Here is a 115,343-nt window from a genome sequence, read left to right as displayed (position 1 = left end):
ATACTGAAGAGCTGAATGAAGTTGAGGGTGCGGCTCCCACCGCGTACACCTCGGAATCGTCCGCAGCCGAAGAGACCGTTGTCAAGGAACGCCCGGCACTGACCGTCGGCGGTTCCGCTGTTGGCCGTCGCAAGCAGGCTATTGCCCGCGTGCGCCTGGTCCCCGGCACCGGCAACTGGATTGTCAACGGGCGCACGCTCGAGGACTACTTCCCGAACAAGCTGCACCAGCAGGAAGTCAACGAACCGTTCAAGCTCCTCGAGCTGGACGGCGCGTACGACGTCATGGCCCGCATCCACGGCGGTGGCCCCTCGGGCCAGGCCGGCGCGCTGCGTCTTGGCGTTGCCCGCTCGCTGAACGAGATCGATCGCGAGAACAACCGCCCGTCGCTGAAGAAGGCCGGCTTCCTGACTCGTGACGCCCGCGTCATCGAGCGCAAGAAGGCTGGTCTGAAGAAGGCACGCAAGGCCTCGCAGTACTCGAAGCGCTAAATCCGCTTCAGCGGAACCCTGGGTTCCGCGGCAGGAACCCCACGGCAGAAGCCGTGGGGTTCCTGTTCTTTTAACTGCTCCACCGGCGGGTACACAGCGTCGCTGCGCGAAGGAAAGAGTGGCCGGAACGTTGCCGCAGTGCCAACAACCCGCCAGTTGAGCGATAAGATGGGCGGGATGGCTACATTATTTGGCACCGATGGCGTGCGTGGAAAAGCAAATGTACTGATCACCCCGGCGCTGGCCATGAACCTGGCAGAGGCGGCCGCAGTGGTGCTCGGCTTGCAGACCGTGCCCGAGGGGAAACGTCCGTTGGCCGTTGTTGCGCGCGACCCGCGGATCAGCGGTGACTTCATTGCGTCGGCCATCGAAGCAGGGTTCGCCTCCGTGGGCGTCGATGTCTTCGATGCCGGCGTCCTTCCCACCCCTGCTGCGGCGTACCTCATCGCTGATATGGAAGCAGACTTCGGTGTTGTCATCTCCGCCTCGCACAATCCGGCGCCGGACAATGGGATCAAGTTCCTGGCCCGTGGCGGCCAGAAGCTCTCCGACGCCCAGGAGGACGCCATTGAGGCCCAGCTCAATGAGGAACCTCCGCGCCCCGTGGGAGCCGACGTGGGTCGCATCCGGCGGTTCGCCGACGCAGAAGACAGATACGTGGTCCACCTGCTCAAGACCATTCCCCACCGTTTGGACGGCCTGAAGGTCGTCTTGGACTGCGCGCACGGCGCTGCCAGCGGCTGCTCGCCAGAGGCCTTCTCGGCAGCCGGCGCTGAAGTCGTCGTCATCGGGGCCAGCCCGGACGGCAACAACATCAACGAAGGATACGGCTCCACCCATCTGGAGAAGCTCCAGGAGCGGGTGGTCGCCGAGGGCGCTGACCTGGGCATTGCCCACGACGGGGACGCGGACCGCTGCCTGGCCGTCGACCATGAAGGCAGCGTCGTCGACGGTGACCAGATCATGGCGATCATGGCCGTTGCCCTCAAGGAGGCAGGCCAGCTCAAGGACGACACCCTGGTCGCCACGGTGATGAGCAACCTCGGGCTGAAGATCGCCATGGAGCACGCCGGTATCCACGTCGCCGAGACGGGGGTGGGGGACCGGTACGTCCTGGAGGAGATGCGCTCGGGCTCCTACACGCTGGGCGGAGAACAGTCCGGGCACGTCATCTTCTCGGCCTTCGCCACGACAGGCGACGGCGTATTGACCGGATTGCAGATTGCCTCACGGGTCGCGGCCACGGGTAAGTCCCTCAAGGAGCTGGCTACCGTCATGACCGTGCTGCCGCAGGTCCTCATCAACGTCAAGGGCGTCAACAAATACGGGGCCCACACGAATGCAGCGGTATCCGAAGCCGTCTTGGGCGCCGAAGCCGAACTAGGAGGCTCCGGACGAGTTCTCCTGCGCCCCTCGGGCACCGAACCGGTGGTCCGGGTCATGGTCGAGGCCACCGACCACGAGGTGGCCGGCGACGTCGCTACTCGCCTCGCGGGCGTTGTCCTGGCGGAACTGGCCCTGTAGCCTTCGCCGACCAGACGCAGACAAAAAGGCGGGCCCCATCCGGAGGATGGGGCCCGCTGTTCGAACCGATCGCTATCTGCGACCGCCAATACTGGGGTGTTAGTTGCGAGTCTGCAGCGAGTCGCGGATTTCGGTCAGCAGGAGAACCTGCGGATCGATGGCCTCTTCTTCCGGGGTGATGCCCATGCGGGCATTCCGGCGCTCGATGATCTTGTTCATCGGCATCACGACGACGAAGTAGATCGCAGCAGCGACGAGCAGGAAGTTGACGACTGCAGTAAGAAGGACGCCGATCTTGATTGCGTGTTCCGGGCCCACGGCCAGGAAGTTGTCAAAGTTCGGCGTGCCTACGAGCACGGAGATCAGTGGCATCAGCACACTGTTCACGAGTGCATCCACGACGGTGGCGAAAGCTCCACCAATCACAACGGCGACGGCAAGGTCTACGACGTTGCCCTTCATGATGAATTCCTTGAATCCCTGTAACATGCGGATCACTCTACCTAGCTTGGCGGGTGAATGTTGGGAACTTGGACGAAAACGGCATGAACTTTTCGGGAAATGTGGATTCTTCGGGGAATCAGATTTTGCGCAGCAGCATTCTGCGGATGGAGTGGTCGCTGTCCTTGGTCAGGACCAGCTGCGCCCTACCCCGGGTCGGGAGGACGTTTTCGCGCAGGTTGGGTTCGTTGATCCGGCGCCAGATCCCCAAGGCTGTTTCGTGGGCCTCCGAGTCGGTGAGGCTTGAATAGCGGTGGAAATAGGAAGCCGGATCGGCGAAGGCGCCGCTGCGCAACTTCATGAACCGGTTGACATACCAATTCTCGATGGCCGGTGTCCTTGCGTCCACGAACACCGAGAAATCGAAGAAGTCGCTCAGCGCGAGTCCTGCCGTGCCGTCCGAGCGGACTTGCGCGGGGGCCAGGACGTTGAGCCCCTCAACGATGAGGACGTCTGGGCGGTGGACGACGACTTCCTTGCCCGGAACGATGTCGTAGGTCAGATGCGAGTACCACGGTGCCCTGACTTCCTCGGCCCCGGATTTGACGGTGGAGACGAACCGCAGGAGGGCCCGGCGATCGTAGGACTCCGGAAAACCCTTCCGGTGCATGAGCCCGCGGCGTTCCAGGACTTCATTCGGATAGAGGAACCCGTCGGTGGTCACCAACTCGACATTGGGCGTGTCCGGCCAGCGCCGCAGCATTTCCTGGAGGACGCGGGCCGTCGTGGACTTTCCCACGGCCACGGACCCGGCGACGCCAATGACGAAGGGCGTGCGGCGCGTGGACTCGCCGAGGAACGTGTTGGTTGCCTGATGCAGCTGCCCCGCCGCCTGGACATAGAGGTTCAAGAGGCGTGACAACGGCAGGTAGACATCGCGGATCTCCGTCAGATCCAGCTTTTCACCCAGCCCGCTGAGACGGATCAGGTCGCCCTCATCCAGTGGTTGGGCGATTTCGTTGGACAGTCGTGCCCAGGTCTGCCGGTCCAATTCCACATACGGGGACACTCCGGCGTCATTGTCTCGGGGTGAGCTCACCCATGAATTGTGCCAAGCCCGGAGCGATTACCCCAAACTGGTGCTCCGGCCGGCTCCCGCATCGTCTTCCCTCCGCACACCGGGCATGACCGGGAAAAGCGCCCCGGCACGGTATTCTTGGAGTCATGTGTGGAATTGTTGGCTATGTAGGCCGCCCAGGAAAAACGTCCGGTGACCACGGCGCCCTCGATGTGGTGATCGAGGGGTTGCGACGGTTGGAATACCGCGGCTATGACTCCGCGGGTGTCGCCGTACTGGGCGAGTCCGGAGTGGAGTCCCGGAAGAAGGCCGGCAAGCTGGTCAACCTCATCAATGAACTTGAAGCCAACCCCCTGTCCCCGTCGTTGACCGGGATCGGCCACACCCGGTGGGCAACACACGGCGGCCCGTCGGACAAGAACGCGCACCCGCATCTGGCCGACGGCGGAAAACTGGCGATGATCCACAACGGGATCATCGAGAACTTCGCTGATCTGCGCAAGGAACTGCTCGCCTCCGGATACAGCTTCGCCTCCGAGACCGATACAGAGGTCGCTGCAGTCCTGTTGGGCGACATCTACGCCCACGCCGGAGAAGGTGACCTGGCCACGTCCATGCAGCTGGCCTGCCAGCGCCTCGAAGGCGCTTTCACGCTGCTGGCCATCCATGAGGACCAGCCCGGCATCGTCGTCGCCGCCCGCCGCAATTCGCCGCTCGTGGTCGGGTTGGGAGAGGGCGAGAACTTCCTGGGATCGGACGTCTCGGGCTTCATCGACTTCACCCGCCGTGCCGTTGAATTGGGCCAGGACCAGATCGTCACGATCACCCCGGACGAGCACATCATCACCGATTTCTACGGCAATCCCGCCGAAGGCACTGAATTCCATGTCGACTGGGACGCCGCGGCCGCCGAAAAGGGCGGCTTCGACTCCTTCATGGAGAAGGAGATCTTCGACCAGCCCGCCGCCGTCGCCGATACGCTGCTGGGTCGCTACGACGCCGACGGCCGGATGACGCTGGACGAATTGCGCATCGAGGCCTCCGAGCTGGCCGGCATCTCGAAGATCATCGTGTTGGCCTGTGGCACCTCGGCCTATGCCGGTTCGGTGGCCAAATATGCCATTGAGCATTGGTGCCGCATTCCGGTGGAAGTCGAGCTCAGCCACGAATTCCGCTATCGGGATCCGATCGTGGATGCCAGCACGTTGATCGTGTCCATCTCGCAGTCCGGGGAAACCATGGACACGCTGATGGCCGTCCGGTATGCCAAGGAACAGGGCGCGAAGACCCTGTCCATCTGCAACACCAACGGCTCGACGATCCCCCGCGAATCCGATGCCGTGCTCTACACGCACGCAGGACCGGAAATCGCCGTGGCGTCCACCAAGGCCTTCCTGGCGCAGATCACTGCCACCTACGTGCTCGGCCTGTACCTGGCCCAGCTTCGGGGGAACCTGTTCACCGGCCAGATCAAGGACATCCTGTCCGATCTGCAGGACATTCCGGCGAAGATCCAGGACGTCCTGGACCGCGCCGACGTCATCAAGGAACTGGCCCGCTCGATGTCCGACGCCAGCTCGGTGCTGTTCCTGGGCCGCCACGTCGGCTACCCGGTGGCCATGGAAGGTGCCCTCAAGCTCAAGGAGATCGCCTACATCCACGCCGAGGGCTTCGCCGCCGGTGAGCTCAAGCATGGTCCCATCGCCCTGATCGATGACGGCCAGCCGGTCTTCGTCGTCGTGCCTTCCCCCCGGGGGCGGCACTCGCTGCACGCCAAGGTCGTCTCGAACATCCAGGAAGTCCGGGCGCGCGGCGCGAAGACGCTCGTGATTGCCGAAGCCGGAGACGAAGCGGTCAAGGACTACGCGGAGTTCGTCTTCCACGTCCCGGAGACCCCGACCCTGCTGATGCCGCTGTTGGCCACCGTGCCGCTGCAGCTCTTCGCCTGCGAACTGGCCAGCGCCAAGGGATTCGACGTCGACCAGCCGCGCAACCTGGCGAAGTCCGTCACCGTCGAGTAGCGCAACCGCGCTCCCGCTGCTGCGCCCCGGTACCCGACGGTGCCGGGGCGTTCGCGTCCCTAGCCGAGGGCGCGTTCTGCCAAGCCGTAGACGTAGGCAGCCTGTCCGGCATGTTGGGTCGTGTCGTTCAGCACGCTGACCAGGCGGGACGCGGCGGTGACCTCAGGCTGCCAGCGTCGATCGACAATCCGGGAGTAGTCGGCTTCGGACAGGGAACCGAGCATCGTGAGGGTGGCCCGGTGCACGGCAGCGTGGTAGCCGCCCAGCAGCTGCCCATCGGTGACGTTGAAGGCAGCTACGTCTTGCGCGCTCTGGCCGTATCCGATGTCGTGGATTGCGTAGGGGAGTTGGAATCGTTCGGCCCAACCGTCCTGTTGCCACTGCTGGCCCGCGGGCATCCGTTGTTCGCCGCGTTCGGCGGGGTCGGAGCGGCCGGCGAGGACCGCCGCCAGATCAGCCAGATGGTCGTCCTGTACGCGGGTCAGGTGCCAGAGCAGCCAAGCCACGGAATTGGAGCCGGCGTCCGGCCGGTAGGACAACAAGCGGGGATCTGCGTCGCCGACGAGGGTGGACACGGTTTCGGCCACGCGGCCAAAGCCATCGGCGAGTAGTTCCTGGGCGGCTGGCGTGGACATGCTGGCTCCTTCGGGGTGGGATCACCGAGGCTACCCGCGTGGACGCATCGGCCCAACCCCTCCCCGGCCATGGCCGACGCCACGGCGGGCGCCCCGATGCCTGACGGCGGCTCGGATGCGCTCTTGACCTCCCGGAACAACCGTTAGGCTGGTGACATGATTGTCGGCATTGGCGTTGATGTAGTGCAGGTTTCCCGGTTCAGAGCCCAACTAGAACGTACCCCCGCCCTGCGCGAGCGGCTGTTCGTCCCGGCAGAACGTGAGTTGAACATCCGTTCGCTGGCGGCACGCTTTGCCGCGAAGGAGGCCGTTGCCAAGGCCCTGGGTGCCCCGGTGGGGATGAACTGGCAGCACTGCCAAGTCGTTGTCGATGCAGCAGGGGATCCCCAGGTCCTCGTGGACGGAACAGTCGCCGAGGCCGCCATTGCCAAGGACGTCCAGTACTGGCACCTGTCCCTCAGCCACGATGGCGACCTGGCCACCGCCATGGTCGTCGCGGAGCGCTAGGCCATGATCAACGCATATACGGGAACCCAGATCCGCGCTGCCGAAGCCGGCCTGCTCGCTGCCGGTGAAGGCGCCGGGCTCATGCGCACGGCAGCCCACGGACTCGCCCATCACACCATGGCGCTGCTGCGCGCCCGCTACGGTGCCGTGTACGGCGCCCGCGTTGCCGCACTGATCGGCACCGGCAACAACGGCGGCGACGGCCTCTATGCGCTGGCCAGGCTCGCTGGCAGGGGCGTCTCCTGCACCGCCATCCTGCTGGGCGACCGCGCGCACCCCGAAGCCCTGGCTGCCTTCGAGCGCACCGGAGGACGAGTGATCGACGGCGGGGTCCCCGCATCGGGCGCCCGCGGGAAGACCCGTCGTTTTCGGGCCGCAGCCGAGGCACTGCGTGGCGTCGACCTGGTGATCGACGCCGTGTTGGGCACCGGGGCGCAGGGACGGTTGTCCCTGCCGGAAGTTCCCACTGATGTGCCAGTGGTCGCATGCGACCTGCCCTCCGGCGTGGACGCGGACACCGGGGCCGCCCCCGATGGCGTGCTGCCGGCGGATGTGACGGTCACCTTCGGGGCGTTGAAGACTGGTCTGTGCGTGGGAGCCGGCCGACTGCTGGCGGGCCGCATCGAGATCGTCGACATCGGCCTGGAAGCCCTGCTGGGCCAGCCCGATCTGCGGATCGTCACCGGTTCCGACGCAGCGGCCCTCACGCCCCGGATCCGCGCCGATGCGCATAAGTACTCCCGCGGCGTGCTCGGTCTGATCGCCGGTTCGGACCGCTACCCTGGAGCCGCCGTGCTGGCCGCGACCGCCGCGGTGAACACGTCGGTCGGAATGCTGCGCACCCTGGCTCCGGAACGGCCCGCTGCATTGCTGGCCGCGGCAGTTCCCGAAGCAGTTCCCGCCGAGGGGCCCGACGCCCGGGTCGACGCCTGGGCGATGGGCCCCGGCCTCGGCGACGACGCGCAGCAGCTCGCCGCCGTCGGACAGGTTCTCGACTCGCGCCAACGGGCGATCGTCGATGCCAGCGCGTTGCGGACGCTGCAACCGGCGCAAGGACATATCGGACTCATCCTGACGCCCCACGCCGGGGAGCTCCAGGACCTGCTGGGCAGGGCAGGCGTGCGCGTCACGGTCGGGGACATCGAAGCCGATCCGGTCCGGTGGGCCCGCTGGGCAGCCGTGGGCTATTCCTCGGTGGTCCTGCTCAAGGGCCATTCGACGATTTGCGTGGCTCCCGATGGCTATGGCGTGGTCAGCCTCAACGGGCCGTCCCAGCTGGCCACGGCGGGGAGCGGCGACGTCTTGACCGGGATGCTGGGGGCGATGCTTGCGACGTCCGAGCCGGCGAACTCCTCGACGCACGACCTCGTGGAGCTGGCCGCTGCGGCCGCCTACCGCCACGGTGACGCAGCGCGTTTGGCGGGCCGGGAGGGCGGGTTCGGCGCCGGCCGGCTGGCCCAGGAGGCCGGCCGGGACGGCTACCTGGCGTAATCAGCCCGCCGGATCGAACTTGCGCCCGAGCGCGGCAATGGTCCAGCCGGCTTCCTCCCACTGGGCGTGGTCCAGGACGTTGCGGCCGTCCACCAGGCGGGTCCCGCGCACCCAAGGGGCCAGGTCTGCAGGGGTCAGCGCCTTGAACTCGTTCCACTCCGTGAGCAGCAACACCAGGTCGGCATCGCGCACTGCCTCGGCCACCGAGTCCACATACCCGAGGCGGGGGAACCGTCGTCGTGCATTCTCATTGCCTTCCGGATCGTAGACGGTGACTTCGGCGCCGTCGTTGTAGAGCCGTCCGGCCACATCCAGGGCGGGGGAATCGCGGACGTCGTCGCTGTCGGGTTTGAAGGCCACGCCGAGCACTGCAATGCGACGGGCGGCGACGGAATTGTCGAGCATCTGGTGGGCCAGCGAGACCACCCGGTCACGCCGACGCAGGTTGATGTCATCGACGTTGTGCAGGAAGGCCATGGTGTGGTTCAGCCCGAGTTCGCTGACCCTGGTCTGCAGGGCACGGATGTCCTTGGGCAGGCAGCCGCCGCCGAATCCGATGCCGGCGTTGAGGAACTTCCTGCCGATCCGTGAGTCGAAGCCCAGCGCGTCGGCCAGCGTGCGGATGTCGCCACCGACCGTCTCGGTGACCTCGGAGAAGGCGTTGATGAAGGAGATCTTGGTGGCCAGGAACGCGTTGGCGGCGACCTTGACCAGCTCGGCGGTCTCGAAATCGGTGACGATGAGCGGGGTGTCCTGGCCCAGGGCCCGGGCATAGACCTCACGCAGCAGCGCCTCGGGGGCAGCGGATTCGACGCCGAACACCAGGCGGTCGGGGGTCAGCGTGTCCTTCACGGCGAAACCCTCGCGCAGGAACTCGGGGTTCCACGCCAATTCCAGCTTCACGCCCGGCTGTGCCTCGGCCGCGATGACTCCGGCGAGACGGCGTGCCGTGCCGACCGGGACCGTGGACTTGCCGACGATGAGTGCGTCACGGGTGATGTGCTGGGCCAGCGAACGCACCGCTGCGTCCACGTAGCGCAGGTCAGCACCGCGGTCCGCGGCCCGTTCCGGGGTGCCGACGCCGACGAAGTGGACGTCTGCCCAGCCGCCGACCTCGGAATAGTCGGTGGTGAACCGCAGCCGACCCGACGTCACGTGCTTGACCAGCAGCTCCGGCAGGCCGGGTTCGTGGAACGGCAGATCGCCCTGGGACAACCTGTCGATCTTCGCCTGGTCGACGTCGACCCCGATGACCTCGAACCCGAGCTCGGCCATGCAGGCAGCATGCGTCGCGCCAAGGTACCCGGTACCGATCACTGAAATCCTGAGCGTCATGTGCGCCTAACTGTTGGGTGGGCCGGGTGGACTCCGACCATCTTAACCATGCTGGGTGGAAAGCTGAGGGGACCCCGGTGAACGCACCCTGTCAGCCGGCAGAATGATGTGGGTTCCGGGGGGCGCTCAGGCGGTGTCGTCGGCGGTGGCCTGGGACTCGAGGTAGGCGTGCAGTGCCTCGTGCTGGTCGCGTGGCTCGAATCCCGTGGCGTGGATCCGGGTGAGGTCCAGTACCGAGTTCAGCGGACGGGGAGCGGCCTGTTTGCCCGCGAAGTACTCGGCGGTGCTGGTCCCGGTGACGTCCGCGCGGTCCCGGCCGGCTGCGGCAAAGGCCACTGCGGCGATATCGGCCCAGCTGGCTGGTTCCCCGGCGTTGGTCAGGTTGTACGTCCCGGCCGGTGCACCGGTGGCCAGCAGGTGCGCGATTCCCCCGGCGATGGTGTCGGTGAAGGACAGGCGGCCGAATTGGTCGTCGACGACCGACGGGCTGATCCCGCGCTGGGCAAGGGAGAGCATGGTCTTCACGAAGTTGTTGCCGTCTCCGATGACCCAACTGGTGCGGATGAGATAGTGCCGCGGCACGGTGCCCACGGCCAGGTCCCCGGCCGCTTTGCTTTGGCCATAGACGCCCAGGGGGGAGAGGGTCGCCGCCTCGGGGTAGGGAACGGGGGAGGTTCCGTCGAACACGTAGTCGCTGGAGACATGGACCAGTGTGAGGTTGTTCTCAGTGCAGATCCGCGCCAGGGCGGCGACGCCTGTCGCGTTCGCTGCCCACGCGGCCGTGCGGCCTTCCGGCGTTTCGGCGTCGTCGACACGGGTGTAGGCACCGGCGTTGATGATCGTGGAGTAGCCGGACCAGTCGCGGGCGGCCAGGGCCGCCGGGTCTGCCAGGTCGGCCTCGGCGCGGGTCGCGTAGTCGACGTCTTCGCGGTCATCGAAGTGACGGCGCAAGGCGGTGCCGAGTTGTCCCGAGGCACCCAGGACCAGGGTCCGCAGGCCAGGCACGGGGTTCACATCGGCCAGGCGCGGGTGGGCACGGTCCTTGTCGGAGAGTTCGGCCCGGTCCAGGGCAATGGGCCAGTCGATGGCGGCGGTCTCGTCGGCGAGGTTCACGAACGCGTATTTCGAGGTGGCCTCGGCGGACCAATGATCGTTGACGAGGTAGGTATAGGCGGTGTCTGCCTCCAGGGTCTGGAAGGCATTGCCGACTCCCCGCGGGACGAACACCGCGGTATCCGGGCCGAGCTCGGTGGTGAAGACCGCCCCGAAGGATTCCCCGGCGCGCAGGTCGACCCAGGCGCCGAAGATCCGCCCGGTGGCCACCGAAACGTACTTGTCCCAGGGTTCGGCGTGGATCCCGCGGGTGGTCCCGATGGCTGCATTGAAGGAGATGTTGTTCTGCACGGGGCCGAAGTCGGGCAGTCCCAGGGCCGTCATCTTCGCGCGCTGCCAGTTCTCCTTGAACCAACCACGGTTGTCCCCGTGCACGGGCAGGGAGACCACCAGCATGCCGGGGATGTTCGGAACGGGCGTTGCGTTCAGCGCCGCAGGGCGTTCGTCGGCGGCCATCCTCAGTGTCCTGCCTGCTGGTACTTGGACTCGGTCGCTGCCTTGTGCGGGCGCCACCAGGCTTCGTTCTCGCGGTACCAGGCCACGGTGTCGGCGAGGCCCTGGGTGAAGTCCGCCCGGGACGGGGCCCAACCGAGTTCGGTGCGCAGCTTCGTGGAGTCGATGGCGTACCGCAGGTCGTGTCCGGCGCGGTCGGTGACGTGGTCGAACGCTTCGGGTTCCTGCCCGAAGACCTGCAGCAGGGCCTGCACGACCTCGAGGTTGTTGCGTTCGCCGTCGGCACCGATCAGGTAGGTCTCCCCGACGCGTCCGCGCTGGAGGATCGTCCAGACGGCGCTGGAATGGTCATCGGCATGGATCCAGTCCCGGACGTTGGTCCCGCTGCCATAGAGGCGGGGACGCACTCCGTCGATCAGGTTGGTGATCTGGCGGGGGATGAACTTCTCCACGTGCTGGTACGGGCCGTAGTTGTTCGAGCAGTTGCTGATCGTGGCCCTCACACCGAACGAGCGGACCCACGCGCGGACCAGCAGATCCGAACCTGCCTTCGTGGAGGAATACGGGCTGGAGGGGTTGTAGGGGGTGTGCTCGGTGAAGCGCTGCGGGTCATCGAGTTCCAGATCCCCGTAGACCTCGTCGGTGGAGATGTGGTGGTACCGGGTGTTGTGCTTGCGGGCGGCCTCGAGCAGGGTGAACGTGCCGGTGATGTTCGTCTCCAGGAACGGGCGGGGATCGTGCAGTGAGTTGTCGTTGTGCGATTCAGCCGCGTAATGCACGACGGCGTCTGCCTCGCCAACGAGGGTGTCCACCAGGGAGGCATCGCAGATATCGCCCTCGACCAAGCGGAAGCGTTCGGGATCAAGGCCCTTCAGGGAGGCCGTGTTACCGGCGTAGGTCAGCTTGTCCAAGACGGTGACCCGTGTAGCGGTGTTCTCCAGGACGTAGTGCACGAAGTTCGAACCGATGAAGCCGGCACCGCCGGTGACCAAGATTTTGTCCATGGGCATGACAATACCCGGTCGCACGGCGGCCGTTGCCTACCGTTTCTGCGGGTTGACACAGTACGGTTGGGTCCATGAGGGGAATCATTCTCGCCGGTGGTACGGGCTCGCGGCTGCACCCGATCACCCAAGGCATCAGCAAGCAGCTCGTTCCGGTCTACGACAAGCCGATGATCTACTACCCGCTGGCCACGCTCATGCTGGCCGGGATCAGGGAAATCCTGCTCATCACGACCCCGCATGACGCGGACCAGTTCCACCGGCTGCTGGGCGACGGCTCGCAGTGGGGCCTCGAGCTGAGCTATGCCGTGCAGGAATCCCCGGACGGCTTGGCCCAGGCGTTCCTCATCGGCGAGGAGCACATCGGTGACGGAAAGGTCGCCCTGGTGCTGGGCGACAACATCTTCTACGGTTCGGGTCTGGGCACGCAGCTGCAGAAGCTGGCCGACCTGGACGGCGCAGCGGTCTTCGGGTACCACGTGGCCGACCCGCAGGCCTATGGCGTCGTGGAATTCGATGCAGCAGGAAACGCCGTGTCCTTGGAGGAAAAGCCGGAGAAACCCCGCAGCCACTACGCAGTTCCCGGCCTGTATTTCTACGACAACCGCGTCGTGGACATCGCCCGCGCGTTGAAGCCCTCACCGCGCGGCGAGCTGGAGATCACCGATGTGAACCGCCGCTACCTGGAAATGGGTGAACTGAAGGTCTCCGTCCTGCCCCGTGGCACGGCCTGGCTGGATACCGGCACCTTCGAGTCCCTCAACGATGCCTCCAACTACATCCGCACCATCGACGCCCGACAGGGGCTGAAACTCAGCGCCCCCGAGGAGATCGCCTGGCGCCAAGGCTTCATCACCGACACCCAGCTCGAGGCCCTGGCGAAGCCGCTGGTCAAGAGCGGGTACGGCCGGTACCTGCTGAACCTGCTGGAGAGCTCGAACCAGCGCGTCGGCAGCTGATGCGACAATGGTGGCGTGACTTCGCAAACTGAACCCTGGGAAGAACGCGGTGCCAGCATTTCCGCCGAGCACGGCTTCGCCCCCGGACCCGACTTCGAACGCCGTGCCGAAATCGACCTCTCGGCCATCCGGGACAACGTCAAGCGCGTGATCGAACTCGCAGCACCGGCAACCGTCATGGCGGTGCTGAAGGCCGATGCCTATGGGCACGGTGTCCTGCCCGTCGCGGCCGCGGCGCTGAAAGCGGGTGCCGGTTGGCTCGGGTTCGCCCACATCAGTGAGGCGCTGGTGGTGCGTGATGCCGGGATCACCGCCCCCACCCTGGCCTGGCTGCACACCACCGATGCCCCCTTCGCCGAGGCCATTGCCCGGAACATCGACTTGGGGGTTTCCGGCTGGGAACTGGATTACATTGCCGCGGCGGCCAAACAGGCCGAACGGCCGGCCCGGGTCCACCTGAAGATCGATACCGGGCTGGGCCGCAACGGATGCCCCCCGGCCCAGTGGGAGCGGCTGCTGGGCGCAGCCGCTGCCTATCAGGAAGAGGGCCTGCTGCGCGTCGTCGGTGTCTTCACACACCTGGCCGTCGCCGATGAACCAGATCGGGGGGAGACCGATCAGCAATTGGACGTGTTCCGGGATGCGGTCAGCCTGGCCGAAGATGCAGGATTCGATCTGGAAGTGCGCCACGCGGCGAACACGCCGGCCATCCTCTCCCGCCCGGACGCCCATTTTGACCTGGTGCGTCTGGGATTGGGCATGTACGGACTGAGCCCCTTTGCCGACCAGAGCTCCCAGGAGCTGGGCCTGCGGCCCGCCATGCGATTGGTGGCACGCGTCGCCAACGTCAAAAAGGTCCCGGCCGGACAGGGAGTGTCCTACGGGCTGACGTACCGGACCGACGAAGAGACATGGCTGGCACTGATCCCCATGGGATACGGCGATGGAGTGCCGCGCTCCGCAGTGGAGGGACCCGTGCTCATCGACGGACGCAAGCTGCTCAGCCGCGGCCGCATTGCCATGGACCAGTTCGTGGTCGACCTCGGCCAGGTCAGCGACCCAACGTCGCTGGTGGGTACCGAAGCAGTTCTTTTCGGCGGAGACGGGCCGTCGGCCGACGAATGGGCAGCAGCGGCACACACGATCAACTACGAGATCGTCACCCGGATCTCCCCGCGCGTCCCCCGCCTATACGTGGAGGGGTCCTGGGGGCCCAAGGATGCCTGACGCCACGGGAGCCCCGTCAGGAGAAGGGCCGTCTGGCGCTGCCGTCTGGTCCGCCGAGGTGAAGACGTGGGGAACCGAGTCGACGCAGGACCTCGCGGCCCGCATCGGGGCCCGCCTGCTTCCCGGGGACCTGCTGCTGCTGACCGGAGAGCTCGGGGCCGGCAAGACCACATTCACCCAGGGGCTCGGTGCCGGGCTGGGAGTGCGTGAGGGCATCATCTCCCCGACGTTCGTCCTCTCCCGGACCCACCCCTCGGTGACGGGAGGGCCGGACCTGGTGCACGTGGATGCCTACCGGCTCTCCAGTGGCGGCGAGCTCGAGGACCTGGATCTGGAAGCCGGTATGGACCGCTCCGTGACCGTCGTCGAATGGGGTGCGGGCAAGGCGGAACAACTCAGCGACTCGCGGCTGGAAATCACCCTGCAGCGCGAGACGGGTTCGACGATGTCCGAACAGGAAGGGCCCCCACTACTGGACTTTTCGGAAACAGATGCCGACGAGCCACGGACGATCACTGTGGTCGCCTACGGCCCCGCGTGGACGTGTCGCCGGCTCTTCTGAATGCACGAACGGCACCACGACGTCCGGTGTCCACCTCCAGCACACAGCGCTGTGTGCCGAAAGGATGGGTAGTTCTCCCCATCGCGTAGCCGCCGAACCCCACTTAGGCTGGTGCGGATGGAGAGGCTGGATGGCAATGAGGCTGGTTGACGTGGAGCTGCCCCGGGACTGGAGACGGCTCGAGGCTGTGGGGTGCAATTACCTGGCCTGCCATACCGGCGCAGGCGGAGTAGTCCCGGGTGACGACCAGGATGGCGAGTCCTTCCAACTGACGAGCGACGCGGTACCGGTCACGGTGCAGGGGCTCGACATCCTCTCTCCTCCCGGAGGGATCCGTGCTGGCGGGCTTTCCCCGGACCAGATCCCGTCCAGCAGCATCATTGCCGTCGAATATCCGTCCCGTGACGTCATCCGGGGTCTCGACGGGCTCTACGTGGTGGACGTGGCGAGCACCCATATCGCCGGAATGGCGGCCGAGCGCATGGACCTCACGCACCGGCGGTCCGGGGTAGCGCTGTTCACCCGGCGGTGGGTCATGTCCCTGGGCGATCGGACGCTCGAAATCGCAGCGACGTGCCCGCTCGACGACTTCAGCCGCCACATCCATGATTTCGACTCGTTGGAAGACAGGATCCACATCGCAGCATGAGCTCTACACCGACCGCCGCCCGGGAGGCAGCCGACGCCGCCTGGCCCAGCGGACCGCTGGTCCGGCCCGCAGCCTGGGAGGAGATGGTGCAGGCGTGGCCGGGACGGCGAGTCCGACGAACAAGCATCCGTGGAGGCCGGTCGGCGGTGGCGGAACTTGCGGCCCAGGGGTGGGTGGATTCGACGGGTCGTTTCAGCGACCAAGCCCGTGAAGCCCTTCCAAACGCGGCAAATCCTGCCTACACCTGGCACGTGACCGGCCGCCATCAGGGAGTTGTGTCCGAAGTCAGGGCCCATGGCCGGCAGACGGACAGTACGCTGAGCGTCGGCCCCGATGCTGCGACGCTCCGGGCAGCCTCCGGCGATCGGGCCCGGAACCAGGGGCCGGAATCGTCCGTCTCCATCAGGGTCCTGGATTCCCGCGAGATCCCCACCCTGCTGTGCGCATGGGCCGGCGTCCGTCCTGGAGCCTCCAGCACCACACCACGGCTGGAATTGCCGGTCCCCGCGTTCACCGCCCGGGCGAACGGACTGGCCAGTTCGCCTCCGCCCGAATTCGAGCATGCCCGCGAATTGTGGAATGACGATTGGTTCATCTGGGATGTCGTCGCGCCCTCGGGCGCCGAACACGGCTTCATCGGGACCTTGGACCACGGCAATTTCGCCTTCGGGCAGGTGTTCTCCGGTGACGACACCCAGATCCGCCTGGTGCCGATCGGCAGCGGCGCGATCTGGCGGATCCTTGAAGGCGCCCAGCAGATGTGAGCCGGCGCGGCTGACATGGGTCCGCGGCCCGCATACGATGGAGCGGTGCTTATTCTGGCCATTGACACCTCAGCCACCGCTTCCGCCGCCCTGCTGAAGACCCGCTCTGCGGATTCGGCAGCCCAACTGCTGGCCTCCTTCCACACGGAAGAGACCAACACCCATTCCGAGGTCCTGGCCCCGGGCATCCAGGGCCTGCTCGCCGAAACCGGAAATACGGGAGGGGATCTCGACGCCATCGTCGTGGGGGTGGGCCCCGGCCCGTTCACCGGGCTGCGCGTGGGCATTGCCACGGCACGTGCCCTCGGTTTCGCCTGGGGGATCCCCGTCCATGGGGCCATGAGCCTGAACGCATTGGCTCACGATGTCCTAGCAGATAGTGCATCCAGGGGAAATGTCGACCAGGGGTTTACGGTGGCCATCGATGCGCGGCGCAAGGAGCTCTACTGGGCGCATTATGCGGCCGACGGGACGCTGTTGGACGGGCCGCACGTCGGTGTCGCGGAGGCGCTGCCGCCCGGGCCCGTCTACGGTGCCGGGGCCGGTCTCTACGGTGACCGGCTCGCAGGGAACGGAAACAAAGTGGCTGGACCTTTCGCCGACCGCCACCCGTCCGCAGGGTCGCTCGGCGCCTGGGCCATCCGGGTCCTGGGCTCGGGCGGGGAACTGTTGCCCACGACCCCGCTGTACCTGCGTGAGTCCGACGCCCAGGTGCCCGCGCAGATGAAGGGTTCCTCGGCGTCGTGATCTACCGTGACATGACCGAAGCAGATGTCCCGGCGGTGTGGGAGCTCGAGTGCGCGTTGTTTCCCGAGGATGCCTGGCCCCTGGAGATGTTCCGCGACGAGCTGGGGCAGACGGCCACGCGGAGGTATTGGGTTGCGGAGGACGACGGGAAAATCGTCGCCTACTGCGGGATGATGTGCGTGCTCCCGCTGGCGGATGTGCAGACCATCGCAGTGACGCCGGGGTATGAGGGCCGCGGCATCGGCTCGACCCTGCTGCGCCAGCTCATCGAGGAGGCCGGAAGCCGGGGCGCCCGCGACGTCCTGTTGGAGGTCCGCGCCGATAATCCCCGGGCCCAGGCGCTCTACACCCGGTTCGGATTCGAGCACATCCACACGCGGCGCGGCTATTACCCCGGCGGAGTGGATGCGCTGATCATGCGTTTGGAGCTGGACGCCGCGGCCTGACCCGGTCAGATCCGGCGGGCCAGGCGCGCGACGTCGGCGATGGACTCCCCGCCCACCCGGTCGAGTTCGGCCACGATGCCGATCGCCGAGGACCACGCCGATGCGTCGGCGGATTCCGGAACATCGGCGTGCAGCCTGGCTCCGAGACCGGCCAGGCGGTGGGCGCCCGCCAGCGTGGCGCTCGAAACAAGCGAGAGGGCAGCATCCCGGCAGGCCTCCGCGTCCTGGTGGGAGACTGCCAGATGCAGGCGGTGTCGGCGTTCCGGCCAGAGACGGACAAAGCGTTCGAGGTACAAGGCCGCCGCGGCGGAACCCACCTGGTCCGCGAGCGCCTGGAGCGCCGTGGGACACACCAGTGTGCAGGACTCGGGGGCATCCGATGGATCGGCGTGTGTCATGGAACCATGGTGCGCCGCCGACCGGTGGGAACCGCTCAAACCCGGCTCAAGATTCGCGCAAGATCATCTCCGACGACCTTGTGTAAAACTTTTGTCAACCCAGGGGGAGTTCTTGATGTGGGGCAGGGATGCTGGTCCCAACAGCCGGGGAAGCAGATCGCCGGCACTCACCTCCAAGGGGACACAGCATGAACAAGATGACCAAGGGCGCACTGGCCACCGGACTCGGCGTCGCACTGCTGATCGGCGGCGGCGGATCGCTGGCCGTCTGGAACACCAGCGCCCAGGCCAACGCCGGCCAGATCGTCGCCGGCGACATGGGCCTGACGGCAGGGGCCGGAAAGTGGACCAACTCCGCCGGCGCCGATGTCACCACCAAGATGACTGCGGGTACCTACCGGATCGTCCCGGGTGATTCCCTCACCTTCACGCAGCCGGTGGCCGTGACCCTCTCCGGGGACCTGATGAAGGCCAAGCTCACCGTTGCCGACGACTCCCTGACGGCCAACCGCACCTTCAATGCCGCGAACTACTCGGTCACCCCCGTCACCCTCAAGGACTCTGCAGGCCAGGCCATCGACGGCCAGGTGCTCACCTCCAACGGCAACTACACCGCCTCGGTGACGTTCACCTTCAAGGAGTCCACGTCCGGGCTGCAGGACACCAACGCGAAGTACGACTTCAGCAAGGTCGGCTACAAGCTGGACCAGGTGGCCTCCTCGGGCAACCCCACCCCGGCCCCGTAACACCGCCGAACACCCGCATCCCTGACACGGACCACCCCGGAGGCACCCATGAGAACGACGTCGGCACTGAAGACAGCCGCGCTGCTGGCGGTCGCCGTCGTTCTCGGCCTGGGCACTGTCCAGGGCAGCCTCGCAGCCTGGAATGCCACCACCGCTTCGGCGGCGGGAACGGTCCAGGCAGCGGACTTTGCCGTCACGCTCACCTCCGCCGGCAGTGCGGCCCAGCGTCTGACGACCAACGGCCAATCCTCCACGGTGGCCCTGCCCGCCCTCACCGGGCTGAAGCCGGGCCAGACGCAGGCCGTCCCGGTCACGGTCACGAATGCGACAGATGCCGGCCGGGGCGACTTCACGATCGAGCTCACCACCTCCGTCCTGCCACCGAACGGTGCAGCGTCGAAGTACCTCAAGGTGACGGCCGGGCTGCAGTCGTCGGGTAGCTGCCCCGCCTCGGGACTGCCGGCTGCGGCACGGCTGAAACAGGGAGGCTCGGCCACGCTGTGCGTGGCGGTCAGCCTGGATGCCCAGGCCCCGGCAACGGCGGGTGGGCAAGCCAACACGATCGCCGTGAAACTCACCGCCACCCAGGTGTGATCCCCCTTCCCGCACGACGCACTCCAACCGCAAAGGACATCATGGCCCAGCACCTCGCTTCACGGACCCGGACCCGGGACTCCGTTCCCGGTCTGCTGGGGAGTGCCCTGGGCTTGGTGGCGCTCGTGCTGGCCGTCCTGGCCGCCGTGGTGCTGATCATCGTCCCGATGGCCACGGGATCGCAGACCTATTCGGTGCTGACGAATTCCATGCGTCCCCACCTGCCTCCGGGAACCTTGATCATCTCCCGGCCGGTCGCCTTCCAGGATCTGCGGATCGGGGACGTGGTCACCTACCAGCTCGAGTCCGGACGGGCCGACGTCATCACGCACCGGATCGTCTCCACCGCAGCTGACCAGGAAGGCAACACCCTGCTCATCACCCAGGGCGACAACAACGACCTGCCCGATGAAGCCCCGGTCCGCGGGATCCAGGTGCGCGGCAAGCTCTTCTACGCCGTCCCCTATGCAGGATTCCTGGCCAACTGGCTGGGCAACCAGGACCGTGGGCTGGGAGCCCAGATCGCCGCCGTCGTGCTCATGGGCTATGGCGCATGGAACGTGGTCTCCGGGATGCTCGCTCGACGCCGGACACGTTCAGCGAACGACGCCGTCCCCGGCAGGCCGGAGACAGCGGACCCCGTGTCGACCCGCGACGCGACGCGGATGCCAGCAGCCTTCGGCCAACGGACGGCCAGGGAGCACTCGATTGCCCGGCACGTCGGGCAGACCCCACACCGGTCCGGGCACCCACACCGCGAAAAGATCAACCGATGAACCGCCGCCCCAGCCAGGAATCCGGTGTTCCCCGGTCCCGCTCCGCTGCCTGGCGTTGGCCTGCGGTGGTATATGCCGTCGTGGTCATCCTCGGACTGGCCGGCACCGGAGCCCATGCACTGTGGAGCCAGAGCGGGACGGCTGCCGCCAGTGTCAGCACCGGCGCGTGGGCCCCACAACCGGTCAGTGGCGCCGTGGTGTGTTCGGCGGAGACAGGGCTGTTGGCAACGTCCACGTTGCTGACCGTGGATTTCGACTTCCCCCTCGACGCCGATGCCGTGACGGTCGCCGTGAAAGATGGCACCGGGACCACCCGGACCCAGACGATTCGGCGCGGAAGCGGCACCAGTGGAAAGGCCACCCTCACGGTGGAGAGCCGGTGGCTGACCTGGGACAACGGCACGTTCCCCCTGACCTTGACCTCGTCATCCCAGGGAGTCGACAGCAAGCCGCTGAGCCGTTCCGTGGCGTGGAACTACAAACTGATCCACGGGTACATCGCGAGCTGCTGACCCCCTGCCCGGGCCGGCCACTGGCCGCGGGGCCTGGGCCTGGACCGGCGCGCCAGCAGTTCGTGGGCTGCCCCGGATAGACTGCAGCTGGGGCAGCAAGCAATCTGGGGAGATGGCAATGCAGGAACGCAGAGTGGCAGTAGTCGTCGAGGACGACGAGGACATCAGGGGGCTGTTGGAGGCGGTTCTGCTGCAATCCGGGTTCGAGGTCCATCAGACAGGAAGCGGCGTTACCGGCGTCGAACTGGTGGGGCAGCAGGACCCGGAGTTGGTGACCCTGGACCTCGGCCTCCCCGACATCGACGGATTCGAGGTGGCCCGGCGGATCCGGCGCAGCTCCGACGCCCACATCGTGATGCTCACGGCCCGCACCGACGAAATCGACACCGTCCTGGGGCTGGAGACCGGAGCCGACGACTACCTCACCAAGCCCTTCAGCCCCCGCGAACTGCGTGCCCGGGTGGAGGCCATCATGCGCCGTCGCGCCCGGGACCGTGCACCCGTGCTCCCACCGGCTGCGCCCTTGCCCGCAGGCCCGGCGCCGGCCCACTTCGGGACGTGGCAACCGGATGGAGCGCCGCCTTCGGCAACGAGCGGGGGCGACGCGCAGCGGGACTGCCTGCGCCTCAATGGGTTGGAACTTGACCGGCCCACCTACTGCGTCCAGGTGGACGGAGTGGAAATCGCTGTGACGCCCACCGAGTTCACGCTGCTCCATGCTGTGCTCGCCGGAGGCCGCACCGTCAGGACGAAAGCGTCACTGGTCCGCCGACTGCGCGATGAGGAAGCGGACTCCGGGACCTTCGTCTCCGAGGCGGACGAGCGCAGCGTGGAAGTCCACGTCGGGAACCTGCGGCGCAAGCTCGGGGACGACGCGAAGTCACCCCGCTGGGTCGAGACCGTGCGTGGTGTCGGGTACCGGTCGGCGCCGGCACGCTGACCGGCGTCCGGTCGGCACTAAACTGGAAGACATGACTTCCCCCGCACCACTGGTCCTCGGCATCGAATCCTCCTGCGACGAAACGGGCGTCGGGATCGTCCGCGGGACCGAGCTGCTGGCCAACACGGTGTCCTCCTCCATGGACGAGCACGTCAGGTTCGGCGGCGTGATCCCCGAGATCGCCTCCCGCGCCCACCTGGACGCCTTCGTGCCCACGCTCGAGGAAGCCCTCTCGACCGCCGGCGTGAGCCTGGAGGACGTCGACGCGCTCGCCGTGACGTCAGGCCCCGGGCTGTCCGGCGCATTGATGGTCGGCGTTGCCGCCGCGAAGGCCCTGGCGCTGGCCACCGGCAAACCGCTCTACGCGATCAACCACCTGGTGGCGCACGTGGGGGTCGGTGTGCTCGACGGCGGGGCATTGCCCACCAGCCTCGGCGCACTGCTGGTCTCCGGAGGACACACGGAGATCCTCCGCGTGAAGTCACTGACGTCGGACATCGAACTGCTCGGGGCCACCATCGACGACGCCGCCGGCGAAGCCTATGACAAGGTGGCACGCCTGCTGGGGCTGGGCTACCCGGGAGGTCCGGTGATCGACAAACTCGCCCGCACCGGGAACCCGAAAGCCATCCGGTTCCCTCGCGGCCTGACGCTGCCCAAGTTCCTTGGGACGGCCGAAGCACCGGGAAAGCACCGCTACGACTTCTCCTTCTCCGGGTTGAAAACCGCCGTCGCCCGGTGCGTCGAGCAATACCAGGCCCGGGGCGAAGAAGTCCCGGTCGCCGACATTGCCGCCTCCTTCCAGGAAGCGGTCGTGGACGTGGTGACCAAAAAGGCGGTCATGGCCTGCACCGAGCACGGCTTGGAGAACCTGCTGCTGGGCGGGGGAGTGGCGGCCAATTCGCGGTTGCGGGAACTCCTGGCTGCCCGTTGCGCCTCGGCGGGCATCACCTTGCGGATCCCCCCGATCGGACTCTGCACGGACAACGGGGCCATGGTCGCCGCGCTGGCCTCGCAACTGGTCTCGGCCGGCGCGCAGCCCACGGGCATTTCCTTCTCCGCGGACTCGGGGCAGCCGGTGTCGCAGATCAGGCTGTAGGCATCTGTAGCCGCCCGCTCAGGCGATGTGCATCCGGGCGATGTTGTCCTGGACGACGGCGCGCAGGTCCCCGGCGTTCGCCGCGGCGATCTTGCGCTGCCACTGGTAGCCGGCGCCCCCGCGGATGATGCGTTCAACGTCCGCGAGCTCGTCGCTGCACCCGAGCTTGCGGGCTACGGGTTCGAGCCGGTTCAATTCGCGCATCAGGTGGTCGGTCACCAGCATCTCGTCGCCGGCGGCGTTGAGGATGATGATGGCCTCCATGCCGTAGCGTGCGGCACGCCATTTGTTCTCCGTGCGGTGCCACGGCGGCATGACGTCGATGGTGCCTCCGTTGTCCAAGGTGCTGGACATGTCATCGACCAGGCACTGGGTCAGCGCCGCGATTGCCCCAATGTCCTGCAAGGAGGACAACCCGTCGGCGATGCGCATCTCCACGGTGCCAAAGCGGGGGACCGGACGAACGTCCCAGCGGATCTCGGAGATGTCGTCGATGACCCCGGTGTGCACCATGTCCCCGACGTAGCCCTCGAACCCCGACCAGTCGTCAAAATGGTAGGGCAGGCCCGCGGTGGGCAGTTGTTGGAACATCAGGGCCCGGTGGGAGGCGTAGCCGGTGTCTTCGCCGCCCCAGAATGGGCTGGAGGCGGAGATCGCCTGGAAATGCGGCTGGTAGTTCACCAGTCCGTCGACGACGGGCAGTGCCTTCTCCCGACGGTCCAGACCGACGTGGACATGCACCCCGTAGATGACCATCTGCTGGCCCCACCACTGCGTGCGGTCGATGAGGCGGGCATAGCGTTCCTTGTCCGTGACCGGCTGCAGCTTCGGGGTGGCAAACGGGTGGGACCCCGCGGAGTAGAGGTCGATGCCCATCGGATCGGTGACCTGGCGGATGACTCCCAGATTCTCGTGCAGCTGCCCCTTGGCCTGGCCGACGGTCTCGCACACCCCGGTGACGATCTCCACGGTGTTCAGCAGCAGTTCCTGCTTGATGTGCGGGTGTTCGTCGTCGGGGTCCAGTCCGCCGTGGGCTGCGTGGACGCCCTCGAGCACCTGCTGTGCCACCGAGCGCAGGTCGCCCGTGGTGTGGTCAACGAGCGCGACTTCCCACTCGACGCCGAGGGTGGATTGCCGGGAGTCGGCGAAATCGATCTGCATCCGCATTCCTGACGTCGGGGGGAAAAGTACCGGGCCAGTCTATCCGGGTGCGGCGTGGATCCCGGCGCGCTGGGTTCAGGCGGGCTCGACCTCGATGGCCACCCGCCGGTCCCCGACCCGAGTCAGGACCAGCGTGGCCCGCCGTTTGGACTTCTTCCCGGCGCCGGCCAGCAGCACCTTGCGCAGCTCCTCGGGGGCCACATCGAGTCCGCGCTTCTTGATGTCCAACACGCCAATGCCCGCGGATTTGGCCCACATGCGCAACGCCTTCACGTTGTAGGGATGCACCCGCAGCACCCGGTAGGCGCGGGCAAACGGGGTGTCCACCAGCTCGGGGGCGCAAAAGTAGGCGATATGCGGGTCCAGCAGGTGTCCGCCCACCTGCTCCAGTGCCTCGGCCACCAGGCCGGCGCGGATCACCGCACCGTCGGGCTCGTACAGGTATCCCTCGATGTCGCCCACCGGGACGTCGCCGCGGATGGCAGCACCGGGATCGAAGTCGCCGGAGGCGGTGAGTTCGTGCGATCCGCCGCCGGACAACACCAGTGCGGCACGGCGGATCCCGGGACGGGCCAGCGGGCCGAACCAGAGCGCCGCCTCGGTGACGTCCCCGTTCGCGGAAACCCACTGGGCCTCGCAGTTCGCGGGAACGGAATCGTGCGGGATGCCCGGCCCGAGCTTGACCCCCACGGGAAGCCCTCGATCGGCCAGCGACTCGACGTAGGACAGGGGCGGGCTGAAGGCCTCGGGGTCGAACAGGCGCGAGGTCCCCGACGTGGAGGTGGTGCGCCGTGCCGGGTCGAGCCAGACGGCGTCGAATCCCGTCAGGTCGAATCCGGTGGCATCGGCGTTGACGACGCGGGCGTTGGGCCACGGCATGAGGTTCACCGTGGCCGCGGCGGCGGTCGTTTCATCGAGTTCCACGGCCGTGACGTCCAGTTCCAGCGAAGCCATGGCCATGGCGTCTGCGCCCAGACCACACCCGAGGTCGGCAACTTTCGCCAGTCCGGCGTTGACGAATCGGCGGGCGTGCAACGCCGCGACGTTCAGCCGGGTGGCCTGCTCCAGGCCGGCGCGGGTGAACACCATGTGGGAGGCGAAAGGGCCGAGCTTCAGGGCACCCTGGGCGCGGAGACGGGCCTGGTGCACGACGGCGGTGACGAGCTCTGCCTCATGCCCCTCCTTGCGCAGGCGCAGGTTCAGTTCCAGGGCAGCCTGATCCGTCCCCGCAGCATCGGGCGAGAGCGAATTGAGCAGGCCGAAGCCCTCGGGTGAGAGGACTGCTGCAAGATTTTCCGTGGCGGGAGCGGGGGAGGGCATGGAAACTACCCTAGCGCTGGGGTCGGCCAACGTCCCCCGCCGGTTCGGGCCGACGATGTCTGGTGCAGATACCCTGTTCGTACCGGAACGAAGCAGACCATGGACTACAGCGCGACAGGCGCCGGCCCCAACCATCGCCGCCCCGAAGGAGATCCGGGATGACCGGCAGGGCCGCTGGTCAGCTTCCCTGGCCCGACCAGTTGTCCCCGCCGCAGCAATGCGGCCATCCACAGGAGTAGCCATGTCCCTCGGTGCATCGATCTTCAGCATGGTGCTGGGAGGAGGCTGTCTTCTCCTGGGAATTCTGGCCTACACCGGCATCAACCGCACCGGCCAGTTCATGCGTCGGATCACCACGGGTGTCCCGGACCTGGCGTTGTTGTACCTCGGGATCTTCTTCTTTTTCCTTCCCCTCGCAGTGCTGGTGATGGACGAGGTCCCGCCGATCCTGGCGGTGCTGGTGGGTTTCGGGGTCCTGGGCAGCCTGTTAGTCGGTGTCGTTGGCTTCCTGTGGATGCCCCGCTTCATGCGACCGCGTTGGATGAAGGACCGGGACCGGGAAGTCCGGGACCACCGACGCCCGGGCGGGTACCGTTGAGGCATGCATTCCCACCACGAGACCCCCGGCTTCCCGACAGCGACGCCTGCCGTGGCAGGAGCAGCCGAGGAGATGGGGGAGTCCGCCCTGCCCGGAGCTGACGACGGATTCCTGGGACGTTTCCCCGAGGCGGTCGCCGCCGACGCGCTCGCCGACGGGCAGCCGGTCCGGCGCGACGGCCTGGCCTTCCGCGTCATGCTCTATGCGGCGTTGGCAGTGGGCGCGGTGACTGGTTTGTCGCTCATCGCCGCGTGGATCCTCCAAGCGGTCCTGGCCGGCTCCTACATCCGTGCCGGGGGCGACTACTTCAGCGCCGGCATCGAGGCGACCGCGGCCCGGGAGCTGCTCTCCGTGCCGGTCGGCGGATTCGTGGTGGTCCTGCTGCTGTGCCTGGTGGGGATGTGCGTGGGCGCCTGGGGCATCCAGCGCGGCAAGGCCCGGACCGCGGCGTAGCCCCGGCAGGTGACGCCCCGCCGTCGTGCATTTTGGCACTCGCCTTGACCGAGTGCCAACGACCTCATAGAGTCAGTGTTAGCACTCGAACCCATCGGGTGCTAATAGCCTGAGGTACTTGCCAGCTGGCACCGCGACGACGGTTGGTACACCCCAACGGCCCCGTAACCATTGGTAACTCACGCAAAGGAGAGATCCGCATGTCGGTCTCCATTAAGCCTCTCGAGGATCGCATTGTTGTTCAGCCGCTCGAGGCAGAACAGACCACGGCTTCCGGCCTGGTCATCCCGGACACCGCCAAGGAGAAGCCCCAGGAGGGCAAGGTCGTGGCAGTGGGCCCGGGTCGCGTTGACGACAACGGCAACCGCGTTCCCGTCGATGTCGCCGAGGGCGACGTCGTCATCTACTCGAAGTACGGCGGCACCGAGGTCAAGGTCGGCGGCGAGGAGTACCTGGTGCTCTCCGCCCGCGACGTGTTGGCCATCGTCGTCAAGTAGTTCCCCAGTGTGAAGCCCCGGCCGCCCAGGTCGGGGCTTCACTCGGTTACCAAGGAGTAGCAGCATGGCTAAACAGCTTTCATTCAACGACGACGCCCGCAAGGCGCTCGAGGCCGGCATCAACAAGCTGGCCGACACCGTCAAGGTCACCCTCGGCCCGCGCGGCCGCAACGTGGTCCTGGACAAGAAGTGGGGCGCCCCCACGATCACCAACGACGGTGTGACCATCGCCCGCGAGATCGAGCTCGACGACGCCTACGAGAACCTCGGCGCCCAGCTCGCCAAGGAGGTCGCCACCAAGACCAACGACGTCGCCGGCGACGGAACCACCACCGCCACGGTGCTCGCCCAGGCCCTGGTCAAGGAAGGCCTGCGCAACGTCGCGGCCGGTGCAGCCCCGGGTGAGATCAAGCGCGGCATCGAGGCCGCCGTCGAGGCCGTCGCCGCCCGCCTGGCCGAAAACGCCCGCCCGGTCGAGGGCGAGGATGTCGCCAACGTGGCGGCCATCTCCGCCCAGAACGACGAGATCGGCGAGCTGCTGGCCAAGGCCTTCGGCACGGTGGGCGCCGAGGGTGTCATCACCATCGAGGAATCGAACACCACCTCGACCGAGCTGGTCATCACCGAGGGCATGCAGTTCGACAAGGGCTACCTGTCACCGCACTTCGTCACCGACGCAGAGCGCCAGGAAGCAGTCCTGGAGGACGCCCTGATCCTGGTCAACTCCGGCAAGATCTCCTCGGTGCAGGACTTCCTGCCGCTGCTGGAGAAGGTCCTGCAGGCCAACAAGCCGCTGTTCATCATCGCCGAGGACGTCGAGGGCGAAGCCCTCTCGACCCTGGTCGTGAACAAGCTGCGCGGCACGCTGAACGTCGTGGCCATCAAGGCCCCGGGCTTCGGCGACCGCCGTAAGGCCATGATGCAGGACATCGCCATCCTCACCGGCGCCCAGGTCGTTTCCCCCGACCTTGGCCTGAAGCTGGACCAGGTCGGCACCGAGGTCCTCGGCACCGCCCGCCGCATCACGGTCACCAAGGACAACACCACCATCGTGGACGGCAAGGGCGACACCGCCGACGTCAACGACCGCGTGGCGCAGCTCAAGGCCGAGATCACCCGGACCGACTCGGACTGGGACAAGGAGAAGCTCCAGGAACGCCTGGCCAAGCTCTCCGGCGGCGTCGGAGTGATCCGTGTCGGCGCGGCCACCGAGGTCGAGCTCAAGGAACGCAAGCACCGCATCGAGGACGCCGTGTCCGCGACGCGTGCAGCCATCCAGGAAGGCATTGTCGCCGGTGGCGGCACCGCCCTGGTCGACGCGCTCTCCGTGCTCGACACCGACCCGAAGGTGACCGCCCTCGAGGGCGACGCCGCAGCTGCCGTGGGCATCGTGCGCCGTGCGTTGGTCCAGCCGCTGCGCTGGATCGCGCAGAACGCCGGCTTCGACGGCTACGTCGTGGCCAACCACGTGTCCGAGTCCCCCGTGAACTCCGGCTTCAACGCCAAGTCCGGTGAGTACGAGGACCTGCTGGCTGCCGGCGTCATCGACCCGGTCAAGGTCACGCGCTCGGCACTGCGCAACGCCGCTTCCATCGCCGCCCTGGTTCTCACCACCGAGACCCTGGTCGCCGATAAGCAGGAAGACGACGAGCACGACGGGCACAACCACTAGGCCCCAGCACGACGCCGGACCCTCCCGACGCACTCCGGTGCGGCGGGAGGGTTCCTGCGTTTAAAGGGTGTCCGGAGGCGCCAGCCGGTAGCATGGCGTGCGTCACGGTTTCCCGCCCCTGGAAGGCTTTTCGATGAGCAGGCCCGCATCCCGCTTCGACGTCGTCATCATCGGAGGCGGACACAACGGGCTCACCGCAGCGGCCTACCTGGCCCGTGCCGGAAAATCGGTCCTGGTGCTGGAAAAACTGGACCAGGTCGGCGGCGCCGCGGTGTCGGCCCGCCCCTTTCCCGGCATTGACGCCCACCTCTCGCGCTATGCGTACCTGGTGAGCCTGCTGCCCCAGCAGATCGTTGATGACCTGGGGCTGGAGGTCTCCTTCGTCGGACGCCGCTACTCCTCCTATACGCCCGACCCGGCCAACCCCTCCACCGGCCTGCTCATCGACGAAGGCGCACCGGATGCCACGGCGGCGTCCTTCGCGTCCATCGGCGCGCCGGACGGGGAGGCGGAGGCCTTCTCGACGTTCTACGCGGACTGCCAGCGCCTGACCCAGGCACTGTGGCCGACAGTGACCAGCCCCCTGCTGACCCGTTCCCAGGCCCGCGCCCGGGCCGCGGAGGCGGGCGCCGCGGACGCGTGGGACCGGTGGGTGGAGCAGCCCGTGGGCGAGGCCATCACCGGGGCACTGCACAGTGATGTGGCACGCGGCGTCGTGCTCACCGACGGCCTCATCGGCACGTTCTCCCAGGCCCACGACGTCGATCTGCAGCAGAACATCTGCTTCCTCTACCACCTCATGGGCGGCGGAACGGGGGAGTGGCGGGTTCCCCGCGGCGGCATGGGGGCCGTCTCGGCGGAACTGGAGCGTGCCGCCCGCTCCGCAGGAGCCGTCATCGCCACCGGCGCCGAGGTCCTGTCCATCGATTCCGACCGGGTGGTGACCTACCGCCACCAGGGTTCAGCGCACACGGTCACGGCCGGCACCGTGCTGGCCAACGTCGCCCCGGACGTGCTGGACCACCTCAGGGGAGGCCACGCCCCAGCTGCACCGGAACGGCCGAACCACCACCGGGAGGGAGCCCAGGTCAAGGTGAATCTCCTGCTCACCCGCCTGCCGCGGCTGCTGGATCAAACAGTCAGCCCGGAAGCCGCCTTGGGAGGCACCTTCCACATCAACGAGACCTTCACCCAACTGCAGCACGCCTACGACCAGGCGGCCGCCGGGCAGGTGCCGTCCCCCTTGCCGTGTGAGATCTACTGCCATTCGCTGGCCGACCCCAGCATCCTCTCGCCCGCCCTGCAGGAAGCCGGAGCCCACACCCTCACCGTGTTCGGCCTCCACGTTCCCGATCGCCTCGTCACCGAGGAGAACAACGATGCCCTCCGCGACCAGCTCCAGGCGGCGGTCTTCGCCTCGCTGGACTCGGTGCTCGCCGAACCCCTCGAGGACCTGCTGATGCTCGATTCCGCGGGCCATCCCTGCGTGGAAACCAAAACCACCCTGGACATCCAGCGGGCCCTGGGCATGCCGCGCGGCAACATCTTCCATGGTGGCCTCGACTGGCCGTTCGTCGAAGACGATGCCCCGTTGGAGACGCCCGCCGACCGCTGGGGAGTCGCCACGGACCACCCGCACATCCTGCTCTGCGGATCCGGCGCCCGGCGCGGGGGAGCGGTCAGCGGCCTCGGCGGACACAACGCCGCCAAGGCAGTACTGGAGCTCCTCGCAGACATCTAATGGTCACGTTCCGGTAACGACGGGCTGCTAGCATGGCTGGCCGGTGCGGCGCAGGCCGCCCGCCGGGGGGACGACCAGACCAGCCACACGGAAGGCAGATCGCCATGGCCGAGCCGCGGCACGCATCGACGCAGCCCGGGCCCGACACGAGACGCCCAACCCCGGTGAAGCCGGGATACCGTCCCGAGGTCCAGGGGCTGCGCGCCCTCGCCGTCCTCATGGTCGTCACCTACCACGTATGGCTCGGGAGGGTCTCCGGCGGCGTCGACGTCTTCCTGCTCATCTCCGCCTTCCTGCTGACCTCATCCTTCGCCCAGAAGGTGTCCTCCGGCCGGCGCGTCGGCCTGCTCGGCTACTGGCTGCGCCGCTTCACCTCGCTGTTGCCGGCGGCCGTCGTCGTGCTCCTGGCGGTGCTGGCGGCCACCGCCTCGCTGCTGCCGCGCACCCGCTGGGACGGGATCTTCGAGCAGACCTGGTCCACCCTGTTCTACGTCCAGAACTGGACGCTGGCCCGCGAATCGGTGGACTACTATGCGCAGGACCATGCCGCGGCCAGCCCCCTGCAACATTTCTGGTCCCTGTCGATCCAGGGCCAGGTCTTCATCCTCTGGCCGCTGATCATCACCGGGTGCGCGGTGCTCTGGAAACTGCTGCGCCGGGCACGCCCCGCCCTCGGCTTCGGGACCGTTTTGGCCGTGGCGTTCGGCCTGGTGTTCGCCGGATCGTTGGCCTACTCGATCCACCTCACGGCCACCAGCCAGGCGTGGGCCTACTTCGACACCGGGGCCCGGCTCTGGGAATTCGCCCTGGGATCGCTGCTGGCCGTGCTCATCCCGCGGGCCGGACGACTCCCGCTGGCGGTAAGGGTCGTGATGGGCTGGGCCGGACTGGCCGCCATGCTCTCCTGCGGGATCCTGCTCCAGGTCCAACAGCAATTCCCCGGTTACATCGCGCTGTGGCCGACCCTGGCCGCAGCGGCGATCATCATCGCCGGCCGGACCGGCCACCGGCTGGGCGTGGACCGCCTGCTGGCCGCGAAACCGCTGACCCGGCTGGGCGACATCTCCTACGCCCTCTACCTCTGGCATTGGCCCGTGCTGGTGTTCTTCTTCTCGACGCGGGAACTGGAGGAACCAGGCTTCCTGGGCGGGCTCGGCATCATCGCCCTGTCCCTGGCCCTGGCCTGGGCGACCACCCGCATGATCGAGACGCCCTTCCACGCGTGGTCCTGGCCGACGGCCCACCGGCACCGGCTCGGGCTGGTGGTGGGCCTGCTCGTCGGTGTCGTGGCCATGCCGCTCACCGGCTGGCAGGCCCGGGTGGCCGCCTACGAGACCAGTGCGGCCTCCCAACCGGCCCAGGACAACCCCGGGGCAGCAGCGCTGGAGCCCGGATTCACGTTCACCGGCGACCCGGAGGCCGCGGTGCTGCCGCTGGCCAGCCAACTCCCGACCCAATGGTCCAACTACGGAGGCGAGTGCACCCACGGCTACGAGCTGGCCGACCCGGCCATGGAGTACTGCCAGATGGGCGGGAACCCGGCGACCGCGAAGAAGACCATCATCGTCGCGGGCGACTCCCACGCCCAGCACTGGACCGCGGCCCTGGACGCCGTGGCGGAGCGGAACAACTGGGCCTGGGTGCTCGTCACGCGTCCCGCCTGCCGCTTCGGCGCCGAGAGCCCCGAGCGCGACGCCGACTGCAACGCCTTCAACGCCGCGGCCACCCGCTACGTCCTGGGGCACGACGCCGTTGCCGTCCTCACGCTGGGAACGCAGACTTCGTTCCATCCGGGCGCAGAGGGTGGAACACCTGCCGACGCCGAGAAGATCGTTCCGGGCTACGCCGAGGGCATCCGTCCGATCCTCGCCCAGGGCAAGCGGGTCATCGCCATGCGCGACACCCCGCGCTTCACCCACAACGTCCCGGAATGCGTGGACCTGAACGGTGCCGATTCACCGAAGTGCCAGGCACCGGTCGACGACCTGGTGGTCGCCCACTCGCCGCTGTCCGACCTGCGCACGGAAAACCTGGACGGAAGCCTTCCCGGGAAGCTGGGCTACCTGGACATGACCGAGGTGCTCTGCCCGGAGGGCATCTGCCGCCCGGTGGTGGGCAACGTGCTGGTCTACCTGGACGAATCCCATCTGACCAAGACCTATGCGCGCACCACGGCCGACATTTTCGAACGGAAATTCCGCGACGCCCTCGGCGATTGAAGCAGCTGCCGGCGTTGCGTTGCACACACTGCCGGACACGGGGCATACCGGCGGGGCCTTGGAGGTTCTAGGATGTAATGAATCCCCCGCTGGCTCGCGAAAGGTTCCCCATGTCCGAGTTCAATCCCTTTGCCCTTGAAGGCCTCACCTACGACGACGTGCTCCTGTTGCCTGGCCCGACGGACGTCATCCCCTCCGAGGCGGACACCTCCACCCGGCTGACCAAGCGGATCAACATCAACATCCCCCTGCTCTCCGCTGCCATGGACACCGTCACCGAGGCGCCGATGGCGATCTCGCTGGCCCGCCAGGGCGGCATCGGCATCATCCACCGCAACCTCTCCATCGACGACCAGGCCCGCCAGGTGGACCAGGTCAAGCGCAGCGAATCCGGCATGATCACCGACCCGGTGACCATCAGCCCCGACGCCACGCTGCAGGAACTCGATGACCTGTGTGGCCACTACCGGGTCTCCGGGCTGCCGGTCGTGGACAGCGACAAGAAGCTGCTGGGCATCATCACCAACCGCGACACCCGGTTCATCCCTCGCGAGCAGTTCATGACCACGCGGGTCTACGAGACCATGACGGCCATGCCACTGATCACCGCAAAGGTCGGCGTGCCCCGCCAGGAGGTCATCGACCTGCTGAGCAAGCACCGCATCGAAAAGCTCCCGCTGGTCAACGACGCAGGCATCCTGCAGGGCCTGATCACCGTCAAGGACTTCGACAAGGCCGAGCAGTACCCGCTGGCCACCAAGGACGACGAGGGCCGGCTGCGCGTCGGTGCAGCCGTCGGCTTCTTCGGCGAGGGCTACGACCGCGCCATGGCACTGGTCGATGCAGGCGTGGACGTACTGGTCGTCGACACCGCAAACGGCCACAGCCAGGGCGTGCTGGACATGATCGCCCGCCTGAAGAAGGACCCCGCGGCAGCGCACGTGGACGTCATCGGCGGCCAGGCGGCCACCCGCGAAGGCGCCCAGGCCATCATCGATGCCGGAGCCGACGCCATCAAGGTCGGCGTGGGACCGGGCTCCATCTGCACCACCCGCATCGTCGCCGGGGTCGGCGTCCCGCAGATCACCGCCATCTACGAATCGGCGAAGGCGGCCATCCCCGCGGGTGTCCCGCTGATCGCCGACGGCGGCCTGCAGCACTCGGGCGACATCGGCAAGGCGCTGGTGGCCGGAGCCGACTCCGTCATGCTCGGTTCGCTGCTGGCCGGCACCGCCGAGTCCCCGGGCGAACTGGTCTTCATGAACGGCAAGCAGTTCAAGGCCTACCGCGGCATGGGCTCCCTGGGTGCCATGCAGACCCGCGGCAAGAACACCTCCTACTCCAAGGACCGCTACTTCCAGGCCGACGTCCCCACCGACGAGAAGCTGATCCCCGAGGGCATCGAAGGCCAGGTTCCCTACCGGGGGCCGGTCTCCGCCGTCGCGCACCAGTTGGTGGGTGGGCTGCACCAGACCATGTTCTACGTCGGCGGACGCACCATCCCCGACCTGAAGGAACGCGGCAAGTTCGTGCGCATCACCGCGGCCGGACTGAAGGAATCGCACCCGCACGACATCATGATGACCGTCGAAGCACCGAACTACCGGTCGCGGTAGCACCGGTGGCCCCCTCTCCCGTCCAGCTGAAGAAACTCGCCCGCGCCCGCATGGAGCGCACCGGCGAAAGCTACACGACAGCCCGCAAGGCCATCCTCGACGGACGGCCCGAACGGCCCTCGGCCCGCCCGGCTCCGGCCGGGGCCGCAGGCGCCCGGGCGCAACGGGAGGGGGCCGGCTCCACAGCTGAGGCCCCGGCCATCGCGGACCCCGGCGAACTCCCCGAATACCCGGCCCCCGCCGACGTCACCCAATATGACGCCGGGCTCTGGCACCGTGTCCTCACCCAGGCAGGGGTCACCGACCCGGTGACCGGGGACCCGCTCAGCGAGGCCATGCTCGCCGGATTGGCCGGCGGGATCGGTTTCATGGTCTTCGTCTTCGAGGACGAGGAAACCACCACCGCCAGCGTGGTCACCCGGGCCCACCCGGAGCCCTACACCGAGAACCTGCTCGCCCGCTGCGGAGCCGTCGTGCGCGAGCAGAAGACCGGCAGCACCCGGCTGGCTGCCCAGTACCTCGACGAGGGGCTGGATGCGGGCCGTGCCGTCGTGGTCCGCGTCAGCCGCGCCGCGCTCCCGTGGGTGGAAGGCGGCATCGCCGACGCCGATGAACCAGTGGATGTCGCAGTGCTCGGAGAGCACGACGACGGGGATCTGCTCATCGATGACGGTTCCGGCGGGCTGCAACTGATCTCGCCCGCCGATCTGGAAACGGCCCGCAGCCGGCGCAAGGCAGGCAAGAACTGGCAGGCCTGGATCCCGGCATCCACCGGACCCGACGCGAAGACCCTGTCAGCCCACGCCATCACGGCGATCGGCGAGACCACCGGGCGCCTGCTGGGCACCCGGGAACTGGACGGTGTCCCCGCCCACTTCGCCAGGAACTTCGGGGTCGCCGGACTGCGGACCTGGGCCGATCGGCTCCTGGACACCACCACCGCAGCGGGCTGGACCCGGATCTTCGCCGAACCCGGGCGGCTGGCCCACGGCCTGGAAATGGTCGCCCTCTTCCTCACCGACGGCCGCTATGGTGGCCCCGGCGGGCTGCGCGGCCTCTACGCCGACTTCCTGGACGAGGCCGCGACACTGCCCGGCCTGGCGACGGTGGGGGAGTGTTCGGCCGCCTACCGCGAGCTGGCCGACCGCTGGGATGAGCTGGCCGAGATGATCGACCCCGATGTGGACCCTGCTTCGCGCAGCAGCCACTTCGCCGGAATCGCCGCGTCGGCCACCCGGATCGCCGACGCCGAGGAGCACGCCGCACGGCGGCTCGCCGACGTGGTGGCAGGACTCGGAAACTCCACGTCACCGCGGGGATAGTTTTTGCCCGCCGGTGCGTTGTACCCAGTAGGCTTATCCAAACGAACCTATTGAGGAGACCAGTTATGGCCACCGGGGGCAATCCGATGTTCCAGTCCAAGGCGTTCCGCGAGCAGATGCGGCCCGCCGGGGACTCCAACACCCAACGGACTGCGGAGCCGATGAGCGCCCAGTCCCTGCAGGATCTCTACAACGCACCGTCAGCCGGCCCGGCACAGACCGGCCGCCTGACCTACAACGACGTCGTCTCCAAGACCGTGCTGATGTTCGGTGTCCTGGTGATCACGGCGGTCATCGGCTGGCAGATCCCCGCCCTGATGCTGCCCGGCGTCATCATCGGCCTGGTGTTGGGGCTGGTCAACAGCTTCAAGCGCGAACCCTCGCCGGTGCTCATCATGCTCTACGCCGCGGCCGAGGGCCTGTTCCTCGGCGGCCTGTCACAGGTGATCGACGCGCTCTACCCGGGGGCAGCCGTCCAGGCGGTCATCGCCACCTTCTCGGTCTTCGCCGTCACGCTGGCCCTGTATCGTTCGGGCAAGTACCGGGCCACCCCCAAGATGACCCGCATGTTCTTCATCGCCATGGGCGCCTACCTGGTCTTCAGCCTGGTGAACCTGGGCCTGATGCTCTTCGGCGTCACCGACAGCATGTTCGGGCTGCGCCACGGCTGGATCGGCCTGGCCATCGGCGCGTTGGCCGTCCTGTTGGCCACCTACTCGCTGGTGCTGGACTTCACCCAGATCCAGCGCGGCGTCGAACAGGGCGCCCCGGCGAAGTTCGCCTGGACCGCAGCCTTCGGCCTCACCGTGACCATGGTGTGGCTGTATGTGGAGATCCTGCGCATCATTGCCATTCTCCGCGAGTAGCATCAGCATCATCCAGGACGACGGCGGCGCCCAACCCGGGTGCCGCCGTCGTCATGTATTGACCCCCCGAACCGCCACGGCGCTACCGTAGGGGGATGTCCAAGCAGGAAGGGACCCACGCATGAGTGCTCCGACGTCCGCGCCCACGGGCCGGCAGTTCACGATCCACGGCGGAGGCGCCACGGCGGTCATCACCGAGCTGGCTGCCGGCCTGCGCAGCTACCAGCGCGATGGCGTCGACCTGGCCCAGCCCTACGGGGAGGATTCGCTCCCACCCTCCGGCTCGGGCATCCTGCTGGCTCCCTGGGGCAACCGGATCCGCGACGGGCGCTGGGAGCTGGACGGAAAGGTCCAGCAGCTGGACATCACCGAGGCGAAGAACAACAACGCGACCCACGGCCTGCTGCGCAACACCGGCTACCGGGTCGAATCATCCAGCGAAGCCTCGATCTGCCTCGCCGCGGACATCTTCCCCCAGCACGGCTTCCCCTTCCGGATGACCCACACGGCCTCCTATACCCTCGATTCCGAGGGTGGACTCTCCGTCACCCAGGATCTGGTCAACCACAGCGAACGCCCGGCCCCCGCGGCCCTGGGCGCGCACCCGTACCTGTGCCTGGGCGACGTCCCCACCGAGGACCTGGTGCTCACGGTGCAGGCCGATACCGCGCTGGTCGTCGATGACCGCCTCATCCCCACCGGCACCACGCCGGTGGCCGGGGACCACGACTTCCGCACGGGGCTCCGCGTCGGCGACGTGCGCGTGGACGTCGGACTCACCGGGCTGACACGGCACGACGACGGGGTGTACCGGTATCGGCTGATGGCCCCGGACGGGCGCGGGGTCGGCATCTGGGCCGATACGACGTTCGGTTATGCGCAGGTCTTCGTGACCGAGAACTATGCAGGAGTGCCGCTGGCGGTGGCGGTCGAACCCATGAGCGCCCCGGCCAATGCGTTCAACTCCGGCGACGGACTCGTCTGGCTGGCCCCGAACGAGCACCTCATCGGACGCTGGGGTATCGAATCATGGCTCTAGACGCCGACCGGCAACGACGCGACGTCACCGCCGAGATGCCCTACGGTGTCCGGGTCGCCGCCGCGTGGAGCTGGCGGATCGCCATCATCATCGGCTGCACCGGACTGCTGCTGTGGCTGCTCAGCCACGTTTCCCTGCTGGTCATCCCGCTGATGATCGCCGCCCTGCTGGCCGGCCTGCTGATGCCGGTGGTCCGGCTGCTGCGGCGCTGGCAGGTCCCCAACGGGTTGGCCACCGGCCTGACCATGTTGGCGTTCCTGGCGGCCATCACCGGCCTGCTGCTGCTGGTCGGCCGGACCATGGCCCAGGGCATGATGAGCCTGTGGCAGCAGGCCCTGACCGGCATCTCCCAGGTCCAGCACTGGCTCTCCACCGGACCACTGCACCTGACGAACCAGGACGTGGACCGCTACGTCGACGGCGTCCTGACCCAATTGCAGTCCAACAGCAACACGATCCTCAGCGGTGCCGTCTCCTGGGGGAGCACGCTGGGCCACTTCGCCGCCGGCCTGCTGCTGGCACTGTTCTCGCTGGTGTTCTTCCTGCTCGAGGGCGAACGCATCTGGTCGTTCGTGGTGCGGCTCATGCCCCGCAAGGCCCGCGCCGCCACCGACGGCGCGGGACGCAAGGGCTGGGTCAGCCTGGTCAATTATGTGCGCGTCCAGCTCTTCGTCGCCTTCATCGACGCCGTCGGCATCGGGGTCGGCGCGGCCATCCTGGGGGTGCCGCTGGCCTTCCCGCTGGGTGGCCTGGTCTTCATCGGCTCCTTCATCCCGGTCATCGGCGCCCTGGTGACCGGTGCCGTTGCCGTGTTGCTGGCCCTGGTGGCCAACGGCTGGGTCAACGCGCTGATCATGCTCGGCGTGGTCCTGCTGGTGCAACAGGCCGAATCCCATATCCTGCAGCCCCTGGTGATGGGCCGGGCGGTGAGCCTGCATCCGCTGGCCGTCGTCCTGGCCGTCGCCGGTGGCTCGCTCATCGCCGGCATTGCCGGGGCACTGTTCGCGGTGCCCGTCCTGGCGGTGCTGAACACCATGATCCGCTACATCTCGGCGCGCGGTTGGGAGACCCCCGACTCCGGCGCCACCGATGGCGACCCGCCGTCCGGACCCGCTACCGCGCTCACGGCACCGGCAGACCTCGACGGCGAATCCGCTGCCGTCCCGCCGATTCCCCCACGTACCGCAGAGCCACCCCAGTGACCGATACCTTTCACGAAAGCGCCACCATGCAGCAGCCCCTGGAAACCACAGCCCAAGAAACCCTGCCCGTCAGCCTGGCCGACATCGAGGCCGCAGCCGAACTGCTGGAGGGCGTCATCGCCCGCACCCCCATTGAACACTCCCGGGCCCTGGGGGTGCTGACCGGCAGCGACGTGTACCTCAAATGCGAGAACCTCCAACGCGCCGGCTCCTTCAAGGTGCGCGGCGCCTATGTGCGCATGGCCCGGCTCACCGAGGAGGAGAAGGCCCGCGGCGTGGTCGCTGCATCGGCTGGCAACCATGCCCAGGGCGTGGCGGTGGCTGCCGACCGGCTGGGCATCAAGGCGCGCATCTACATGCCGCTCGGCGTCGCCCTGCCCAAGCTGACGGCCACCAAGGACCACGGAGCCGAGGTCGTCCTGCACGGACACAACGTCGACGAGGCACTCGCCGAGGCCCAGCGCTACGCCGACGCCACCGGGTCCGTGTTCGTGCACCCCTTCGACAACGCCGACATCATCGCCGGGCAGGGGACCATCGGCCTGGAACTGCTGGAGCAGCTGCCCGACGTGGACACGGTGCTCATGGGAGTCGGAGGCGGCGGACTGCTGGCCGGCGTTGCGACAGCCATCAAGGCCAAGGCTGCCGAGCAGGGCCGGGAGATCCGCATCATCGGGGTCCAGGCTGAAAACGCCGCTGCCTATCCTCCCTCGCTGGCCGCCGATGCCCTGGTGCCGCTGGAGAAGGTCTCCACCATCGCCGACGGCATCGCCGTGGGCCGTCCGGGCCAGCTGCCCTTCCAGATCATCCGCGAGCTGGTGGACGACGTCGTCACAGTCAGCGAGGACGCCTTGGCACGGGCCCTGGTGTTCCTGCTGGAGCGTTCCAAGCTGGTGGTCGAACCTGCCGGCGCGGTGGGTGTTGCCGCGCTGCTGGAGGGAAAGCTGGCCGAGCTGGGCATCGATTCCCAGCGCACCGCCGTCGTGCTCTCCGGGGGCAACATCGACCCGCTGCTGATGCTCAAGGTGATCCAGCGCGGGCTCGCCGTCGCCGGACGGTACCTGACAGTGCGGATGATGCTCGATGACCGGGCCGGGGAGTTGGCCACCATCTCCCGCGTCATCGCCGAATCCGACGCCAACGTCACCGGTGTCGACCACACGCGCATCGGCGGTTCGCTGTCGATGGGGGACGTCGCCATCACGATCGACATGGAGACCAAGGGGCACCTGCATTCCGAGCAGGTCCTGGACAACCTGCGGGCCGAGGGGTTCCAGCCGGTCGTCATCACCACGTAGGAGACGACGGTTAAATGCCTGCGGGCCGCAACTCCGTGAAGGAGATGCGGCCCGCAGTGGCGTGGGGAGTGCGCTTAGCCCTTGTAGGGCTTGGCGGCCAGGATCTCCACGTTGATGGACTTGCCGTTCGGGGCGGTGTAGCTGAGCTTGTCGCCCACCTTCTTGCCGTGCACCGCTGCGCCGATCGGGGACTTCTCGCTGTAGACCTCCAGGCCTGAGTCTCCGGCGACCTCGCGGCTGCCGAACAGGAAGGTGGTCTTGTCGCCGGCGATGGTCGCGTCGACCAGCATACCGGGTTCGACGACTCCGTCATCGGCCGGGGCGTCGCCCACTTCTGCCTTCTGCAGGAAGTCCTTGAGGTAGGCGATGCGGGCTTCCGCCTTGCCCTGCTCTTCCTTGGCTGCGTGGTAGCCGCCGTTTTCCTTCAGATCGCCCTCGGAGCGTGCCTGTTCGATGCGGTCGACGATCTCGGCGCGGCCGGGACCCTGCAGGTGTTCGAGCTCGGTGGACAAGCGGTCGTAGGCCTCCTGGGTGAGCCAGAGAGCCGGTTCATGGTTGGTGGTCACGGTTACTTCTCCTTGTAGTAATGGCCGGTCAGGTGACCGGCCGCCGAACTGCAGTGTTTGCCCCGCCACTGACGATGCAAACAAAGACCCCGCCGTGCGTGGTGAAGAACCGCGGTCCGTCACCAGGTCAAGGCGGGGTGGATCGTATGAACATGATTTTACCCATTACGGGGCGAAAACCCCAAGTGGTGGTGTACCCGGCGGGTCATGTGCCGGTTAGCCGACCACCCAACAGGACGTCGCGCCGCCGGTCACGCCGAGGGATTCGGTGCGCACGTCGAAGGCCTTGACCGTCGATTGGCGGCCCTTGCCCTCCGTGGGACCGAAGGTGACGGTCTTCCAACCGACCACGGCGTAGGACTCGTTCATCACCTGAAGGTTGCAGGCCACAGTGTCCTGGCGCTTCTTCTCCAGCTGGATGGTGACATTCGCCGTCGTATCGGAAGTGATGTCGAAGGCGACGTCCTTGCTGGTGTACGGCTTGAAATTCCACCAGGCCATGAGCGCTGCGGCGGCGATCCCGAGGACGAGCGCGATGCAGATCACGATGATTCTACGCCGACCGCTGAATGGGCGCTTGGGTGAGCCATAACGAGTGGCTACGCTGGAGGGTGGCGCGCCGTCCGTTGACGGTTGGGGCGCCGGCTGCTGGGTGTTCATCCCGTCCAGTCTATGTCTTTTCGCAGGGCGGCTGACCGCCGGTCCTGCCAGCAACGAGGAGCAGGTCATCGTGGAAGAAGCCCGGGTCGTTCCCGTCCCGCCGTCGCAGGGGTTCCGGCTCCTGGCAGTTCATGCCCACCCGGACGACGAATCCAGCAAGGGGGCCGCCACGATGGCCGCCTACGCTGCCGCCGGCGCGCGGGTCATGGTGGCCTCCTGCACCGGGGGTGAACGTGGTGACATCCTCAACGCGAAGGCCGGCGAGCTGGCCCACGCCCACCGCGACCTGGCGGGACTGCGACGCAAGGAAATGGCCGAGGCAGCCGCCGCACTGGGCATCGAGCACCGCTGGCTCGGTTTCGTGGACTCCGGGCTCCCCGAGGGCGACCCGCTGCCACCGCTGCCGCACGCTTCGTTTGCCACGCAGCCGGTGGACCGCGCCGCGGCACCGTTGGTGAAGCTGATCCGCGAATTCCGTCCGCAGGTGGTCACCACCTACGACGAGAACGGCGGCTACCCGCACCCCGACCACATCATGACCCACAAGGTCACGATGGAGGCCCTCGAGGCCGCAGCCGATCCCGGGCGCTACCCCGAGCTGGGCGAGGCCTGGCAGGTCTCCAAGGTGTACTACGACCGCGCCTTCAGCCCTGACCGCTTCCGCACGTTGCACTATGCGATGGAGGAGAACGGCATCGAGTCGCCGTACGCCGAACGCATCAAGGCCTTCGAGGAGCACCCCGACGAGGAGATGTTCCGCTGGGTCAAGCACCACGAGACGACGACGCAGATCGCCTGCGCCGACTTCTTCGACGCCCGGGACCGGGCACTGCTGGCACACCGCACGCAGATCGACCCGGACGGCTTCTTCTTCGCCGTTCCGACGGCCATCTACCGGAAGTACTGGCCCTGGGAGGACTTCGTGCTGATCTCCTCCCAGGTCGAAACGCAGACCCCGGAGACCGACCTCTTCGCGGGACTGCGCTAGCAGCCCACCCTCCGGCCACCCGGGTAGACTGGCTGGGCCGGTCAGCGCCGGAAACCGTCAAGAAAGAGCGTGTTCGTGAACCTGTTGTCCTCCCTGGCCGTCGTGGCCAGCTCAGCACCGGCCGTCCCCACCGGCGACGCCGCCCGCGAGATCGGACCGGGCTTCGCCGGGTTCGTCGCAACGGCTGCCATGGTCATCGTGGTGATCTTCCTGATCCGCGACATGAGTCGCCGGATCCGCCGCGTCAGGTATGCCGGGACGGCTGAGGAACGCCAAGCCGAACTGGTCGAACGCGGACGCGAGCGCCGCGCCGAGGGTGAGGAGTTCCCCCCGACCAGCAATCCCGGCCCGGACGGTGCCCTCGGCAACGGGCCCGAGGCCGCAGGCGACCCGGACGGTCCCGAGGCAGACCGGGACCGGTAGCCGGGCCTCACCGGTGGTCAGCGACGCGTCCTAGCGGACGGCCAACATGGCGATCATGATCGCGATGTAGTGGCAGGTGAACCCTGCCAACGTGAAGGCGTGGAAGAGTTCGTGGAACCCGAACCACTCGACGTGGAAGTTCGGCCGCTTCAGCGCGTAGAAGACCGCCCCGGCGATGTAGAACGCGCCGCCGACGCACAGCAGGGTGGCGGCCGGGATGCTGGCCGCAAAGAAGTCGCCGATGAACAGCATGCTGGCCAGCCCCAGCGCCACATACACCGGCGTGTACAACCAGCGGGGGGCGTCGGTCCAGAACAGGCGGAAGGCGACGCCCAGTATCGCTCCGATCCAGACCAGCCAGAGCAGGAACTCCGACTTTTCCGGCGGGAGCAGTGCCCACGCCAACGGGGTGTAGGAACCGGCGATCACCAACATGATGTTCGTGTGGTCCAACCGCTTGAGGACGCGCTTGACCTTCGGGCTCCAGTTCCCGCGGTGGTAGATCGCCGAGATGGTGAACAGGAGCAAACCGGTGAAGGCGTAGACCGCCGAGGCGATTTTCCCCAGGGGCCCGGGGGCGATGAAGACCAGGACGATGCCTGCCGCCAGGGCCAGTGGAGCGGTGCCCGCGTGGATCCAGCCGCGCAGGTGCGGCTTGATCTCCTCGATCGGGCTGGTGGGGGATGGCTTCATGAGGCGATTCTACCGGAGGGTAACCCGTCGTTCACGGGTACGGATGCCCCGGTCAGGCGTGCCGCTGGGTGCGTCGGATCGAGCAACCGGTAACCTAGAGGCGCGGCAACCGTGCAGAGTTGATCCGTGTCGGCCGAATGACTGGAAGGGGACAACGTGCGGTTGCCCGAGGTCCTCTATCGCCTCTACGGCAAAGTTCTCCAGAAGGACATCCCCGCCGAGAAGCTGCCCGGCCACATCGGCATGGTCGTGGACGGCAACCGCCGCTGGGCCAAGCTCGCCGGCGCCCCGACGGCGCATGGCCATCAGGCAGGAGCCGACAACATCGTCGAGTTCCTGGGCTGGTGCAAGGAACTCGATATCCGCACGGTCACGCTCTACATGCTCTCGACCGACAACATGAGTCGGTCCAGCGACGAACTCGACGCGCTCATGGGCATCATCGCCAACATGCTCGATCGCCTGGCCGAACAACGCGACCTGTGCATCCAGCCCATGGGAGCCTACGATGAGCTGCCCGGGTCCCTGTCCGACAAGCTCCACGCGCTCGGCGAATCGTCGAAGGACGCGGCAGGACTCCACGTGAACATCGCCATCGGCTATGGCGGGCGCCGTGAGATCGTCGACGCCGTCAAGGAACTGCTGCTCGACGCCGATGCCTCCGGCCAGACGCTGACCGATGTGGCCCGCGACCTGGAGATCGAGGACATTTCCCGGTTCCTCTATACCCGCGGACAGCCCGACCCGGATCTGGTCATCCGGACCTCCGGAGAACAGCGGCTCTCCGGGTTCCTCACCTGGCAGAGCGCCTACAGCGAGTTCTACTTCTGCGAGGCCCTCTGGCCGGACTTCCGCAAGGTCGACTTCCTGCGGGCCCTGCGTGACTTCACCGATCGCCAGCGCCGCTTCGGCAGCTGAGGCGAGGATCGCCGTCGTTCCGTGGGCAAGTTAACCTGACGGCCATGGGCAATCCATCTGGACTGGCGTGTCCATGGCCACGATTTAACCTTCCGGGGCTAGCTTGAAGTCATTGGAGGGCACACCCGCCCGCCAATGCGGAAAGGCCACCGAATGTTGAGACATGCTGTCAACGCGGGGAGGCCGGTCCCGGCCCCAGGGCCCGACCGGATCACCCGCAGAACGGTTACCTAGGGGCGCAACGCCCCTGTTGGGAGTCATCGTGGCAGTAGAAACCCAGTCCAAGAACGTTGCGGAAACCGCGGTCTTCACATCCGAAGCCGCCGCGGGAACTACTGCGGGAAAGGCGGGGCGCCTGTCCACCGCCGCTCCCGATGGGGCCCTGACGGACGCCGCTCCCGGAGCCGGACAACGGCAAAGCGTCGGCGAGAAATCCTACGTCCTGGATACCTCGGTCCTGATTGCCGATCCGCGGGCCGTCCTGCGCTTCGCCGAGCACGAGGTGATCGTCCCCATCGTGGTCATCAGCGAGCTGGAGAAGAAGCGCCACGACCCAGAGGTCGGCTACTTTGCCCGCAAGGCACTGCGCCTGCTCGACGAACTGCGGATCGAACACGGCGGCCTGGACAAGGCCCTGCCCATCGGGGACGACGGCGGGTCGCTGCGGATCGAACTGAACCACATTTCCACCGAGGTGCTTCCGGTGGGCTTCCGCGGCGCGGACAACGACTCCCGGATCCTGGCGGTCGCGAAGAACTTCTTCGACGAGGGCCGCGACGTCACCGTGGTCTCGAAGGACCTGCCCATGCGGGTGAAGGCCTCGGCCATGGGCCTGCAGGCCGACGAATACCGCAACGGGCTCGTCGCCGACTCCGGCTGGACGGGCACCGCAGAAATCGATGTGGCGGATGCCGACGTCGAGGACCTGTACAACAACGAACCAGTCCTGGTGGAGGAGGCGGCCGAGATGCCGGTCAACACGGGACTGGTCCTGCTCTCCAACCGCGGCTCCGCCCTGGGCCGGGTGGGCGAGGACGGGTTCGTCCGACTCGTCAAGGGCGACCGCGACGTCTTCGGGCTCCACGGCCGTTCGGCGGAGCAGCGGCTGGCCATCGACCTGCTGATGGACCGCGACGTCGGCATCGTCTCCCTCGGCGGACGGGCCGGCACCGGCAAGTCGGCACTGGCCTTGTGCGCCGGCCTGGAAGCTGTCCTGGAGCGCGGGGAACACAAGAAGGTCGTGGTCTTCCGGCCGCTGTACGCGGTCGGCGGCCAGGAGCTCGGGTTCCTCCCCGGATCCGAGGACGACAAGATGAACCCGTGGGCGCAGGCGGTCTTCGACACGCTCGGTGCGCTGGTGTCCAAGAACGTCATGGACGAGGTCATCGACCGGGGCATGCTCGAGGTCATGCCGCTGACCCACATCCGCGGGCGTTCGCTGCACGATTCCTTCGTGATCGTCGACGAGGCACAGTCCCTCGAGAAGAACGTCCTGCTGACGGTGATGAGCCGGATCGGGCAGAACTCCAAGATCGTCTTGACCCACGACGTGGCCCAGCGCGACAACCTCCGCGTGGGGCGCCACGACGGAGTGGCCGCCGTGGTCGAGACGCTCAAGGGGCACCCCTTGTTCGGCCACATCACCCTGACCCGGTCCGAACGCTCGCCGATCGCCGCACTGGTGACCGACATGCTGGAGGAATCCGGGGCCTAGGACTCCACCGAGCGCACCACCTTCGCCGGGGCCCCCACGACGATGGATTTCTCCGGGACATCGCGGGTGACGACGGCGGCCGCGGCCACGATGGCGTCGTCGCCGATCGTCACCCCCGGGAGGATGGTCGCGTTCGCCCCGATCCACACGTTGCGGCCGATGAGCACGGGGGCCGGATGCATGTCGGCCCGGCGCTCGGGGGCCACCTCATGGTTCAACGTCGCGATGACCACGTTGTGCCCGATCAGGCAGTCATCGCCGATGGTGATGCCGCCCTGGTCCTGGAACTTGCATCCGGCATTGATGAAGACGCGCTTCCCGATGATTGTGTTCTTGCCGAAGTCGGTGGAGAACGGCGGGAAGAGCGTGACGGACTCGTCGATGGGCGTGCCCGTCAGTTCGGCGAGCAGCTCGCGCACCCGCTCCGGTGGATGGTAGCCACCGTTCAGCTCGCCGGTGATGCGCAGCGCCTCCTGGCTGGTCTGGTGCATGACCTGGTGCCAGGGGGAGTCGCCGGTAATGGTGTGGCCGGCATTGAGGGCTTCCAGGAGGTCGTGGAGTTCCATGGGGTCCTTACGTGGTGGAGGCGTGGTCAGCCGCGGTCGCGAGCGCGGATGATCCACGGGATGTGGTCGCGGACATCGGTGAGATGCATGGATTGCTCGACGAAGAGGTCATCGAGCATGTATTCGTCCGCCGCGTGGATGGTGATCTGGTGGCCGTTTCCCTCGGCGGGCCCCTCGAGGGCCTCGCTGTAGACGCAGACCGCCGTCTGGAGGTCCAGGCGCAGACGGGTGCGGCCGGCTTCGAGTAGCGGGAATCCCGGGGCATGGGCCACGTAGTCGACGTTGGGGGAGACCACGGCCTCCACTGCCGGTCGTCCGGCGTGCAACGTGTGGACCAGTTCATGGATCTCAACGCGGTTGGACAACGGGAATTCCAGCGGGACCGGGGAGTTTCCAGCCAATTCCACCGGGTCGAGCATCGCGGCCCAGCGGGCATCCCCGAACACCGGGTCGCCGTAGTCGGCCTCGGGACGGCGGGTGATCAGCCCGTCGTCGTCGTAGACCGGGGTCACCAGCCGGGGAGGCAGCAGCCAGGAGGCGCGGGTCCCTGAGACGTAGAATGCGTCGCGCGAGGCATTGATCGAGGTGGTGCTGAACAGCAGCTGCCCGTCGGGGTCCTCGATGCGCAGGGCGTCCGGCCGGCGCAACCACGCGCTGATGCGGGGGATGGGTTCCGGCGTCGGGGGTTCGTCCCGATGGACCGTTGCCGGCGCGGAGAGGGCGTCCAGCGGGGTGTGCTCGTCCTGGAGCCGGACAGGTGTCTCCGGGCTGTGCAGTACCCGGGCGGAGCCGGTGAACCACTCGACGTCGAACCGCAGGGTGGTCCAACGCCACGGAGAGGATCTGCACAGGCGTCGAAAGGCCGCGGCATCTTCGCGGGAGACCGCAGTCGGGCCCGAGGGGGCCGGGGATGTCGAGGACATGTCCATATCCACAGTCTAGACACCGCACCAGGTTCCCCGCCCTGAATGGGCTAGCGTGAGGGGATGTTCGCGGAGATGCAGGCACTGCGGGATGCCGCGCCGGCGGCCCTGGTCACGTTGGTCTTGGCGTGTGTCCTGTTCCTGGTCAACGGCGCCCGCCTGGCGTGGATCGATGCCCGCACCCATATGCTGCCCAACCGGATCATCGTGCCGTGGTACCCGTTCGCCGTCGTGCTTTTGCTGGCCACTGCCGCCCTGGCTGGCGATTGGGAGGGACTGGGGCGTGTCCTGCTCGCCGGTCTTGCGCTCTTCGGCTTCTACCTGCTCCTGCACGTGATCCAGCCGCGGGGCATGGGGCTGGGCGACGTGAAGCTGGCCGGCATCCTGGGGCTGTACCTGGGTTACCTGGGCTGGCCGCATGTGCTGCTGGGAACCCTGCTGGCGTTTCTGCTGGGCGCAGTGGTCGGGCTGGTGCTCATCAGCCTGCGCCGGGCGGGGTTGAAGTCCGCTTTGGCCTTCGGGCCCTACATGATTGCCGGAACCGCAACCGCACTTCTCGTGGCAGGGTAGTGGCATGCCCACTCCCGAATTCATCCTGTCCCTGCGCGAGAAAATCGGCAACGACCCCCTCTGGTTGCCCGGCGTCAAGGCCGTGGTCCAGCGCGAGGATGGTGCCTTGCTGCTCGTCAAACGTGCCGACAACGGAAAATGGACGCTGCCGGCCGGAATCATCGAACCCGGCGAGGAACCGGCGGCCACGGCCGTCCGGGAAGTCCAGGAGGAGACCGGAGTCGACGTCCGCGTTGAACGGCTGGCAGGCATCGGCACCACAGACCCGGTGACCTACCCCAACGGGGATCAAGCCCAATACCTCGACATGGTCTTTGCCTGCCGCTACGTGTCCGGGACGGCCCGGGTCAACGACGACGAGAACACCGATGTCGCGTGGTTCACCGATGCCGAGCGGCCTCTCCTGCCACCCAAACATGCCCGGGCCGTGGACTGGGCCCGTTCGGCCGAACCTGGTGCGCACTTCGTGCGGTGAGGCCCCCGCCCGGGGACGCGGATTCGCGCCGCTCAGCAGAGCTTCAGCTTCCGGGGCGCCACCCTCGAGGCCGCCGAGCATCTGGGCTCGGGCGGGGAATGAGCAGACGCCGGCGTCGTTCCTTCCATCCGGGGAAGGGAACGGCGCCGGCGCTGGTCATGCGGGTCAGGGCGACCGGGTCATCAGGCCCCGCCCGGCGTCCCTGAGGTTCCGTCGGTCACCTTGCCGGCCTGCTTGGCTGCGCGCAGTTCGGCCTCCGCTTGCAGGGCTTCCTCGCCGGAGATGGCCTCGCCACGGGCGACCATGCCCGAGGTCTCGGACAAGGGGATCTGCTTGAGCAACAGGGCCAGCACGAAGGCGATGAGGATGAACGGGATCAGGTACCAGAAGACCGGTGCCAGGGAATCCGCGTAGGCGGTCACGATGCCGTCCTGCAGGGCCTGCGGCAGCTTGCCCATGACCGAGGGATCCAGTGTGGCCGTGGCCTGGCCGGCATCCGCGGAGGATGCGCCGGCACCGGTGAACACCGCGGTGAGCTTCTCCGAGAGGTTGTTGGTGAAGATGGCCCCGAAGATGGCGACGCCCAGGGACGCCCCGACCTCGCGGAAGTAGTTGTTCGTGCTGGTCGCGGTACCCACCATCTCGGCACCGACGGCATTCTGGACGACAAGCACGACGACTTGCATGATCAGTCCCAGTCCGGCGCCGAAGAAGAAGAGGAACACGCAGATCAGCCATAGGGGCGTATCAGCGGCCAGCGTGGTCATCGCCAGCATGGCAGCCGCCGTGAGCAGGGTCCCGGCGATGGGGTAGGCCTTGTACCTGCCCGACTTGGAGATCGCGATGCCGGACCAGATGGAAGTTCCCATCATGCCGGCCATCATCGGCAGCATCAGCAGGCCGGAGACGGCAGCCGAGGTGCCCGAGGACATCTGCAGGAAGGTCGGGACGAAGGCGATGGCCGCGAACATGCCCAGACCCAAGGTGAAGCCGATGGCCGTGGCCGTGACGAACACGCGGTTGCGGAACAGCGAAAGCGGGATGATCGGGTCGTCGGCGCGCAGCTCGGCCATGATGAAGGCGGCGGCGGCGATGAGCAGGCCAGCACCCCACATCCACGTCGATGCGGCGCCCCAACCGTGGTCGGCGCTTCCACCGAAGTCGGTGAAGAAGATCAGGCAGGTGGTGGCAATGGACAGGAACACCACGCCGGCGACGTCGATGCGCTTGGTTGCCTTCTTGTTGGGCAGGGTCAACGCGAACCAGGCGATGGCGAAAGCCGCGATGCCGATGGGGATGTTGATGTAGAACGCCCACTGCCACGTCAGATGGTCGACGAAGAATCCGCCGAGCAGGGGCCCTGCGACGGCAGAGAGGCCGAAGATGCCGCCGAGGGGACCCATGTACTTGCCACGTTCCGAAGCGGGGATGATGTCGGCGATGATGGCCTGCGACAGGATCATCAGCCCGCCACCGCCGAGGCCCTGCATGGCGCGGAAGAAGACGAAGACCCAGAAGGTGCCGGCGAAAGCGGCCCCGACGGATGCCAGGGTGAACAAGCCGATGGCGATGAGGAAGAGGTTGCGCCGGCCCAGCACGTCGCCGAACTTGCCGTAGATCGGCATGACGATGGTGGTGGCCAGCAGGTATGCGGTGGTGATCCAGGCCTGGTGCTCGACGCCACCGAGCTCGCCGACGATGGTGGGCATGGCCGTGGAGACGATGGTCTGGTCGAGGCTGGAAAGCAACATCCCGGCGATGAGTGCCGAGAAGATGATCCAGATGCGCCGTTGGGTCAGCGCGAGTGGCCCAGAGGCCTGCGGGGGAGCAAGAGTGCTCATGGAGATTCCTTGGTGATCTGGTCGGTCGGCGGTTCAGGATCCGAAGAGCCGGGCCGCATGGGAGAAGTTGGAAGTGAGGATGGCGGTGAGACGGGTGCGGGCTTCATCGTCGGATTCGTCTGCGCCGGGTCTGGTCTCCACGGAGCAGTATCCGTCGTGTCCGACGAACTGCTGGAAGCTGGTCATGCCGAGATGGGAGACGAGCCTGGCGACCAGGTCGGCGTAGGGATCGCGTGGCTCGAGGCCCTCGCGTTGGCAGATCAGCTCGGCCAGGGCCCGCTGGCGATGCATGGCCGAGTCAAGCATGCGTTTCATCAGGGCCGGTTCTGCGTGCATGGCCTGCATGAAGTCATGGACGTCGGTGCGCGGGATATCCAGCGTGGCAAAGGCAGCGATGAACAGATCCAGCAGCGCATCCTTCAGTGCCACCGGTGGGACCGCCCCCGAGCCGTCCGCTGCGGCTGTGGGCCCGGAGGCCAGGAAGTCGGCGGCAAACGGCTCGATGGGGTCGGTGCTCTTCGCCCCGAGGACAGCATCCTCCTTGGTGGCGAAGTAGTTGAAGAAGGTGCGCCGGGAGACCCCGACCCCCTCGCACAATTCCTCGATCGTGAATCCGTTCAATCCACGTTCGGCGGTCAGCGTGCGGGCGTGCGTCGTCAGCGCGGCATAGGTTTCCTGCCGACGGCGTTCTCGGGTTCCAAGATCTCCCGTTGCACTTTCGTTCATATAGTGCATTTTTGCACTGTTGATGCCTTAGTGCAAAGTCTGGCTGCCGTGTGCTTGGCCACACGGGTAGGAATGGGAACGAAAAAGGCGGCCCCCTGGCCGGGAGCCGCCTTTCGTCGTGGTGCTCGTGGGCGCGGTTACTTGCCCGAGGGTGAAGTCATCGTGGTGACGTCCAGTGCCGAGTCCAGCTGCTCTTCGGTGAGTTCGCCGCGCTCGACGTAGCCCAGGGCCACCGTTGCCTCACGGACGGTGAGGCTTTCGGCGACGGCCTTCTTGGCGATCTTGGCGGCGTTCTCGTAGCCGATGAACTTGTTCAGCGGAGTGACGATCGAGGGGGAGGCCTCGGCCAGGAAGCGGGCGCGCTCCACGTTGGCGGTGATGCCGTCGACCATCTTGTCGGCCATCACGCGGGTCGTGTTCGTCAGCAGGCGGATGGATTCGAGCAGGTTCGCTGCCATCACCGGGATGCCGACGTTCAGCTCGAAGGCACCGTTGGTCGAGGACAGGGACACGGTGGTGTCGTTGCCGATGACCTGGGCGGCGACCTGGATGGCTGCCTCGCTGATGACCGGGTTGACCTTGCCGGGCATGATGGAGGAGCCCGGCTGCAAATCGGGGATGGCAATCTCGCCCAGGCCCGTGTTGGGACCCGAACCCATCCACCGGAGGTCGTTGTTGATCTTCATGATCGAGTACGCGATGTTGCGCAGCTGGCCGGAGGCCTCGACCAGGCCGTCGCGGTTGGCCTGGGCCTCGAAGTGGTTGCGGGCCTCGGTCAGCGGCAGGCCGGTGTCCTCGGCGAGGAGGGAGATCACGCGCTGCGGGAAGCCCTCCGGGGTGTTGATGCCGGTTCCGACGGCGGTGCCACCGAGGGGGACCTCGGCCACGCGCGGCAGGGATGCCTCGATCCGCTCGACGCCGTAGCGCATCTGCGCCGCGTATCCGCCGAATTCCTGTCCCAGGGTCACCGGGGTGGCGTCCATGAGGTGGGTACGGCCGGACTTCACCACGTCGGCGAACTCGTCCGACTTGCGGCCCAGGCTGTCGGCCAGGTGCTGCAGGGCGGGGACCAGGTCATTGAGCAGTGCGTCGGTGACGGCGACGTGGACCGAGGTGGGGAAGACATCGTTCGAGGACTGCGAGGCGTTGACATGGTCGTTGGGGTGCACGCGGGTGTCGCTGCCAGAGGACTCCAGCGCCTGGTTCGCCAGCGCCGCGAGGACCTCGTTGGTGTTCATGTTCGAGGAGGTCCCCGAACCGGTCTGGAAGACATCGATGGGGAACTGGGCGTCGTAGTCGCCGCCGGCTACCTGGTCGGCGGCGGTGACGATCGCGCGGGCGATCTCATCGTCAAGCACCCCGAGCTCGGCGTTGGCCAAGGCAGCGGCGCGCTTGACCCGGGCCAGGGCCTGGATATGTCTCCGTTCGAGCCTCTTGCCGGAGATCGGGAAATTCTCTACTGCCCGCTGTGTCTGGGCGCTGTAGAGGGCGTCGGCCGGAACCCGGACCTCGCCCATCGTGTCGTGTTCAATGCGGAAGTCATCCTTGCTAGCCATGACTTCACCATACGCCGCCGGAGCCTCCGAAGGGGGTGCGTGCGGCGTCAGATGAACCACACCCAGGGCCTACAGGTTGCCGAATCCCGTGACGACCTCGGCCCTGCCCTCCTCGAGCCGGTAGGTCACCCCGATGACCGCAGTCTCCCCGGCATCGACGGCATCGGAGATGATCTTCGACGTGTCGACCAGTCGATGCGTCGACTGCTTAACGTGTTCCTCGACGGTGGTGTTCACGTCCGTGATCCCGGCCCGCTGGGCGGTGATGACCGACGGGGTGATGCGCTCGACCAGGTCGCGGATGAACCCCGGGGGCATGGTCCCGGAGGCGAACGCCTCCATGGTGGCCGTGACGGCGCCACAGCTGTCGTGACCCAGGACGACGATCAGCGGCACATGCAGCAGCGCGACACTGTACTCGAGCGAACCCAAGGCGGCATCGTCGGGAACGTGGCCGGCAGTGCGCACCACGAAGACGTCGCCGAGGCCGACGTCGAAGATGATCTCGGCGGCCAGTCGTGAATCGGAGCAGCCGAAGATCACGGCGAACGGGTGCTGGGTGTTGACCAGTGCCGAACGCCGGGAGGCATCCTGGTTCGGGTGGTTGGTGGTGCCGGAGGTAAAACGTTCGTTGCCTTCACGCAGCTTGCGCCAGGCCTCCGCGGGGGTCAAAGCGGTGGGCGTGGACTCATTCGTGTCTTCAGGCATGCCCACAGACTACATCCGCGTCCCCGCGGCTACTTCTTCGTTGCGGCGTTCCGGTCCTGCATGACGGCGCGGGCGCTCTGGCGCAACACGTCGTCACCGGAGTCGGAGGTGAGCAGGATCGTGGAGTCCTTGTCCTCGAGGACCCAGGTCACCTGGGCGTCCTTCTTGAGGGCCTTCCAGGTGGTTCCGTCGACGTCGACGGGCCCCGCTGGCGTGGCGTCCTCGGTCACCTTGGCGATCCATCCGGGCGTCGAGTCGCCGGTTTGGCGGACCTCGACGAATCCCTCGTCGCCGGTGACGTAGCCGAAGTCCCAGTAGTCGATCTTGTCGGCGGTGCCGGCGGTCCAGCGGGCGAAGTTCGGGTACCAGCCGTCGGGCATGGTGGGGGCGACCGGGGTGAAATCCGCTGTCTGTCCCGCCTGCGAGGCGACTGCCGAGACGTTCACATTGGGTTTGAACTGTTCGGAATTGCTGGGCGGATTCAGCAACACGACGGGCACTGCGACCGCGACGGTGAGCAGCACGGAGATGACCATGCCCTTCAATGACTGGTTGGCGCGCTTGGCCTGGGAAGGCGTCAGCACCGGTGTCACCGGTGCCTCGTCGGTCTCTGGGTCTTTCTGGGGTGCTTCACTCACCCCTCCATTGTCCCCGATTTTCAGCCGGTCCCCGGACGGGGTGTCGGTCATCACCCCGTCATGGGGCGATCCACCCGATATGGTGGGAGGTGTTGCCCTTGGCATCCACACCCACTCGACGACGAGGAACACCGTGACAGAAGCCACTAATTTTGCCCACCTGTCCCCACGACTGTCCGTTGGCGACGCCGAACCGGACCGCAACCTGGCATTGGAACTGGTGCGCGTGACGGAAGCGGCGGCCATCGCCGCCAGCCCCTGGGTCGGTTTCGGCGACAAGAACTCTGCCGACGGAGCTGCCGTCGACGCCATGCGTTCGCTGCTCTCGACGGTCTCCGTCAACGGCACCGTGGTGATCGGCGAGGGCGAGAAGGACGAAGCGCCGATGCTGTTCAACGGCGAGCAGGTCGGTGACGGCACCGGCCCCGAGGTCGACGTCGCCGTCGACCCGATCGACGGAACCCGGCTGACCGCGCTAGGCATCAACAACTCAGTGGCAGTGCTGGCCATGGCCGAACGTGGTTCCATGTTCGACCCCTCGGCAGTGTTCTACATGGAGAAGCTCGTGACCGGCCCCGAGGCAGCCGAACTGGTTGATCTCCGGCTGCCGGTGAAGCAGAACCTCTACCTGATCGCCAAGGCGAAGAACAAGCCGATCAACCAGATCACCGTCTGCGTGCTCGACCGCGACCGGCACAAGAAGCTGGTCCAGGAGATCCGCGACGCCGGTGCGCGCACCAAGTTCATCATGGACGGCGATGTCGCCGGTGCCATCGCCGCCACCCGCGAGGGATCAGGCGTCGATGCGCTCATGGGCATTGGCGGCACGCCCGAGGGCATCGTCACCGCCTGCGCCATCCGCGCCCTGGGCGGAGTCATCCAGGGCCGGTTGTGGCCCACCGATGATGCCGAGAAGCAGAAGGCGCTCGACGCCGGCCACGACCTGGACCGCGTGTTGACCACCAATGACCTGGTCACCAGCGACAACTGCTACTTCGCGATGACGGCCATCACCGACGGCGACCTGCTGACGGGAGTGCGCTACAAGAACGACAAGATCTACACGCACTCCATCGTGATGCGCTCGAAGTCGGGGACCATCCGCACCGTTGAGGGCGAGCACCAGTCACGCAAGTGGGAGCCCTACACCCGCTGATCCCCAGAATCGCACTACTGCACGACGACGGTGCCTCCCCTCGGGGAGGCACCGTCGTCGTTGGTGCAGTGTGGGGGATCCGCGGTGCTAGTTGCGCTCTGAAGTGGTGACCGCGAAGGCCAGCGCCGACCCGTCCCCCTGGAACTTGGCCATGACGGGTGCCTCGTTGGCGGGGATGAACACCGAATCGCCACGCGTCAGCCGCAGATTCCCCTGGGGGGAGTCCAGCAACAGCTCCCCGGCCACACAGATCACGGTCACCGGGCCGTTCTGCGCCACGGCGACGTCGTCTCCCGAGAGGGCAGCACTGGAATCCCCGGGCCCCTCCCACGCGATGCGCTGGAGCTGGAATTCGTCGAAGGGCGGGCGGTAGATCTCCTGGCCCAGGACCCCCTCTTCGGCCTCGAGATAGGGGACTCCGAAGCTGGTGAAGTCCACGGTGTCCATGAGCTCGGGCAGATCCACGTGCTTGCCGGTCAGCCCGCCACGCAACACGTTGTCCGAGCTGGCCATCACCTCCACCCCGAGCCCACGCAGGTAGGCATGGATGTTTCCCGCGGGAAGGTAGACCGCTTGGCCCGGCCGCAGCGTCAGATGGTTGAGCATCAGTGAAACGAGCACCCCCGGGTCCCCGGGGTAGAAGCCGGCCAATGACTCCAACTCCGCCAACCCGGGATCCGTGACCTCGTGCCGGCCGCAGGAGACGGCGGCAGCAGCCGATCCGACCAGCTGCACCACGTCGGTTCCGCCGGAGAGCAGATCGGTGAACGCACCGCGGAGGTCCCCCTGCCCCAGGGTCGCGGCGGTGCGCCGCGCGGCGTTGGCCGCCCGTCCTTGCTCGTCGGCGATATCGGTGTCGGACGCGATGGTGTCGGCCAACCAGGAGAACAGCGCGGCCGCATCGGCGGCATCGCGGAACCCGCACAGCGCCGAAAACTCGGTGAGGGGGAAAATGATCTCCGGCTTGTGGTTGTCGTCCTTGTAATTGCGATGCGGGGCGGAACGGTCGACCCCTGCAGCCTCCTCGGCGGCGAAGCCTGCCCTTGCCTGGTCCAGTGTGGGATGGACCTGCAGCGACAGGGGCTGGTCGGCGGCCAGGATCTTGGCCAGGAACGGCAACCTGCCATACCGGGAGGCGACGGCCTCGCCCAGCAGGCCCTGGGGGTCGTCCGCCACGAGCCCATCCAGTCGGGTCTCCTCGTGGAGTTCGGGATGGCTGGCCAAGGAGGGTGAACCGGGGTGCGCCCCGATCCACATTTCCGCCGCGGGGGCCCCGGTTGCCTCGATGCCCAGCAGCTCGGAAATCGCGGTCTTCGACCCCCAGGGGTAGTCCCGGACGGTGTTGCTCAGGCGGTACATGCTGCTCCTCGGGTCTGCGTCTGCTGGGCGCTGCTTACCACCCAATCTAGGCCAGACGCCGCCGTCTGGCAGTCCTCGCGGTTCCATCGGCGGCGCCGACCTCCACATTTGGGGCCGGGGGAGGGCAGCGTCCATCGATGGTGGCAGGGTTCCCTGCCCGGGAGGTTAACCGCAGGAGTCCTGCAGGAAAACCTTCCCGGCCGCCGGATTCACCGCCGCAGGCCGCCTCGGGGGAGCAACGACTAGGGCGCGGTGCACTCGTTGTTGTTGGCCGCGATTTCCGAGATCAGGGTCCGCTGCCCGTTGAGTTCCAACTGCACCAGGTACTTCTCGGTGATGGGGGAACCATCGGGTTGCGTGGTGGGAACCGACCCGGGGTCGGAACCTGGCTCGATCTGCTCCTGGGTCATCGAGCCGGCGTCGGTGGCCGACTTCGTGGCAGCGTTCGTCGGCTCCGATCCCTGCGAGGACTGGCTGGCGGATTTCTTGGCTGCAGCCTTGGAGGCGGCGGCGGCCTTCTGGGACTTGTCCGCGGCAGCGGACCCGTCCTTCGTGGCCTCCTGCAGCAGGCTGGCGACCCGGGTGTGGATGAGGTTGAAGTCAGGGAAAGTGGAGAACTTCGTGCTGAAGTCGGGGGCCCCGAGCGTCAGCCGCTTGAAGGGCGTCTTGCGCGTCTTGTTGGCCAAATTGATGAAACTGCCCAACTGCGTTTGCGGGATGTCGGTCTCCACGAGGTCCTCGCCGGCCGACATGATGCCGGAGAACTTGGTCAGCACCGTCGACGGCTTGAACTGGTTGATCATCGCCTGCTGCAGGCACTGCTGGCGGCGGATGCGGTGGTAGTCGGTGGTGAAGTCGCGGGAGCGGGCGAACCACAGGGCCTGTTTGCCGGTGAACTCCTGCTTCCCGGGGGCGAACCAATGGGTCTTGATGTCCGTGCCCGGCCACTTCTTGGCGTTGTAGGGGACCCAACCGCCGGAATCGACGGTCACCCCGCCCATGGCATCGATGAACGAGGAGAACCCTCCCATGTCGACGACGACGTAGGACTGCACCTGGACACCGGTGATGCCGGTGACGGCGTCCATCATGGCTTCCGCTCCGGGGTTCTTCTTACCCGGGTAGAGGTCCTTGTATTTTTCCTCGACGACGGGGTAGAGCGAGTTGATGATGCACTCGTCGCCACAGTTGTATCCGTCGGGGAAGACCTTGTGGAGCGGCGAGTCAGTCGGGAAGGGGGCATTCTGCAGGTTGCGGGGGATGGAGATCATGGCGGTTCGGCCCGATGCGGCATCGATGCTCACCAACGTCATGGAGTCTGGCCGCAGTCCGATACGATCGGCGCCGGCGTCGCCGCCCATCAGCAGGATGTTGTAGCGGCCGTCCACAGGTTGCATTGACGGGCCGGAGGCGAAGACGTTCTGGATGGTGTCGCGGCCGGTGTTGAGGATGAATGAGCCGTACCCCAGGGCGCCACCGGTGATGACCATCAGCACCACGGTGCATGCTGCAACGATGCCGCGCATCCCCGGTGCCAGCAGGGAGGGCCGGATGATGACCAGCGTGTTGATGAACATCAAAATCCAGCCGATGGCCAGCAGGGCCAGCACGATGGCCAGGATGAGTTGGACCGTGGGCCGGGCCAGCAGCTCGATGACCAGACCCTGGTTGACCAGGGCGACCACGATGCCGATGATGACCACGGCCCAGCAGGTCAACGTGACGGCCAGGACCCTGCGGCCCAACGTGCGGTTGCCGGCGACGACCTGGGCGCCGCCGGGGATGAAGACGGTCAGGGCCAACAGGAAGAAGGCGCGCTTGGTCCTCGTCCTGGCGGTGGCCGTCTCGGGCTCGCGGACCGGATTGTGCAGGGAATGGTTCGTCAAGTTGCTCGCGCCCATGGGTCAGGAATCCTGACCCATGTCGGCTGCTACCTGTTCACGCAGCCGGGCGCCTTTGTCCGTCGCCTGTTGGCGGAGGTCGGCCGCGAAGTCGATCAGTTGCGAGCGTAGGCCCGCAGCTAGTTCGTCAGTGCCGCTGGCCAGCGTGCGTGCGGCCAGCAGACCGGCATTGCGTGCGCCGCCGATCGACACGGTGGCTACCGGGACTCCAGCAGGCATCTGCACGATGGACAGCAGCGAATCCATGCCATCCAGCGTCTTCAGGGGGACCGGGACCCCGATCACCGGCAACGGGGTGACTGCCGCGAGCATTCCGGGAAGGTGGGCTGCCCCGCCGGCTCCGGCAATGATGACGCGCAGGCCGCGTTCATGTGCCGACTTGCCATAGTCGATCATGTCCTGGGGCATGCGGTGCGCCGAGACGACGTCGACTTCGAAGGGGATGTCGAACTCGGCCAAGGCCTCGGCCGCCAGACGCATCACGGGCCAATCGGAATCGGATCCCATGACGACTCCGACCAGGGGCTGCTGGGTGCTCATGTGGCTAGGCTCCTTTGTGGGCCGCGCCAGGCACGGCGCCGTCGCGGATGATGGTGGCCGCCTGCGTGGCGGACTGGCGGACGGCATCGACGTCTTGGCCGGGCGTTCCCACCACATTGATGTGGCCGATCTTACGACCGGGGCGCACGCTTTTCCCGTAGGCATGGACCTTGGCGCGGGGTTCCGCAGCCAGGGCTGCGGGGAACGCGGAGTAGAGGTCGTTGTTGGCGCCGCCGAGGAAGTTCTTCATGACGGTCACCTCACCGAGGGGGGCTGTGTCCCCCAAGGGCAGGTCGAGGACCGCGCGCAGGTGCTGCTCGAACTGGCTGGTCACCGAACCGTTCATCGTCCAATGGCCCGTGTTGTGTGGGCGCATGGCCAGTTCGTTGATGACGAAACCCGGACCGCGGCCCGGAGTCTCGAAGAGTTCGGCGGCCATGACGCCGGTCACGCCGAATTCCTCGGCGATGTGCAGGGCTGCGTCGCGAGCGGCCTGTGCTGCGGCGGGGTCGAGTCCGGGGGCCGGCGCAATGACCTCATCGCAGACGCCATCAACCTGGATCGTGTGCACCACCGGCCACGCGCGGGACTCCCCGGAAGGGGTCCGGGCGACGAGGGCGGAGAGCTCGCGGCTGAAGTCGACTTTTTCCTCGGCGAGCAGGGAGCTCCCGGCGCTGAACCAGTCGGCGCAGGACCGGGCCGCTTCGGTGTCGGCCAGCATGCGGACGCCCTTGCCGTCGTAACCTCCGCGGGGGGTCTTCAGCACCACCGGCCAGCCGGTGGCATCGCCGAAGGAGATGAGCTCATCAACTGATGTCACCTCGGCCCACGCGGGGTTCGGCAGCCCCAGGCGTTCGATGGCCGCGCGCATGACGAGCTTGTCCTGTGCATGGATCAGGGCGCCCGGACGTGGCTGGACGTTGACGCCTTCGTCGATGAGGGCCTGCAGATGCTCGTTGGGCACATGCTCATGGTCGAAGGTGAGCACGTCGACGTCTGCGGCGAACTGCCGCAAGGCTTCCAGATCGTGGTAATCACCCACCGGGGCATGGGCCACGGCGGCAACTGCGGAGACGTCGTCGGCCTCGGCCAGGACGTGGAGACGCAAGCCGAGATTCGTCGCTTCGGGGGCCATCATTCGGGCAAGTTGGCCGCCGCCGACCACGCCAATCACAGGAAAATTCACCCTTTCAGGGTACCGAACCCCGAGCCCCGGACCGGTTGCGACGGGGCCGGATCCTGGCATTTGTCAGGAAACTTTGAGCCGCTGACGATAGAATGGGGAGCTGGCCGCGTCGTGTGGCGCCCCGGGCCGGCACCGGCGGGAACCCCGAAGGACCCGGTTTTTGCCCGCCCCGAATACCTTCTGTGGAGGAACATGCTCAACGAGATCGTGGAAAAATGCCGCGGCCTATTCACCATGCTGTGGCGCGAGGTCATGAAGTTCGGCGTCGTCGGTGGCGTCGCCTTCATCATCGACACCGCGATCTTCCTCTGGATGATGAACGGGCCCATGCACGGCTCGGAGGTCAAGGCCAAGATCGTGGCCGGTCTGGTCGCCACCATGTTCTCCTGGGTGGCCAACCGGTATTGGACCTTCCGGCACCGCCGTCGTGCCTCCGTGGTGCGCGAACTCATCCTCTTCATCATCATGAACGGCATTGGCCTGTTCATCGCTGCCGCGTGTGTCTGGGTCACCAAGTACTGGATCGGCCTGACCGACCAGACGAGCTTGTTCATTGCGGGGTCGGTGGTGGGGCTGATCCTCGGGACGATCTTCCGCTTCTTTGCCTACCGCTTCTGGGTCTTCACCGAGGAACTCGACGACGAGCCCGGCTTCGACCACGACCGGGAGCTGCTCGGCCAGCGGGCCCCCCACGCCAGCGCGGTCCCCGGAGCCGGCGAGCCCGAGGCCGAGGCGGGGACCACCCCGCGCCCCTAGCCGCAAGGTCCTACCGCTGGTTCACGACTCGTTCGTCGTCCAGGATCCGCTGCGTCACCTGGGCCCCGGAGCCCAACAGCACCAGGGCGGATGCGCCGTTCCACTGCGCAATCGCCGCGCGCAACGCGGCAGCGAAATCCACCTCCGGACCCACCAGGGTGGTGCCCGTGACGGCCCCCAGTTCGAAGAGCCCGGCATAGCTGAGCTGGGCCGAGCCGTCGGCGTGGGTCAGGGCCGGGGCCGCGGCCGGCACCGCATCGGCAAGGTAGTAGTCCCCGAACCCGCGCACCTCCCCGGCATAGTCCAGCGCTCCGGCGGGCAGGGCCGCGCCAAACGACAGGGCCAATGAACCCAGGGCGACGGCCATGATGTCGGCCTGCGGGTAGGCCTCGGCGGCGGCCTGGGGGTCGTGGGTGACCACCAGGCCAGGGGCGGGCCCGGAGCTGGCCGATGCGCCCGCGACGCCGTCCGGAACGATGATCTCGGCGCCGGTGGCCAGGACGGCGAACCCGATGGCCAGCGACTTCCAATGGGCCGGCAGCTGGACCAGGACCTGGGTGCCCGGGCCGGCGTCGAACTCCTCGGCCAGGAGGTTGGCTGACTTGGCCACCCAGTTGTCGAAGACGTGACCGCTCAGTTCAACGCGTTCGCCGGGACCGCCGTACCAGGTGAGCAGCGGTGCCGCGGAGTCTCGGTGCCGAACGAGCAGTCGTTCCGTGAAATCTAACGAATTGGCATCGGTGGCCATGTGGGGATCCTCTCGAAACTGTGAAAACGCTGATAATCCGGGGGAGTGCCGGACACGCCCGCTGCTGCCGAGGGTATCCGGGCGTGTTGCGGCATGAATTGGGCTCCCGCCGTGGCTAGAATCTCCCGCTCCACTTGACTGGGGTGAGTTACACCATTGTAATTAGATGGCGAAGCGGCTTTTTCCAGACTACGGATGAAGTCGTGGCCCACACGACCAGGTGAAGGACCGACGGACACACCACGTCCAGAGGCCCGGTGTGCGGCCGCCACGAGACATAGTCAACCAGCGGAAGGGCTCACATCATGGGGAACGCAGAGCGCATTCACGATCCCAGCCACGCCGAACAGGCTTCCATCCGGTACGGCTCCCGTGGAGTCCCTGCAGATTGGTTCCTGGATCCGGCCGACGACGGCGCGGCAGAGAACTACCGTTCCACCGGGCTGGACCTGGATGACCAGGCCACTGCATTCCTTGCGGCGCACGCCACCGATGTGCAGACACCGGAGGCCCTGCTGGCACCGGTGCGTGACCTGCCGGTCGAACGGCCGGCCCAGTCGCCGGCCGAGGTCGACCCGCAGCAGCAGCTGTGGCTCGGGCTGCCCGGTTTCCCCGGCGCCGAAGACGAGGGCGAGCTCGGATGGCAGACCGAGGCACTGTGCGCCCAGACGGACCCCGAGGCCTTTTTCCCCGAGAAGGGCGGCTCCACCCGTGACGCCAAGAAGGTCTGCGGCGCGTGCAACGTGCGCTCGGAATGCCTGGAATACGCGCTGTCCAACGACGAGCGCTTCGGCATCTGGGGCGGACTGTCCGAGCGCGAGCGCCGCCGGCTGAGGAAGCGAGCGGTCTGATTCACTCGCAAGTACGCGTCACGGCCGTCGTCGTCGCACACGATGGGGAAAGCTTCCTTCCGGCGACCCTTGAGGCGTTGACGAACCAGACCCGGCCGGTCGACCATTTCATCGGCGTGGACGCAGGCTCCCAGGACGGCTCAGTGCAGCTCCTGACCGACGGCCTCCCCGCCGGCAGCCCCCTGGTCAAGGCGCGCCCGCGCGGATTCGGCGCGTCGGTACGCGCCGGGCTCACCGGTGCCGATGCCCTGCCGCGCCGGGCAGGGGACCGCACGACGACGGAGAACCTCCCGCCAGCCGAGCAGGACATCCAGGACTGGATCTGGTTGATCCACGACGATTCAGCGCCGGATACCGGCGCTTTGGGTGCGCTGCTGGAGGCCGTTGAAACGGCTCCCGCCGTGACCATCGCCGGTTGCAAGCAACTCGACCGTGACAGCCCGAGGCGCCTCGTGGACGTCGGGTTGGGCGTCAGTCGATGGGGCGAACGCCTGACGATGATCGACGTCGACGAGTTGGACCAGGGGCAATACGATTCGCGCTCCGACCGGTTCGCCGTCAACTCCGCCGGCCTGTTGGTGCGCCGCGATGTCTGGGAAGAGCTCGGTGGCTTCGACCCCGCCCTGCCCGGCCTCGGCGACGACCTGGATTTGTGCTGGCGTAACCGCCTGGCAGGAAACCGTGTGGTGGTGGTGCCCGCCGCCAGGATGTACCACGCAGCCGACACGGTGCGCTCGGTCGCCGGTCCACTGGCCAGCCGTCGCGCTGAGGTCCACCTCCGGCTCAAGCACACCTCCGCCTGGAAGGTCCCCTTCGTCGCGATCGGGGCCATCATCGGTGCCCTGTTCCGTTTGGTCGTCTCGCTGCTGGCGAAGGACCCCGGCTTTGGATTCGGCCAGCTCAACAGCACGTTGGCCGCCGTGTTCTCACCCATGTCGTTGCGTGCATCGCGTCGCGGGGCCAAACGCACCCGCACGGTGTCGCGCTCGATCGTGCGACCACTTATGGTGCCTCGACGCGAGGTCTGGGCCCACCGGCGCAACCTGCTGCAGGCCTCAAGCGCCGGAACGGTTCATGGTGACGGATCCGGCGGCGTTTCAGAGGCGTCGAACCCTTCGGGCGACAACTCGGATGACTTCGCAGCCATCGCCGCCCCGAACCGCACCAGTTCGTCGGTCAGCGCGCTGATCGCCGTCCTGGTCTCAGCGGTCCTGGCCCTCTGGGGGCTGCGGACGCTCTTCGGAGCGGAGGCACTGTCCGGCGGCTCGATGCTTCCGGTCACCCACTCGATTTCGGGGATCTGGGCCCACGCCACCGGTTGGTGGCAGGACATCGGCACCGGGCTACCCGGCCACGGGGACCCCTTCGACGCAGTGCTCGGCGTCTTGTCGCTGCTGGGGTTCGGCGCATCGAACGGCGCCATGGTGGTCTTGTATCTGGCCGCGATGCCCTTGGCCGCGCTCTTCGCGTGGTGCGTCCTGGGCTGCGTCACCGCCAGTCGGGCCACCCGCCTGCTCGGCGCCATCGTCTGGTCGGTGGCCCCTGCCTTGCAGGTCGCGCTCGGTTCCGGGCGGCCCGGTGCCATCGTGGTCCACGTCCTCCTGCCGCTGGTCGCGCTGGGCATGATCCGCGCCGTCGGTGGCGGTCGCCCGCGCGCCGAACAGCACGCCGTGCCCGCGCTCTCGGATCCGCCGTCGAAGGCCGGCCTGCACGGGGTCCCTTCCTGGACCGCCGCCGCCGGGGCCTCGCTGGCCATGGCAGCGGTCACCGCCGCTTCCCCCGCCCTGCTGGTGCCCGCAGTGCTGGTGGTCATCATCTTCGCCGTCCCGCTGCGCGGCCGTGCCCGCACGCTGTGGTGGACGCCGGTCCCCGCGCTGGTCCTGGCCCTGGGATCGGTTCCCGCAGCCCTGGCCAACCCGCGGGTGCTGCTGGCGGACCCGGGCGTTCTCCAACCGTTTTCCGCTGCCTCCCTGTGGCAGCAGGCACTGGGCTTCCCCGTGGCCTTCGATCCATTCGCCGGTGCCAACGGCCTGGGCTGGGCCGCTGATCTGGTGCCGGGCCCATGGGCCCTGGTGGCGGCACTGATCGTCGGGGTTCCCGTGCTGCTGCTGGCGCTGGTTGGTGTGTTGCGACGCGGACGTCGCGGCACGATCGTCCGGGCGGCATGGATCGCCGGACTCCTCTCCCTGGCCGCCGGTTATGCGGTCCAGGCAATTCCGTTCGGCCTGTCCGCCGGGCAGCCCGTGGCCCCGTTCACCGGCCCGTTTGTTTCCGTCTTCACCCTCGGCATCCTGCTCGCCGCCGCCAGCGGCCTGGATTGGATGCGCAGCATCCGCCACCAGGGTGGCCACCGCCTGGGCGCCGTGATGGCGCCTGCCTTTGCCGCCGCCGTCGTGCTGATGCTCGCCTCGGCCACCGTCGCCTCGGCCCTGTGGCTGGTCCCGCGGACCGCATCCACCGGAGCGCAGGCTTCGGCAGGAACCACCGACTTCGGTCTCGGCCAGTCGGTGGTCCCGGCTCCTGCCCGCACCCTGCCGGCCACCGCCGCGGACCGTGGCACCTCGCCGCTGCAGGACCGCACGTTGGTGCTGGCCCCCGCCGGGGACGACGGCGGGATGAGCGCCACCTTGATGACCGGTGCCGGGACGGGGCTGGACCAGCTCTCCGCGATCTCGGCCGCCTCACGGCTCACGGGTAGCCTCACCTCGCCTGCCATCGCCGAGGACGGCCGGGCCGCCACGGAACTGCGTCGTGTGGTCGCGGTTCTGGCCTCCGGCCAGTCCATCGACCCGCGGGCCGACCTGGCCCGTTTCGGGGTCAGCTTCGTGGTCCTGCAGGCCCCCCGGGAAGCGGCAGTCGCCGCCGGCCGGCTCGATGGGGTCCCCGGGCTGGCGCCCGTCGGCTACACCGGGTCCGGCTGGTTGTGGCGGGTGACGCCGTCCGAGCCGATCAAGGGGGCCGACAACCCCACCGATTCCACGGCACGGGTCCGTCTGCTTGACGACTCCGGCACCACGACCTCGCTGATCGGTTCCAAGGCCGGCCGCGTGTCCCACGAAAAGGTGCCCAATGGCTCGGCTGGGCGCACCGTGGTCGTGGCAGCGCAGGCAGATCCGGGATGGCATGCCAGCTACGACGGCAAGGCGTTGAAGCCCACGACCAACGGGTGGGCGCAGGCGTTCGAGGTGCCGGCCGCGGCCGGTGAACTGAGCATCCGCTACACCAGCCCCTACACGGTGCCGTTGCGGGTGCTGACCCTCCTGGTCTTCGCCATCGCCCTGTTGCTGGTCATCCCGATCCCGGCAGGCCGTCGGTTCGCAGCCCGCCGCGTCGAGGAATACCGGACCACCGGCACCGCCGAGTCGGTCCGCGACATCGACGAGACCCACGACGAGTACCTGGCCGACCCGGACGACGGCGAAACCGCCATCGACCGCGGAGCCCGGCCCGAGGAGCAGCGACCATGACCCGCACCCCCACCCCGCGCCGCGGACGCGCCGCAGCCGTCTCCCTGGGAGCCATCCTGCTGGTCGCCACCGGAGGCGGCATTGCCGCGGCCTCGCTCAACGGACCGCTGACGGGCCCGGAATCCGTGGCCGTTCCCCGGGTCACCGTTCCTGCGGGTGACTTCATCGCCCAGTGCCCGGCCACCGCGCGGCTGGTCGACGGTGCCACCGATCGCGGAACGGACCCCGCCTTTGCCCCGGGCTCCGGCTCGGCGAAGACCTCGATCCGTGCCGCGGTGCTCGGCGATGCCGCGAAGCGGATTCCCGGCGCGCAGCTGCAGAAACCCGACGGGAAGACGCTGCGCACACTCTCGGACCGGCTGCCGGAAGCCGAAGCGGCGAAGGGCAAGTCGACGAACGACAACGGTTTCACCGGCCGGCAGGCACGGACCGCCTCGAACGTCCAGGAGTCCGGCGCCTCCGTTCTGCGCGTGCAGCCACTCGGCGGCCAGCAATCCACAGCGGGCGCCGTGCGCACCTATGCAGCAGGGGACGGTGACCTGGCCGGGCTGGCGGCGGCCAGCTGCCAGGCGCCAGCCAGCGGGCAATGGCTGACGGGGGCTTCCACCACCGTCGGCAGCACCGCCCTGCTCACCCTGGCCAATCCCTCGGCGACGCCCTCGACGGTGGACCTGGAACTCTTCGGGGCCAAGGGACGCATCGAAGCCGGCAACTCGCGCGGCATCGTCATCGCCCCCGGCAAATCCACCTCGATCGTCCTGGCCGGCATGGCCGCCGGGGAGAAGTCGCTGTCCGTCAAGGTGACGTCGACCGGTGCACCCGTCACCGCCGACATCCAGCAAAGCATCCTGCGCGGCCTGACACCGGGTGGGGTGGACTTCATCGAGCCGGCGGCAGCCCCCGCCGAACGCCAGGTCGTGCCCGGCGTGCAGATCCAGGCCGCCAAGAAGCAGAAGGCAGTGTCCTCCCAGAAGGGATATGGGGACGCCGTGCCGACCCTGTCGCTGACCGTCCCGGGAACCGCCGACCAGCAGGTCAAGGTCCGCCTGGTGGGCGCGAAGGGTGGGGTGCCGCTGCCCAGTGACGGCCAGTACACCGCTGCCGCAGGATCGACCACCTCGGTACCGCTGACGGGAGTCCCGGCGGGAACGTACACGGCCATCGTCGATGCCGCGGAACCGGTGACCGCCTCCGTGAGGATGACCCAGGGCACCGCGCCCAAGAAGCGGACCGACGCCGCCTGGGCCGGGGCAGCCGACCGGCTGGGCTCCGAGCACCTGGTCACCGTCCCCGAACGTGCTGCCTCGCAGCTGGTCTTCTCCGCGCCGGACGGCCAAGCCAGCGTGGAGCTGCGCCCCATCGACTCCCACGGCACCGTGGGCAAGGCAGTCAACGTCCGGGTCGCCCCCGGCCAGACGGCGGCGCGGAAGATCGACTCGTTGGGCAAGGATGTCGTCGCCGTGACGGTCAGCGCCAGCGGCGACCCGGTCTACGGGAGCCTGTTGGCGACGCAGGGGGCCGAGGGCATCTCCGCGGTGCCGCTTCCGCCGGCACCGCAGGGACCGCGGGCCGTTCCGGTGGACCTGCGCTACTGAACCCCAGCGGGCTCAGCGGTCCCCATCCCACGGGCGGTATTCGGGGTCGATCTCCTCGGGGGTGCGCGCCAGCAGTTCGGCGACCTGTTCGACGACCGCCAGATGCACCAGTTCGGGCAGCGGCATCTCGTCGCCGGCGAGTTCCTCTACGGGCCTGCGGTGGATGACCACGCGGGCCGGCCTTCGGGGGGTGGCACCGAGTGAACGGCCCAGGGGGATGGGGGAACCGGCGCCCTGGGCGAAGTCCAGCGACTTCGTGTTCGGCAGCAGCTCCACCAGGAACACCATGGCGGCAATGGGCTGGCCCCACAAGGCCTCGAGCCGCTCGGCGGACTCGGCGACCAGGTCCTCGAAACGTTCGGCGCGGGTGCGCGATCCGGGAAGGTCGGGAGGCATCACGTCGCCGCGTAAACCCCTGCCGTGGCGGTTGCGCCGACGCCTGGCGAACGGGCGGTCCGGCCGCCGTGCAGCTGCCGCGGCAGCGGTCCGGGGAGAGTCGGGGGATCCCTCGTATCCCAGGGTGAAACCTTCGGCCATAGCCCAGAGCCTACCGAATACGCGGCGGATGGAGGGCGCGCGGAACCGGTTCCCGCCATGCCCGGCTGCTTGGGCCACCGGCGGCACCCCGGGGGGTAAGGTGTTTTCTCGTGGGATCACTTCGACTTTGTTCACGCTCCGCTTGCCGCCAGTCGGCCATTGCGACGTTGACGTATGTCTATGCCGACTCCACCGCAGTGTTGGGGCCGTTGGCGACGTACCCGGAACCGCATTGTTACGACTTGTGCGGCGAGCACGCCCAGCGCCTGACGGTGCCCCGCGGCTGGCAGGTGCTGCGCCTGGAATTGCCGGATGCCCCGCGGCTGGCCCCCGACGAGCTCTCCGCCCTGGCCGACGCCGTCTCCGAACCGCGGCGCCCCGCCCAGCAGTCGTCCGAGACCACTGTCGAACCCGGAGCCGGCAGCTCCACCCCGTCGTCGGCGCGGAACGCACCCTCGCCGATGGAACCGCCCGCCGACGCCGAGGGCGGCCGCAGTTCCCTGCGCATTCTGCGCGAGCCCCGCTAAGCCCATAAACTGGGGGCATGGCCCATATTTCATCTGAACTGCTCGCGATCCTGCGCTGCCCGGTGACCGGCTCGACGCTCCAGCAGGATGGCGACGACCTCGTGGCCACCGGCCGCGACGCCGCCGGCAACAGCCCGCGCTACAGCCTGACCGAAGGCATCCCCGTCATGCTGCGTCCCGCCGACGCCGCCACCGACCCAGCACAGGAGAACCGCACAGCATGAGCTTCGACTACAAGATCGCCGACATCTCCCTCCACGAGGCCGGCCGCCACCAGATCCGCCTGGCCGAGCACGAGATGCCGGGCCTGATGTCACTGCGCGAGGAGTTCGGCGCGTCCCAGCCGCTCGCCGGCGCCCGCATCGCCGGTTCGCTGCACATGACCGTGCAGACCGCGGTGCTCATCGAGACCCTCACCGCGCTGGGCGCCGAGGTCCGCTGGGCCTCCTGCAACATCTTCTCCACCCAGGACGAGGCCGCCGCGGCCATCGTGGTCGGCAACGGCACCCCCGAGGCCCCGGCCGGCGTGCCGGTGTTCGCCTGGAAGAACGAATCGCTCGAGGACTACTGGTGGACCGCCGAGCAGATCCTCACCTGGCCGGGAGCGGACGCCAACCCCGAGCTGGGCCCGAACATGATCCTGGACGACGGCGGGGACGCCACCATGCTGGTGCACCTCGGAGTCGACTTCGAGGCGGCCGGCGCCGTCCCGGACGCCACCGACGCCGACAGCCACGAGTACACGATCGTGCTGGCGACGCTGCGCAACGCCCTGGCGAAGGACCCGCAGAAGTTCACCCGCATCGCCGCGGGCATCCGCGGCGTCACCGAGGAGACCACCACGGGCGTGCACCGCCTGTACCAGCTGGCCGAGGCCGGCACGCTGCTCTTCCCGGCCATCAACGTCAACGACTCGGTCACCAAGTCCAAGTTCGACAACAAGTACGGCATCCGCCACTCCCTGCCCGACGGCATCAACCGGGCCACCGACGTGCTGATCGGCGGCAAGGTCGCCGTGGTCTGCGGCTACGGCGACGTGGGCAAGGGCGCAGCCGAGGCACTGCGCGGCCAGGGAGCCCGTGTGATCGTCACCGAGATCGACCCGATCTGCGCCCTGCAGGCAGCCATGGACGGCTACCAGGTGGCCCGGCTCGAATCGGTGATCGGCCAGGGCGATATCTTCGTCACCACCACCGGCGGGAAGGACATCATCATGGCCTCCCACATGGAGGCGATGAAGGACAAGGCGATCGTGGGCAACGTCGGGCACTTCGACGACGAGATCGACATGGCAGGCCTCGAGGCAGTTCCGGGCATCCGCAAGGTCGAGATCAAGCCGCAGGTCCACGAATGGGTCTTCGGTGCCGACACCGCCGACGCGCACTCGATCATCGTGCTCTCCGAGGGCCGCCTGCTGAACCTGGGCAACGCCACCGGCCACCCGAGCTTCGTGATGTCGAACTCGTTCGCCAACCAGACCATCGGCCAGATCGAGCTGTTCACCCAGCACGGGAAGCAGAACGACGCCGGAACGGGCCCCGCGTACGAGAAGCAGGTCTATGTCCTGCCGAAGATCCTTGACGAGAAGGTCGCCCGGCTGCACCTGGATGCGTTGGGCATCGAGCTCACCGAACTGAGCGCCTCGCAGGCGGACTACCTCGGGCTGGATCCGGCAGGTCCGTACAAGCCGGACCACTACCGCTACTAGGAGGGCGGCCGGCCGGCACTGTGCCGGCCGGCCCCTCAGGCATCGTAGGGCAGCCGGTGGATGCGCTCGCGCACCTGCTGCTGGCGCCCCGCGACGGCGCTGAGCCGGCGGAAATCACGGTCCCGCCGCTCGGCGACCACGGCCAGCAGGAAGTGCTCGGGAGGACATGGCGGGGGAGCGGGGGATACCAGCGGACGCAATTCGTTGGCCAACTCGATGCCGACACGCTCCCGTGAGGCCGGGGCCATCGACGGCGCCTGGCGGATGAACCGGGCGACCCGTCCGGCCAGCGCGTCGGGGATCCGCCCCACGTCGGCCAACTCGGCCCAGGGACGCAACTGCGCCGGGGCCGGCAGTGTCAGCGCGGTGACCTTGCCCCGGCGTTCCCGCATCGAATAGGTGCCCGCCAGCATGTCGCCCAGGCGTTTGCCGCGCTCGTTGGAGAACGAGACGATGAGCGCCAGCGAACCGAACAGGGACAGGATTTCCAGCAGGGCGAGCATCGCCCGGATGAAGGCATGGCGGAAACGGATGGAACCGCCGTCGTCGCGCACGATCCGCAAACCCATGACCAGCCGCCCCAGGGACTTGCCGCGGGAGAGGGTCTCGACGGCGATCGGCACGGCAACCATCCACAACACCACGAGGGCAATGACGACGGCACGCGCCGCCGCCGAATCGAAACCGGCCATCAGGCGTTCGAGCAGGATGAGCGAGCCGACCAGGCCGATCGCGTAGACCAGGTAGTCGATGATGCAGCCGACGGCGCGCAGTACGAAGCTTGCAGGCCGTAGGTGCAGCACCACGGCCTCGCCGGTGATGATCGTGCTCACGGAGTCCCTCCGACGCGGCTGGGTGGCTGGTGGCCGGTTCCCGGGCTGACCCGGCGCAACGCGGCCGTCCTCCCAATCTAGCCGACACCGCCGGGATAGGCTGGGACGGTGGATCTCGACGCGTTTGTTGCCGTGCATCGGCAGGAGTGGGATCGCCTCGACGTCCTCTCCGGCCGCCGTCGGTTGACCGGTGCGGAATCCGATGAATTCCTGGGCCTCTACGAGCGCGTCTCCACGCATTTGTCGATGGTCAGCTCGATCGAACCCGATGCGATCGTCTCGGCGGACCTCTCCGCCAGGATCTCCCGGGCGCGCACCCGTTTCACCGGCGCCCGGACCTCGCTGCCCGAGGAGATCGCCACGTTCTTCCTCTACTCGCTGCCGGCGGCCTTCTACCGGATCCGCGTGCTGACGGTGGTGCTGGGGTTGGTGTTCTGCGTGATCGCGTTGGCCGCCGGCCTCTGGGCTGCCAACACCCCGGGGGTACTGAAGGCCATGGGGTCCGACGCCGACCTGCGGCAATACGTGCAGCACGACTTCGTGGACTACTACTCGGAGAACCCGGCGGCCTCGTTCGCCGGTGCCGTGTGGACCAACAACGCGCTGATCGCCGGCATGTGCGTCGCCTTCGGGATCTCCGGGCTGTACGTGCCCTACGTCCTGTACCAGAACGCCGTATCGGTGGGCATGGCCGGCGGCCTGATGTCCTCGCTGGGCGAGATGGACACCTTCTTCCTCTACATCCTGCCGCACGGCTTCATGGAACTGACGGCGGTCTTCATCGCCGGTGCCGCCGGACTGCGGATCTTCTGGGCCTGGGTGGCCCCGGGGTCCCGGACCCGGATCCAGTCGTTGGCCGTGGAGGGCCGCTCGCTGATGACGGTGGCGCTGGGCCTGGTCCTGGTGCTCTTCGTCTCCGGGCTGGTCGAGGGGTTCGTGACGCCCAGCGCGCTGCCGCACTGGATACGTCTGGGCATCGGGTTGCTGGTGCTGGCCGGATATTGGACCTACACGCTGGTGTTGGGTCGGCGGGCCGTGCGGGCGGGATTCACCGGGGACCTCGGGAAGTACGACGTCGGGGCTACCGCGGCCACCGCCTAGGGATTTAGAAAGCCAACAGGGAAGGACACACCCATGGAGAACCAGAACGACGTGCCCGAGGGGTACGACCCAGCGGCCGATGAGGCCGGGCGCCGGACGCCAGCGACACCCGCATCCGAGGTGCCCGAATTCCTGAAGGGCCCGGACCCCGACGCGCCGGAGGACAGCGAGGACGCGCCAGCCGGCGAGGACGCGCGGGCCCGCGAGCCGCGCCCGGAACCGGTCGACGCCCCGGCTGCCGCCGATGAATCCGGCATGGACCGCGACACGTGGGAATCCGAATTCTCCGCTGCCGACACCGCAGGGCCCGCCGATCGGGCTCCGGATGCCGAAGCCCGGGAACCCGAAGCCCCGGTCGAGTCGGTTGCCTCCGCCGACACCACTGCCTACCCGACGACGGACCAGGAGCCGGCCCATACGCGCGCCCTCCCGGCCTGGGACCAGGACGCCGCAGCCGCCCCGCAGACGCAGCGCACCGACGCCGTCGCGGAGCCCGCTGGGGATCGCCCGGCAGAGACCGAGCGGGACCACGAGCCGATCGGTGCCACAGCCGTCGGTTCCACCGCCGTGGGAGCTGGTGTCGGGGCCGGGGCAGGCGCCGCGGCCGGCGCCAACGAGACGCGGCGCACCGATGCGGTCGCCGCGGCCAAGCGCGAGGGTGAAGCACCGCAGCCCCCCGCCGACGGCTCCGATCCGAAGGCCCAGCGCCGGCAGAACGCCCGCGAGGCGGCTCTGACGGCCAAGCCCGTGTTCGCCCGCATCGTGCAGACCGTGTTGGCCATCTTCTTCCCGTTCCTGCTGCTCATCGGTGCCATCCGCGCCGTGGCCAGCCCGTGGTTCCTGTGGCTGGATTACCACCGGCCCGGGTTCCCCGCGGACTCCTATGGATTCAGCCCCGCGGAACGGCTGACCTACGGCAACTACGGCGTCGACTACATCAACAACTCGGCCCCGTCGTCGTACCTGGGGAACCTGGTCGACGGGAAGGGCAACCCGCTGTTCCTGGGGACTGAGGTCTCCCACATGGCGGACGTGAAGGCGGTCATCGGGATCACCTACGCCGCGGGCATCGTCATGGCCATCCTCGCGGTCATCATCTGCCTGTACCTGGGCCGTCGGTATGCCGGGGGCATCCGCCGGGCATTCTTCGCCGGGTCGGTCATCACCTTGGTCATCATGATCGCGTTGACCGTCTTGGCGGTGCTGAACTTCGAGACGTTCTTCACCGACTTCCACGAACTGTTCTTCGCCCAGGGCAACTGGACGTTCCACGCGAACGACACCCTGATCCGGCTCTACCCGACACAGTTCTGGATGGATGCCGGTGTCCTCATCGCTGGGCTGGTCCTGGTGGTCTCGCTGGTCTTCCTCATCGCGAACTGGCCAACCCGCAAGCGCCGCGACCGTGCCCGCCTGCGTCAGTCCAACCGCGATCTGGGCTTGGACTGACACCAGGACAGCGCGCAACGGCGGGCCGTGGCGCCGGGGTTTTCCCCGGTTCCACGGCCCGCCGTGTTTTCAGTACTTCCCGCTGGCCGGGTCAGCCCCAGCTGGGCATCCAGAGCCGCAGCCGCCACCCGTCGTAGGGGATGGTCTGCCCGGTCCACACCGGCCAGAAGAACGCGGACACCAGCACCACCAGGGCCAGGAACGCTGTCACGCCGATCAGCCCGGCGCGGCGCCGGGCCGCCGAGGCCCCCACCCCGCCCACGGCCAGTGCCAGGACGAACACCAGCGCCAGGACCATGAACGGTTCGAAGGTGATCGTGTAGAAGAAGAACATGGTCCGCTGCGAGTACATGAACCACGGCCCGAACCCTGCGAGCATGCCGGCCAGGATGGCCCCGGTCCGCCAGTCGCGGCGCCCGGCCCACCACAACAGGACCACCAGCAGCGCCAGCGTTGCCGCCCACCACAGGATCGGGTTCGGCAGGTCGGTGACCACCGTGGCGCACGATCCCGCCGCGCAGCCCGGCGCCGGCGCCTCGGTGCCGTCGTAGTAGAAGAGGACGGGGCGCCCGGCGAACAACCAGGTCCACGGGCCCGACTCCCAGGAGTGCGGGGAGCTGAGTCCCTGGTGGAATTCGTAGGCACTGCGGTGGTATTCCCACAGTGAGCGCAGGGGTGCCGGCAGCCAGCCGATTCCGTCGCCCGGGTGTTCGGCGGCCCAGTTCCTGTCATAGCCGCCGGCGGTGGCGAACCAGCCCCACCAGGTGGAGACGTAGGTGAGCGCTGTCAGCGGGATGATGAGGAAGAATGCGGGGATGCCGTCGCGCAGCAGGCCCGCGGTGAACCAGTGGCGGACGCCCACCACGCGCCGGGCCTGCAGGTCCCACAGCACCGAGAGCAGGCAGAACACCGCAACGAAGGCGAGCATCGACCACTTCACGCCCAGCCCGCCGCCGAGGGCCAGGGCGAAAACCAGCCGCCACGGCCGCCAGGCCATCCACGGGCCGTGGTCCAGGAACGCCCGCGGGGGCATGCCGGTGTCCGGGTCCACCGCCGCAGCGACCTTGCGGGCCAGCAGCCGCCGCCCGTGCGTGCGGTCCAGCAGCAGTGCGTAGAAGGAGGCGACGATGAAGAACAGCTGGAAGATGTCCAGCAGGGAGGTCCTCGACAACACCAGCTGGTGGCCGTCCACGGCGCTGAGCCCACCGGCCACCGCACCGAGCGTCACCGAGTTGAAGAGCCGCTGCGCAATCAGCGTGACGAGCAGGACGGACAGGGTTCCCACCACCGCGGCGGAGAACCGCCACCCGAGCCCGTTGTCGGTGCCGAAGAGCAGCATGCCCACGGCGATCATCCATTTGCCCAGCGGCGGGTGGACCACGTATTCGGCGCTGTCCAGCGGGGCTGGCTTCCCGGCAATGAACGCCGGGTTGGGATCATCGGGCCACTCCATCGGGTGGCCGTGGGAGATCATCGTGTAGGCGTCCTTGACGTAGTACGTCTCGTCGAACGTCAACGCATGCGGCTGATCCAGGTTGACCAGGCGCATGACCCCGGCGATGACCGTGATCACCAGCGGGATGATCCAGGCAAGGCGCGACGCCGGTGCCGCCGCGACCTGCAACCTCGCCACGAGTGCCTCGTAGGTGAAGGCCGAACGTGGAGTCTGGACCCAGCGGGGGCGGGACGTAGTCAGGGCGCTCACGCCACAACTCTACCGGCGGCCGCGACGGTAGAGTTGGCGGGGTGAACAACGATCCAGCCGCCACCGCCCCCGAACCCCCCGAGACCGCAGTGGCGGGCGGGGCGACGGGGCAGATCGTCCTGGCCGCCACGCCCATCGGCAACCTGGGCGATGCCACCCCCCGACTGGTGGAACTGATGACCAGCGCCGACATCGTCGCCGCCGAGGACACCCGCAGGTTCCACCACCTGGCCCAGGCCCTGGGCCTGAAGATCCCGGGTCGGGTCGTGAGCTACCACGAGCACAACGAGGAAACGAAGACCGCCGAACTGCTCGAGGAAGTCAGGGCGGGCAAGACGCTGCTGATGGTTTCCGACGCCGGCATGCCCGCCGTCTCCGACCCCGGGTTCCGGCTGGTGGAGGCCGCCGTCGCCGAGGACCTCGTCGTCACCGCCGCCCCCGGACCCTCCGCGGTGCTGACCGCCCTGGCGCTCTCCGGATTGCCGACCGATCGGTTCACCTTCGAGGGGTTCCTGCCGCGCAAACCGGGGGAGCGGGCCTCCCGGCTGGCCGAACTGGAGAAGGAACGGCGCACAATGGTCTTCTTCGAGGCCCCGCACCGGCTCGAACCGATGCTGCGCGCGCTCGCCGATGCGTTCGGGCAGGACCGCCGCGCCGCCGTTGCCCGGGAGCTGACCAAGCTGCATGAGGAGGTCCGCCGCGGCACCCTGCTCGAGCTGCTCGAGTGGGCCGAGGGACAGGTCAGGGGCGAGATCGCCGTCGTCGTCGGCGGTGCCGCCGAGGATGCCCCGGCCCGGGCCACCGACCATGTGGCCAGCGTGCAGGAACTCGAACGCGGTGGACTGCGGCTCAAGGATGCCGTCGCCGCGATTGCCGAGCGCGAGCGCCTGCCCAAACGCGAGCTCTACGCAGCGGTGCTGGAAGCGCGCCGGGAGAAGTAGACGCCCACGGCCGCATGGATCAGTGCGGCCGGCAGGGCCCACGGCCAGTACTGCCAGTAGAACTCCGCGGTCGCTGGTGCGGCGACCGTTGGATCGAACCGGTCCAGGGCATCTTCGTACCTATTCGTCAGCGGAGCGGTGAGCAGCCAGGAAGCGGCGACGCACGCCAGCCACGCGGTGGCACCGATGCGCCCGACGGCGGCAGCCGCCGCCGAGAGGGCCGCGGCGATGAAGGCGAAGGGGAATGAGGCGGCGAGGAGGATAATTCCAGCCGTGGGGTGGAAGGCCAACGCCACGAGGGACAGGACCACCCAAATGCCCCACGCGACAGCATGCCGGAACAAGACGGTGGCCACACGGAGGGACACCGCGTCGCGGCGGACCTCGCAAACGGTCAGGCTGGACATGTTTCCCCGCTTCCCCTTTTCCCGGAGTCTATGCCTCCCGTCCGGCACGTCCGTGCAGGATGTGGCCTGACGTCGTCGGACACCAGCGGCGGATCGATGGCCTCCGTCCCGGGCGGATGCACAACGAACCCCGGACGTCATGATGCAACCCTGCATTTACACTCCGTTGCCCGTCTCGCTAACGTGACCAGTGATAGATCGCCATCCAGACATGTGGGAGAGACCAACGATGACCATCACCCCCGAGCGCGAAGCGGAACTGCTCGCCTCAGTGCCCACCGGACTGCTGATCAACGGCGAATGGCGCGATGCCTCCGATGGCGGCACCTTCGACGTGCACGATCCGGCCACCGGCAAGGTGCTCGCCACCCTGGCCTCCGCCACCAGCGATGACGCCATGGCAGCCCTCGACGCCGCCGACGCCGCACAGGCCTCCTGGGCCCGCACCGCACCGCGTGAACGTGGCGAGATCCTGCGCCGCGCCTTCGACCTGATCCAGGAGCGCGCCGAGGACTTCGCCCTGCTGATGACCCTGGAGATGGGCAAGCCGTTGGCCGAAGCCCGCGGCGAGGTCACCTATGGCTCCGAGTTCCTGCGCTGGTTCTCCGAGGAGGCAGTGCGCGACTACGGCCGCTACCTGACCACCCCCGAGGGCAAGAACAAGATCCTCGTCCAGCGCAAGCCCGTCGGCCCCTGCCTGCTGATCACCCCCTGGAACTTCCCGCTGGCCATGGCCACCCGCAAGGTCGGCCCCGCCGTCGCCGCCGGCTGCACCATGGTCCTCAAGCCCGCGAAGCTGACCCCGCTGACCAGCCAGCTCTTCGCCGCCACGATGATGGAAGCCGGCCTGCCCGCCGGTGTCCTGAACGTGACCTCCTCGAAGTCGGCCTCGGGCATCTCGGGTCCGATCATGCAGGACCCGCGCCTGCGCAAGGTCTCCTTCACCGGCTCCACCCCGGTCGGCAAGCAGCTGCTCAAGGACGCCGCCGACAACGTGCTGCGCACCTCCATGGAACTCGGCGGCAACGCCCCGTTCCTGGTCTTCGCCGACGCCGACCTGGACAAGGCAGTCGAAGGTGCCATGGCAGCGAAGATGCGCAACATGGGCGAGGCCTGCACCGCGGCCAACCGTTTCCTGGTGGAGAAGTCGGTCGCCGCCGACTTCACCGCCAAGTTCGCGCAGGCCATGGGGGACCTGAAGCTGGGCCGCGGCACCGAGGACTCCTCGACGGTCGGCCCGCTGATCGACGGCGGTGCCCGCGATGACGTGCACGCCCTGGTCACCGCGGCCATCGAGGCCGGCGCCGAGGCAGTCACCGGCGGCGCCCCGCGCGAGGGCGACGGCTACTTCTACCAGCCCACCGTGCTGTCCAACGTCCCCAACGACGCCGAGATCCTGCGCAGCGAGATCTTCGGCCCGGTCGCCCCGGTGACCACGTTCGAGACCGAAGAGGAGGCCATCCAGCTGGCCAACGCCAGCGAATACGGCCTGGCGTCCTACCTCTACACCGCCGACTACAACCGCATGTTCCGCGTCTCCGAGCAGCTGGAATTCGGCATGGTCGGCTTCAACGCCGGCGTCATCTCCAACGCCGCAGCACCGTTCGGTGGCGTCAAGCAGTCCGGTCTGGGCCGTGAGGGCGGCTCCGAGGGCATCGCCGAATACACCACCGCCCAGTACATCGGCATCGCCGACCCCTACGCGGTGTAGCACCACCAGACACCACCCAGCACGACGGCGGATGGCCGGGGCCGATGCCCCGGCCATCGTCGTGTGCGGGGTCGGTCCTCATGGGCGGAGGCATGCCTCCAAAGTGTCGGATATGCGGACTAAAATTACATGGTGACCGATCTTTTTGCGTACGTAGATGAAACCGGCGATCCCGGCGGGTCCGACAAGGCCAGTCCGATCTTTGGCATGGCAGCTGTGATCGTCGACGAGGCTGGTGCCGAAGAGGTCCAAGCCGTGGTCAGCAGATTGCGGGCTGTATTCAACGTCCCACCCCACAAGCCGCTGTCGGCCAAAGAACACGTCAAGTCCCCTGACCGTCGGAAGTTTGCAGCACAGCTTTTGGGTGAGGTCCGGAACATTCGCGTGGTGTATGTCTACTGCCGCAAATCGGAAGTCACGCGCGGCACCTTTAACCAAGACCTGGGCCCGGTTCTATAACTACGTAGCCGGCAAAACCTATAGGGGAATTCTTTGGGCGGCGCATCATTGGGATGCAGAACCAGCGAGAGTCTGGACGCGCTTCGGTCAGGTCATGGGGTTCGACCACGGAACCACGACGAGACCGTATTTGGAAGGGCCGGTCGTTGCTCCTGCCAATGTTCCGAACCACATCGAGCAGGGTTTGAGGTGGGTATCCGCGACAAACTATCTCGAGTCCCAGGCCGCCGATCTATATGCCTGTTTCCTCAAAGCCGCGGTATGGCCCGACCGCTACGGGAACTTCGAAGGCGGCTACCTGAGAACCGTGTGGCATCAACTACGAAACAGCGAGGGGTGCGCCATTCCCCTGGGCCTGATGTCGATTCCGGAAAGCAGCCTCGTCGCCTGTCATGACTGGTTTCCCTGCGACGCCTGCAAGTACAAAAAGCCGGATAACCTTGTACCTCTCGGGGCAGATCCACTTAAGGAGCGCGATGACAGCATCGCCAGACACCCGAGCAGGTGCAACATTATCCGACATCATCAGTCTGTCACGGCGGGGTCCTGAAAACTAGCCGTTAACAACACAAAAGTGGTCCATATCACCCGGTGTTGTTGGCCCTAAGCGGGAGTTCCGCCGGGCCTCAGCCGCGGAAGAGCGAGGCGGGCCAGGCCCGGGCCAGGAACTGCCGGCCCGGTGTCGCCGCATCGGAGAAGGCCTGCTCGATCTCGGTCAGTGCCGCCACGAGTGCCTGGTCCACCGGGATTTCACGGGTGGCACGCTGGCGGTGGATGCCAGTCGCCGGTCCGCGGGGGACCAGCTGGCGTTGCGGGCCGGTATCGCGCGAATAGGTGGCCCGCTCGAAGGCCTCGCGCACGCGGTCCAACGCGGGGGCTGCATCGGGCAGGTGCCCCGCCAACCGGGTAGCGTACCCGGCGTCCGTCTCGCTGGGCCGTTGCGCCCAGCCGTAGTCACGCCCCAGGGCCAGCAGCTCGGCCCAGGCGGCCCGGGGGCCATCGTGCCAGTCCTCGGGGCGGTGGATGCGCCGCAGCCGCCGGGCCTTCGCCCAGCGCCGCACTCCCAGCGGGCCGAAGAACCCGGCGAGCACCAGCACCAGCGCGATGGCGACCGGCGCACCGGGTCCCGCGCCGCCGTCGTCGTTCCCGGTGCCCTGCGAGCCGGCGGCCGCAGGTGTGGACGCGGCCTCGCTGGGAGTCGCCGCCTCGGGGCGGGTGGAGCGGTGGGGTTCGTCGTTGCTGGGGGGTGTCGCCGCGGCGCCTCCGGTGGGGCTGTCGCTGGCGTAGGAAGGTGTGGTCCCGCGGCCGGGGGTGGGCTCGAAGGGCACCCAGCCGAGCCCGGGGAAGAACAGTTCGGGCCAGGCGTGCGCGCTGCGTGCGCTGAGCTCGTAGCCGGCCCACTGCTTGCCGTCGGTTCCCAGGACCGAGGAGCCGTTGGTCCGCCCCGGTGCGTAGCCGACGACGATGCGGCTGGGAATGCCCAGGGAGCGGGCCATCAACGCCATGGCCGAGGAGAAGTGGGTGCAGTAGCCGCTCTTCTTCTGCAGGAACGCCTCGACGACGCCGATCCCGTTGCCGTCGTAGCCCTGCTGCAGCGGCGTCTGCTCCGAGTACGTGTAGTCGGGGCTGCGCAGTTCGTCCTGCAGGGCCACCGCCTCGTCGTAGGCAGTGGTGGCGCCCGCGGCCCGGGTGATCCGGCGGGCCGTGTCGTTGATGATCGCCGGCAGGTCATCGGGCAGATCGGTATACGTCGGCGGCAGGTCGATGGCACCGAGGCTTTCGGCCAGGTGCTCCGAGCTGGCCTGCAGCGCCTCGGCATCGATCACCGGCACCGCGGAGGTCACGGTGTAGTCCAGATCCAGGCTGGCGCCCTGCTCGGGGGAGAACATCGTCTGCGTCTCGTGGTAGTAGCCCCACGCATCGGAAAGCCCCGAGGTCGTGGCGGCGTCGCGGGGCATCGGCAGCCAGGGGCTCAAGTAGTTCCCGGTGACGATCCGCGTGTTCACCTGCCGCTTCCGTGCAGCATCCGGGAGGGTACCCGAGACCTGTTCGCGTTCGGTGGGGGCCAGGACCGCCGTGTTGGGGTCCCGGGCGACGGTGAAGTCGGTGGGCTCCCAGCGGTCGGCGGTGAGGTCGGAGATGACGGCGGTGCGCAGGTACAGCGGATCGGGGGAGTCGGTGTAGTAGGTGACGGTGGTCAGTCCCAGCCGGTCGCGCAGGTTCACGCCCAGGTTCAACACCGGGTTGACGCCACTGGGTTTGCCGAAGAGGTAGAGCCGTTGGCCCTGCGGCATCAGCCCCTGGGTGAAGCCGGGGACGGCCAGCGGGACCAGCAGCATCAGGGCCAGGGCCCCCGCGGCGATGGCCGCCGCCTGGCGGGCGACCCCGGTGCGCACCGCCGCCGTGGGGGCGGTGGAGCGCAGGGCCAGGCGGGCCGCGGCGAGCACCAGCAGGAACCCCGCAGCGGTCAGGGCGACGTGCAGCAGCCCCGCCCCGTCGGTCTTGACCAGGGAGGAGGTCACCAGGAAGACCGACAATGGGATCGCGGCCAGGGCAGGAGCCCGCAACCCGATCACCACGATCTGGACCATGAGCCCGGTGAGCCCGGCAGCCAGGCAGGTGAAGAAGACGATCGGGTCCTCCGCCAGGACGGGTTGGGCCTGCGAGAGGATCGCCTCCTGCGCCTGCGGATACAGGGCCAGCGCCCGGCGCAGGGTTTCGGGGGTGGGCACCACGCCGAGCAGGGCAGTCGTGGGCAGGAACTGCAGGGTCAGCATCATGACCAGCCCGGCAGCGGAGGCGGCGAGCACCCCCGCGTAGGACCGGCCCAGCACGCGCACGATCGTCCCGGCGGCGAGCATCCCGGCCACGGTGACCGTCGCGTTCTCGAACCAGCGCCGGCCATCGATGACGTCCCACAGACCGCTGACCGGGGCCATGATGGAGAACAGCAGGGCGGCGAAGAGCAGCCATTCGCTGCCCAGCCGCCGGCGCTTCCGTGGCGGCCGGGATGCAGGAGCCGGGGTCGGCTGATGGGAGACGCCGGCGTCGGTGACGGTGCTCATGACCGGCCCCGGGGGCCGGTGCGGCGTTCCTGTGCGGCGAGCTCCAGCCAGGTCTCGGGCAGTGGGGTGCCGGGATCCGTGGGCAGGGCCGCCCAGCCGGAGCTGCGGAAGGCCCGGGTGGCCACCAGGGTGGCGGCGGGGCGGCTGGCCACCACGAACGCCACCACGTTGCGGTGCGTGCCGATGCGGTGGACCCAGGCACCCGCCTGGTCCGCGTCCAGGCCTCCGGTGAACAGCAGCAGGGGGCCGTTGCCGGTGCCGAATCCGGTGGCGGGCGGGGCATCGTCGACGGGCACCGTGTGGGTGGTGGCCGGTTTCAGGCCCACCGGGGCCAGGGTCAGTTGCAGGTCCAGGGCCGTATCGGGGCCGGAGAACCGGCCGGCGGGGGCGCCGGGGGAGCCCGAGCCGGTGCCGGCCAACGGCCCGCCGGTCTCGTCGAGGACGTCGAGTTCATACCCCTGGCCCGCCAGATGGGCGCCCATGGACACCACTGCGGTGATCACCCAGTCGAAGCAGCCGGTGGTGGCCCCGGCGGGGCCGAGGAAGTTCGGGATGTCCGTCGGGGCGTCGAACCCGAGGTAGCTGCCCTGGAAGGGGCCCGGCCGGGTGTCGACGACGAAAGTGGCCCGCGGGGTGCGCTGGAACTGCTCCTGCCGGACCATCAGTGTCTGGTGCCGGGCGGTGGCCGGCCAATGCACGCGGCGCAGCGAGTCGCCGTCGCGGTATTCGCGGGTCATCACGTCGTCGTTCTCGGGGGTGGCCTGGTGGTGTGCGGTGGCCGTTCCGCGGGTACCGGTGCTGCCCAGCACCCCGGTGGCCGGCAGCACGATGACCGGCGGGACCACGGTCAGCGGGGAGGCCCGGTCCACGGCGATGGGGCGCACCGCCAATCCGAACGGATCGGTCAGCCGGGCACGCAGGGGCCCCACCGGGTAGACCCCGCGGTGGGTGGGGCGCAGCCGGTACCGGTAGGTGGTGGTGGAGCCGTCGCCGTCGCGGGAGTCGTCGGGGTGGTCCGGATCGGCCGGATCGTCGGAGGCGAAGGAGGGGTTGCTGCCGAAGTCGGTGGGCAGTTGTTCGGCCAGGACCGTTCCCGCGGGGAGCGGGGAGGAATGGCGCAGATGGAGCACCACCTCGGTCGGGGAACCGGCGACCACCGGGTCGGGGGTGAATCCGCGGCGCACGTGCAGCCGGGTGCGACCCAGCCCCACCGCCGTCGCAGCCAGCAGCGGGACGGCGAGCAGGAAGATGGAGACGTTGAGCAGTTCGCGCCGGCCCAGGAACCAGGCCACCAGCAAGGCCGCCACGCCGGCGACCAGCAGGGCCCACCCCCGCGCGGTGAGGAAGGCCAATCGCAGGCGATCACGCAGCGGCGGCCGGGGACCGCCGTCGTGCCCCGTTCCCGACGCCGCGTCCACGTGTCGCTGCCCGTCAGCGCTGTGCCGCGGCGCGGACCGGCACCTGGGCCAGCAACGTCTCGACGATGTCCTGGACGGTGGTGCCGGCAACCTCGGCCCGGCGTTGCAGGACCAATCGGTGGGCCAGCACCGAGGGGCAGTTGGCCACCACGTCGTCCGGGAGCACGAAGTCGCGTCCGTTCAGCGCGGCCTCAGCCTTGGAGGCCCGCAACAACTGCAGCAGGGCGCGCGGGCTGGCACCGAGGCGGATGTCGGGGTGGGCGCGGGTTCCCTGGCCCAGCGCCACGATGTATTCCTTCACCGCGGTGGAGACGTGCACGGCCTGCACCGCACCGATCAGCCGCAACAAGGTGCTCGTGTCCACGACGGGCCGCACCTTCTCCAACGGGGAGGTGGACTGGTGGGTCTGCAGCATGGCCAGCTCGGCGGTGGTATCCGGGTAGCCCATCGAGACGCGCGCCATGAACCGGTCGCGCTGGGCCTCAGGCAGCGGGAAGGTGCCCTCGAGTTCGATCGGGTTCTGCGTGGCGATGACCATGAAGGGTTCCGCCAGGATATGGGTGGCCCCGTCGACGGTGACCTGGTGCTCCTCCATGCATTCCAGCAGTGCCGATTGCGTCTTGGCGGAGGCACGGTTGATCTCGTCGCCGATCACCAGGTTCGCGAACACCGGACCGCGGCGGAACTCGAAGCCGTGGGTGTCCTGGTTGTAGATCGAGACGCCGGTGACGTCGGAGGGCAGCAGGTCAGGGGTGAACTGGATGCGGTTGACGCTGGCGTCGACACAGCGGGCCAGGGTCTTGGCCAGCAGCGTCTTGCCGACCCCGGGGACGTCTTCCAGCAGCAGATGGCCCTGGGCCAGCAGGACCCGCAATGCGGTCCGGGCCACGTCGGCCTTGCCGTCGATCACGGTGGCCATGGCCTCCAGGATCCGGGTGGTGACGGCGTCGAATTCCTCGGCCGAGGGCAACGCGAGTTCCGTGGCTGTCGACACTGCGGGTGCTCCCTCGGTTGCTGCTGCGGGTTCCTGCTGCCCAGCCTACCCATCAATGGGGTGACGTGGGACACCTTGACGGCGGCCAGTATGGCCTCCGGGCCCGGAGGGCGGGACCCCGGCGGTAGCCTAGGCACGACGCCGATGCCCCCTTCCGCAGGAGAACCACCATGTGCTCATCACCCGACGCGAACACACCGGAGGCCGTGACGGCGGGGGCCACCCCGCCCGCCTACCGTGCCGAAGAAGCACCCCTCGATGCGGCGGCCACCGCCGACGGGGCTCCGCGGCGCGCGGCGACGGCGGCCCACGGCGGCAAGCGGGACACCAGCTACCCGCCGGCCCCCGAACCGTTGGCCGTCCCCGTGGTGGATAACCACACCCACCTGGATTTCCGCGACGGCGAGGTCAACGTGTCAGTGGCGCGGGCCCTGGACACCGCCAACGCGGTGGGGGTCGGTGGCATCATCCAGGTCGGGTGCGACGTGGAATCCTCGCGGTTCGCCGTCGCCACGGCCGAAGCCGACGAGCGCGTGCTGGCTGCGGTGGCCATCCACCCCAATGACGCAGCAGTCCTGGCCGCCCGCGGCGAGCTGGACGCCGCGCTCGCCGACCTCGCCGAGCTGGCACCGCATCCCCGGGTGCGTGCCGTGGGGGAGACTGGGCTGGACTACTTCCGCACCGGCGAGGAGGGGCGGCCCGCGCAGCAGGACTCGTTCCGCGCGCACCTGGAGTTGGCGGTCGCCCACGGCAAGGCAGTGCAGATCCACGATCGGGACGCGCACGATGACATCGTGCGGATCCTGGGGCAGGCCCCGGTGCCCGACGTCGTGGTCTTCCACTGTTTCTCCGGCGATGCCGAGCTGGCGCGGATCTGCAACGCGAACGGCTGGTACATGTCCTTTTCCGGCACCGTGACGTTCAAGAACTCCGACGGGCTGCGCGAGGCCCTGGCGGTGGCCGACCCCTCGCTGGTCCTGGTGGAAACCGACGCCCCGTTCCTGACCCCCCACCCCTACCGGGGCCGCCCGAACGCCAGCTACCTCATCCCCTACACGGTGCGGTCCATGGCCGGGACGCTGGAGGCCGAGGTCGACGTCCTGTGCTCGCGCATCGCGGAGAACACGACGGCGGCCTACGGCAGCTTCCGCGCGTAGCCCTCCAGGGCGCGGACGGAGGTCACGACATGGTCACCCCGGCGTGGCTTTCATCACGGAACGACGCCCACGGCCGCCGGAAATACGCCGGAAGGGCGGCAGTTAAGCGCTTGAAGGTTGTCACAAAATAACGAATCGGTTACGGTGGTTCCAGAGTAGCCGGGATCGGGGAAGGTCTTCGGGGCTCGACCACAGGCAGTCTTTTCCTCGCTTGGACGTTCCGTTCGTACGCCCAATCGAGCTCTGCCTGCGCGCGAACCGCTGCAAGAAACCCGGGTCCCGGCCCTCCGCATCATGCGGGGTGACGTGCCGATCCCGGCGAACTCCCCCGTGCCCGGAGCACCACTAAGACTGGAAATCCGTGCAGAAAGCCTTCAAGAACCGCTGGGTCAAGACCGGCGCCCAGGCGGTTGCCTTGACCGCGTTGATCCTTGGACTGGTCTCCTTCGTCGGAGCCAACAAGACAGTTGCCGTGACCGTGGACGGCGAGACGCAAAGCGTCCAGGCCTACGGCGATACCGTGGCCGACATGCTGGCCTCCGCCAACATCAACGTCGCCACCGGTGACCAGATCTCCCCGGCCCTCGATGCCGACGTGGCCGACGGCTCCGCCATCACGGTGAACCGCAACAAGACGGTGGACGTCTCGATCGACGGCATCGACCGCGTCGTGCACACCACCGGGCTCACCGTCGCCGACGTGCTGGACCAGCTCGACGTCGGCTCGTCGGCCGACGTCTCCACCGGAACCCAGTTGGAGCTGGCCTCGCTGAGCACCCCGCTGGAGATCTCCACCGAGAAGACGCTGGAACTCACCGCTGACGGCAAGACCCGCCGGTTGACCACCACCGGGCATACCATCGGCGACGCGCTGGCCGAGGCCGGCGTCACTGTCGGTGCCGACGACCAGCTCTCCGTCCGCGCAGGCGCCGAGGTGGAGGACGGGCAGAAAGTCGCCATCGTCCGGGTCAAGACGACCACCGACACCGTGACCAAGACCATCGACCACGGCGTCGAGAAGTCCCAGGACAAGGATCTGGAACTCGGCAAGACCGAGACCGTCACGCAGGGCAAGGACGGCGAACGCACGCTGACCTACCGGGTCACCACGCATGACGGCCACGAGGTCTCCCGCAAGCTGCTCGACGAGAAGACCACCACCGAGCCGGTCGACGCGAAGGTCTCCGTGGGCGCCAAGAAGCCCGAAAAGAAGGAAGAGCCGAAGCAGGACGAGCCGAAGAAGGACGAGGCCACGAAGGACGAGCCGAAGAAGGCCTCCACCGGTGGCACCACCGCTTCGGCGGGCGGCGTCTCCGCCAACTGGAAGGCACTGGCCCAGTGCGAGTCCGGCGGCAACTGGGCCATCAACTCCGGCAACGGCTACTACGGTGGCCTCCAGTTCAGCCAGAGCAGCTGGATCGGTGCCGGCGGCGGCAAGTACGCCTCCCTGCCGAACCAGGCCAGCCCGTCCGAACAGGTCGCCGTGGCCGAGAAGCTGCGCGCCAGCGGCGGCTGGGGCCACTGGCCGGCCTGCTCGTCCAAGCTCGGATTGCGCTAAGCCGACCACCGGCCGGACCCGTTCCGGCCACCTGCGAGGGGTTCCGCTGCACCAGCGGGGCCCCTCGTCGGCTGTGGTCCCCATCGTGGGGCGGTGACGGCGGCCCGGCCGACCTCAACTAGGATTGGACCCGTGAGAGACGACTTCCAGACCCCGCAGCCCGCCTCCGGGCCAGCCCCCGGCGCGCCCGCCGCACCGGACACGGCGGGCACCCGCCTGCTCGGCGCCACCGAAATCCGGCGCCTTGCAGCTGAACTGGACGTCAGGCCCACCAAGACGCTGGGGCAGAATTTCGTGATCGACGGGAACACCATCCGCCGGATCGTCGCGGCGGCCCGGCTGGCCCCCGACGAGACCGTGTTGGAGGTCGGGCCCGGCCTCGGTTCGCTGACCCTGGGCCTGCTCGACGCCGCAGCCCGGGTGGTCGCCGTCGAAATCGACCCCAAGCTGGCCACCCGGCTGCCGCAGACCATCGCCGAATTCCGCCCGGACAAGGCAGCCAACCTGGACGTGGTGACCGATGACGCCATGCGGGTCACCGAGCTGCCGCACGCCCCGACCGCGCTGGTGGCCAACCTGCCCTACAACGTTGCAGTGCCCGTGGTGTTGCACCTGTTCGAGCACTTCCCGACCCTGCGCCACGGCCTGGTCATGGTCCAGGACGAGGTAGCCGACCGGCTCTGCGCCGGCCCCGGGAACAAGACCTACGGCATCCCCAGCCTCAAGGCAGCCTGGTACGCCGACATGCGCAAGGCAGGGGTCATCGGGATGAACGTGTTCTGGCCGGCCCCCAAGATCCACTCCGGCCTGGTCGGCTTCGAACGCCACGAACCACTGGACACCACCGCCAGCCGCGCCGAGGTCTTCTCCGCCATCGACGCGGCCTTTGCCCAGCGTCGCAAGACCCTGCGCGCAGCCCTCGCCGGGTGGGCCGGTGGCGCCGACGCCGCGGAACGGGCGTTGCGCGCCGCGGGCGTCGACCCCCAGGCCCGCGGCGAACGGCTGTTCATCGCCGACTTCGCCCGCATCGCCGAGGCCCGCCGGGCGATGGACGAGGGCTCGGGGGAGAACGGATGAACCAACCGGTCACCGCCCGCGCCCCCGGGAAGATCAACGTCTCCTTCCGGGTGGGCCCACCCCGCGCCGACGGCTACCACCCGGTGGCCAGCCTGTACCTGGCCGTCTCCCTCTTCGAGGACGTCGCGGCCACCGCCCGCGAGGACGAGGACATCACCGTCGGCCTCAGCAGCGCCTCCACTGCCGTCGAGGACCCCGAGGCCTTCCCGCTGGGGGAGGACAACCTCGTGGTCCTCGCAGCGCGCTTGCTGGCCGAACACACAGGACACGTCGGCGGCGTGCACCTGGAGATCACCAAACGCGTCCCCATCGCCGGCGGCATGGGCGGCGGATCGGCAGACGCCGCGGCGGCGCTCGTGGCGTGCAACAGCCTCTGGGGCACCGGGTTGACCCGCGAGGAACTCGGACGCCTGGGAGCCCGGCTCGGCGCCGACGTGCCCTTCGCGCTCTCCGGAGGCGCCGCCGTCGGACTCGGTGTCGGCGACCAGCTCTCCCCGCTGCTGCTGCGCAACCGGACCGACTGGGTCCTGGCCCTGGCCAGCTACGGGCTCTCCACCCCGGCGGTCTACCAGCAGCTGGACCTGCTCCGCGAAGGCCAGGACGTCGAGGTCCCGCAGGCCGTGGACCCCGACCTGCTGCAGGCCCTGGTGGACCATGACCTGGTGCTGCTCCCGGGCCTGCTGGCCAACGACCTCACCGCTGCAGCGGTCCACCTCGCGCCCGAACTGCAGGCAGTGCTGGACATGGGCCGGGGCGCCGGGGCACTGACGGCGCTCGTCTCCGGATCCGGTCCCACGGTGGCACTGCTGGCCGAGGATCCCGGGCATGCCGGACAGCTGGCCACCCAGCTGATCGACGAGGCGGGCATCGACACCCGGATCGTCCACGGACCCGTCCCCGGGGCCCGCCTCCTCTGAGCCTGCCGCACACCCGCACACCACCCACGAAGGACATACACCTTGGCACACCTGCTCGGCGCGGAGAACGTCTCCGTCGCCTTCGCCACCCGCACCATCCTGGACGGGGTCACCCTCGGCCTGGAGGAGGGTGACCGCATCGGCATGGTCGGGCGCAACGGCGATGGCAAGTCCACGCTCATGCGCCTGCTGGCCCAGCGCCAAAGCGCCGACTCCGGCCGGGTGACCAAGCGCAAGGACGCCACCGTCGGCTACCTGGACCAGCAGGACGTGCTGGACGGGGACCTGGAGGTCGGGCAGGCGATCGTCGGGGACGCCGCCGACCACGAATGGGCAGCCAACCCCAAGATCCGCGACGTCATGGGCGGGCTGGTCGGCGAGGTCGACTGGCACGCACAGGTCTCCAGCCTCTCCGGTGGCCAACGCCGGCGGGTGGCCCTGGCCAAGCTGCTCATCGGGGACGACGACGTCATCATGCTCGATGAGCCCACCAACCACCTCGACGTCGAGGGCGTCGCCTGGCTGGCCCGGCACCTCAAACGCCGCTGGCGCCCCAACGAGGCGGCCCTGCTGGTCATCACCCACGACCGCTGGTTCCTCGACGAGATCAGCACCCGCACCTGGGAGGTCCACGACGGCATCGTCGAGCCCTTCGACGGCGGGTATGCCGCCTACGTCCTCGCCCGCGCCGAACGCGACCGCACGGCAGCCGTGGTGGAGAACAAGCGCCAGCAGCTGGTCAAGAAGGAACTCGCCTGGCTGCGACGCGGCGCCCCGGCCCGCACCGCGAAGCCGAAGTTCAGGATCGAGGCAGCCAACGACATCATCGCCGACGTCCCGCAGCCCCGCGATACCGTCGCCCTGTCGAAGATGGCCACCGCCCGGTTGGGCAAGGACGTGTTGGACCTCGAGCATGTCTCCCTCGCGTACGACGGCGCAGCCCCCTTGTTCACGAACGTCACCCTGCGCCTGGCGCCGGGGGAGCGGCTGGGCATCGTCGGGGTCAACGGGTCCGGCAAGTCCACCCTGCTGCGCCTGCTCAACGGCCAGGTCGAACCCACCGAGGGGCGGATCAAACGCGGCAAGACCGTCCAGACAGCGGTGCTCACCCAGGAGGTCACCGAGCTCGACGAATTGGCGGACCGCCGGGTCATCGAGGTCATCCAAGACGAGAAGAACGTCTTCCAGATCGGCGGCAAGGAAGTCTCCGCCGGGCAGCTGATCGAACAACTCGGCTTCACCCAGGAGAAGCAGTGGACCCCCGTCCGCGACCTCTCCGGTGGTGAACGCCGCCGCCTGCAGCTGTTGCGCCTGCTGGTCGGCGAACCCAATGTGCTGATGCTCGATGAGCCCACCAACGACCTGGACACCGACACCCTGGCCGCCGTCGAGGACCTGCTGGACTCCTGGCCCGGCACGCTCGTGGTGGTCAGCCACGACCGCTACCTGCTCGAACGCGTGACCGACCACCAGGTGGCGCTGCTCGGTGACGCCAAGCTGCGTGATCTGCCTGGCGGCGTCGAACAGTACCTGGAGCTGCGTGAGCAGGCCGGCAGTGGCAGCACGGGGGCGACCACCGGCCCGGCGGCCCCCGATGCCGTGCGCGCGGGCACGGGAGCCGTGGACTCCGGTCCGACGGAGGCGGAGAAGCGCGAGGCCCGCAAGGAGCTGAACAAGCTCGAACGCCAGCTGGCCAAGCTCACCGCCCAGGAGGACAAGCTGCACGCCAAGATGGCGGCGGCCTCCGAGGCCGGGGACTTCGACGGGCTGGGGACGCTGAACGCCGACCTCAAGCGCTTGAAGGCCGAGCATGAAGCGTTGGAGGAATCCTGGCTCGAGGCAGCGGAGGCCTCCGGGCAGTAGACGCCACCGTTTATGGCAGAATAGATAACCGTGTTCCCCCGCGAGCATGATCCGCCCTGGTGTAATGGCAGCACCCCAGCCTTTGGAGCTGTGGAGTATAGGTTCGAATCCTATGGGCGGAACCACCGTGGCCTCCCCGCCGCCGAGCCGATGTCGAAACGGCTCCTGCTGCGCAATCCCGACGCAGCACCCTAGAATGTGCAGCACTACCCGCTGCTTCAGTAGCCGGGCACTGGCGAGGGCAAAGGAGCGTGGACGTGGAGTTGGCGGCCGCGGGTAACCGTACACCCGATAGCCAGCGCTGGCGCTTGGCTGCCGACGCGGCGTGGATTGCCCGGGCGGCTCGTACCGTCACCGAGGGCAAGGGGATCCTGGTGCACGGGGAACCCGGCGCGGGCCAAGACGAACTCGCCATCCAGATCGTGAAACGTTTGAGCGCCCACCACCGTGACATCGAGATCGTCCGCACCTCTGACGTGGAGGCGCGCAAGCAGCTGGAGCATCTGGTGGAGGCCCCGCCGGACCAGGGGCACGTGTTGTATGTCCCCGACATCACCGGTTTCGAAGGCCCCGTCATGGACCTTGCCTTCCGACTGGTCCGCCGCCACGCCGCAGTCGTGATCGCCGTGAGCCCGGGTGCGCATGCGGAATCGGAAGCGACCCTGGCACGTCACCTGGGGTTGGAGCGCTTCCGCGTTCCGGAACTGGGTGTTGGGGATGCACGGGAGTATCTGGAACGTGGGTTGCGTGGTCGCCTGAGCCAGCGGGCGCGGGATGCCCTCTGGTCCACAGCAGCGGGGAACAGGGCGCGGCTGCGCATGATGGCCGAGGACTGGGACGAGTTGGACTATCTGGTCCACGTCGACGGCATCTGGGTCCTTCGCAAGGGGGACCAGCCTGTGGGGCCGCGACTGGGCGCGTACCTCGAGGATCTCCTGGTCAGCGTCGACTCGCAGGCACGGAAGATCCTGGAAGTGCTGGCGTTGGCCACGGAATTGCCCTTGGCGATCCTGCTCGACCTGGTCGGTCCCGAAGCAGTGGACACCGTCCATGGCTTGGGGCTGTTGGAATTGCGGGAGACCGCCGGCCGCGAGGCCAGCCTGAAGGGGCCGATTTTTGCGCGGGGCATCGCGCGGCAGGTTCCGCCGGGACGCACACGGCTGCTGTTTGACGAGGTGGTCCAACACTTTGAGCAGGCGAACCTGCCGGTGCCCGCGGGATTCGCCCCCTGGCGCCGCCGTTGCGGGTTACCGGTGGAGGCCTCTGCCTATTACGAGACTGCTCGGAACCTGCTCTACTCCGGTGCCCCGGAACGCGCCGCCAAATTGTTGAGACTCGTGGGCCCGGAGGAAGGACAAGCCTCCATCGAGACGGCGCGCATGGAATTGCTGCTGGCTGTCGGGCCATCCGTGCATCCCGGGAAGATTGCGGCACTGCAATCCATCGAGCCCCAGGATGCGGCGTCGGGCGCCTCGGGGACGGGGCCCGGAATATCGAGCACTGTGTCGGCCATCGATGCGTTGGAAATGGCATGGAGTGGAGACTTCACCACCCTGCTGCGGGTAGCGGATGGGCAGACCGACATGTCACCGGAAGTCGGATGGCTATGGCAGCTAAACGTCCACGAGGCGGCAATCATGAAGGGGAACATCCAGGCCGGCTTGCGCGCCGGTCGTGAACTCCTGAAACTGATGGAGCAGTCGGAAGTGGACGCCTTCGTCACGCAACGCTGCAGGGTCAAGCTCTTTGAGCTGGAGGGCGTGGCGGGCGAGTGGACCCGTGCAATAGCGACCTTGGCCGGAGATTGGGAGGTCCGGACGTGGGCTCACGGTACCGGGAAGTACGGTTCGCTCTACGACGGCCTCGCAGCCGTGATGGACTGCCGATTCGCGGATGCCATCGAGCAGTTGGAAGTGGAGATTCCACAGTTGGAGATCCTGGGGAGACATGATCTGACTCCCCTGGCGCATTCCCTCCACGCCATCGCCTTGGCCAAATTGATGCGGCCCGGAGACGCACGTGCAGCGCTGGCCAACGCCGATAGTGCCTCCATTGAATCACCGGCACTTTCATGGCGGATGCGCTGGTCAACGGGATTCTTCTGGGCTCACGCCATGGGACTCGTGGGACGTGCCGACGAAGGGGTGCGACAACTGATGGCCCTGGCCTCCGGGGATCGCGAGAGAGGCAACGTCTCCCAGGAGCTCATGTCCCTGTCAGCTGCCATGGAATGGGGGCATGCCCCGGCCGTGGATCTCATGGCCGATGCCGCAGAACACGCAGACGGGCGCTTCGCCGAAGCCTGCGTCTGGGTGGTGCGGGGCCTGCGCAGCGCTGAGCCTCGCGAGCTGGAATACGGGGCACTGCAACTCAGCGCCCTGGGGCAGCATTTCTTTGCCGACTACGTGCAGAGGAAACTGGAGGAGGTCAATGGCCCGTGCCCGCTGGAAGCCGCGACATCGGCCAAGGGCGTCCCCGCCCAGGAAATATCACCCTCCGGAAGGAACATCGCCACAGCCTATGGAACGTTGACTTCACGGCAGCGGTCCGTAGTGCGGGGGGTGCTCGCTGATCAGGGAAACGGGGAAATTGCGCGGACGCTGGGAGTCTCGGTCCGCACAGTGGAGAGCCATCTCTACCAAGCCTACGGAAAATTGCAGGTTACCGGTCGCGGTGAACTCCGCGAACTACTTACCGGAAACGTACTCGCGTTCGCGCAAGATGGAATGCATACTTAAGTAGTAATTCATAAAACGAGTGATGGAATTTATCTTTTACTGGTGTTCTGGATGATGGTTCGTCTTACGCTGAGTTCTGCGGGGCCGCTCTAGCAAGCTGCGACCCGCGTAAGTCAGTAGCCGAACTGGGGACGGTAGGGGAAGTGCAACATCTGAATGAAATGACAAGGCAACATCGGGCGTCTGTGGGAGAAGTCCGGCTTGGAGCCGCCACTGGCAAACGTGGCCTGTCCAGCGCGCGACCGGCAACGAAACTGCGTGCAGCGATTAATGAAGGCCGTTTGGGTGGTGCCCTGCTCATGGGCGCTGATGGGAGCGGTCGACGGGTGTGCCTGGAATCGGCATTGTTGGACCTTGAACAGAACCTGCCGGTCATCCATCTCAATGGTAGTGAACATGCTGCCCGCATGCGCCATGGGGTCTTGTCCTTCATCCTGGCCCAGTTGGAAACCACGCAGATCGAATCCCGCCACGAATTGGTTCATGGCCTGGCTCAACTGCTCTGCAAGGAGGGGCAACGCACAGTTGTCGTCCTGGGTAGTCCGGACCTCATTGACGGTGAGTCTGCTGCGATTTTGGCTCAGCTGGCGGCCATGAACAAGATTTTCCTGGTGGTCATTTGCGAACGCCTGGCGGAGCTGCCCAGCGATCTCCTGGCCGTACACCGTTCGGGGCGCCTCATCCGTGTTTCCGTGGAGACCATGGATCTCCGGGAGACGCGGGAATATCTGGAGGGTGAGCTGGGTGGGCCCATCTCGATGTTTGCTGCCTCGGCCTTGTGGTCCCTGACCCGGAGCAACCGCGACCTGCTTCATCTCTTGCTGCGCGACATGGTCGCCGATGGCAAACTCACACTGGTCGACGGAAGCTGGGTATTCGCTCCCGGCGCACTGTCCATCGGTCCGTCAATAAAAGCCAAGACTTCACGCACGTTCTCCGGTCTTGACGTCCAGCAACGCAACCTTTTGATCGCTTTGGCGGAAGGTGGACCCATTGACGTCGGCACCGTGCGTCGACACGGCCAGGCGGATGCCTTGTTGGGACTGCGCGTCCGGGGACTGGTTGACGTGGGGGAGGAGCCCCGCGGCGAAGTGAAGGTCCGCGTCCCGCTCCTGGCACACCTGCTCAGGGACCGCGTTCGCGGCGAGGACGCCGAGGGGCAGGGCGCGCTGATGTCGCAACTCCACCCGGATCCCCGCGCGGCATATGTTCTGACTGAGGCCACGGCGATGCTGGAATTGGGCAACTTTGAGGCCCTGGTGGCGGTGGTCGACGAGTACATCGAGAACGGAGGAGGTGGCCCTGACGCATGGATTCAGGACCCCCGCTGCCAGATGGCCATACTAAAAGCCGAGATCGATGCCTCCATGATGCTGGGGCGCCATGGGCGCGCCGGTCAGGGGATCGTCCGGGCCTCGGAGGGAATTTCCGAGGCGATTCGCCGCGCTCCGGAGGACCCTCGGTTCATCGAGGCTGCCCAGATGATGAGGCTCATCAACGCCCGCATGCTCATCGTCGATGGTCGTGCTGAGGTGGTCGAAGCGACGTTGCAGGACCAAGGCGTGATGGGTGGGGCCCCGCGTTCGCTCCCGGGCCACCAGGGCACACCCGTCCATGCCGCCGAAACGACGGATTCAGCACCGTCGCTGTGGGCATCGGAAGCGCTTCAGTTCAAGGCGATGGCCATTCAGGCCGAGGCCTGGGCCTTGTCAACGAAGCCGGCTGCCGGATTGGAATTGGCGCGGCGGATCAAAGCGGACATCCAGGGACTGCGGTTGACTGGTGTCCTTGACCAGGTGCTTTCCGAAGAGGAAAGCGCCGAAATTGAATGTGCACTGCTGCGCGTGCAGCTGCTGGCCGGGGCATGGAAGGACGCTGCGCGAACTGCACGGCGACTGCGCAAGGGGCACTACGGTGATCCGCGCACCGTTGCCTTTGGGGAAACAGTCGTCGGCCTGCTGGCCGCCTTGTCGAACGAATCCGACGTCGCGTTGGGATCCTTGTTGCCGACGCTTCATCAGCTGTCAGCGACTACAGGATCCAGTCAGCGGATGAGCGTGGAGGCAGCGGTGGGCTATTGCCTGGCGGACCAGGACGAGGGGGCGGAGTCCATGGAGTTGCTCCTGCGGGCCCAAACAGTGCTGGAGCGGACGATCCCCTTGAACTTCTTCACGTGGGTTGCCGAGGCGTTGTCGGTCCTGACCATTACCTCCCTGGGCATCTCCGGCAATGCGTCTTCGCGCATGACTGCCATGGCAGAGAGAGCGCGGGCCGCGGGACGTCCAGCGCTCGAAATGAATTCACTGGCGATGGCCCTGCGTTTGGGGGAGCGAGACGTCGCCGGCAGGCTCGTCGAGGTTGCCACACTGGTCAGTGGACCGGTAGGTGACGCGTTCGCCCTGCTGGGCCGCTCGGTGAGCACCGGGTCTTGGGAGCAGTTGGCCGATGCAATGGAACGGCTGGTCGCCCTGGGGCACCCGATCTATGCCATGGATCCGGACAACTCCTTGTTGGAGATGCTCGGACACAAGGAACGCCGGCGAGTCATTGCGGCAGTCGCACGGCTGCGCCACACCGGAAAGCCCAACCAGGTTTCTGATCAAAACGCTGCCGGGGACGAAGAGCCCAGCTGGTTGACGGAACTCACCAATCGCGAGCGCCAAATCGCACGGCAAGTCATTGCCGGTATGTCGAATGCGGCAATCGCCCGCAAGACCGGTGTCTCGGTTCGAACGGTCGAAGGACACCTGTATCAGGTGTACTCCAAGCTCCAGGTGCGTAGCAGGCAAGAACTCTCCGACCTTGACCGGACCTGGCGACCTGTGGTGCTGGCTCGATGAGCGCTGCACACCACGGACGATTGGACCAGTCCGCCGAGTATTCTGAACTGGTGAGGATCCTGACCTCGACGCGGCCTGGCGGTGCCCTGGTCATTGGCGGGTCCGGTATCGGAAAGACGAGTCTGGTTCGTGCCGCGTTGGCGCGCCCGGACGTCGACGCACCGGTGATGGCATTGCACTGCAGTCCGACACTTGCCGAGATCCCCTATGGTTCGCTGTCCCCCTATTTGAGCGCTTTGGACCGGACAGACGATGCCGTCCAGGTCATCCGGGAGCTTCAGGTGCTGCTTTCCGAAGCTTCCAACGGGACCGCACCTCCCATTGTGGTCGTCGAGGACGCACAATTCCTGGACGAGGAGTCGGCCTTTTCGCTCTCGATGCTCGTGGAAAACGCTGCCATCAAACTGGTCGCCATTGGGGCCGGACGGATCGAGGGGGACTCGACACTCTTTTCACTCGCGGAACGGGGCCTGTTGACGACGATTGTCGCCCAGGCACTGGATCGCGAGGGCGTTCGCCACATAGCGGAGGACATGGCTGGGGGCCCCCTCGGCGAGGCAGCCGTCGAGATCATCCTGGCCATGACCGGAGGCAACCCGAGCTTCGTCACGGAGTATGTGAATTCCAGCCTGTCCCAGGGTGTATTGGTCCAGGAAGCTGTGTCTGATCGGACCGCAGAGTCCACTGAGCCCCGCTGGATGATTGCCCGGCTGGCTCCGGAACCGGATGAAGGTCTCATTGAGCTAGTCAGGGAAATGCACTTCCTGCTGCCGGCCGGACAACAGCAGGCCCTGGAAATACTCGCACTGGGCGGACGTCAGTCCCGTACCGTCTTGGCTGCATGCGAGGGGGGAGAATACCGGCACCTGCTCGAGTCGGGAGTGCTCGTCATCGACCGAGACGGAATGGTTTGCATCCGCGCGGAGATCTACACGAACGTGCTGCGGCATATCATTGCGCCCGGCAGGAGCGCGGAGTTGCACGCCCAATGGTTTGCGCACCGCAAAGCCGCTGGCGGTGCCCTGCACTCCCACGAGGTTTTGTGGTCGTTGGAGGTCTCCGTGGAACTCGCCTCGGCAACGGTGCTGGAGGCAGTGCATCAAGCCAACCAGGACCTGGACTACCAACTGGCCTGGAAAATCTGTGCAGTGTCGGGAATCTCCGAAGAGTCGGATCAAGGGGCCCTTGCCGAAGCCTGGACGCTGATCGGCTTGGGTCGGTACTACTCTGCGCGGGCCTCACTGCTGCGGATCACCCGCATGACCGAAGACCCTCGGGTACTTCAAGATGCCTTGAACCTTTTGGCTCTTTGCCTGATGTACCTGAACGGCGATGTGCGGGAGATCGAGGCCTTGGACCGGATTTGGCACGAACGAGCTGAAAGCTGGACGGATCGACCGGCAGCCGCCCAAATCCAGAACGAACACGACTTGACCACCGCGACGATGGAGCTGTGGCAGCGGGCCAACACCACCGGGCCAAGCGAAGCCCTCCGCGCAGAGCTCAGATCACTACTGGAGGATCCCGGTCTACCTGCTAGCTCACGTTTGGTCAGCACCATTTTGCTTTCGGACATGTATTCCGTTGAAGGACGGACTGAAACGGCCCTGGATTTGGCGCGCAGAGTCATGGACGGTGGGGGGCATTCCGCACGGCTGGCCAGTCATTACCGGCTCTTTGTTTTCTTCAGGATCGGGTGGAACTTGTTGTTTTCGGGACGGTTCGCTGAAATGGACGAGTTCATGGCTGTCCGTCGAGGTACCTCGGCCCGCCGGATCCTGCATGAGCATGGGACCATGGCACTGCTGCGGGGGATTGGCCAGATGCTCAAGGGGCAAACGGGGCGTGCGCGCCAGACACTCTCAGAGGCTGTCGCTGAACTTCGTCTACGTGATCCGCATCAAGTGCTGCATTTGGCGACGACCATCGTGGAGTTCAATGCTGGCCCCACCGAATCGAAGAGAGCCACCAGCATCACGGAGGTGCCCTTCCGCTCGTCCTCGGACTCGACGCCGATGCGACGCACCGCTTTCACCCCCGCCATTGTGAGACCTGACGAACGGTTGTTGGAGCGCGCCATATTGGCGGGCCTACAGGGCGCCGGAAGCCAGGAAGTGAAGTCCTTTCCGCTGATTGAGCGCGAGGTATTGGCCCGCTCGGCGTCACGCTTGGATCTGGGGAGTGAAAAAGCACGGGAAATGTCGAACAGGTTGTTCGACATTTCGGCTGAAATGGAAGGGCCTCGGGCAGGTCTGCTCACGCGCGTGGCTACTCCGGCATTGGCGAATGATGCTACCGCTCTCAAGGAACTGGCTGACAACGCCCGTGGCCTAGGCGATATGCAAGTAGCTGCCGAATGCCTGGCAAGGGCTGCACTCTTGTGGTCCGATGCCGGAGACACCCGGACCTGCGGAGCGCTCCTGCGAGAACTCATCCAGCTGGTGAACGAGCATCACCTGACTCCGTTGCCTTTCGTCGTCGAAGCGATGTCACTGGCGGAACTGACCGCGCGTGAAGAAGAAATCGTCGATCTGGCCAGACACGGAAAGAACAATGCACAGATTGCTCGAGCGCTGACGGTGTCGCAACGAACCGTAGAGGGGCACTTGTACCGGGTGTTCACCAAGCTGGGGATCTCCGATCGAGCTGAGTTGGCCGAACTTTCCCTGCCCATGGGTACCCCCCAATCTTGAATGGGGTAGTCGCCCACGACACGTAGGGTATGGGACACCCGTGTGCATTGGCCGGGTGGGTCGTAAATTGGAAGATGAGGAACACCGGGGGGCCACACAGCTCCCCCCTGTTTCCGGATGATCCGCCGGGATCGCGCGTTGCAAGTGAGAAAACCGGCGGACCCCTTGATCGGAGTCGGCGGTTAGTGGGTCCCTCGGGGCCCAGCCCCCCAGCGGCCGCCGACTCCTTGGAACTGGACCCCGCATCCCACGCCGGATGCGGGGTCTTTTTCTGTCTAAGTACGTCCGCCGCGTTGAATAGGTGGTCCCGGTAAACGACTACCAAGTGGTCCGTGTACCCCCGGTTGACGGATTGAGTACAGGCCTGTTTTCCCGAGCGCGGAGTGAGGCCAAAACGAGTAGCTGGCCACTCGTGTGCGCGACTTGATCGCATCCTAACGTGGCCCTTGCTGGCGCGGATCTGGGCCAGTCACTGGCTTGGAACACAACGGGGGGAAAACAAATGAGCGCTCACGCTTCCACTTGCTGGGGCAACGAAATGCGCAGCCATTCAGCAGTCGACACGGAGGAAACCCATGTCGCAGCTGAGTGAACGCATGACCAGTACTGGCATTGATTCCCTCGCACCCTGGTCGCGCACCGCGGAGCGTGCACGCCCGACTGCTGTCCACTGGCGTCGTAGGTATCGCCGCCGGCTGCTGGTGACCGACGCCGTCCTGATCTTGGCAGCAGTTTCGGTTCCCGGGCTGGTGGCGCGTCTGGCACCTGAGAACGGCGGCCCGTTTGGGGCGTACTTGGCCCAGATCTCCGGGTCGATTTCGGCAGAAGCCGCCAGCGGTCAACGCATGACGCTTCTGGCTCTGGGAGTCGCGGCATGCTGGATGATCTGCTTGCAGCTGTTCCAAAGCCGTTCGTCCGAACGAATCGCCATTGGTGTCTTCGAATACAAGGCAGTCGTCGACGCAACCTGTGCCTTGGCCGGCTTCCTCGCCGTCATAGCCCTCCTGGGCACGGATACCGGACTTCGCGTGTTCGTCGTGCTGACCTTGCCGACAGGACTACTTGCACTCCTGCTGGGCCGGTGGAGCTGGAGGCACTGGCTCCAAGGACAACGTGCCTTGGGCCGTGCCTTGAGCGACGTCGTGGTCTACGGTCAGGCCAAGGACGCCCCCTATGTGGTGCGCCAGCTGGCCAAAAAGACGGGGGCGGCCTACCGAGTGGTCGGCGTAGTGGTGGAAGGGGCATCCGATCCCGATGCCGAGAGCCTGATTCGCGCGACAAACCCTGCCCTCCCCGTCATCCACGGCGGGGCACAAATCGAGGACTATGTCAGTCGCTTGGGTGCTGACGCGGTGGTTGTTGCGGGAGCGCTCCCCGGAGGTCGCCGGGCGATCCAGGACTTGGGCTGGCGTCTCGAACGGGCACGGACCGAGATCATCATGGTCTCCTCCTTGACCAATGTGGCCGGTCCGCGCATCAGCATGCGCCCCGTTGAAGGCCTCCCCTTGATGCACGTCGAATTGCCGACCTTCACCGGACTGCGTCATGTCATCAAGCGCGCGATGGACATCCTGTTGTCGGCCATTGCCTTGATCGCGTTGGCACCTGCATTCCTGGTCATCGGCCTACTCATCCATCGGGATTCACCGGGAGGCGTGTTCTTCGCGCAGGAGCGCACCGGCCGTCGGGGCGAAGCTTTCATGATGTATAAATTCAGGTCCATGGTTTCAACTGCCGAGAGCGATCTGGCGGACCTGCAAAGCCTCAATGAAGGTGCCGGCCCCCTGTTCAAGCTCAAGCATGATCCCCGGGTGACCCGAGTCGGACGGTGGTTGCGCAAGTACTCCTTGGACGAACTGCCACAGTTCTTCAACGTCCTCAAGGGGGACATGTCGCTGGTTGGTCCGCGCCCCCCACTTCCCATCGAAGTCGCAGCCTATGAGGGGTATACGCATCGACGGCTCTACATCAAGCCCGGTGTCACCGGACTGTGGCAGGTCAACGGCCGGTCCGACCTGGACTGGGAAGAAAGCGTTCGCCTTGATCTGTACTACGTGGAGAACTGGTCCGTCACCGGTGACCTGATGATCATGTGGCGCACGTTCAAGGTCATGGTCGCGCCGTCCGGTGCGTACTGACCCTCCCCGCCAGACGCGGGCTCGGACACGGCTCGATGCCCCGAGAACTGACACCCAGCTGGCCCATGGAGGCCAGCCCATAATCGAAAGGACCAATTCATGACACGGATTGGCTACGCAGCAGGAGCCTTTGATCTCTTCCACGTCGGGCACCTCAACATCTTGCGCATGGCAAAGGCCCGCTGCGACTACCTGATCGCCGGTGTCGTCTCCGACGAGCTCTGCTTGAGCACCAAAGGCGTGGAGCCAGTGGTTCCGCTTCAGGAGCGGCTGGAAATCGTGGGCAGCCTCGATTGTGTTGACCGTGCAGTGGCGGAGACGGAGCCCGATCGTATCGATACCTGGAAGCAGGTTGGCTTCGATATCTTCTTCAAAGGCGATGATTGGCGCGGCACGCCCAAGGGGCTGGAGCTTGAACGCCGCTTTGCGGAAGTGAACGTAGAGGTCCAGTACTTCCCGTATACGATGCACACGTCATCGACGAAGTTGCGCGAGGCGCTGCAGGCGCTCAGCCGCCGACCCATGACCGAACTCAGCGGAACCTGATCCACAACAGACCTTAAAAAGATTCCCGGGAGGGAGCCGACGTGGCTCACTCCCGGGAATCTTTGTTTGCCGTTAGTTCATGGCGAGGCGGCGGCCTTCAGAAGCCTTGCGTCGAGGGGCACCGGAGGGCCGGTGGATTCGATCGCGGAGCTCGAAGCACAACCGTTCATATTCGTCGGTCACGATGTCCCAGTCGTAGCGTCGGGCTTCAACCAATGACTGGGCAGCTCGTTCCGCAGTCTTCTCCGGGGCGGACTCGGCGGCCTGGACCAGCGCAGGGATGTCCTCCGCCGTGCTGAAGTAGGAACCGGCCGAACGGAGGACTTCCCGGTTGAACCCCACATCAAAGGCATTGATTGCTGTCCCGGCGCCCAAAGCGCGGAGCAGTGACGGGTTGGTACCCCCGACGGAATGGCCGTGCCAATAGACGGCAGCGTTCGCATACAACTGGTCCAGCTGTTCCTGGTCCCACAAACCGCCGATGAACCGCACACGGTCATCGGCCAGGGCATGGACCTTTTCGGTGTACGCGTCGCTGTAGGGCGCTGATCCAACAACCACCAAGGGCAGGGACGAAGCGCTGCGGACATAGCCGTCGACGATGACGTCAACGTGGTTCTCCGGTTCAAACCTCGCGACCACTAGATGGTACTTGCCAGCTTCGAGCCCCAGTTCGGCCAGCCGCGTCGCAGCCCGGGCAGGAAGGATCGGAGCACCATAGGTGATCAAGCTGGTGGGGGTATTGAATTCTTCCGTGTAGTACTGGGCGATGCCTTCGGCATCCGCGATGAGCGCGTCCGACCAACGAACCGCCATTGATTCACACGCCCGGTAATAGCGGCTGCCCATGGGCCCCCACTTGGCACGCTGCCACTCCAGACCGTCGACATGCGTCGCCACGGGGATCCGGGCTGCACGCAACAGCGGCAACCAGGGGGAGTTGGCTGCGTTGAAGACGATGGCCGTCTCCGTGCGGTGGGTCAGCAAGTGGGCCGCGGACAGCCCCGTGTGACTCAAGGTCTCAAGGGTCCGCCGGCGCATGGCCGGAAGGTGGACCAATTTCATGCCCAGATGCTCACGGGGCTTTTCGGTGGTTCCCTCGGGGACGCGGCAGTACACCACGACCTCGTGGCCGCGGTCGGCGAGACGGCGGCCAACCTCTTCGATGGCGGTCTCAAATCCGCCATAGCGGGCAGGAACGCCACGGGTACCCATGAGCGCTATGGATAGTGGAGCCGACGAACGGCCTGGCTTTTTCGACATTGATCTCCCCAGTCGATCTTTTGCAGGCGCCGCGTCCTAGAGAGGGCGGTTCCCACGATGGAACAGTGCGCACATGTTGCGCACCGCGGCCCGCGGTGAACGGCCCGGCGTTTACCGGAATCCGGTCCAGGTCCGCGGGGCTTCGGGCGCATGTGAGTGCACCTCAGCCTGAGGCTATGCAGCAAAGGACCGCGGGGGAGCCGAGGCCCATACTCGAATTGTTGATTTCCATACTTGGGCCCCTACGGGGGAGGTCTGGGGCGTCTGTCGGTCGGGAACCGCAGGGCAAGCCAAGGCGGTAGACTGGCGTGGCCCGGCCAAGCGCCGGCACCGAATCGCCAACACCGCAGGGAGTTCAGAACTTGAGCGTGGAAGCCACGACACCGGCCGCCGTCATCGTCCTCGCAGCAGGGGCCGGAACCCGGATGAAATCGGCCAAGCCGAAGATCCTCCACGAGATCGGTGGCCGTTCCATGGTCGGTCATGCGATCGCAGCCGCCAAGGGCCTGGATCCCGAGCGCCTGGTGGCCGTGGTTCGCTTCGAACGCGACATCGTGGTCAAACACCTGTTGGACATCGAACCCGGCATCGTCATCGCCGACCAGGACGAGATCCCTGGTACGGGCCGTGCCGTGCAAGTTGGCTTGGACCAGCTACCAGCGGACCTTGAAGGCACCATCGTTGTCACCTACGGCGACGTGCCGCTATTGACCACCGAACTGATCGGCGAACTGGTCACCGCGCACGAATCCGAGGGCAACGCCGTCACCGTCCTCACCGCAGAGCTCTCCGACCCGACCGGCTACGGCCGCATCGTCCGCGCCACGGACGGGACCGTCGAGGGCATCATCGAGCACAAGGACGCCAGCGAGGACCAGCGCGCGATTCATGAGGTCAACTCCGGCATCTATGCCTTCGACGCCGAGGTGCTGAGAGACGCGCTCTCGAGCGTCACCACCGATAACGCGCAGGGCGAGATGTACCTGACAGACGTGCTGGGCATCGCCCGGACAGGTGGCGGACGCGTCGCCGCCGTGGTGACGTCCGATCGCTGGCAGGTCGAAGGCGCCAACGACCGCGTCCAGCTCTCTGCGCTGGGCAAGGAGATGAACCGCCGCATTCTGGAGGGGTGGATGCGCTCCGGTGTGACCATCATCGACCCGGACACCACGTGGATCGACGCATCCGTCGCACTGTCCCCGGACGTCACCATCAAGCCCGGAACCCAGCTGCACGGCTCGACCGCCATCGGCACGGGCGCGGTCGTTGGCCCCGACACCACGCTCGTCGACACCCACGTTGGACAGAATGCCGAGGTCAAGCGCAGCGACGTCACGTCCTCCGACATCGGGGCCGGTGCCTCCGTGGGGCCGTTCGCCTACCTGCGGCCGAAGACCCAGCTTGGGGAGGCCGGCAAGATCGGCGCCTTCTACGAAACGAAGAACGTCACGGTCGGTCGCGGCTCCAAGCTCTCCCACCTGGGCTACGCCGGAGACGCCGAGATCGGTGAATACACCAACATCGGCTGCGGCAACATCACCGCCAACTACGACGGCGTCAACAAGCACCGCACGACCATCGGCTCCCACGTCCGCACCAGTTCCAACACTGTCTTCATCGCCCCGGTCACCGTCGGCGATGGTGCCTACACCGCCGCCGGTGCGATCGTCCGCAAAGACGTGCCGGCAGGTGCCCTGGCCCTGTCCGTGGCACCCCAAGCCAACAAGGAGGGCTGGACCGCGGCCAAGCGCCCGGGCAGCCCGGCCGCCCAAGCCGCAGCATCCGCCTTGGGCCACGCCAGCCCGACCCCGTCCGCCGGCTAGCCGACCGACCTCAACTTCACGCCACGAACCGCTCCATCCACCCCGACCAGACCGCACGAACCCCCTCACAAGTGAGAAAGTGAACACATGAGCGAACTGAGCCACAACGTCGACAAGAAGCTGGTGTTGGCATCCGGCCGCGCACACCCGGAGCTGGCCGAGGAGATTGCGGCGGCACTCGAGACCGAGCTGCTGCCCATGTCCGCCTACGACTTCGCCAACGGGGAGATCTACGTCCGCTCGGGGGAGAGCGTGCGCGGCAAGGACGTCTTCGTCATCCAAGCCCACCCGGCGCCGTTGAACAACTGGTTGATGGAACAGCTGATCATGATCGATTCGATGAAGCGCGCCTCCGCCCGCCGCATCACCGTGGTCTCGCCGTTCTACCCTTACGCCCGCCAGGACAAGAAGGGCCGCGGTCGCGAGCCGATCTCCGCCCGGCTGGTTGCCGACCTCTACAAGACGGCCGGTGCCGACCGGGTCATGAGCGTGGACCTGCATACCGCGCAGATCCAGGGCTTCTTCGACGGCCCCGTTGACCACCTCTTCGCCATCCCGCTGCTGGCCGACTACATCCGCACCCGCGTCGAGGCCGACAATGTCACCGTCGTCTCCCCGGACACCGGGCGCGTCCGTGTTGCCGAACAGTGGGCCGAGCGCCTGGGCGGTGCCCCGTTGGCCTTCGTGCACAAGTCCCGCGACCTCACCGTGCCCAACCAGGCGGTCTCCAAGACCGTCGTCGGCCAGATCGAGGGACGCACCTGCGTGCTCATCGACGACATGATCGACACCGGTGGCACCATCTCCGGGGCGGTGCGCGTGCTCAAGGATGCCGGTGCCAAGGACGTCATCATCGCCGCAACCCACGCGGTCCTCTCCGACCCGGCAGCGCAGCGCCTCTCCGAATCGGGAGCCCGCGAGGTCGTCGTGACCAACACGCTGCCGATCCCCAACGCCAAGCGCTTCCAGCAGCTCACCGTGCTCTCGATCGCCCCGCTGATCGCCCGCGCGATCAAGGAGGTCTTCGAGGACGGCTCCGTCACGAGCCTCTTCGACGGCAACGCATAGCCACAAAAGCACGACGGCGGATCACGGCCCTCTTCCCCCTCGGGGGAAGGGGGCTGCGTCGTCTCCGGTCGGAGACCCGCTCCCGGGCTGCTAAACTGTTCTGCAGTGCCCAGGCGAGGGAACTGCCGGATGTGAATCCGCACGTTCCGTGATCGACAAGGCCCAACGCCCCTCGGCGTCCATCCTGCGGGATTGGCTTCGTACGGTGTCCGGTCCACGATCTGTCCGGGCAGACCGCAACAGCCACACCACCCAGGAGATACCCATGACGCACGACAAGGTCACCCTGCCTGCAGAGCTTCGCACCGACTTCGGCAAGGGCGCTGCCCGCACCGCCCGCCGCGAGGCCAAGGTTCCCGCAGTCATCTACGGCCACGGCGCCGAGCCGATCCACATCCTGTTGCCGATCCAGGAGACCACGCTGGCCCTTCGCGTCTCCAACGCGCTGCTGACCATCGACGTCGAAGGCGAAACCCACCTCGCCCTGGTCAAGGATGTCCAGCGCCACGCGCTGCGCCAGACCGTAGACCACCTCGACCTGCTGACCGTGAAGAAGGGCGAAAAGGTCACCGTGGACGTGACCGTGCACATCGAGGGTGAAGTCGCCCCCGGCGCCGTTCTGGACGTGGACCACTACACGGTGTCCGTCGAAGCCGACGCCACCAACCTGCCTGAGCAGGTCACCGTGAACGTCGATGGCCGCGAAGTGGGCGAGCATGTGCTGGCCTCCGACCTGGTCCTGCCGCGCGGCACTGAGCTGCTCATCGACGCCGATACCGTCATCGCCACGGTCGACGAGCCGAAGGTCCAGGACCTGGGCTCGACCGACGACGAGACCGCAACCGCCGGCGCCGAGGGTGAGGCCGCCTCCGCCGCCTCCGCAGAGTAGGGAAACCTCCTGCCCTGATGGCAAGCAACACCTGGCTCGTAGCCGGGCTCGGAAACCCCGGGCCCGGCTACGCCCATAACCGACACAATGTGGGCCAGATGGTCCTCGACGAACTCGCCGGCCGCATCGGCGGGTCCTTCAAAGCGCACAAGTCCAACGCCCAGGTCCTCGAGGGGCGCCTCGGGATCGGCGGACCGCGACTCGTGCTGGCCAAACCCCAGACGTACATGAACGTTTCGGGCGGCCCGGTCGCGGGACTGGCACGCTTCTTCGATATCGACCCATTGCACGTTGTTGCGATTCATGACGAAATCGATATTCCCTTCAACACCATCAAGCTGAAGCTCGGCGGGGGAGAAGGGGGGCACAACGGGCTACGCGACATCTCCAAGGCCCTTTCGTCGAGGGACTACTATCGCGTCAGGGTCGGCGTCGGTCGACCGCCCGGACGGATGGACACCGCTGATTTCGTCCTCCGGGACTTCGGCACCACCGAGCGCAAGGAACTGCCGTTCCTCCGGGATGAGGCCGCGGATGCCGCGGAACTGCTCATTCGCGAGGGGCTGGAGGCAGCGCAGCAGAAGTTCCATGGGGCGTAATCCACAGCCGTAAGCGCTTGATTTTTATTTGACAAGAATTTCACATAACATCGATCCATGCCTTACGGCTCCCTTGAACGGGGCCGGTAGCGGGCGGCCTCTGAGACTGGGCCACCCCCATCCCGCTACCGGTCCCTTTTTTCATGCCCGGAACACTCCCGCGGTTAGGCGTGACTCACATGAAGTGGACCCGGGGTGCGTGCGATGATTACGTCATGGATTCGTTGCGGAATCCACGGGGTCCGCCCCGACGAACATCCCCGATCCAAGGACGCGACGTACGTGGAAACAGTTACCGGACCCCACGGGGCAACAGAAACCGAACCGGCGCTGACCCCGCTGGACAACACCGAAGTGCGCAGACTGCGCGGTGACTTCACTTTGTTGGAACGCACCGTGAACTCCCTGCCCCTGGTTTATCTGGATTCCGGAGCGACGTCGCAGAAACCGCAGTCGGTCCTGGACACCGAGCAGCACTTCTACGAGAACTTCAACGCCGCGGTCCACCGCGGCGCGCATACCCTCGCCGTCGAGGCCACCGACATCTACGAAGAAGCCCGCGAGAAGACAGCGCGGTTCATCGGCGCCGCCACCGAAGAAATTGTCTGGACCTCGAACGCCACCGAGGCACTGAACCTCCTGACCTATTCCTGCTCCAACGCCAGCGCAGGCCGGGGTGGGGAGGCAGCCCGCCCATTCGCTCTCGGTCCTGGCGACGAGATCCTGGTGACCGAGCTCGAACACCACGCCAACCTCATCCCCTGGCAGGAGCTGGCTTTCCGCACCGGAGCCACCTTGAAGTACATTCCCGTCGACGCCGACGGCGCGTTGCGGATGGACCAGGCGGCAGGACTCGTCGGCCCCCGCACCCGCATCCTGGCCTTCACCCACGTATCCAACGTGTTGGGAACCGTCGTCGACGTCGCGGCCCTCGTGGAACTGGCCCGCTCCGTCGGCGCGCTGACGGTCCTGGACGGCTGCCAGTCCGTCCCACACCTGCCGGTGGACGTGAAGGCGCTGGACGTGGACTTCATGGCCTTCTCCGGGCACAAGATGCTCGGCCCCACCGGCATCGGTGCACTCTACGGGCGGCGGGAACTGCTCGACGCCATGCCGCCGTTCCTCACCGGCGGCTCCATGATCACCACGGTGACGATGGAACGCGCCGAATTCCTCGAGGCCCCGACACGCTTCGAGGCCGGCACACAGCGCATTTCCCAGGCAGTGGCCCTCGCCGCGGCGATCGACTACCTCGATGAGGTCGGGATGGACCGCATCGCGGCCTGGGAGGAGCACCTGGGGCAGCGGATGGCTGCCGGGCTCGCCTCGATTCCCGGGGTCCGCCAACTCGGTCCGGCCGGCGCCGCACGGATCGGCACCGCCACCATCGACATCCCCGGGGTCCACCCGCACGATGTCGGCCAGTTCCTGGACAGCCGTGGCGTCGCCGTACGCGTTGGACACCACTGCGCCCAGCCGCTGCACCGTGCACTCGGGGTCACCGCCAGCACCCGGGCGAGCACCTACCTCTACAACACCGACGACGACGTCGATGCCTTCCTGGGCGCGGTGGCCGATGTCCGTGGGTTCTTCGGAGTGGGCGCATGAGCGATCTGGAACAGCTGTACCAGCAGATCATCCTGGACCACTCCAAGCGCCGCAACGGCGAAGGCCTCGTCGATCCCGAACCCGGGCACTCCTGGGGCGAGACACACCAGCACAATCCGGTCTGCGGCGATCAGATCCGCCTGCGGGTCGAAACTGTGGGGGAGTCCATCCAGCGGATCAGCTGGGAGGGAGACGGGTGTTCCATCTCGATGGCTTCCGCCTCCGTGCTGGTCGACCTGGCCGCCGGTGAAACCCGGGAAGAGCTGGTGGCCCTCGCCGAGCAGTTCCGTACCGTCATGCGCTCGCGCGGCAGCGTCGAAGCCGACGAGGAGGTCCTCGGCGACGCCGCGGCCTTCGCCGGCGTTTCCCGCTTCCCCGCCCGGGTCAAGTGCGCGATGCTCGCCTGGGTGGCAGCGGAGCAGGCCCTGGCCGCCGCCGATGCGGAGGGCGGCCAGAAGGGCTAGTCCCTAATCCTGCTCGTAGACGTCGGGGATGCCGTCGGCGTTGTCGTCCCGCTGGGCTTCTGTCTCAAGCTGTCTGTAGCGACGGTTGCGCGGAATCAGCCATGCAGCGCCCAACGCCGCTGCCAGCAAGGAACCGGTCAGGATGGCGACCTTGGCGTGCTCGTAGTGGGGGGACTCGAGCCCGAAACTCAATTCGGAAACCAGCAGCGAGACAGTGAACCCGATGCCTGCCAAGAGTGTCACGCCGAGCAGGTCCGCCCAACGGATTGCTGGGTCCAGATTCGCGTGCCGCGTCTTGGTGAGCAGGAAGGTTGATCCCAAGATGCCGATGGGTTTGCCGAGGACGAGCCCGGCGATGATGCCCCACACCACCGGATCCGTCAGGGCCTTGGCGATACCTTCGGCGCCGCCCAGGGCGACACCTGCGGAGAAGAAAGCGAAGATCGGCACGCAGATTCCCGATGACAGGGGCCGGAAGCGGTGCTCGAAGCGCTCCGCGAGGCCGGTACCGTCGCGTTCGTCCCGTCGGCGAACCGGCACGGAGAAGCCCAGAAGCACGCCAGCGATCGTGGCATGGATGCCGGATTCATGGACGAAGGCCCACGTGATGATGCCCAACGGCAGCAGGATGGCCCATGCGGTCCATCGCCGGGTGGCGAAGTATTTTTGGAACCGGTTGGCGATGACGAAGAACAGCAGCAGTGGGACAAGGGACAGGCCGAGGAACAGGAAATCCAGATCGTCCGTGTAGACGAAAGCAATGATGACGATGGCGATCAGGTCATCGACGACCGCCAGCGTGAGCAGAAAGATCCGCAGGGGTGAGGGCAGACTGGAGCCGATGACGGCCAGGACAGCGACGGCGAACGCAATATCCGTTGCGGTGGGAATCGCCCACCCATGCAGGGTGGTGCCACCCTCACCGACGTTCAGGGCAAAGTAGATGAGAGCCGGAACCAGCACACCGCCGAAGGCTGCCGTGACCGGGACGATCGCGCGGCTGAAGTCGCGCAAGTCGCCGATGACGAATTCCTTTTTCAGTTCGAGCCCGACGAGGAAGAAGAACACGGCCAACAGGCCGTCCGACGCCCAGTGTCCCAAGCTTAAGTTGAGGTCGAGGCCTGGTATGGGCACAGCGAGGTGCAAATCGCGGAGGGCGAAGTAGCTGTCCCCCCAGGGGGTGTTCGCCCAGATAATGGCGACGGCCGCCGCCACGATGAGGACGAGGCCGCCGATGGTCTCCGTGCGCAGGATTTCTCCGATACGCAAGGATTCGAGGTAGCTGCCGCGGCCCAAGATGGTATTGCGGGCGGGTTTGGTCATTGAAGAACCTCGATTTCGAGTGGGCATGGTTGAGTCATTGCCGACCAGACTTCCCGGCTCACCATGATCGAGCTTATCGTGGCGCGTGGGGGCCGACACAAATCATGACGGTGGCGTCGTCCCGGTTCCATAGCGGCGACGCACGGAGGCGACGACCGCAGGAAAGGTCACCGCACACAGGAGCACACCCAGAATTGCCCCCAGGGTGTTGGCCGCAACGTCGGCCAGGGAAGCGAAACGGGCGGTGAGCAGGACCAGCTGTGCCATCTCGATGGTGGAACTGGCCAACAGTGCTGCCAGCGCGACCAGCCACCAACGGCGCGGGGCCAGGACGGCAGCGCCAAAGGCACCCCAGGGAACGAACATGACCACGTTGGCCAGCCATTCGACCAGGCCATAGTCCACCCACTCCGGGACACCGTGGTCGTGCCACCAGGTGAGCCCACGGCCCAAACCGCCCTGCACTGGCCGGTCCACGGGGACCGGCCAGAACACGATGAGCAACACGGCAGCCAAGTAGAGGACCGCCGGGGCCACCAGATAAAAGACTTGCTGGCGACGCGGCAACATTCCGGCCAACGGCTGGCCGGCCTGCAGCGCCACGAAGCCTAGTCCTGCTGGTCGAGCCACTTCTTGGCCTCGGAGGCCTGCAGGTTCAACGCCTTGGCGAGGTACGGCTCCGCAGTTGCGGCGATCTTCCCGCCCAGGAACGGGATGGAGGAGGACACATCGCCGGTGAGCTCGATCGTGGTGGACCCGGAGGCAGCCACCAGCTTCTGCACTGCCTTGACCTTGACGGGGGCACCGGCAATATCGACCGAGACATCCACGGTCCGGCTGCCATTGGCTGCGGGGTCCGACCAGGATTCGTGCTGGGTGACGTTCAGCGTCTGGCCCACGAACTTCTTGACCATGTCGGGAAACCGGTCGGTCGGCATGGTTCGGGCAGTCGTGGTGGTGAAGGCGCCGCTGACCGGGCCGGAGACCGTGAAGTCCGTCAGGGTGGCGCCGGCGCGCTGGCTGACGTGCTCGACGAAGTCAGGGCGGGTCAGCACGTCGACGACGGCTTCGACGGGGTGGGGCAGCGTGGTGGAGGCGTTCAGGGCCACAAGTTCTCCTCGAGAATCGGGGGTGGTGGTATCGGTCTCCATGCTACGTGCTGGGTGCTCGAATCGCGGTAGGCTGGGATCCACCCCGGCCTCCTTGTGGATGCCGGGCTTTTGTGCTGTTTCCCGGAAGGAACCCCATGGCCCTCACTGGCCTCCGTGCGGCATTGGCCGCCGATCCGTCCTACGCGCGCGTTCGCACCTATGCGTCGAAGGATTTCAGCGCACGGAGCCAGGACCTGGAAGTCGCTGCTCCCGCCGGGCTGCGGGCCGCCCTGGTCACCGAGGTCGTCGATGGGCTGGCTGCGGGCCAGGGGATCGTCCTGGCCGTCACGGCCACCGGACGCGAGGCCGAGGAACTGGTCGGGGCGCTGCGCGCCTACCTGCCCGACGGGGAGGTCGAGGAGTTCCCCAGCTGGGAGACCCTCCCGCACGAGCGGCTCTCCCCACGTTCGGACACCGTGGGGCGGCGGCTGAATGTGCTGCGCCGGCTTGCCCATCCTGAACAAACCGGTGGGCCACTGAAGGTGGTGGTCGCACCCATTCGCGCCGTGGTGCAGCCACTGGCCCAGGGGCTGGGGGAGTTGGCCCCGGTCCGGCTGGCCACCGGTGGGGAAAAGCCGTTCGACGCCCTCGTCCAGGAACTGGCGGACGCCGCCTACGCGCGGGTGGACATGGTCACCCACCGGGGGGAATTCGCCGTGCGTGGCGGCATCCTCGATGTGTTCCCCCCGACGGAGGACCACCCCATACGCATCGACTTCTTCGGTGACGAGGTCGAATCAATGCGCTGGTTCTCGGTTGCCGACCAACGCTCCTTCTCCAAGGCGGACAAGGCCGAGGGCGGGATCGCCGACCCCAGCGTCCTCTATGCCCCGCCCTGCCGGGAACTGCTGATCACCCCTGCAGTCATGTCCCGTGCTGCCAAGCTGAAAGCGGGGATGCCTGCAGCGGCCGACATGCTGGAGAAGATCGCCGGCGGCATCGCCGTGGAGGGCATGGAGTCCCTGGCGCCGTTGTTGGTCGATTCGATGGTGCCATTCGTCGGGGAACTGCCGGCGGATTCGGTGGCAGTGGTGATGGAGCCCGAGCGGGTCAGGGCACGGGCCCACGATCTGGCCGAGACCAACGCCGAGTTCCTCGCCGCCGCCTGGTCCACTGCCTCCGACGGTGGGGCAGCTCCGGTGGACCTGATGCAGGCCGAGGGCGTCGGGGCTGCCCTGGATGCCGGAAACTTTTCCACCCTGGCGGAAACGCGTGCCACGGCGTTGGCCTCGCAGGTCAGCTGGTGGTCCATCACCTCGCTGACCCGTGATGGCGACGTGGAACTGGACATCGACTCGCTGAACGTGGCGGCCCGCGAACCGCGCGGCTATCAGGGTGAAGTTGCCGAAATGATGGAATTCATCGGGTCCCGCGTGCGCGATGACTGGCGCGTCGTGGTGGCCACGGACGGCCCCGGCCCGGCCCAACGGCTGGCCGAGCTCTTCCACGACGCAGGCATCCCCTGCCACCGCGTCGACTCCGTTGATGACACCCCCACCGCGGGGCTCATCGAGATCACGACGGCGGTCGCCGGGCGCGGGTTCGTGTTCGACTCGTTGAAACTCGGGTTGCTCACCGAGGCCGACCTGTTGGGCCGTTCGAGTGCCTACTCGGCGAAGTCCAGCCGGAAGCTCGCCGTCCGGCGGCGCAACGCGGTGGATCCGCTGCAGCTGACTGAAGGCGACTTCGTGGTCCACGAACAACACGGCATCGCCCGGTTCGTCGAGCTGATCCAGCGCAAGGTCGGTGGCACCACGGGGTCCATGCGCGAATACCTGGTGCTCGAATATGCCCCCTCCAAGCGCGGGGCACCCGGTGACCGGCTCTTCGTGCCGACCGATCAGCTGGACCAGGTCACCCGCTACGTCGGCGGGGAGACGCCGGCGTTGTCCAAGATGGGTGGCAGTGACTGGTCGAATACCAAGTCCAGGGCCCGTCGAGCGGTCAAGGAGATCGCCGCGGACCTCATCCGTCTCTACTCCGCCCGGATGGCCTCACGCGGGCACGCGTTCGGCAAGGACACCCCTTGGCAGTCCGAACTGGAGGAGGCCTTCCCCTTCATCGAGACTCCCGACCAGTTGACCACCATCAACGAGGTCAAGGCGGACATGGAGCGGGAGATCCCGATGGACCGGCTGATCTCCGGCGACGTCGGATTTGGCAAGACCGAGATCGCTGTCCGCGCGGCCTTCAAGGCGGTGCAGGATGGCAAGCAGGTTGCCGTGCTGGTGCCCACGACGTTGCTGGCCCGCCAGCATGTCGAGACGTTTTCCGACCGGTTCTCCGGTTTCCCGGTCCGGGTCGCCTCGCTCTCGCGCTTCCAGACCGCCAAGGAGGCCAAGGAAGCCGTCGAGGGGCTGAAGAACGGGTCCATCGACGTGGTTGTGGGTACGCACCGGTTGCTGTCCAAGGAAGTCGAGTTCAAGGACCTGGGCCTGGTGATCGTCGATGAGGAACAGCGCTTCGGTGTCGAGCACAAGGAAGCGCTGAAGCAGATGCGCACCAACGTCGACGTGCTGTCCATGTCGGCGACTCCGATCCCGCGCACCCTGGAGATGTCGCTGACCGGCATCCGTGAAACCTCCACGCTGGCGACCCCACCGGAGGAACGCCATCCCGTGCTCACCTATGTGGGCCCGCATACGGACAAACAGGTCTCGGCGGCGATCCGCCGGGAGCTCATGCGCGAAGGCCAGGTCTTCTTCGTCCACAACCGCGTCTCATCGATCGACTCGGTGGCCGCGAAGCTGCGTGAAATCGTCCCGGAGGCACGTGTCGAGGTGGCCCACGGAAAGATGAGTGAGGCGAAGCTGGAGCAGATCATCGTGGACTTCTGGGACAAGAAGTTCGATGTGCTGGTCTCCACCACGATCATCGAGACCGGGCTGGATATCTCCAACGCCAACACGCTGATCGTGGACCGGGCCAACAACTACGGGCTGAGCCAGCTGCACCAGCTGCGTGGGCGCGTGGGACGTGGCCGCGACCGGGCTTATGCCTATTTCCTCTGGAATGCCGAGAAGCCGTTGGGCGAGGTCGCCCTGGAGCGGTTGAGGGCCGTGGCGGCGCACAATGAGCTGGGATCCGGATTCCAGCTGGCCATGAAGGACCTGGAGATCCGTGGGGCGGGCAACCTGCTCGGCGGCGAGCAATCGGGCCACATTGCCGGTGTCGGGTTTGACCTCTACATCCGGCTGGTCGGCGAGGCGGTGGCCACCTTCAAGGGGGAGACCGAGGAAAAGGTCGCCGATATGAAGATCGAGCTGCCGGTCAACGCCCACCTGCCGCACGACTACGTTCCGGGGGAGCGGTTGCGGTTGGAGGCCTATCGCAAGCTCGCGGCGGCCACGGATCCGGAGGGCATCGACGCGGTGGTCGCCGAACTGGTCGACCGGTACGGGGAACCGCCGGCTGCCGTGGTCAACCTCGTGGAGGTCGCCCGTTTCCGGGTCAGGGCTCGAGCCGCGGGCCTGAGCGATGTGGCGATGCAGGGCAACTTCATCAAGTTCGCGCCGGGCGACCTGCCCGAGTCGAAGCTGCTGCGGATGAATCGGATGTACAAGGGGGCGCAGAACAAGCCGGCCCTGAACGCGGTGCTGATCCCCAAGCCGAAGACGGCACCGATTGGCGGGCGGGACCTGGCCGACGCCGAGATCCTTGCGTGGGCCTCAGGGGTGCTGGAGGCGCTGTTCGAGGACTGACGGCACCCGCGTGCGGGTGAGGTGCCCCAACG

102 protein-coding genes and 1 tRNA gene (1 of these 103 only partly in view) are annotated in these 115,343 nt (G+C 67.2%); 67 read left to right on the top strand and 36 right to left on the bottom strand.

Features of this window, described 5'->3' with window-relative positions; genetic code table 11:
- Positions 1-491: the 3' portion of a 30S ribosomal protein S9 gene (gene rpsI, locus ABD088_RS03070; RefSeq protein ID WP_343899993.1), read on the top strand. 10 nt of this gene lie to the left of the window's left edge; the window shows 491 of its 501 coding nt (coding positions 11-501); its start codon lies off the left edge, out of view; its stop codon occupies positions 489-491.
- 177 nt (positions 492-668) lie between these two features.
- Positions 669-2,015, top strand: coding sequence for a phosphoglucosamine mutase (gene glmM / locus ABD088_RS03065; RefSeq protein ID WP_343899992.1), 1,347 nt, complete (start codon positions 669-671; stop codon positions 2,013-2,015).
- Positions 2,016-2,114: 99 nt separating this feature from the next.
- Here the strand turns inward: glmM and mscL are convergent, their stop codons facing one another.
- Positions 2,115-2,504 (bottom strand): large conductance mechanosensitive channel protein MscL, encoded by a 390-nt coding sequence (gene mscL / locus ABD088_RS03060; RefSeq protein WP_343899991.1) that lies wholly within the window; start codon positions 2,502-2,504, stop codon positions 2,115-2,117.
- A 91-nt stretch (positions 2,505-2,595) separates the two neighbouring features.
- Positions 2,596-3,555, bottom strand: coding sequence for a type I pantothenate kinase (coaA, locus tag ABD088_RS03055; RefSeq protein WP_343899990.1), 960 nt, complete (start codon positions 3,553-3,555; stop codon positions 2,596-2,598).
- A gap of 125 nt (positions 3,556-3,680) precedes the next feature.
- Here coaA and glmS point away from each other — a divergent pair, with 125 nt between their 5' ends.
- On the top strand, positions 3,681-5,555 hold the full coding sequence (gene glmS, locus ABD088_RS03050; RefSeq protein WP_343899989.1) for a glutamine--fructose-6-phosphate transaminase (isomerizing): 1,875 nt from the start codon (positions 3,681-3,683) through the stop codon (positions 5,553-5,555).
- A gap of 59 nt (positions 5,556-5,614) precedes the next feature.
- On the opposite strand, the gene ABD088_RS03045 is transcribed toward glmS, so the two are convergent.
- Entirely contained in the window at positions 5,615-6,190 is a 576-nt protein-coding gene (locus ABD088_RS03045; protein WP_343899988.1) for a mycothiol transferase, read from the bottom strand.
- A 156-nt stretch (positions 6,191-6,346) separates the two neighbouring features.
- Between ABD088_RS03045 and ABD088_RS03040 the strand changes: the two genes are divergently transcribed.
- Positions 6,347-6,697 carry a holo-ACP synthase gene (locus ABD088_RS03040; protein WP_343899987.1) on the top strand — a complete coding sequence of 117 codons (351 nt, stop codon included), beginning with the start codon at positions 6,347-6,349 and terminating at the stop codon, positions 6,695-6,697.
- Between the two features lie 3 nt (positions 6,698-6,700).
- Entirely contained in the window at positions 6,701-8,188 is a 1,488-nt protein-coding gene (locus tag ABD088_RS03035) for an NAD(P)H-hydrate dehydratase (protein ID WP_343899985.1), read from the top strand.
- Here ABD088_RS03035 and ABD088_RS03030 read toward each other — a convergent pair whose 3' ends face one another.
- From ABD088_RS03030 to rfbB, 3 genes are all read right to left on the bottom strand, one after another.
- Entirely contained in the window at positions 8,189-9,523 is a 1,335-nt protein-coding gene (locus tag ABD088_RS03030) for a UDP-glucose dehydrogenase family protein (protein WP_343899984.1), read from the bottom strand.
- A 126-nt stretch (positions 9,524-9,649) separates the two neighbouring features.
- Positions 9,650-11,092, bottom strand: coding sequence for a sugar nucleotide-binding protein (locus tag ABD088_RS03025; RefSeq protein WP_343899983.1), 1,443 nt, complete (start codon positions 11,090-11,092; stop codon positions 9,650-9,652).
- Positions 11,093-11,094: 2 nt separating this feature from the next.
- The gene (gene rfbB / locus ABD088_RS03020; RefSeq protein ID WP_343899982.1) at positions 11,095-12,093 is read right to left on the bottom strand and encodes a dTDP-glucose 4,6-dehydratase; all 999 of its coding nucleotides are present in this window, start codon (positions 12,091-12,093) and stop codon (positions 11,095-11,097) included.
- Between the two features lie 74 nt (positions 12,094-12,167).
- On the opposite strand from rfbB, the gene rfbA reads away from it, so the two are divergent.
- The 7 genes from rfbA (at position 12,168) to rimI (ending at position 17,447) form a co-directional block, all read left to right on the top strand.
- The gene (gene rfbA, locus ABD088_RS03015) at positions 12,168-13,052 is read left to right on the top strand and encodes a glucose-1-phosphate thymidylyltransferase RfbA (protein WP_343899980.1); all 885 of its coding nucleotides are present in this window, start codon (positions 12,168-12,170) and stop codon (positions 13,050-13,052) included.
- A gap of 57 nt (positions 13,053-13,109) precedes the next feature.
- Positions 13,110-14,279: an alanine racemase gene (alr, locus tag ABD088_RS03010; protein WP_343900374.1), complete on the top strand. Its 1,170-nt coding sequence runs from the start codon at positions 13,110-13,112 to the stop codon at positions 14,277-14,279.
- On the top strand, positions 14,272-14,841 hold the full coding sequence (gene tsaE / locus ABD088_RS03005; protein ID WP_343899979.1) for a tRNA (adenosine(37)-N6)-threonylcarbamoyltransferase complex ATPase subunit type 1 TsaE: 570 nt from the start codon (positions 14,272-14,274) through the stop codon (positions 14,839-14,841). The genes alr and tsaE overlap by 8 nt, the downstream gene beginning before the upstream one ends.
- Before the next feature lie 130 nt (positions 14,842-14,971).
- Positions 14,972-15,490 (top strand): hypothetical protein, encoded by a 519-nt coding sequence (locus ABD088_RS03000; RefSeq protein WP_343899977.1) that lies wholly within the window; start codon positions 14,972-14,974, stop codon positions 15,488-15,490.
- A gap of 275 nt (positions 15,491-15,765) precedes the next feature.
- Complete coding sequence (locus ABD088_RS02995; RefSeq protein WP_343899976.1) at positions 15,766-16,254, top strand: hypothetical protein; 489 nt, start codon at positions 15,766-15,768, stop codon at positions 16,252-16,254.
- A gap of 45 nt (positions 16,255-16,299) precedes the next feature.
- Positions 16,300-17,001 (top strand): tRNA (adenosine(37)-N6)-threonylcarbamoyltransferase complex dimerization subunit type 1 TsaB, encoded by a 702-nt coding sequence (gene tsaB / locus ABD088_RS02990; RefSeq protein ID WP_343899975.1) that lies wholly within the window; start codon positions 16,300-16,302, stop codon positions 16,999-17,001.
- Between the two features lie 11 nt (positions 17,002-17,012).
- Positions 17,013-17,447 (top strand): ribosomal protein S18-alanine N-acetyltransferase, encoded by a 435-nt coding sequence (gene rimI / locus ABD088_RS02985; protein WP_343899974.1) that lies wholly within the window; start codon positions 17,013-17,015, stop codon positions 17,445-17,447.
- Positions 17,448-17,452: 5 nt separating this feature from the next.
- Here the strand turns inward: rimI and ABD088_RS02980 are convergent, their stop codons facing one another.
- Entirely contained in the window at positions 17,453-17,845 is a 393-nt protein-coding gene (locus ABD088_RS02980) for a hypothetical protein (protein WP_343899973.1), read from the bottom strand.
- 188 nt (positions 17,846-18,033) lie between these two features.
- Between ABD088_RS02980 and ABD088_RS02975 the strand changes: the two genes are divergently transcribed.
- The 6 genes from ABD088_RS02975 to tsaD all read left to right on the top strand — a co-directional run bounded on the left by ABD088_RS02975 (position 18,034) and on the right by tsaD (position 22,512).
- Positions 18,034-18,591, top strand: coding sequence for an alternate-type signal peptide domain-containing protein (locus ABD088_RS02975; RefSeq protein WP_343899972.1), 558 nt, complete (start codon positions 18,034-18,036; stop codon positions 18,589-18,591).
- A gap of 48 nt (positions 18,592-18,639) precedes the next feature.
- Positions 18,640-19,185: a hypothetical protein gene (locus ABD088_RS02970; RefSeq protein ID WP_343899971.1), complete on the top strand. Its 546-nt coding sequence runs from the start codon at positions 18,640-18,642 to the stop codon at positions 19,183-19,185.
- A gap of 41 nt (positions 19,186-19,226) precedes the next feature.
- Positions 19,227-19,961, top strand: coding sequence for a signal peptidase I (locus tag ABD088_RS02965; RefSeq protein ID WP_343899970.1), 735 nt, complete (start codon positions 19,227-19,229; stop codon positions 19,959-19,961).
- Positions 19,958-20,473, top strand: coding sequence for a hypothetical protein (locus ABD088_RS02960; RefSeq protein ID WP_343899969.1), 516 nt, complete (start codon positions 19,958-19,960; stop codon positions 20,471-20,473). The genes ABD088_RS02965 and ABD088_RS02960 overlap by 4 nt, the downstream gene beginning before the upstream one ends.
- A 118-nt stretch (positions 20,474-20,591) precedes the next feature.
- The gene (locus ABD088_RS02955; RefSeq protein ID WP_343899968.1) at positions 20,592-21,413 is read left to right on the top strand and encodes a response regulator transcription factor; all 822 of its coding nucleotides are present in this window, start codon (positions 20,592-20,594) and stop codon (positions 21,411-21,413) included.
- Positions 21,414-21,444: 31 nt separating this feature from the next.
- Positions 21,445-22,512 carry a tRNA (adenosine(37)-N6)-threonylcarbamoyltransferase complex transferase subunit TsaD gene (tsaD, locus tag ABD088_RS02950; RefSeq protein ID WP_343899967.1) on the top strand — a complete coding sequence of 356 codons (1,068 nt, stop codon included), beginning with the start codon at positions 21,445-21,447 and terminating at the stop codon, positions 22,510-22,512.
- 18 nt (positions 22,513-22,530) lie between these two features.
- Here the strand turns inward: tsaD and ABD088_RS02945 are convergent, their stop codons facing one another.
- Positions 22,531-23,673, bottom strand: a complete 1,143-nt coding sequence (locus tag ABD088_RS02945) for a glutamate--cysteine ligase (protein ID WP_343899965.1) — start codon at positions 23,671-23,673, stop codon at positions 22,531-22,533.
- Between the two features lie 75 nt (positions 23,674-23,748).
- Positions 23,749-24,993: a class I SAM-dependent methyltransferase gene (locus ABD088_RS02940; protein WP_343899964.1), complete on the bottom strand. Its 1,245-nt coding sequence runs from the start codon at positions 24,991-24,993 to the stop codon at positions 23,749-23,751.
- 241 nt (positions 24,994-25,234) lie between these two features.
- Between ABD088_RS02940 and ABD088_RS02935 the strand changes: the two genes are divergently transcribed.
- The 12 genes from ABD088_RS02935 (at position 25,235) to ilvA (ending at position 39,516) form a co-directional block, all read left to right on the top strand.
- Positions 25,235-25,591, top strand: a complete 357-nt coding sequence (locus tag ABD088_RS02935; RefSeq protein ID WP_343899963.1) for a hypothetical protein — start codon at positions 25,235-25,237, stop codon at positions 25,589-25,591.
- Between the two features lie 3 nt (positions 25,592-25,594).
- Positions 25,595-26,044: a hypothetical protein gene (locus ABD088_RS02930; protein ID WP_343899961.1), complete on the top strand. Its 450-nt coding sequence runs from the start codon at positions 25,595-25,597 to the stop codon at positions 26,042-26,044.
- A gap of 200 nt (positions 26,045-26,244) precedes the next feature.
- Positions 26,245-26,541, top strand: coding sequence for a co-chaperone GroES (gene groES, locus ABD088_RS02925; RefSeq protein ID WP_343899959.1), 297 nt, complete (start codon positions 26,245-26,247; stop codon positions 26,539-26,541).
- Positions 26,542-26,605: 64 nt separating this feature from the next.
- Entirely contained in the window at positions 26,606-28,213 is a 1,608-nt protein-coding gene (groL, locus tag ABD088_RS02920; RefSeq protein WP_343899958.1) for a chaperonin GroEL, read from the top strand.
- Between the two features lie 133 nt (positions 28,214-28,346).
- Complete coding sequence (locus ABD088_RS02915; RefSeq protein ID WP_343899957.1) at positions 28,347-29,954, top strand: phytoene desaturase family protein; 1,608 nt, start codon at positions 28,347-28,349, stop codon at positions 29,952-29,954.
- A gap of 104 nt (positions 29,955-30,058) precedes the next feature.
- Entirely contained in the window at positions 30,059-32,173 is a 2,115-nt protein-coding gene (locus ABD088_RS02910; RefSeq protein ID WP_343899956.1) for an acyltransferase family protein, read from the top strand.
- A gap of 110 nt (positions 32,174-32,283) precedes the next feature.
- On the top strand, positions 32,284-33,789 hold the full coding sequence (gene guaB / locus ABD088_RS02905; protein ID WP_343899955.1) for an IMP dehydrogenase: 1,506 nt from the start codon (positions 32,284-32,286) through the stop codon (positions 33,787-33,789).
- A 5-nt stretch (positions 33,790-33,794) separates the two neighbouring features.
- Positions 33,795-35,111 (top strand): BtrH N-terminal domain-containing protein, encoded by a 1,317-nt coding sequence (locus ABD088_RS02900; RefSeq protein ID WP_343899953.1) that lies wholly within the window; start codon positions 33,795-33,797, stop codon positions 35,109-35,111.
- 65 nt (positions 35,112-35,176) lie between these two features.
- Positions 35,177-35,977, top strand: coding sequence for a Bax inhibitor-1/YccA family protein (locus ABD088_RS02895; RefSeq protein WP_343899952.1), 801 nt, complete (start codon positions 35,177-35,179; stop codon positions 35,975-35,977).
- Between the two features lie 121 nt (positions 35,978-36,098).
- Positions 36,099-37,016: an aldose 1-epimerase family protein gene (locus ABD088_RS02890; RefSeq protein WP_343899951.1), complete on the top strand. Its 918-nt coding sequence runs from the start codon at positions 36,099-36,101 to the stop codon at positions 37,014-37,016.
- Entirely contained in the window at positions 37,007-38,218 is a 1,212-nt protein-coding gene (locus ABD088_RS02885; RefSeq protein ID WP_343899950.1) for an AI-2E family transporter, read from the top strand. Before ABD088_RS02890 ends, ABD088_RS02885 begins: the two co-directional genes overlap by 10 nt.
- 26 nt (positions 38,219-38,244) lie before the next feature.
- On the top strand, positions 38,245-39,516 hold the full coding sequence (gene ilvA, locus ABD088_RS02880) for a threonine ammonia-lyase (protein ID WP_343899949.1): 1,272 nt from the start codon (positions 38,245-38,247) through the stop codon (positions 39,514-39,516).
- A 74-nt stretch (positions 39,517-39,590) separates the two neighbouring features.
- Here ilvA and greA read toward each other — a convergent pair whose 3' ends face one another.
- Positions 39,591-40,082, bottom strand: a complete 492-nt coding sequence (gene greA, locus ABD088_RS02875; RefSeq protein WP_343899948.1) for a transcription elongation factor GreA — start codon at positions 40,080-40,082, stop codon at positions 39,591-39,593.
- 216 nt (positions 40,083-40,298) lie between these two features.
- The gene (locus ABD088_RS02870) at positions 40,299-40,742 is read right to left on the bottom strand and encodes a DUF4307 domain-containing protein (protein WP_343899947.1); all 444 of its coding nucleotides are present in this window, start codon (positions 40,740-40,742) and stop codon (positions 40,299-40,301) included.
- A gap of 70 nt (positions 40,743-40,812) precedes the next feature.
- Here ABD088_RS02870 and mca point away from each other — a divergent pair, with 70 nt between their 5' ends.
- Both mca and ABD088_RS02860 read left to right on the top strand, forming a co-directional pair.
- Positions 40,813-41,730 carry a mycothiol conjugate amidase Mca gene (mca, locus tag ABD088_RS02865; RefSeq protein WP_343899945.1) on the top strand — a complete coding sequence of 306 codons (918 nt, stop codon included), beginning with the start codon at positions 40,813-40,815 and terminating at the stop codon, positions 41,728-41,730.
- A gap of 75 nt (positions 41,731-41,805) precedes the next feature.
- On the top strand, positions 41,806-42,153 hold the full coding sequence (locus ABD088_RS02860) for a hypothetical protein (protein ID WP_343899944.1): 348 nt from the start codon (positions 41,806-41,808) through the stop codon (positions 42,151-42,153).
- Positions 42,154-42,183: 30 nt separating this feature from the next.
- Here ABD088_RS02860 and trhA read toward each other — a convergent pair whose 3' ends face one another.
- Positions 42,184-42,846 (bottom strand): PAQR family membrane homeostasis protein TrhA, encoded by a 663-nt coding sequence (trhA, locus tag ABD088_RS02855; RefSeq protein WP_343899943.1) that lies wholly within the window; start codon positions 42,844-42,846, stop codon positions 42,184-42,186.
- A gap of 156 nt (positions 42,847-43,002) precedes the next feature.
- Between trhA and ABD088_RS02850 the strand changes: the two genes are divergently transcribed.
- Entirely contained in the window at positions 43,003-43,764 is a 762-nt protein-coding gene (locus ABD088_RS02850) for an isoprenyl transferase (protein WP_343899942.1), read from the top strand.
- Positions 43,765-44,146: 382 nt separating this feature from the next.
- A complete protein-coding gene (gene phoH2, locus ABD088_RS02845; protein WP_343900373.1) occupies positions 44,147-45,478 on the top strand; it encodes an RNA 5'-3' helicase PhoH2 in 1,332 nt (443 codons plus the stop codon).
- Here phoH2 and ABD088_RS02840 read toward each other — a convergent pair.
- Together ABD088_RS02840 and ABD088_RS02835 are read right to left on the bottom strand one after the other, a co-directional pair.
- Positions 45,475-46,044 (bottom strand): DapH/DapD/GlmU-related protein, encoded by a 570-nt coding sequence (locus ABD088_RS02840; protein ID WP_343899940.1) that lies wholly within the window; start codon positions 46,042-46,044, stop codon positions 45,475-45,477. The genes phoH2 and ABD088_RS02840 overlap by 4 nt on opposite strands.
- 26 nt (positions 46,045-46,070) lie before the next feature.
- A complete protein-coding gene (locus ABD088_RS02835) occupies positions 46,071-46,973 on the bottom strand; it encodes a hypothetical protein (protein ID WP_343899938.1) in 903 nt (300 codons plus the stop codon).
- Positions 46,974-47,030: 57 nt separating this feature from the next.
- Between ABD088_RS02835 and ABD088_RS02830 the strand changes: the two genes are divergently transcribed.
- Both ABD088_RS02830 and ABD088_RS02825 read left to right on the top strand, forming a co-directional pair.
- Entirely contained in the window at positions 47,031-47,537 is a 507-nt protein-coding gene (locus ABD088_RS02830) for a prepilin peptidase (protein ID WP_343899936.1), read from the top strand.
- A gap of 4 nt (positions 47,538-47,541) precedes the next feature.
- Positions 47,542-48,012 carry an NUDIX hydrolase gene (locus ABD088_RS02825; protein ID WP_343899934.1) on the top strand — a complete coding sequence of 157 codons (471 nt, stop codon included), beginning with the start codon at positions 47,542-47,544 and terminating at the stop codon, positions 48,010-48,012.
- A 182-nt stretch (positions 48,013-48,194) separates the two neighbouring features.
- Here ABD088_RS02825 and ABD088_RS02820 read toward each other — a convergent pair whose 3' ends face one another.
- From ABD088_RS02820 to ABD088_RS02800, 5 genes are all read right to left on the bottom strand, one after another.
- Positions 48,195-49,853: an MDR family MFS transporter gene (locus ABD088_RS02820; protein WP_343899933.1), complete on the bottom strand. Its 1,659-nt coding sequence runs from the start codon at positions 49,851-49,853 to the stop codon at positions 48,195-48,197.
- Positions 49,854-49,886: 33 nt separating this feature from the next.
- Entirely contained in the window at positions 49,887-50,579 is a 693-nt protein-coding gene (locus tag ABD088_RS02815) for a TetR/AcrR family transcriptional regulator (protein WP_343899932.1), read from the bottom strand.
- A 137-nt stretch (positions 50,580-50,716) separates the two neighbouring features.
- Positions 50,717-52,135 (bottom strand): class II fumarate hydratase, encoded by a 1,419-nt coding sequence (locus ABD088_RS02810; RefSeq protein ID WP_343899931.1) that lies wholly within the window; start codon positions 52,133-52,135, stop codon positions 50,717-50,719.
- Between the two features lie 69 nt (positions 52,136-52,204).
- The gene (locus tag ABD088_RS02805) at positions 52,205-52,843 is read right to left on the bottom strand and encodes a carbonic anhydrase (protein ID WP_343899930.1); all 639 of its coding nucleotides are present in this window, start codon (positions 52,841-52,843) and stop codon (positions 52,205-52,207) included.
- Between the two features lie 29 nt (positions 52,844-52,872).
- Positions 52,873-53,481 carry a DUF4245 domain-containing protein gene (locus ABD088_RS02800; protein WP_343899929.1) on the bottom strand — a complete coding sequence of 203 codons (609 nt, stop codon included), beginning with the start codon at positions 53,479-53,481 and terminating at the stop codon, positions 52,873-52,875.
- A 79-nt stretch (positions 53,482-53,560) separates the two neighbouring features.
- Here ABD088_RS02800 and glpX point away from each other — a divergent pair, with 79 nt between their 5' ends.
- Positions 53,561-54,637: a class II fructose-bisphosphatase gene (gene glpX, locus ABD088_RS02795; protein ID WP_343899928.1), complete on the top strand. Its 1,077-nt coding sequence runs from the start codon at positions 53,561-53,563 to the stop codon at positions 54,635-54,637.
- Between the two features lie 87 nt (positions 54,638-54,724).
- Here the strand turns inward: glpX and manA are convergent, their stop codons facing one another.
- From manA to ABD088_RS02775, 4 genes are all read right to left on the bottom strand, one after another.
- Positions 54,725-55,996 carry a mannose-6-phosphate isomerase, class I gene (gene manA, locus ABD088_RS02790; RefSeq protein WP_343899927.1) on the bottom strand — a complete coding sequence of 424 codons (1,272 nt, stop codon included), beginning with the start codon at positions 55,994-55,996 and terminating at the stop codon, positions 54,725-54,727.
- Positions 55,997-56,238: 242 nt separating this feature from the next.
- A complete protein-coding gene (locus ABD088_RS02785) occupies positions 56,239-57,897 on the bottom strand; it encodes an LCP family protein (RefSeq protein ID WP_343899925.1) in 1,659 nt (552 codons plus the stop codon).
- Between the two features lie 3 nt (positions 57,898-57,900).
- On the bottom strand, positions 57,901-58,437 hold the full coding sequence (gene purE / locus ABD088_RS02780; RefSeq protein ID WP_343899923.1) for a 5-(carboxyamino)imidazole ribonucleotide mutase: 537 nt from the start codon (positions 58,435-58,437) through the stop codon (positions 57,901-57,903).
- A gap of 4 nt (positions 58,438-58,441) precedes the next feature.
- The gene (locus ABD088_RS02775) at positions 58,442-59,623 is read right to left on the bottom strand and encodes a 5-(carboxyamino)imidazole ribonucleotide synthase (RefSeq protein WP_372710363.1); all 1,182 of its coding nucleotides are present in this window, start codon (positions 59,621-59,623) and stop codon (positions 58,442-58,444) included.
- Positions 59,624-59,815: 192 nt separating this feature from the next.
- On the opposite strand from ABD088_RS02775, the gene ABD088_RS02770 reads away from it, so the two are divergent.
- Positions 59,816-60,379 (top strand): GtrA family protein, encoded by a 564-nt coding sequence (locus tag ABD088_RS02770; protein WP_343899922.1) that lies wholly within the window; start codon positions 59,816-59,818, stop codon positions 60,377-60,379.
- A gap of 10 nt (positions 60,380-60,389) precedes the next feature.
- On the opposite strand, the gene ABD088_RS02765 is transcribed toward ABD088_RS02770, so the two are convergent.
- On the bottom strand, positions 60,390-61,127 hold the full coding sequence (locus ABD088_RS02765; RefSeq protein ID WP_343899921.1) for a TIGR03089 family protein: 738 nt from the start codon (positions 61,125-61,127) through the stop codon (positions 60,390-60,392).
- A 305-nt stretch (positions 61,128-61,432) separates the two neighbouring features.
- Here ABD088_RS02765 and ABD088_RS02760 point away from each other — a divergent pair, with 305 nt between their 5' ends.
- The 3 genes from ABD088_RS02760 to ABD088_RS02750 are packed head-to-tail and all read left to right on the top strand — an operon-like array spanning position 61,433 to position 67,040.
- Entirely contained in the window at positions 61,433-61,978 is a 546-nt protein-coding gene (locus ABD088_RS02760; RefSeq protein ID WP_343899920.1) for a WhiB family transcriptional regulator, read from the top strand.
- Positions 61,882-65,445, top strand: coding sequence for a glycosyltransferase (locus ABD088_RS02755; protein ID WP_343899919.1), 3,564 nt, complete (start codon positions 61,882-61,884; stop codon positions 65,443-65,445). Before ABD088_RS02760 ends, ABD088_RS02755 begins: the two co-directional genes overlap by 97 nt.
- Positions 65,442-67,040, top strand: coding sequence for a DUF5719 family protein (locus tag ABD088_RS02750; protein WP_343899918.1), 1,599 nt, complete (start codon positions 65,442-65,444; stop codon positions 67,038-67,040). The genes ABD088_RS02755 and ABD088_RS02750 overlap by 4 nt, the downstream gene beginning before the upstream one ends.
- Positions 67,041-67,052: 12 nt before the next feature.
- Here ABD088_RS02750 and ABD088_RS02745 read toward each other — a convergent pair whose 3' ends face one another.
- Positions 67,053-67,577: a metallopeptidase family protein gene (locus tag ABD088_RS02745; protein WP_343899917.1), complete on the bottom strand. Its 525-nt coding sequence runs from the start codon at positions 67,575-67,577 to the stop codon at positions 67,053-67,055.
- Positions 67,578-67,687: 110 nt separating this feature from the next.
- On the opposite strand from ABD088_RS02745, the gene ABD088_RS02740 reads away from it, so the two are divergent.
- From ABD088_RS02740 to ahcY, 3 genes are read left to right on the top strand one after another with little or no spacing between them, the layout of a single operon-like run.
- On the top strand, positions 67,688-68,104 hold the full coding sequence (locus ABD088_RS02740; protein ID WP_343899916.1) for a DUF3499 domain-containing protein: 417 nt from the start codon (positions 67,688-67,690) through the stop codon (positions 68,102-68,104).
- A gap of 17 nt (positions 68,105-68,121) precedes the next feature.
- Entirely contained in the window at positions 68,122-68,328 is a 207-nt protein-coding gene (locus ABD088_RS02735) for a Trm112 family protein (protein WP_343899914.1), read from the top strand.
- Positions 68,325-69,812, top strand: a complete 1,488-nt coding sequence (ahcY, locus tag ABD088_RS02730; protein WP_343899913.1) for an adenosylhomocysteinase — start codon at positions 68,325-68,327, stop codon at positions 69,810-69,812. Before ABD088_RS02735 ends, ahcY begins: the two co-directional genes overlap by 4 nt.
- Before the next feature lie 35 nt (positions 69,813-69,847).
- Here ahcY and ABD088_RS02725 read toward each other — a convergent pair whose 3' ends face one another.
- A complete protein-coding gene (locus ABD088_RS02725) occupies positions 69,848-70,645 on the bottom strand; it encodes an RDD family protein (RefSeq protein ID WP_343899912.1) in 798 nt (265 codons plus the stop codon).
- A gap of 108 nt (positions 70,646-70,753) precedes the next feature.
- Between ABD088_RS02725 and ABD088_RS02720 the strand changes: the two genes are divergently transcribed.
- On the top strand, positions 70,754-71,746 hold the full coding sequence (locus tag ABD088_RS02720) for a stage II sporulation protein M (RefSeq protein WP_343899911.1): 993 nt from the start codon (positions 70,754-70,756) through the stop codon (positions 71,744-71,746).
- Positions 71,747-71,779: 33 nt separating this feature from the next.
- Complete coding sequence (locus ABD088_RS02715) at positions 71,780-73,195, top strand: TIGR01906 family membrane protein (protein WP_343899910.1); 1,416 nt, start codon at positions 71,780-71,782, stop codon at positions 73,193-73,195.
- A gap of 91 nt (positions 73,196-73,286) precedes the next feature.
- Here the strand turns inward: ABD088_RS02715 and ABD088_RS02710 are convergent, their stop codons facing one another.
- The gene (locus ABD088_RS02710) at positions 73,287-74,900 is read right to left on the bottom strand and encodes a dolichyl-phosphate-mannose--protein mannosyltransferase (protein WP_343899908.1); all 1,614 of its coding nucleotides are present in this window, start codon (positions 74,898-74,900) and stop codon (positions 73,287-73,289) included.
- A gap of 89 nt (positions 74,901-74,989) precedes the next feature.
- Between ABD088_RS02710 and rsmI the strand changes: the two genes are divergently transcribed.
- Positions 74,990-75,841, top strand: a complete 852-nt coding sequence (gene rsmI / locus ABD088_RS02705; protein ID WP_343900370.1) for a 16S rRNA (cytidine(1402)-2'-O)-methyltransferase — start codon at positions 74,990-74,992, stop codon at positions 75,839-75,841.
- On the opposite strand, the gene ABD088_RS02700 is transcribed toward rsmI, so the two are convergent.
- Entirely contained in the window at positions 75,805-76,248 is a 444-nt protein-coding gene (locus tag ABD088_RS02700; RefSeq protein WP_343899907.1) for a hypothetical protein, read from the bottom strand. The genes rsmI and ABD088_RS02700 overlap by 37 nt on opposite strands.
- A 229-nt stretch (positions 76,249-76,477) precedes the next feature.
- Between ABD088_RS02700 and ABD088_RS02695 the strand changes: the two genes are divergently transcribed.
- The gene (locus ABD088_RS02695) at positions 76,478-77,959 is read left to right on the top strand and encodes an NAD-dependent succinate-semialdehyde dehydrogenase (protein WP_343899906.1); all 1,482 of its coding nucleotides are present in this window, start codon (positions 76,478-76,480) and stop codon (positions 77,957-77,959) included.
- Positions 77,960-78,091: 132 nt separating this feature from the next.
- Positions 78,092-78,418, top strand: a complete 327-nt coding sequence (locus ABD088_RS02690; protein ID WP_343899904.1) for a DUF3800 domain-containing protein — start codon at positions 78,092-78,094, stop codon at positions 78,416-78,418.
- 626 nt (positions 78,419-79,044) lie between these two features.
- Here the strand turns inward: ABD088_RS02690 and ABD088_RS02685 are convergent.
- Genes ABD088_RS02685 through ABD088_RS02675 form a run of 3 tightly spaced genes read right to left on the bottom strand, consistent with a single transcriptional unit; the run spans position 79,045 to position 83,895 of the window.
- Positions 79,045-81,483 carry a transglutaminase TgpA family protein gene (locus tag ABD088_RS02685; protein WP_343899903.1) on the bottom strand — a complete coding sequence of 813 codons (2,439 nt, stop codon included), beginning with the start codon at positions 81,481-81,483 and terminating at the stop codon, positions 79,045-79,047.
- On the bottom strand, positions 81,480-82,901 hold the full coding sequence (locus ABD088_RS02680) for a DUF58 domain-containing protein (RefSeq protein ID WP_343899902.1): 1,422 nt from the start codon (positions 82,899-82,901) through the stop codon (positions 81,480-81,482). Before ABD088_RS02680 ends, ABD088_RS02685 begins: the two co-directional genes overlap by 4 nt.
- Positions 82,902-82,914: 13 nt before the next feature.
- Positions 82,915-83,895 carry an AAA family ATPase gene (locus tag ABD088_RS02675; RefSeq protein WP_343899901.1) on the bottom strand — a complete coding sequence of 327 codons (981 nt, stop codon included), beginning with the start codon at positions 83,893-83,895 and terminating at the stop codon, positions 82,915-82,917.
- Between the two features lie 170 nt (positions 83,896-84,065).
- On the opposite strand from ABD088_RS02675, the gene ABD088_RS02670 reads away from it, so the two are divergent.
- The 7 genes from ABD088_RS02670 (at position 84,066) to ABD088_RS02640 (ending at position 93,205) form a co-directional block, all read left to right on the top strand.
- A complete protein-coding gene (locus ABD088_RS02670; protein WP_343899900.1) occupies positions 84,066-85,052 on the top strand; it encodes a TatD family hydrolase in 987 nt (328 codons plus the stop codon).
- Positions 85,053-85,413: 361 nt separating this feature from the next.
- Positions 85,414-86,610, top strand: coding sequence for a resuscitation-promoting factor (locus ABD088_RS02665; RefSeq protein WP_343899898.1), 1,197 nt, complete (start codon positions 85,414-85,416; stop codon positions 86,608-86,610).
- 132 nt (positions 86,611-86,742) lie between these two features.
- Entirely contained in the window at positions 86,743-87,687 is a 945-nt protein-coding gene (gene rsmA / locus ABD088_RS02660) for a 16S rRNA (adenine(1518)-N(6)/adenine(1519)-N(6))-dimethyltransferase RsmA (RefSeq protein ID WP_372710371.1), read from the top strand.
- Positions 87,684-88,604 carry a 4-(cytidine 5'-diphospho)-2-C-methyl-D-erythritol kinase gene (locus tag ABD088_RS02655; protein WP_343899897.1) on the top strand — a complete coding sequence of 307 codons (921 nt, stop codon included), beginning with the start codon at positions 87,684-87,686 and terminating at the stop codon, positions 88,602-88,604. The genes rsmA and ABD088_RS02655 overlap by 4 nt, the downstream gene beginning before the upstream one ends.
- A 42-nt stretch (positions 88,605-88,646) precedes the next feature.
- A complete protein-coding gene (locus tag ABD088_RS02650) occupies positions 88,647-90,467 on the top strand; it encodes an ABC-F family ATP-binding cassette domain-containing protein (protein WP_343899896.1) in 1,821 nt (606 codons plus the stop codon).
- 50 nt (positions 90,468-90,517) lie between these two features.
- Positions 90,518-90,592: transfer RNA gene (locus ABD088_RS02645), tRNA-Gln, on the top strand.
- Positions 90,593-90,724: 132 nt separating this feature from the next.
- A complete protein-coding gene (locus ABD088_RS02640) occupies positions 90,725-93,205 on the top strand; it encodes a helix-turn-helix transcriptional regulator (protein ID WP_343899895.1) in 2,481 nt (826 codons plus the stop codon).
- 113 nt (positions 93,206-93,318) lie between these two features.
- Here ABD088_RS02640 and ABD088_RS02635 read toward each other — a convergent pair whose 3' ends face one another.
- The gene (locus ABD088_RS02635; protein ID WP_343899894.1) at positions 93,319-93,690 is read right to left on the bottom strand and encodes a hypothetical protein; all 372 of its coding nucleotides are present in this window, start codon (positions 93,688-93,690) and stop codon (positions 93,319-93,321) included.
- Between the two features lie 108 nt (positions 93,691-93,798).
- Between ABD088_RS02635 and ABD088_RS02630 the strand changes: the two genes are divergently transcribed.
- From ABD088_RS02630 to ABD088_RS02615, 4 genes are all read left to right on the top strand, one after another.
- Positions 93,799-96,045, top strand: coding sequence for a helix-turn-helix transcriptional regulator (locus ABD088_RS02630; RefSeq protein WP_343899892.1), 2,247 nt, complete (start codon positions 93,799-93,801; stop codon positions 96,043-96,045).
- 50 nt (positions 96,046-96,095) lie between these two features.
- Entirely contained in the window at positions 96,096-98,738 is a 2,643-nt protein-coding gene (locus ABD088_RS02625) for a LuxR C-terminal-related transcriptional regulator (protein WP_343899891.1), read from the top strand.
- A 575-nt stretch (positions 98,739-99,313) separates the two neighbouring features.
- Complete coding sequence (locus tag ABD088_RS02620; RefSeq protein WP_343899890.1) at positions 99,314-100,876, top strand: sugar transferase; 1,563 nt, start codon at positions 99,314-99,316, stop codon at positions 100,874-100,876.
- Between the two features lie 99 nt (positions 100,877-100,975).
- Positions 100,976-101,422 (top strand): FAD synthase family protein, encoded by a 447-nt coding sequence (locus ABD088_RS02615; RefSeq protein WP_343899888.1) that lies wholly within the window; start codon positions 100,976-100,978, stop codon positions 101,420-101,422.
- 72 nt (positions 101,423-101,494) lie between these two features.
- Here the strand turns inward: ABD088_RS02615 and ABD088_RS02610 are convergent, their stop codons facing one another.
- Positions 101,495-102,685, bottom strand: coding sequence for a DUF1972 domain-containing protein (locus ABD088_RS02610; RefSeq protein ID WP_343899887.1), 1,191 nt, complete (start codon positions 102,683-102,685; stop codon positions 101,495-101,497).
- A gap of 362 nt (positions 102,686-103,047) precedes the next feature.
- Between ABD088_RS02610 and glmU the strand changes: the two genes are divergently transcribed.
- From glmU to sufU, 6 genes are all read left to right on the top strand, one after another.
- Positions 103,048-104,508, top strand: coding sequence for a bifunctional UDP-N-acetylglucosamine diphosphorylase/glucosamine-1-phosphate N-acetyltransferase GlmU (glmU, locus tag ABD088_RS02605; protein ID WP_343899886.1), 1,461 nt, complete (start codon positions 103,048-103,050; stop codon positions 104,506-104,508).
- Positions 104,509-104,595: 87 nt separating this feature from the next.
- On the top strand, positions 104,596-105,576 hold the full coding sequence (locus ABD088_RS02600) for a ribose-phosphate diphosphokinase (RefSeq protein ID WP_343899885.1): 981 nt from the start codon (positions 104,596-104,598) through the stop codon (positions 105,574-105,576).
- 265 nt (positions 105,577-105,841) lie between these two features.
- Positions 105,842-106,465, top strand: coding sequence for a 50S ribosomal protein L25/general stress protein Ctc (locus ABD088_RS02595; RefSeq protein ID WP_343899884.1), 624 nt, complete (start codon positions 105,842-105,844; stop codon positions 106,463-106,465).
- Positions 106,466-106,482: 17 nt separating this feature from the next.
- Complete coding sequence (gene pth / locus ABD088_RS02590) at positions 106,483-107,064, top strand: aminoacyl-tRNA hydrolase (RefSeq protein WP_343899883.1); 582 nt, start codon at positions 106,483-106,485, stop codon at positions 107,062-107,064.
- 282 nt (positions 107,065-107,346) lie between these two features.
- Positions 107,347-108,672, top strand: a complete 1,326-nt coding sequence (locus tag ABD088_RS02585) for an aminotransferase class V-fold PLP-dependent enzyme (RefSeq protein ID WP_343899882.1) — start codon at positions 107,347-107,349, stop codon at positions 108,670-108,672.
- On the top strand, positions 108,669-109,136 hold the full coding sequence (gene sufU, locus ABD088_RS02580) for a Fe-S cluster assembly sulfur transfer protein SufU (RefSeq protein WP_343899881.1): 468 nt from the start codon (positions 108,669-108,671) through the stop codon (positions 109,134-109,136). Before ABD088_RS02585 ends, sufU begins: the two co-directional genes overlap by 4 nt.
- A gap of 3 nt (positions 109,137-109,139) precedes the next feature.
- Here the strand turns inward: sufU and nhaA are convergent, their stop codons facing one another.
- From nhaA to ABD088_RS02565, 3 genes are all read right to left on the bottom strand, one after another.
- On the bottom strand, positions 109,140-110,459 hold the full coding sequence (nhaA, locus tag ABD088_RS02575; protein ID WP_343899880.1) for a Na+/H+ antiporter NhaA: 1,320 nt from the start codon (positions 110,457-110,459) through the stop codon (positions 109,140-109,142).
- A gap of 102 nt (positions 110,460-110,561) precedes the next feature.
- A complete protein-coding gene (locus ABD088_RS02570; protein ID WP_343899879.1) occupies positions 110,562-111,062 on the bottom strand; it encodes a VanZ family protein in 501 nt (166 codons plus the stop codon).
- Positions 111,063-111,067: 5 nt separating this feature from the next.
- Positions 111,068-111,568, bottom strand: coding sequence for a DUF2505 domain-containing protein (locus ABD088_RS02565; protein WP_343899878.1), 501 nt, complete (start codon positions 111,566-111,568; stop codon positions 111,068-111,070).
- Between the two features lie 137 nt (positions 111,569-111,705).
- Between ABD088_RS02565 and mfd the strand changes: the two genes are divergently transcribed.
- A complete protein-coding gene (mfd, locus tag ABD088_RS02560; RefSeq protein WP_343899877.1) occupies positions 111,706-115,311 on the top strand; it encodes a transcription-repair coupling factor in 3,606 nt (1,201 codons plus the stop codon).
- Positions 115,312-115,343: the final 32 nt, after the last annotated feature.

The sequence above is a fragment of the Arthrobacter rhombi genome (genome assembly GCF_039526245.1).
Classification (GTDB): Bacteria; Actinomycetota; Actinomycetes; order Actinomycetales; family Micrococcaceae; genus Arthrobacter_H; species Arthrobacter_H rhombi.
Note: the sequence above shows the minus strand (reverse complement) of the source record. Positions and strands in the feature narration are given on the sequence as shown.

What these genes read in the sequence shown, in the direction of transcription:
- ABD088_RS02835 (WP_343899938.1), bottom strand. Translation starts at nt 46,973, where the DNA reads ATGGACATGTCCTCGACATCCCCGGCCCCCTCGGGCCCGACTGCGGTC.
- ahcY (WP_343899913.1), top strand. Translation starts at nt 68,325, where the DNA reads ATGAGCTTCGACTACAAGATCGCCGACATCTCCCTCCACGAGGCCGGC.
- ABD088_RS02965 (WP_343899970.1), top strand. Translation starts at nt 19,227, where the DNA reads ATGGCCCAGCACCTCGCTTCACGGACCCGGACCCGGGACTCCGTTCCC.
- ABD088_RS02610 (WP_343899887.1), bottom strand. Translation starts at nt 102,685, where the DNA reads ATGTCGAAAAAGCCAGGCCGTTCGTCGGCTCCACTATCCATAGCGCTC.
- ABD088_RS02805 (WP_343899930.1), bottom strand. Translation starts at nt 52,843, where the DNA reads ATGCCTGAAGACACGAATGAGTCCACGCCCACCGCTTTGACCCCCGCG.
- mfd (WP_343899877.1), top strand. Translation starts at nt 111,706, where the DNA reads ATGGCCCTCACTGGCCTCCGTGCGGCATTGGCCGCCGATCCGTCCTAC.
- ABD088_RS02820 (WP_343899933.1), bottom strand. Translation starts at nt 49,853, where the DNA reads ATGAGCACTCTTGCTCCCCCGCAGGCCTCTGGGCCACTCGCGCTGACC.
- ABD088_RS02935 (WP_343899963.1), top strand. Translation starts at nt 25,235, where the DNA reads ATGTCCCTCGGTGCATCGATCTTCAGCATGGTGCTGGGAGGAGGCTGT.
- ABD088_RS02655 (WP_343899897.1), top strand. Translation starts at nt 87,684, where the DNA reads ATGAACCAACCGGTCACCGCCCGCGCCCCCGGGAAGATCAACGTCTCC.
- groL (WP_343899958.1), top strand. Translation starts at nt 26,606, where the DNA reads ATGGCTAAACAGCTTTCATTCAACGACGACGCCCGCAAGGCGCTCGAG.
- ABD088_RS02755 (WP_343899919.1), top strand. Translation starts at nt 61,882, where the DNA reads ATGCCTGGAATACGCGCTGTCCAACGACGAGCGCTTCGGCATCTGGGG.
- ABD088_RS02600 (WP_343899885.1), top strand. Translation starts at nt 104,596, where the DNA reads ATGAGCGAACTGAGCCACAACGTCGACAAGAAGCTGGTGTTGGCATCC.
- glmS (WP_343899989.1), top strand. Translation starts at nt 3,681, where the DNA reads ATGTGTGGAATTGTTGGCTATGTAGGCCGCCCAGGAAAAACGTCCGGT.
- sufU (WP_343899881.1), top strand. Translation starts at nt 108,669, where the DNA reads ATGAGCGATCTGGAACAGCTGTACCAGCAGATCATCCTGGACCACTCC.
- ABD088_RS02840 (WP_343899940.1), bottom strand. Translation starts at nt 46,044, where the DNA reads ATGGAACTCCACGACCTCCTGGAAGCCCTCAATGCCGGCCACACCATT.
- ABD088_RS02620 (WP_343899890.1), top strand. Translation starts at nt 99,314, where the DNA reads ATGTCGCAGCTGAGTGAACGCATGACCAGTACTGGCATTGATTCCCTC.
- glmM (WP_343899992.1), top strand. Translation starts at nt 669, where the DNA reads ATGGCTACATTATTTGGCACCGATGGCGTGCGTGGAAAAGCAAATGTA.
- tsaD (WP_343899967.1), top strand. Translation starts at nt 21,445, where the DNA reads ATGACTTCCCCCGCACCACTGGTCCTCGGCATCGAATCCTCCTGCGAC.
- ABD088_RS03030 (WP_343899984.1), bottom strand. Translation starts at nt 9,523, where the DNA reads ATGACGCTCAGGATTTCAGTGATCGGTACCGGGTACCTTGGCGCGACG.
- ABD088_RS02825 (WP_343899934.1), top strand. Translation starts at nt 47,542, where the DNA reads ATGCCCACTCCCGAATTCATCCTGTCCCTGCGCGAGAAAATCGGCAAC.
- ABD088_RS03035 (WP_343899985.1), top strand. Translation starts at nt 6,701, where the DNA reads ATGATCAACGCATATACGGGAACCCAGATCCGCGCTGCCGAAGCCGGC.
- ABD088_RS02970 (WP_343899971.1), top strand. Translation starts at nt 18,640, where the DNA reads ATGAGAACGACGTCGGCACTGAAGACAGCCGCGCTGCTGGCGGTCGCC.
- rfbA (WP_343899980.1), top strand. Translation starts at nt 12,168, where the DNA reads ATGAGGGGAATCATTCTCGCCGGTGGTACGGGCTCGCGGCTGCACCCG.
- ABD088_RS02785 (WP_343899925.1), bottom strand. Translation starts at nt 57,897, where the DNA reads ATGGGCGCGAGCAACTTGACGAACCATTCCCTGCACAATCCGGTCCGC.
- ABD088_RS02910 (WP_343899956.1), top strand. Translation starts at nt 30,059, where the DNA reads ATGGCCGAGCCGCGGCACGCATCGACGCAGCCCGGGCCCGACACGAGA.
- pth (WP_343899883.1), top strand. Translation starts at nt 106,483, where the DNA reads ATGGCAAGCAACACCTGGCTCGTAGCCGGGCTCGGAAACCCCGGGCCC.
- ABD088_RS02915 (WP_343899957.1), top strand. Translation starts at nt 28,347, where the DNA reads ATGAGCAGGCCCGCATCCCGCTTCGACGTCGTCATCATCGGAGGCGGA.
- ABD088_RS02685 (WP_343899903.1), bottom strand. Translation starts at nt 81,483, where the DNA reads ATGAGCACCGTCACCGACGCCGGCGTCTCCCATCAGCCGACCCCGGCT.
- ABD088_RS02765 (WP_343899921.1), bottom strand. Translation starts at nt 61,127, where the DNA reads ATGGCCACCGATGCCAATTCGTTAGATTTCACGGAACGACTGCTCGTT.
- ABD088_RS03045 (WP_343899988.1), bottom strand. Translation starts at nt 6,190, where the DNA reads ATGTCCACGCCAGCCGCCCAGGAACTACTCGCCGATGGCTTTGGCCGC.
- ABD088_RS02890 (WP_343899951.1), top strand. Translation starts at nt 36,099, where the DNA reads ATGAGTGCTCCGACGTCCGCGCCCACGGGCCGGCAGTTCACGATCCAC.
- ABD088_RS02715 (WP_343899910.1), top strand. Translation starts at nt 71,780, where the DNA reads ATGGAGAACCAGAACGACGTGCCCGAGGGGTACGACCCAGCGGCCGAT.
- purE (WP_343899923.1), bottom strand. Translation starts at nt 58,437, where the DNA reads ATGAGCACCCAGCAGCCCCTGGTCGGAGTCGTCATGGGATCCGATTCC.
- ABD088_RS02670 (WP_343899900.1), top strand. Translation starts at nt 84,066, where the DNA reads ATGTGCTCATCACCCGACGCGAACACACCGGAGGCCGTGACGGCGGGG.
- glpX (WP_343899928.1), top strand. Translation starts at nt 53,561, where the DNA reads ATGGTGGGAGGTGTTGCCCTTGGCATCCACACCCACTCGACGACGAGG.
- ABD088_RS02895 (WP_343899952.1), top strand. Translation starts at nt 35,177, where the DNA reads ATGGCCACCGGGGGCAATCCGATGTTCCAGTCCAAGGCGTTCCGCGAG.
- ABD088_RS02940 (WP_343899964.1), bottom strand. Translation starts at nt 24,993, where the DNA reads ATGCCCTCCCCCGCTCCCGCCACGGAAAATCTTGCAGCAGTCCTCTCA.
- guaB (WP_343899955.1), top strand. Translation starts at nt 32,284, where the DNA reads ATGTCCGAGTTCAATCCCTTTGCCCTTGAAGGCCTCACCTACGACGAC.
- ABD088_RS02885 (WP_343899950.1), top strand. Translation starts at nt 37,007, where the DNA reads ATGGCTCTAGACGCCGACCGGCAACGACGCGACGTCACCGCCGAGATG.
- ABD088_RS02770 (WP_343899922.1), top strand. Translation starts at nt 59,816, where the DNA reads ATGCTCAACGAGATCGTGGAAAAATGCCGCGGCCTATTCACCATGCTG.
- manA (WP_343899927.1), bottom strand. Translation starts at nt 55,996, where the DNA reads ATGTACCGCCTGAGCAACACCGTCCGGGACTACCCCTGGGGGTCGAAG.
- ABD088_RS02980 (WP_343899973.1), bottom strand. Translation starts at nt 17,845, where the DNA reads ATGACACACGCCGATCCATCGGATGCCCCCGAGTCCTGCACACTGGTG.
- nhaA (WP_343899880.1), bottom strand. Translation starts at nt 110,459, where the DNA reads ATGACCAAACCCGCCCGCAATACCATCTTGGGCCGCGGCAGCTACCTC.
- ABD088_RS02975 (WP_343899972.1), top strand. Translation starts at nt 18,034, where the DNA reads ATGAACAAGATGACCAAGGGCGCACTGGCCACCGGACTCGGCGTCGCA.
- ABD088_RS02615 (WP_343899888.1), top strand. Translation starts at nt 100,976, where the DNA reads ATGACACGGATTGGCTACGCAGCAGGAGCCTTTGATCTCTTCCACGTC.
- ABD088_RS02700 (WP_343899907.1), bottom strand. Translation starts at nt 76,248, where the DNA reads ATGTCCAGCCTGACCGTTTGCGAGGTCCGCCGCGACGCGGTGTCCCTC.
- mscL (WP_343899991.1), bottom strand. Translation starts at nt 2,504, where the DNA reads ATGTTACAGGGATTCAAGGAATTCATCATGAAGGGCAACGTCGTAGAC.
- ABD088_RS03025 (WP_343899983.1), bottom strand. Translation starts at nt 11,092, where the DNA reads ATGGCCGCCGACGAACGCCCTGCGGCGCTGAACGCAACGCCCGTTCCG.
- ABD088_RS02735 (WP_343899914.1), top strand. Translation starts at nt 68,122, where the DNA reads ATGGCCCATATTTCATCTGAACTGCTCGCGATCCTGCGCTGCCCGGTG.
- tsaE (WP_343899979.1), top strand. Translation starts at nt 14,272, where the DNA reads ATGCCTGACGCCACGGGAGCCCCGTCAGGAGAAGGGCCGTCTGGCGCT.
- ABD088_RS03000 (WP_343899977.1), top strand. Translation starts at nt 14,972, where the DNA reads ATGGCAATGAGGCTGGTTGACGTGGAGCTGCCCCGGGACTGGAGACGG.
- ABD088_RS02695 (WP_343899906.1), top strand. Translation starts at nt 76,478, where the DNA reads ATGACCATCACCCCCGAGCGCGAAGCGGAACTGCTCGCCTCAGTGCCC.
- ilvA (WP_343899949.1), top strand. Translation starts at nt 38,245, where the DNA reads ATGCAGCAGCCCCTGGAAACCACAGCCCAAGAAACCCTGCCCGTCAGC.
- ABD088_RS02760 (WP_343899920.1), top strand. Translation starts at nt 61,433, where the DNA reads ATGGGGAACGCAGAGCGCATTCACGATCCCAGCCACGCCGAACAGGCT.
- ABD088_RS03040 (WP_343899987.1), top strand. Translation starts at nt 6,347, where the DNA reads ATGATTGTCGGCATTGGCGTTGATGTAGTGCAGGTTTCCCGGTTCAGA.
- ABD088_RS02870 (WP_343899947.1), bottom strand. Translation starts at nt 40,742, where the DNA reads ATGAACACCCAGCAGCCGGCGCCCCAACCGTCAACGGACGGCGCGCCA.
- trhA (WP_343899943.1), bottom strand. Translation starts at nt 42,846, where the DNA reads ATGAAGCCATCCCCCACCAGCCCGATCGAGGAGATCAAGCCGCACCTG.
- ABD088_RS02945 (WP_343899965.1), bottom strand. Translation starts at nt 23,673, where the DNA reads ATGCAGATCGATTTCGCCGACTCCCGGCAATCCACCCTCGGCGTCGAG.
- groES (WP_343899959.1), top strand. Translation starts at nt 26,245, where the DNA reads ATGTCGGTCTCCATTAAGCCTCTCGAGGATCGCATTGTTGTTCAGCCG.
- rfbB (WP_343899982.1), bottom strand. Translation starts at nt 12,093, where the DNA reads ATGGACAAAATCTTGGTCACCGGCGGTGCCGGCTTCATCGGTTCGAAC.
- ABD088_RS02750 (WP_343899918.1), top strand. Translation starts at nt 65,442, where the DNA reads ATGACCCGCACCCCCACCCCGCGCCGCGGACGCGCCGCAGCCGTCTCC.
- ABD088_RS02930 (WP_343899961.1), top strand. Translation starts at nt 25,595, where the DNA reads ATGCATTCCCACCACGAGACCCCCGGCTTCCCGACAGCGACGCCTGCC.
- ABD088_RS02815 (WP_343899932.1), bottom strand. Translation starts at nt 50,579, where the DNA reads ATGAACGAAAGTGCAACGGGAGATCTTGGAACCCGAGAACGCCGTCGG.
- ABD088_RS02830 (WP_343899936.1), top strand. Translation starts at nt 47,031, where the DNA reads ATGTTCGCGGAGATGCAGGCACTGCGGGATGCCGCGCCGGCGGCCCTG.
- rimI (WP_343899974.1), top strand. Translation starts at nt 17,013, where the DNA reads ATGACCGAAGCAGATGTCCCGGCGGTGTGGGAGCTCGAGTGCGCGTTG.
- ABD088_RS02955 (WP_343899968.1), top strand. Translation starts at nt 20,592, where the DNA reads ATGCAGGAACGCAGAGTGGCAGTAGTCGTCGAGGACGACGAGGACATC.
- ABD088_RS02630 (WP_343899892.1), top strand. Translation starts at nt 93,799, where the DNA reads ATGAACAAGATTTTCCTGGTGGTCATTTGCGAACGCCTGGCGGAGCTG.
- ABD088_RS02810 (WP_343899931.1), bottom strand. Translation starts at nt 52,135, where the DNA reads ATGGCTAGCAAGGATGACTTCCGCATTGAACACGACACGATGGGCGAG.
- ABD088_RS02960 (WP_343899969.1), top strand. Translation starts at nt 19,958, where the DNA reads ATGAACCGCCGCCCCAGCCAGGAATCCGGTGTTCCCCGGTCCCGCTCC.
- ABD088_RS02635 (WP_343899894.1), bottom strand. Translation starts at nt 93,690, where the DNA reads ATGAACCAATTCGTGGCGGGATTCGATCTGCGTGGTTTCCAACTGGGC.
- ABD088_RS02745 (WP_343899917.1), bottom strand. Translation starts at nt 67,577, where the DNA reads ATGGCCGAAGGTTTCACCCTGGGATACGAGGGATCCCCCGACTCTCCC.
- ABD088_RS02595 (WP_343899884.1), top strand. Translation starts at nt 105,842, where the DNA reads ATGACGCACGACAAGGTCACCCTGCCTGCAGAGCTTCGCACCGACTTC.